Source organism: Mesorhizobium sp. M0626 (assembly GCF_040320665.1).
GTDB lineage: Bacteria > Pseudomonadota > Alphaproteobacteria > Rhizobiales > Rhizobiaceae > Mesorhizobium.
The window spans coordinates 1-113,029 of record NZ_JAMYQD010000007.1 but is presented as its reverse complement, the minus strand read 5'-3'; the positions used below and the strand labels follow the sequence as shown (position 1 = coordinate 113,029).

The following is a 113,029-nucleotide window of genomic DNA, read 5'->3' as shown; positions in this document are numbered from 1 at the left end:
GGCGGCGACACCATTGCCGCCTTCATCATGGAGCCGGTTCTCGGCGCCGGCGGCGTCATCGTTCCGCATGACAGCTTCATGCCGCTGGTCCGCGAGATATGCGACCGCCACGAAATCCTGCTGATCGCCGACGAGGTGGTCACGGGGTTCGGTCGCACCGGCGCCTGGTCGGGTTCGCGGCTATCCGGCGTGAAGCCGGATTTCATGACCATCGCCAAGGCGATCACCTCGGGCTATTTCCCGCTCGGCGCCACCTTGATCGGCGCCAAGGTCGCCGACGTCTTCGAGGCCGACAAGACCAGCTTCGGGGCGATCGGTCATGGCTATACCTATTCCGGCCATCCTGTCGGCTGCGCGGCAGGGCTGGCTGCACTTGCCGAGACCAAGCGGCTTCGCCTGGACGAGAACGCAGCCGCGCGCGGCATCGAGCTCGCGGCGACGCTGGAGGGGCTAAAAGCCAAGCACGCGATCGTCGGCGACATCAGGTACAAGGGCCTGATGGCTGCGCTAGAGCTGGTCTCCGATCGCACGACGAAAAAGCCGGTGGACAAGAAGACCATGGCCGTGGTTTCGGAAGCCACTTATGACGCCGGCGTCATGCTGCGCGTGTCCGGCAACAACATCATCCTGTCGCCGCCGCTGATCATCGGCGCCGCCGACGTGGCAAAGATCGGCGAGGCCATCGATGCAGGTCTGTCGAGGGCCTGATAGACCCGCTGACGCAATGGAGTTTGGTACGCAATGACCCAATCTGAGAAGAACCCGAGCGAGGAAGCGCTCGTCAAGCGGCGTGCCCGCCTGCTCGGCGCGAAATCGCAATTGTTCTACGACGAGCCCGTGCACCTGGTGCGCGGCGAAGGCGTCTGGCTCTACGATGCCGACGGCCGCAAGTATCTCGATGCCTACAACAACGTCGCCCATGTCGGCCATTGCCACCCGCATGTGGTCGAGGCCTTGTGCCGTCAGGCAAGCCTGCTCAACACCCACACACGCTATCTGCACACCGCAATTCTCGACTATGTCGAGCGGCTGACGGCGACCTTCAATGCAAGCCTCGCCACCGCAATCCTGACCTGCACCGGCAGCGAGGCCAACGACATCGCGCTGCGCATGGCGCAGGCCGCCTCCGGCAATATGGGCATCATCGCCACCGACGCCACCTATCATGGCAACACGACGGCGGTTTCGCAGCTGAGCACGCGCATGCCTCCGATCCGCGGCCGCGCCCCCCATGTCAGGCTGGTGCCGGCCCCCGACAGCTATCGCCATCCCGATGCGATGGCCAATGGCAAGGCCTTTGGCGACGCCGTGCGTCAAGCGATCGCCTCGCTGGCACAGGATGGCATTGGCCTGTCTGGCATCATCTTGTGTCCGCTGCTCGCCAATGAAGGTTTCCCGGCTCTGCCCACCGGATTTTTCGACGACGCCTTGGGGGCCGTGCGCGAAGCCGGTGGTCTGGTCATCGCCGACGAAGTGCAGCCCGGCTTCGGCCGCACCGGCAGCCATTTCTGGGGCCATCAGCGCGCCGGCTTCGTCCCCGACATCGTCACCATGGGCAAGCCGATGGGCAATGGCCATCCGATCGCGGCCGTGGTCACCACCAAGGAGATACTGGCGACCTTCCGCGACGCTTTCCGCTACTTCAACACCTTTGGCGGCAACCCGGTCTCCTGCGCAGTCGCCAATGCCGTCCTCGACGTCATCGAACAGGAAAACCTTGTCGCCAACGCGCAAGACGTCGGCGCCTATGCGCTTGGCCTGCTGCGCCCGCTGGCCGATCGGCATGAGTGCATCGGCGAGGTCAGGGGGGCCGGACTGTTCTTCGGCGCCGAGCTGGTCCACGACCGCGACACGCGCGAACCGGCGCCCGACATTGCCGAGCAGGTCGCCAATCGCATGCGCCATCGCGGCGTGCTGATGGGCAAGACCGGCATCCACGGCAATGTGCTCAAGATCCGCCCGCCCGTGCCGTTCTCGCGCGACAATGCCGAGTTCCTGATCGGCCTGCTGGACGAGGTGCTGGGCGAAGTCGGCGGAGTGCCGGCGTGAATTCTGTTTCCACCCAATCCGAGCCCGAAACGGCAGCCGATGTCACGGAGCTCGCCAGGCGTGCGCTCGAACATTGGGGCGTCCGCAACTCTGAGCCGGAACTTCTGAAGCACCGCGAGAACGCCGTCTTCCGCGTGCGGCTGCCGGATGGCCAGCCGGCAGCCATGCGCATCCACCGGCTCGGCTACCACACGGACGCCGCGCTGCGTTCGGAACTGCAATGGATGGGCTTCCTGCAATCCGCCGGCGTCGCCACGCCGTCTTGCGTCGCAACACAGGCCGGCGATCCGTTCGTGCTTGTCAGAACGGCCACCTCGGCGCAGCCCCGGCAGGCCGATTGCCTGAGCTGGCTGGAGGGCCGCGCCGTGGGCGCACGCGGCGTGCCACTGGCCCACACGGCCGACCAGTCGATCCAGATCTTCACGGCGATCGGGCGGACCATCGCCCATATGCACAATGTCACTGCCTCGTGGACGCCGCCCGCGGGCTTCGTCCGCCATGCCTGGGACTTCGACGGCTTCTTCGGTGCGAACCCGGTCTGGGGCCGGTTCGAGACCTCGCCCTTTCTCGATGGTCCTCGCCGCGCGCTGGTCTTGCAGGCGCGCGACAAGGCAGTGAAGGCGCTGTCGGAACATGAGCGCAGCGCGTGCAATTTCGGCATCATCCACGCCGATCTGGTGCGCGAAAATGTGCTCATCCATGACAGCGCGGTGCGCATCATCGATTTCGACGATTGCGGCCATGGCTGGCACATGTACGACCTTGCCGTCGCCCTCTATCAGAACCGCGAGGAGGCGATCTACCCGCTGATCGAAACCGCTTTGCTTGACGGCTACCAGCAAGAGCGTGCGCTGATCCCGCAGGACATCGCCGCATTGCCTCTATTCGCCGCGTTGCGTGCCTTCGCCTTTCTCGGCTGGGTGCAAAGCCGCGTCGAAGGCGACATCACCAGGGATGTCGGCTTGCGGATGTCGACCATCGCAGCCGATGTGGTGATTGACTACCTGCGCGGCGAACAGCCCAACTGACGAGCCGATGAGAGCCGTCAGCTCTTGGCGAAATGGATGCTGACCGTTCCCGAGCTGCCGAAGTCGGCGACGATGGTATCGCCGGGCCGCGCCTCGACCGGGCGCACAAACGATCCGGACAGCACCACCTCGCCGGCCGCGATGGACATGCCGTAGCGGGCGAGCCTGTCCGCCAGCCAGGCAATGCCCATCGCCGGATGGTTGAGCACGCCTGCGCCAAGCCCGGTCTCCTCGACCTCCGCATTGCGCGAGACGATGGCGCCGATCCAGCGCATATCGGCTTCATCGGGTCGTTGCGGCCGGCCGCCGACGACAATGCCGGCATTGGCGGCGTTGTCGGAAATCGTATCGAAGAAAGTGCGCGCCTTCTTTGTCTCGGCATTGACGCGTTCGATGCGCGTGTCGAGGATTTCGAGCGCCGGCGTGATATAATCGGTGGCGTTGAGCACGTCGAAGATGGTCACGCCTGGGCCCCTCAGCGGCGCCTTCATGACGAAGGCTATCTCGGCCTCGACGCGCGGCTGGATGAAGCGGCCGACGGGTATCGTCGCGCCGTCGTTGAAGAACATGTCGTCGAACAGCACGCCCGAATCCGGCGTGTCGATGGAGAGCGCATATTGCATCGCCTTCGATGTCAGGCCGATCTTCCAGCCCTTCGGGGTCAGCCCGGCATCGGTCTTGCGTTTCACCAGCGCTGCCTGGACGCGATAGGCATCCTCCATCGTCGCGTCGGGAAAATCGAGGCTGAGCAGACGGATCTGGCGGCGCGAACGCTCGGCTTCGAACAGCCTTGCCGCGGCATCTTCAACTTGCTCGGGGGTCACGATGCTGCCTCGTCGACGACCCCGTTGCGGAGCACGCCGATGCCGTCGGCTTCGACTTCGATCACGTCGCCCGGCTTCAGCCAGATCGGCGGGTCGAAGCGGGCGCCGGCGCCGGTCGGCGTACCGGTGACGATGATATCGCCTGGCACCAGCGTGGTGAAGGTGGAGACATAGGCGATGATCTTGCGGAACGAGAAGATCATCCGGCTGGTGCGGTCCTGCTGGCGCAATTCGCCATTGACGCGGGTGGTCAGCGCGATGTCGGCAATCTGCGCCTCGTCGGTGAACGGCACCAGCCACGGACCGAGCGAGCCGGTGCGGTCGAAATTCTTGCCCTGCGTGACGTTGAACTTGGCGTGCCGTACCCAATCGCGAATGGTGCCTTCGTTGCACAGGGATAGTGCCGCGATATGGTCAAGCGCATCCCTCTCGGCGATGCGTCGTCCACCCTTGCCGATGACGATGACGATCTCGCCCTCATAGTCCAGCTGCGGCGATTCCGGCGGCCGCACCAGCGGCGCGTCGTGGCCGACGAAGGAGCGGGGGAAGCGGATGAACAGCGACGGGTTGGAAGGCGCGGCCTGGCCGTCCTTGTACTCTTCGTTGCGGTCCGGGTAGTTGACGCCGACGCAGATGATCTTTTCCGGCGACGGCAGAGGGATTTCATAAGCGATGGCGCCGACTGGAAAATCGACGGCGTAGGCTTCGGCCTCTTCCGCCAGCCGCCGTAGCACGCCGGCCTCGATCACTTCGCGCAGCGTCGGCCACTGGCTGTGCCGCGCCGACAGGTCGACGACGCCCTTATCTGTGACCGCGCCATAGCGCGTCTTGCCGCCGACGGTGAAGGTGGCGAGCCGCCCATGTGCAGTCATCCCGGTCTCCGTCAGGTTCGCGTCTGTGGTCACGGTGCGATGATCGGCGACGCCGTCAAATCCGGTTGGCGTGCGGCCGCGCCGGCAAAGGTGCTGCCCTCCTCGAACCAGCTTTTCGGCGCCGGCGCGCCCCATAGCGTCTGGCGCTGCGGGTCCTTGAGGTCCCATTTGATCGGCTCCAGATCCGGATCGACCGTCTGGTAGTCCGAGCAATAGATCTCGATGCGGTGATTGTCCGGGTCGCGGACATAAAGGAAGAAGGCGTTGGAAATGCCATGCCGGCCTGGGCCGCGCTCGATATTTGCGAGGTAACCCGTCGTCGCCATCAGGTCGAGCAGGTCGATGATGTTGAGCGGTGTCGGCACCCAAAAGGCGACGTGATGCAGGCGCGGACCCACACCGTTGGTGAAGGCGATGTCGTGGACGCCGCCCTTGCGGTGCGTCCAGGCCGCCCACAGCTTTCCGCTACTCGCATCCTCGGTGTATTCGGTGACGCGGAAGCCAAGCTCGTTGTAGAAGGCGACGGACTCGTCGACATTGGGCGAGAAGCAGTTGAAGTGGTCGATGCGCAGCGGCTTCACGCCCTTGTAGAGCGCATATTTCTGATGAATCGGCGGCAGCCTTTCCATTTGGGCAAAGAACTCGAGCGGAATGCCGTGCGGGTCGCGGGTGCGGAAGGTGCGCGACTGGTACTGTCGCTCGACCCACTCGACCGGCAGGCCTTTTGCCTTGAAGAAATGCTCGGCCTTGTCGAGATCCTCATCCGAAAAAACCCTGAAGCCGAGATCGCGGGCTTCGGCGCTGCCGGCCTTCTTCAGCACGATGCAGTGGTGTCCGCGCTCTTCCAACGCCCTTAGATAGATGGCTTCCGATGTCTCGTCGGTAACCTGCAGGCCGAGCGTGTCGACATAGAAGGCGCGGGATTTCGCAAGGTCGGTGACCGCCAGTTCGACATGGCTGAGGCGCACGATGTTGAAGGCGGGATAGAGGTTTGGTTTGGGCAGTGGCATCCGATGTCCTCCGGTCAGCCGCCGAGTTTCTGGATCGCGTGCGCTGAAGTGGCGAAGGCGATGTTCTTCGTCTCCATGTAGAAATCGAAGGAATGGTCGCCGCCGTCGCGGCCGATGCCGGAATTCTTGACGCCGCCAAACGGCGTCGGCAAATGCCGCACATTCTCCGAATTGACCCAGATCATGCCGGCGTCCAGCGCATCGGTGAAGCGGAAGGCGCGGGTAACATCCGACGTCCAGAGATAGCCGGTCAGGCCGTATTGGGTGTCGTTGGCCAGCGCCAGCGCTTCGGCCTCGTCCTTGAAGGAAATGGCAGTCAGCACCGGCCCGAAAATCTCTTCCTGGGCAATGCGCATCCTGTTGGTGGCGCCGGTAAACAGCGTCGGGCTGACATAGCAGCCACCGCCCGGACCGGCGAACTTGCCGCCGCCGGCGGCTACCACCGCGCCTTCCGATTTGCCGATCTCGATATAGGACAGCACCTTTTCCTCGTGCACCGGATGGATCAGCGGACCGACCACCGTTTTGGGATCGAGCGGATGGCCAACCTTGATGCGCTTTGCCTTCTCCGCGACCAGATCCGTGAATGTGTCGTAGACCGAGGCTTCGACCAGCAGCCGCGACGATGAGGTGCAGCGTTCGCCGTTGAGCGAGTAGATCATGAACACGGCCGCATCCGCCGCACGTTCGAGATCGGCGTCGGCGAAGACGATCACCGGGTTCTTCCCGCCCAGTTCGAAATGCACGCGCTTCAGCGTATCGGCGCCCTGTTTCATGATCATCGAGCCGGTGCGGCTCTCACCGACAAAACCGATCGCCTTGATGTCAGGGTGCTCGGTCAGCGCCTTGCCGGCGTGCTCGCCGAGGCCGTTGACCAGGTTCCACACGCCTTTCGGCAGGCCGGCCTCCTCGGCGATCTCGACCAGCAGGCGAGCGGTCAGCGGCGAAAATTCGGCCGGCTTGTGGACGACGGTGCAGCCTGCCGCCAGCGCCGGCGCGATCTTCCATGTCGACAGCATGAACGGCGTGTTCCACGGCGTGATGATGCCGACCGGGCCGATCGGCACGCGCGTGGTGATGTTGACCTGGCCTGTCGTGCGCAGCGTCTCGCCGTCGCGCGCTTCCGGCGCGCGGTCGGCGAAGAAGCGGAAATTCTCGGCGCCGCGCAGCGCGGCCTTGGCCATGAATTTCAGCGCCTGGCCGGTGTCCATGCACTCGACGAAGGCGATCTCCTCGGCGCGCGCTTCGATCGCATCGGCTATCTTGTGCAGCAGCTTCTTGCGCCCGTCGCCCGGCATGGCGGCCCAGGCCGGGAACGCCGCCTTTGCCGCCTTGGCGGCGCGGTCGATATCGGCGGCACTGCCACGCGCGACCTTGGCCAGCGGCTTGAGATCGACCGGCGACATGGCCTCGAAGGTCGAGCCATCCACCGCCGGCACCGCTTCGCCGCCGATCTGGTTCAGCACGCCGTCGCGCTTGAAACGGGCCAGATAGGCCTCGGCCTTTTTCAGATTGCCTTCGAGGTCGGACATATCAGCTTCCGTCACTTGCCGCGCAGTCGCGGATGGATTGCGTTTTTCTTCCAGCTCAGTACCGGGTCGATCTCCCTGATCTCCAGGGAAAGAGCGAAATGCGGGGTCTCGAACAGGGGGCCAAGGTATTCGCTCACCGCGGCGAAGACCGCCTCCCCGGTTCGTTTCTTGTCCTGGGCGCTGCGCCCGGTTCCAATGCGAAACGACATGTCGAGGAAAGCGTTTTCCGGCAGGCTGTCGGCGATGGCATAGGCTTCCGCACGGAAGGCCCGCACCCGCACCGCGCCGGTTTCAAACAGCCCGGTGCCGAGCACGGTGCGCAACACCAGCGCGCACAATTCGCTCATGTCGACCTTGGCATCGAGGTTGGCCGAATACTCGATGGAAAAGTGAGGCACCGCGTCTCGTTCCCCGGATTGTTCCACTGTTGTAGTTAACGCGTTAAATACATGCAGCATCACTGAAGTCAAGCCTTGCATCCAAGTTGAGGCGACGATACGGGATGGAAAGGTCAGGTTTTTGCGTGCGGTCCCGCCGACCGCCCGCATCATTGGGGACGCTGCTTCTTGCTGCCTGAAAACACCCGTCGTTCTCTGCCGATGGCGCTGCTCCATGCCCGCGAAGTGGTGATGGCGCGGTTTCGCCCTATGCTGGCGGCGCATGACGTGACCGAACAGCAATGGCGTGTGCTGCGCGTTCTGAGCGAGGCCGGCCCTGTCGAGGCGACTGAACTTGCCGATCGCGCTTCGGTGCTGCCGCCCAGCCTGACACGCATCATCAAGACGCTCGAGGGCCGAAAATTCATCACCCGCAACAAGGCGGAAGGCGATGGCCGCCGTGTCGTTCTGACGATCGCCCCGGCGGGCTCCGCCCTTATCGATGCCTTGTCGCCGGAACGCCTCGTCATCTACCGCGACATCGAACAGCGCTTCGGACATGAGAGGCTCGAGCAATTGCTCGATCTGCTGGAGAGCCTGATCGCCGGCGAGAGCTGATTGCTGCGGCTCAGCCGCCAAAGCTGCCAAGCCGCGTCGGCTGCGTGTAATTGCGGTCGACATAGAGCAAGGCCGAGCCGCCGCTGCCGTGCCTGACATCGATAACGCGGCCGATCATGACATTATGCGTGCCGACGATGTGCACATCCTCGATCTCGCAATCGAAATTGACGATCGCATCGGACAGCGCCGGCGTGCCTGAGGCCAGCGTTTGCCAGCGCGCCGCCGAATAGCGTGCCTCCATGTCCCTGGTCGCGTCGGCGAACTTGCCGGCTAGGTGCATATGGTCATGCGTCAGCACGTTGACGCAGAAGCGCCGGTTGGCGAGGAACATGGCGGCCTGCGTCGAGCGGCCGTTCATGCACACCAGCAGTGTCGGCGGTTCGTCCGACACACTGCACATGGCGGTGGCGGTGAAGCCGCCGCGCCCGGCCGGACCATCTGTCGTGACGATGTTGACCGGCGCGCAGACCCTTGCCATGGCGTCGCGGAAATCGGCCTTCGAAATCTGCGTGGCCATCTGACATCACCCGGCCGTAGAAGCGAGCGGATTGAGCCAGGTATCTCCCGTCCAGCCGTTCTCGTCATAGTCGGCCATGCAGGTGTCGACCAGTTCTTCCATGGCCTTCAGCCGGCCGCCGCGTTCGGCGCCCTTCAGCACCTGCAGCCGCACCTCTTCCGGCGCACCGGCATAGTTGAGTTCGTAGAGCGCGTGGCGGCCGCCGAACTCGGTGCCGGTCGCGTCCCACAACAGTTTCATGATCTTGATGCGCTCGACATGGCCCATGTCGTTGGAACCGCGCACATATTGCGCGAGGTATTTGTCGATCTCGGGATTGTTGAAGTCGCGCACTGATGACGGCAGGTAGATCAACCCAGAAGCGATCACCCGGCGCACCGTGTCGATGACGCGCGGATAGGCTTCCGACATGAAAGTCCGGTAGGCAAGGGCTGCTTCCAGGTTGGGCAGGACAGCGCCATTCGCCCAGGGGATCGGATTGTAGGCCATGGCGTTGGAGAAACTCCAGAACATGTGCCTGAGCGCGATCACCTCGCCCAGCGCCGCCTGGTTGCCGCGGAAGGCATCGCCGCCGGTGGCGCGCAGCGCCTTTGCCAGCAGGCCGGCGAGGAAGTCGAGCTTGACGGCAAAGCGTGTGCAGCCCTGGAAGCAATAGCCATGCATGAAGCCCGAAGCCGGATGGAAGGACAGGATTTTCTGCGCCTCGCGCAGCACCAGCACGTCCTCCCAGGGGATGAAGACATTGTCGAGCACCAGGATGGCATCGTTCTCGTCGAAGCGCGACGACAACGGATAGTCGAACGGAGCCGCCGCCGTGTTGGCCGTCTGCTCATAGGAGACGCGGCAGAACATCTTTACCCCCGGCGCATTCATCGGCACGATGAACATGACCGACAGCGACGGATCTTCGGTGACCGTCGCCGAACTCTGCGCCAGGAAATTGTAGTGGGTCAGCGCCGAGGACGTCGCCACCACCTTGGCGCCGGAGACATAGATGCCGGCGTCGGTCTCCTTGGTGATGTGGACGAAGACATCCTTCACCTGTTCGGCCGGCTTGTGGCGGTCGATCGGCGGGTTGACGATGGCGTGGTTCATGAACAGCACGGCTTCCTGCGCACGCTTGTGCCAGGCGAGCGCATTGTCCTTGAACGGGCCGTACCAGTCGGCATTGGCGCCGAGCGTGTTCATCAGTGCCGCCTTGTAATCGGGCGTGCGGCCCATCCAGCCATAGGACATGCGTGACCACTCGGCGATCGCGGTCTGCTGGGCCGCGAGTTCGCCGGAGGATTTGGCGACGCGGAAATATTTGTGGGTGTAGCCGCCCGAACCGGTATCGGTAGGCGAGGTCAGCGTGCCCTGCCGCTTGGGATCGTGCAGCGCATCATAGAGGCGCGCCAGCGACCGCGCCGAATTGCGCATCGCCGGATGGGTGGTGACATCGGCAATGCGCTCGCCGTTGATGTAGACCTCGCGGCCGTCGCGCAAGCTCTCCAGATACTCGGCCCCGGTGAACGGGCGCCCATTGTCGGCACGAAAGTCTTCCGATCGCATGATGTTCCTCCACTTATGGCATCAACTCTAGCTCTCCTGGCAAGGATCGGTTAGGACGTAACGGCAAAACCGATTGGACTTTTTCCGGCGCCATGAGCCTCAATTCCATTCCTGATTTCTTTGTCTATGGCGAGCCGGTGCGGCCGCTCGATGTCGGCTTCCTGCATGTCGAGACGGTGCTTGCGCGCAGCAACATTCATCTCGGCCAGGTTGCCGCGCACAAGCATCCGCAAATGGGCCAGATCACCTACTGGACAAGCGGCTCCGGCGCTTATCGCATCGAGGATCAATCCTGGCACTTTTCGGCGCCGGCCGTCAGCTTCGTGCCGAGCACCATCGTGCATGGCTTCTCGATCGGGCCCGGCACCGACGCCATCGTCGTTTCGGTCGCCGATGATGCGCTTGCGGCAATAGCCGCTCACAGCCTGCTGCCATTGGATCGGCCGGTCTTTGCCGATAGCCTTCCTCAGCACGTCGCGTGGAAAAGGCTTGCGGCGGTGCTGGAGATGATCGCCACGGAATATGCCGAGGCGCAGGCCGGGAGTGACAAGACCCTGCCGGCGCTGATTGCCGTCGCGCTCTCCCACGTCGCGCGTCTTGGTCCCGAGGTAATGGAAGCGACTGGCTCTTCCGATGCTGCATTGGCGCGCGGCTTGCGCCGTCTGGTCGATGCGCATTTCCGCGACAACTGGCCCGTCGACCGCTACGTCGAGGCGCTGGCCACGACACCGCATCTTCTCGACAAGGCCGCCCATACGGTGCTTGGCAGCGGCGTCAAGCGACTCATCGGCGAGCGACGGTTGCTGGAGGCCAAGCGCTTGCTGCTGTTCACCGTGCGCACCGTCGAGGACATCGCCTACGAAATCGGCTTCGAAGATCCGGCCTATTTCTCACGCTTCTTCCGGGAGCGGGTTGGCCAGGCGCCCGCCGCCTGGCGCCGCGCGCAGCTGGGGCAGAGTTGAAGCTTCAGCGCCGGCCAAGATCAGGCGTTTGAGCCGACACGCCGGCCAGGCACGGCGCCGCCGAGTTGATCCACCTGTTGATAGGTGTGCCGCGCAGCATCACCCCGCGCACGGCGCGGCGCATCGATTGATGTCGCCGCGAAACTTGCTGGTGTTTTTTGTCACTTCCAAACGGTTCGTTATTTGAACCACCATTTTATGTGCTATGAGCGGACTGCAAGGTGGATTGGCTTCCGTCCCATGCGAAGTATCTTGAGGATGCACGATGAGCACAGTCGGCAAAGCGATATCGCTGTTGGAGCAGTTCACGCTCGGCGAACCGGAGATCGGCCTGTCCGAGCTCGCCCGCAAAACCGGCCTCGACAAGGCGACGGCGCGGCGCCTGCTGATGGCGCTGGCCGACCACCGCTTGATCGAACAGGAGCCGGCAAGCCGCCGCTACCGGCTCGGCGCCGGCCTGTCGCGGCTGGCCCGCTTTCGCGACGCGCATTTTCCCTTCGTGCGCGTGGCAGCACCTGTGGTTCGCGAGCTGGCGCTGGAAACAGGCGAAACGGTGCATCTGTCGGAATTCAGCGCCGGCGCACTGCTGACCGTCCACGTCGAACTCTCGGCAAAGGCCAACCGGGTCAATGTCGATGTCGGCCAGGTGCTGCCCTTGCACGGCACCGCCTCCGGCATCGCCTTTCTCGCCGCTTCGCCTCGGGAAGCGGCCGAGGCCTATGTCGACAAGCCGTTGCCGACCTTCACGCCACACACGGTGACGCAGCCCGAAAGGCTGATGAAGGCGATCCGGCTTGCCGCCAAGCGCGGCTATTCCTCGAGCTCCCAAGGCTATGAAGAAGGCGTGCACAGCATAGCCGCGGCAATCCTCGGCTCCGATGGGCGTCCTCTCGGTGCGCTCGCGGTGGCCTCGCCTGTGTCACGCGCCGATGACAGCATGGCAGCCAGCCAGGGCGAAGCGGTGATCCAGGCGGCGCGGCTGATTTCAGCGCGCCTGGCCGGCGAAGCCTGACATCTCTACCGTCGCAGGGGAGATGATTAGCGGGTTAAGTTCCCAGCGGCGCACCGGCCTTGCCGCGAGACCGGAACGCTTCGTCTGGGACAGGCGGCTGGAGCGCAGCAAGGAAGAATTGTTGTCGCCCGCCCGCGCGTCGCCCACGATCTCGGAAATCGCCTTTGCCTGCGGGTTCAATTCGAGTGCGCATTTTTCGCGCGCGTTCGAGAGCCGGTACGATGTGGCCCGCGGGAGTTGCGCCAGAGGCTGAGGGCGGTGGTGCATTAAGGGGTGGGCCGTTTGCCGGATCTTGGAGAGCGCCGTAGCTCGCCGAAAGCCGGCATCCGGCAGCAAGTTCTACATATTGGCAGCGGTTTGCCGCACGATCACTTCGTTGACGTCGACGCCATCGGGTTGATCAAGCGCAAAACGGATCGCCCGTGCAATGGCGTCCGGTGTGAGCGACTTCTGCCGCCATTCTTTCAGAGCCGTGGCGACCTGAGGATCGCTGATATCGTCGCCCAGTTCGGTTGCGGTCACTCCGGGGGAGATGATCGTGGCGCGGATGTCGTCATGCTCCTGCCGCAGCCCCTCCGTGATTGCCCAGACGGCATATTTCGTGCCGCAATAGACCGCCGCGGTGGGCAGCACGATATGCGCGCCGACCGAGGCGACATTGACGATATGCCCATTCTTCTGGGCGACGAAGCGCGGCAGCACCGCGGCGATCCCGTTCAGCACGCCGCCGATGTTGACATTGATCATGCGAGACCACTCATCGCGCTTCAGCGCGGCAAGCGGCGACAGCGGCATGACGCCGGCATTGTTGACCAGCACATCGATCTGCCCGAATTCGGCATGAGCGGCATCGGCAAAGGCGTCGAAATTCGCCGCGTCAGTCACGTCGAGTTCGCGCCACGCGACGCCTTTGCCTATTTCTGCGGCCAGCGCCTTGAGCCGCTCGGTGCGGCGGGCCCCGATGAACAGTCTGGCGCCGGCACCGGCAAGTTCCCGAACCGTCGCTTCGCCGATGCCGCTGGAGGCGCCGGTGATGAGTACAACCTTGTCTTTAAGTCCCGTCATGATCGTTCCTTTTTCGCTGCGGTGACGGGGAGATAGATGGCGCGAACCGGCAAAGGCCGGTAGCGTGATCGTCCAAAGAGTTTGCACGATCCTCCAAATGAACTCGAAATGCCTTGCAACATTTCGCGCCATGAAGATTTATGCGGCATGGAGAAAATCAATGAACTCGCCGAGCTGATCACCCGCTTTGCGCCGAAATCTGGCATGGCCGGCACTGCGGTGCCGCGGCTGTCGCTCATTCGCGCCAACCAGCCCAGTGCACCCGTGCCTGCGGTCTACGAGGCGTCGCTTTGCATAATCGCCCAAGGATCGAAGCGCGTCTCGCTGGCCGACCAGAGCGTGGTCTATGACGCATCGAGCTACCTGCTCGTCTCGGTCGACCTGCCGCTGGTCGGGCATGTGTTGGAGGCGAGCCCGGCGGCGCCCTACCTCTGTTGCAAGATAGATTTTGATTCCACCGCGCTGGCCGAACTGCTTGTGAAAGAAGGACGTGCATCCCCCAGCAGGGATCTGCCGGTGTTAGCTGCCTATCCAAGTGACCCCGACCTGATTGATGCCGCCTGTCGGCTTGTCAGGCTGCTCGATCGCCCCGAGAGCGTCACCGTGCTGGCGCCGCTGATCGAACGCGAAATCCTTTACCGGCTCCTCACCGGACCGCACGGTGACACGCTTCGCCAGATGGCGTCGGTGGACAGCCACCTGAACCAGGTCAGCCGCGCCATCGCCACGATCCGCAATCATTTCCAGGCACAACTGCGCATCGAAGAGATTGCGGCGGCATCAGGCATGAGCGCGTCGTCCCTTCATGCCCATTTCAAGGCGATTACGCGCATGACCCCGCTCGAATACCAGAAGCAGCTGCGCCTGCAGGAGGCGCGAAGGATTATGCTTGCCGGCGGCGCAAACGCAGGCACGGCCGGGTTCGCGGTGGGCTATGACAGCCCTTCGCAGTTCAGCCGAGAATATCGTCGCCTGTTCGGTGCGCCGCCCCGGAAAGATATTGACCGCCTTCAGGCAACACCCAGTTCGGCTGCGGCTTATTGAGTTTTCCGAGCGGCATGCGCCAGCCATGGCTGGTCAGGAGCCAGCCGCCTCCAGGTGGCGAAGCGTCCGATCATGCTCGGTAGAACTCCCGGTACCATTCGACAAAGCGCGGAACCCCTATTTCGATCGGGATTTTGGGCTTGAAGCCGGTCGCCTCCTCGAGCGAGCTGACATTGGCGAAAGTTGCCGGAACGTCGCCTGGCTGAAGTGGCCTGAGGTTGCGGTTTGCCTTGCGTCCCAGCGCGTCTTCGAGCACCTCGATCAATCGGTTCAGTTGAACGGGCGAATTGCCGCCGATGTTGTGAATCCTGAACGGGGCGTTGCTGGTCGCTGGGTCTGGCGCGACACTTTTCCACTCAGGATTGGGTGTCGCGGGTTGCTGCATGACGCGGATAATACCTTCGACAATGTCGTCGATATAGGTGAAATCCCGCTGCATGTTGCCATAGTTGAAGACCTCGATCGGCTCGCCGGCGAGGATAGCCTTGGCGAAGATGAACAGCGCCATGTCCGGCCGCCCCCACGGACCATAGACGGTGAAAAAACGCAGCCCGGTGGTCGGCAGTCCAAACAGATGGCTGTATGTGTGCGCCATCAGCTCGTTCGCCTTCTTGCTTGCGGCGTAAAGGCTGAGCGGATGGTCCGCCGGATCGTGCACGGAAAACGGCATGCGGGTGCTGCCGCCATAAATCGAACTCGACGATGCATAGACCAGATGGCCGACGGACGCCTGCCGGCATCCTTCCAGGATGTTGACAAAGCCGCTGAGGTTGCTTTCCACATAGGCGTGCGGATTGCTGATCGAATAGCGTACGCCGGCTTGCGCCGCGAGATTGACGACAACCTCCGGCGCGGCCGAAAGGAAGAGCTCCGAAATACGGTCCCGCTCCGTGAGATCGGCATGCTCGAAACAAAAATTCGAAAACGCTTTCAGCCGCTCGAGACGAGCCTGCTTCAGGCTGACGTCATAATACTCGTTCATGGAGTCGAGGCCGATAACCTGGCCTCCTTCGGCAAGCAGCCTCAGGCAAAGATGAAACCCTATGAACCCGGCTGCGCCGGTGATCAGTATCGGCCTGCTTGATGTCACTGCATATCCTAGCGTTAATTTCAGGCGAGCTTTACAAGCTCCAGTATTTTATGTTGTCGGGAACTTCATTGGGCTTGATGGCCGACTTGACATCGAACAGTGTCCCCCCCGGCCTGATCATTTGAAAAAGACGCGCTCCTTCGTTGGTGAGATATTGCCTGTGAGGCACCGCCAGAACAAGCGCCTGCAAATCGTTTATCTCATCGAGCGGCAGGATTGTTTCGCCGTGATCACGCCGAGCGGTTTCGACATCGGCAAGGGGATCATGGACTTTGGGGACAATTCCGAACTGCCTTAGTTCTTTGACCATGTCGAAAACGCGGCTGTTGCGCAAATCCGGCACGTCCTCCTTGAATGTCAGCCCGAGAATGCCGACAGAAGCCCCTTTGACGGGCGTGTCAGAACCAATCAGCCGTTTGACAACCTGCTGGGCGACGAAGGCCCCCATGCCGTCATTGATGCGACGTCCGGCGAGGATGATCTGCGGATGGTAACCTTCGGCCTCGGCCTTGGCGGTCAAATAATATGGATCGACGCTGATGCAGTGGCCGCCGACGAACCCCGGTTTGAAGGGAAGGAAGTTCCATTTCGTCGACGCAGCATCAAGAACATCCTGCGTCCGGATATCGAGCCGCTCGAAGATCATTGCCAGTTCGTTCATCAGCGCGATGTTCAGATCGCGCTGGGTGTTCTCGATAACCTTCGCTGCCTCGGCCACCTTGATCGACGGGGCGCGGTAGACGCCGGCATCGATGATACGGCCATAAACGTTCGCGACGCGCTCCAGCGTCTCGTTATTCTCGCCGGAGACGACTTTGACGATCTTTTGCAGCGAGTGTTCCCGATCGCCGGGGTTGGCGCGTTCGGGCGAATAGCCGAGGGCAAAGTCGCGGGGATGTCGCAGGCCGGAAACCTGCTCGATGATCGGCCCACAGAAATCTTCGGTCACACCTGGATAGACTGTCGACTCAAAAACGACGACGGCGCCTTTGCTCACCGCCTCGCCGACGAGTTCGGACGCCAGTTTCAAAGAAGCTAGATCGGGAGCGCGATTTGCGTCGATAGGGGTTGGCACGGCGACGATGAAGAAAGTAGCGCCTTTCAACATCTCCCGGTCGGTGGTCAGCCCTATCGAGGTCTCCTTGAGCGCCGTTGCGTCAACTTCCCCCGTACGATCGACGCCGCCACGCAATTCCCCGATCCGACGCTCGCTGATGTCAAAAGCTATGGTGCCGGGGAAAACCTTCCCAAAGGCAATGGCTACCGGCAGGCCGACATAACCCAGGCCGATAACTGCAATGCGTTCGGACATCCGTGGGGTTCCTCGAGCCACCTGTTGAGCCGACGTGCTTGTATGGCAGGCTGTTGGCCAATTCAACGATGCTCTATCGCGAAGAGGAATGTCTCACGAAAAATGGTCGTTGCCATTTTCATGTTGCCATCCGCCGATGCCATCGATGTTGTGGATAAAATCCAGCAGGACCGGGTTTCGAGCCACTCTCTGCTGCGGATTGGGGTGAACCGTCAGGTTCTGCCGGCCATCTACGCAGCGGCGGCCCTGACGACAGGGCTGATATTCTCTGCTGCCAATCCATAGGCCACTATCGGCCTCAATCGTGCCTTCTGATCAAACCAAATGCCGGGATCGGAATTCGCATCGGCACCGAGCGGATCTGCGAAATTTCAGTTTGGTCCTTGTGCATTGGCTGCGGACACGTCGTATCCTGCGTGTGGCGACCGATATCTGGTCGATCAGCATTTGCCTGGGAGCAGAAATTGGCCAGACTCTATGACAGCCGCAGACGCATTCTCGTTACCGGGGGCGCAGGGTTTATCGGCTCGCATCTTATTGACCGCCTGTTGGAACGAGGCGACGAAATCTTGTGTGTCGACAACCTTTTCACCGGATCAAAGCGCAATATCGACCATTTGGCCAAGCATCCCCGCTTCGAATTCATGCGCCATGACGTGACCTTTCCGCTCTACGTCGAAGTCGATGAGATTTACAACCTGGCGTGTCCGGCCTCGCCTGTTCACTACCAGTACGACCCGGTTCAGACGATCAAGACCGCCGTGCACGGCGCCATCAATGTTCTTGGATTGGCAAAGCGGCTGAAATGCAAAGTCTTTCAGGCCTCCACCAGTGAGGTCTATGGTGACGCGTCTGTGCATCCGCAGCCCGAGAGTTACTGGGGCAATGTAAACCCGATCGGGCCGCGCTCATGCTACGATGAAGGCAAACGCTGCGCCGAAACGCTGTTCTTCGACTATCACCGACAACATGGCTTGTGGGTCAAGGTCGCGCGGATTTTCAATACGTTCGGGCCGCGCATGCACCCGGCAGACGGCAGGGTTGTCTCAAATTTCATCGTGCAGGCGCTTCGTGGTGAACCGATAACCATTTTCGGCGACGGCTCACAGACAAGGTCGTTTTGCTACGTCGACGACCTGGTGAGCGGCATGCTGCGCCTCATGGATACGGGGCCGGAGGTGACCGGTCCAGTAAACATCGGCAATCCAAGGGAAGTAACGATCAGGCGCTTGGCCGAACTGACGACGCAGATGACCGGATCAGGTTCGGATATAATTTACCGCGATCTTCCGCAAGACGATCCGCGGCACCGCCAGCCCGATATCACCCTTGCCAAAAGGCTTGTCGGCTGGGAGCCGACGGTGACTTTAGAAGCCGGGCTGCAACAGACGATCGACTATTTCAAAGCCCTGCTGCCGAAGGTTTCCACAAACTCGCCTTGACCCGGCACCGCAGTGCAACCGTCAAGTCTGACCGATCACCGTCGTGGTAGCGACGCCTTTTGCAGTCGACTCCGGTAGGCTTGAAGTTTTTCGAATTCTAATTATTTTAAGCTTGAAATTATTTTGAAGATCCATGGCGCTTCATCCGTCCGAGCCGGGACACCGGCATTTGGCGGAGAGCAGAAGGAGGAGGAAGATTTGCCGTTGTTCCGGAATAAAACTCCATGAACACAGCACGATTTTCCGAGAGTGTCACAGGCAAGATCGTCGATGGCGTTCTCATCGTCACGATCGAAAATCCGCCGGTCAACGCGCTGTCCCTCCATGTCAGGGCCGGACTGATGGCTGCGCTTGGGCGTGCGGCGTCGGATGAAGTGTCTGCCGTGGTGCTGACCGCCATTGGGCGCACCTTCATCGGTGGCGCCGATATCAAGGAATTCGGCAAGCCCGCTATCGGGCCCACACTGCCTGACGTGATCGAAGCGATGGAGAGCTTCGCCAAACCGATCGTCGCGGCAGTAGGCGGCGCGGCGCTCGGCGGCGGCTGCGAGATTGCGCTGGCCTGCCACTACCGGGTGGCCAGCAAGGCGGCCAGCTTCGGCCTGCCCGAGGTCAAGCTCGGGTTAGTGCCCGGGGCCGGCGGAACCCAACGCCTGCCCCGCCTCATCGGCACGGTCGCCGCAATTGACCTGATCGGCACGGGTCGGCCCGCAAATGCCGACGAAGCTCTCGCTCTCGGTCTGATCGATACCATTGCGGACGATCTTCCCGAAGGCGCGCTCGATGTCGCCCGCCGTCTCGTTGGCCAACCGCTGCGGCGCACGGGTGCGCTTTCCGTCCCGCGCTCGCAACCTGAGGCCGACGCGGCAGCCGCAAGAAAGGTGCTTTCCCGCAGCCGTGGACAGATCGCGCCTGCAGAGGCCGTGAGACTGGTCCGGGCCGCGTCCACGGCCAGACTTGAGGACGGTCTTGTGCACGAACGCGCGACCTTCCTGCGCCTCCGGGATTCTCGCGAGGCGGCAGCGTTGCGCCACGTCTTCTTTGCCGAGAGGCAAGCCAGCAAAGTCGACAGGCTGGAGGGTATCACGCCTCGCAAGGTCGAGACCGTCGGTATCGTCGGAACCGGCCTGATGGGTGCAGGCATCGCGGTCTCGGCCTTGAATGCCGGCTATCGCGTAATCGGCATCGAGCAGAACGACGACGCCGCGGCAAAAGGATACGAGCGGATCGCCGGCCTTCTCGACAAGTCGGTCCAATCCGGCCGACTCACCGATCATGCCCGCAGGGAGGCGCTGAGCCGGTTTGAAGCGGCCAGTGACGCCGGCAGGCTGGTGCAGGCCGATCTGGTCATCGAGGCAGTGTTCGACGATCTCGCGGTAAAAACCGAACTCTTCCGGAAGCTTGATCGTATCGTCCGCCCCGACGCCATACTGGCGACCAACACCAGCTACCTCAACCCCGACGAGATCGCCTCGGCAACCGCCCGGCCCGAACGGATCGCCGGCCTGCATTTTTTCTCCCCGGCCAACGTCATGCGGCTCACCGAAGTGGTGGATTGCGCGGCGACGGCGCCCGATGTGCTCGCCTCGGCTATCGCGTTCGTCAGGAAGCTCGGCAAGCTGCCTGTCGTGTGCGGCGTTACCGAGGGTTTCATCGGCAACCGCCTCTATTCGGCCTACCGCCGCGAGGCGGAGTTCATGGTGGAGGATGGCGCAGCACCGGAAGAGGTGGATGCCGCGCTGGAGGCCTGGGGCTTCCCGATGGGGATCTTCGCGGTCAACGACATGGCTGGGCTGGAGATAGCCTGGGCGCGGCGCAAGCGACAGGCGGCGATGCGCGATCCGCAAGCACGTTATGTCGAGATCGCCGACCGGCTGTGCGAGGCCGGCCGCTTCGGCCGCAAGACCGGGCGCGGCTGGTACGATTATTCCGACGGCGAGCGCAGGAGCGACCCGCAAGTGGCCGCGCTGATCGAGGCCGTTCGGGCGGCCAAGGACATCGTGCCGCGCCGCTTTTCGCCCGATGAGATCGTCACGCGCTTGCTGGCGGCAATGGCCGACGAGGGCAAGGCATTACTCGCCGAAGGCATCGCGGCGCGTGCCTCCGACATCGATCTGGTGATGATCAACGGCTATGGCTTCCCGGCCCACAAGGGCGGGCCGATGTTCCGCGCCGGAGAGGTTTAAGGACCAGCTACGACAGCCTTGCGATGACGGCGCGCAGTGCCTCGCCGAAACGCCTGACCTCGTCGACCGTGTTGTAATGGACCAGCGAGGCGCGGATGGCGCCGCTGTCCATCGACAGGTTGAGACGCTTCATCAGCCGGGGCGCATACATATGGCCGTCGCGGATGCCGATCTGCATGTCAGCCATTTCCTCGACGATCCGCTGCGGCGACAGCTTGCCGATGTTGAAGCAGAATGTCGGCACGCGTTCGTTGATGCGGGCTTCCTCGGCGACGCCGTAGATCGTGGCATTGCATCCCTTGAGCACGGCGAGCATCTCACGCGCCAGGAGCACTTCGTAATCGCGGATGGCGCCCATGCCGGCAACGATGTTGTCGCGCCGCGAGCGGTTGTTGGAGGGCGCCAGATTGCGGCCGATCAGTTCCAGGTACTGCACTGCGGCATCCATGCCCGAGACGTTCTCGTAGATGAAGGTGCCTGCCTCGACCTTGTAAGGCGGCTCGTCGGGGATGAAATCCTCGCGGAAGGTCGGCAGCCGCTTCAGCGTTTCGAAGCGGCCCCACAGAAAGCCCATATGCGGCGAGAAATTCTTGTAGCCGGAGCAGACGAGATAATCACAGTCCCAGGCCTGCACGTCGATCAGCCCGTGCGGTCCGTAATGCACGCAGTCAAGGAACACTTCGGCGCCGGCCGCATGCGCGATCGCGGCCACCGAAGCGACTTCGACGATCGAGCCGATCGAATGCGCGGTCACCGTGCAGGCGACGAGACGGGTGCGATCGGAAACCAGCGGCTTGAGGTCGTCGACATGCAGGTTGCCGTCCTCGCGCATGCGCCACCATTTGAACTTGGCTCCGGCGGGCTCCAGCGCCAGCCACGTGGCGATGTTGGCGTCGTGGTCCATATCGGTGATGACGATCTCGTCGCGCTCTGTGTCCTTGGCCAGCATCTGGCCGATGCCGAGGCTGACCAGGCGAATGAACGAGGTGGCGTTCATGCCGAAGCAGATTTCCGACGGACTGTAGGCGTTGATCAGCAAGGCCACGCTCGTCCGAGCATCCGCAACCGATTGGTCGACCGTGACCGAGCGCCCATAGCGACCACCACGCTGCACATTGTGCGAGACCAGGTGATTGGTCACCGCGTCGAGCACGCTCTGCGGGATCTGCGCGCCGGCGGCGTTGTCCATGAAGATGAAATCACCGGCGCGCTGCAAGGCCGGAAACATGGCGCGGATGGTGTCGACCGGAAAGCCGCCGGCGGCTTGGGAATTGCTCAACTGTATCTCCTGCGAATGGCTTGGGAAGCGGGACGGTTGATGAGGTCAGCGCGTCTTCTCGGTCTTGAAGCGGTCTTCGAGCAGGCTGACGAGGCGGACCATCGGCCAGAGGAAGATGAGATAGACCAAAGCGGCGCCGATCAGCGGCGAGGGATTGGCATAGAGCGACTGCGCGTTGGTCGCTTCCTTCAACAGTTCAGGCAGCGCAACGGTGGAAGCGAGCGACGTGTCCTTGAACATCGAGACGCAATTGCTGGTCATCGGCGGGATGACGACGCGGATCGCCTGCGGCAGCACCACCTTGCGCAAGGTCAAAAGGAAAGGCAGGCCGAGCGCCTGTGCTGCCTCGAATTGGCCTTTCGGAATGCTCTCAATGCCGGAGCGGAACACTTCTGCTGAATAGGCCGACATGATGATGGCGAACGCCGTCACGGCGGAGGCCCAGGACGACAGACGGATGCCGAGGAAGGGCAGCGCATAATAGATCAGGATCAGCACCACCAGCACCGGCAGGGCGCGGAAGATGTCGGTGTAGCCGACCGCCAGCCAGCGCAGCGGCTTCGGCGCATAGAGCCGCAACAGGCTGATCCCCAGGCCGATGGGAATGCCGATGCCGATACTCAAAATGCCGAGCAGCAGCGTGTTCAGGAAGCCACGCAACAGCGCCGGCAGGCTGGACATTATCACGTCAGGATTGAAGAAGGTGTCGATCAGCGACATGGGAGCGTTCCCGAACCCCAGAGCAAAGGATGCTCAAGTTAAAACCAATCGACCTTGCCTCCGATGAGGCTATCCGTGTGGCAGCAGGCGCCGGAGCGTGAAATGAATCGTGCCGGCCTGGGAGCCGGCACGATTTAAGTGCATTGCCGGTCAGGCCTTGGGCAGCGGCATTTCCTTGACCGTCGAGGAATCGGCTGGCGCGTCGCTGCCGAACCACTTCTTGTGGATCGCGGCCAGCGTTCCGTCCTTCTTCATCGCGGTCAGCGCGTCGTTCAGCTTGCCGAGCAGCGGATGGTCCTTGCTCATCATCAGGCCGTACTGTTCGCCGGTCTTGATGCGCTGCTTGACCTTCAGGTCCTTCATCTTGGTGAAGGAGTATTCCATGCCCGGAATATCGCTGACGGCGGCGTCCACGCGGCCCGCGCTGAGGTCGAGCAGAAGATTCTGCTGCGTGTCATAGCCCTTCACGTCGCTGTAGCCGTCAGCCTCCTGATGCGCCTTGACCCAGGTCTCGCCGGTCGAGCCTGAAAGCACGCCGACGATCTTGCCCTTGAGGTCGGCCTCGGTGTTAACAGCGCTATCGGTCTTCGTCGCAATGCCCATGTCGGAGTCATAATAGGGCTGGGTGAAGGACAGCGTTTTCAGTCGCTCCGGCGTGATGGTGATGGAGGAGATCGCGACATCGATGCGGTTGGAACTGACAGCCGCGAACAGCGCCTGGAAGCCGAGGTCGGCAATGTCGGTGGTCATGCCGGCACGCTTGGCCGCTTCGTTGACGATGTCGACTTCAAAGCCCTCGAACGTGCCGCTCTCGTTCTTGTATTCGAAGGGCGGATTGGTCGGGTAGGCGCCGACATTGAGCACATCGGCGGCAAAGGCGGTGGCCGGGCCGGCAGCGATGCCGATCGTGGCGGCGAGAAGAAGCAGGTTGCGACGAGTGAAGCTCATTTTGTGTTCCCTCTGGTTGTGATCGGGCGGGTTTGCTCCCGCACGGTTTGTTGCCGTCCCACCTCCCAGCGGGGCGTCAATTTATGGCGGCGACCATGCGCTCGAGCGCGGTCGCTATCTGGTCGCGTTCACGGCACACGCACATCCGCAGGAAGGCCGCTGCCGAATTTCCAAAGAGGTGGCCGGGAGCCAGCCCGACGCGCGCCGTCTCCAGTATCCTGGCGCAGGCCTGCCGGGCGTCGCTTTCGCCGTCCATGGCAAAGAAGGCATACATGCCTCCGCGCGGTTTCGTCGGCAGGATGATGCCGGGAATCTGGGCCAGCCTGTCATAGGCAAGGTCGAGGCCGGTTTTGATCCGCTGCCTGATCTCCTCGACCAGCGGCTCGCCTTGGCGGATGGCGGCGACAGCGCCTACCTGGATAGGCGCGGCGGTGCCGCTGTTGATGTACTGCGTCATGGCGCCAAGCTGGTCGGCCACCCCCGACGGATGCGTCAGCCAGCCGATGCGCCAGCCGGTCATCGCCCACGCCTTCGAAAAACTGTTGACCGACAGCACCCGGTCGCCATCCTCGGCGATCTGCAGGATGGAAGGAGCAACATTGCCGTCGAAATAGAGCCGGCCATAGACCTCGTCGGAGATGATCCAGATGCCGGTGCGCCGGCTGAAGTCGAGCAGCGCCTGCATCTCCTCGCGCGACGCGGTCCAGCCGGTCGGGTTGGACGGCGTCGACAGGAAGATCGCGCGTGTGCGCGCATCGCAAGTGGCGAACAGCCGGTCGAGATCGAGATGCCAGTCGCCCTTGAAGTCGAGCGAAAACGGCCTTGGCTCGCCGCCGATCAGATGGATGGCGTTGTGGATGTTGGGCCATTGCGGCGCGACATAGACGACGTTGCTGCCGGTATCGACCAGCAGTTCCAGCGCCAGGTACAGCGCCTGCATGCCGCCGGGCGTGACCGTGGTGCGCGCAATCGGGATCGTCCGGCCGTGAATGCGCGTTTGGTATTCCGACAGCGCCTCGTTCAGTAGGGGGTGCCCACGCATGTTAGGGACGTAGAACGTCTGGCCTTCATCGAAGGCGGCCTTCGCCGCGTCGCGGATGAAAGCGGGCGTCACCATGTCGCCTTCGCCGTACCAGAGCGCGATCACGTCGCCCAGTTCTCGGGCGCGCACGGCAAGGTTGGCAATGTTTTCGGTGTGCAGGTCACGGATCTGGGCACGTACGCCGTCGAAAGCATAACGCGCGCTGGATGATGACTGGGGCAGTATGAACGACAAGGACTGAAACCCCTCCCACCCGGAGCACCGCGACGGACTGCCCGGCAAGCCCCACCGGCACGACAGTCGCCATCGAGTTTGGATGCTATCCAATGTGCTGCGCTTTTCAAGGAAAAAGTTTTAAGCTTAAAAAGTTTTTGCCCGATCCCGCCCGTCTACCGCAGCTCGGCGCGCGCAGCGGTGCAGTTGGCCGCAGCGCCGGCGCCAAGAAACATCGTATCGCTGGCCAGCACGAAGAAGCTCGCGCCGATAGCGGCCCACTGGCTGATCGTCTGTGGGCTGGCGCAAAATATACCCGATGTCCTGCCATGCGCGACGGTCGCGCGGATGATCCTTGTGATCGCCTCATTGAGCTTGTCCACGCCTTTGGGCCCGATCGCATCGATCGACACGGAGAGATCGCCGGGGCCGACGAAGACCACATCGATGCCGTCTATGGCCGCGATCGCCTCGATGTTGGCCAGCCCCTCCGATGTCTCGACCTGGACCGCGACGACCACCCTGTCGTTGGCCGCGGCCAGATATTCGGGAATGCGATAGCCATAGCCGGCCGCGCGGCCAGGCCCGACGCCGCGCTCGCCCAGCGGCGGATAGCGCGAGGCTTTCACCGCCGCCTCGGCCTGAGCAGCGGTCGAGACGCGCGGCACGAGCACGCCTTGTGCGCCGCTGTCGAGCGCCGCCTGGATAGCTTCCGGCGCATGACCGGGAACACGCACCATGGCCGGCACGCGATGCACGTCGGCCGCGCGCACCATGGTTTCGATCGTGTCGCGCGCGATCTGGGCATGTTCCCAGTCGATGCAGACGAAGTCGAGGCCGGTGAGCGCCATCACTTCGACGGCGACGGGATGGGGAATAGCGGCGAAGGAGCCGACGAGATTGGTCTTGCCGATGCACTTCTGACGGAACGCGCTCATATCCATCCCCCTTTTTCCCCTCCGAATTGATATCCGCAATCGGCGGCGAGGCGAAGCTATTTCAGGCTTGAAATATTTTTGCGCGGGCCTAGCGTGTCGGTCTCTCGCCACGAGTTCCCATGATGATCAAAACGCATCCCCTGCACGGCTCGAACAAACTGAAGCTCGGCGTCTTTTCGACCAATGCCGATGGCGGTCTGGCCATCACCGATGTGCCGGAACGCTGGACGGCAAGCTGGCAGGACAATCTGACGGCGGCGCAGATCGCCGACCGCGCCGGGCTGGAATTTATGCTTCCGATCGCGCGCTGGCGTGGCTTTGGCGGCCGCAACAAGGTGCGCGAATGGTCGTTCGAGACCTTCACCTGGGCAGCAGCTCTGGCGGTGGCCACCGAGCAGATCGGCCTGTTCATGACCGTGCATGTGCCGCTGGTGCATCCGCTCTATGCCGCCAAGGCGCTGGCAACTGTCGACCATATCAGCCAGGGCCGCGCCGGCTTGAACATCGTCTGCGGCTGGAACCCGAAGGAATTCGGCATGTTCGGCACGCCTTTGGTCGAGAAGGGCTACGACCAGGCCGCCGAATGGATCGAAATCCTGGAAAAGCTCTACGCCTCGGACCAGCCTCTGGACTATGAAGGCACATACTATCGCCTCAAGGAGGCGGTGAGCCGGCCGGCGAGCCTGCAGGTTCCACGCCCGGTGACCATGAACGCTGCTTTCGGTGGCCCGGGCCGGGATTTCGCCGCCGCCCGATGCGATTATCTGTTCACGACCTTTTCGGAAATGAGCGATGCCGGCAAGCATGTCGCCGACATCAGCGAGCGGGCCGACAAGGTTGGCCGCAACGTCGGCGTCTACACGGTGGCGCATGTCGTCTGCCGTCCAACCATGGAAGAGGCGCAGGCCTACTACACGCGCTATGCCGTCGATCTGGTCGACCACGATGCGGTCGATGCTCATATGGCAGGCAAGAAGGAGTTCTCGCAGTCGCATGACCCGCATGCCTATGACCGCTACCGGCAGCGTTTCGCCGGCGGCGCCGGCACCTACCCGCTGGTTGGAACGCCGGAAACGATTGCCGCCGAGATGGCGGCAATAGCCGGGCATGGCTACCAGGGCATCGCGCTATCCTTCGTCAACTACACCCAGGAACTGCCCTATTTCTGCGACCACGTATTGCCGCTGCTGAAGCGGGCGGGGCTGCGCTGCTGACAATCCGGGAATAACGAATTCGTTAATCCGGAATGACGGCGGTTGCCTGAATTTCGATCTTGGCGCGATCTTCCACCAGCGCCACCACCTGCATGGCGGCCATCGCTGGGAAATGCCGGCCGATCACCTCGCGATAGGCCTCGCCTATACCCTTGAGATTGCCGAGATATTCGGCCTTGTCGGTGAAATACCAGGTCATCGTGGTGATGTGCCGTGGCTCCGCGCCGGCTTCCGCCAGCACGGCGACGATGTTTTGCAGCGTCTGCCGCACCTGGCCGGCGAAATCGTCGGTCTCGAACTGGCACTGCCCGTTCCAGCCGACCTGTCCGCCCACGAAGACGAGCCTGCCGCGCGCGGCAATGCCGTTGGCGTAGCCGACCGGTTTCGCCCAGCCCTCCGGCTGCAGGATCTCGTGCATTTTCAAGCCTCCCCGGTATTCTTAAAGATCAATCTCAAATCAAATACATCGCCGTCAGGCCGCACCCATCACCTGCCGTGCGATCACCACCTTCTGCACATCGGATGCGCCCTCGTAGATGCGTAGCGCGCGGATCTCGCGATAGAGGCTCTCGACGATATGGCCCTTGCGGACGCCGTCCCCCCCATGCAGCTGCACAGCCTTGTCGATCACCTCTTGCGCCTTGTCGGTGGCGAACAGCTTGGCCATCGCCGCCTCGCGGGTGACACGAGCCGCGCCCATGTCCTTGGTCCAGGCAGCGCGGTAGACCAGCAGCGCTGCGGCATCGATGTCCAGCGCCATGTCGGCGATATGGCCTTGCACCATCTGCAGCTCTGCCATCGGAGCGCCGAAGAGTTTGCGCTCGGCCACCCTGCTGATGCTTTCGTCCAGCGCCCGGCGGGCAAAGCCGAGTGCCGCCGCGCCGACCGTCGAGCGGAACACGTCAAGCACCGACATGGCGATGCGGAAGCCGTCTCCCGGTTTGCCGATCAGCGCCGAAGCCGGCACCCGCACCTGATCGAAGGAAAGCCGCGCCAGCGGATGCGGAGCGATCACCTCAAGGCGCTCGGCGATGCCAAGCCCCTTGGTATCAGCGGGTACGAGAAAGGCGGAAAGTCCCTTGGCGCCCGGCGCCTCGCCGGTGCGGGCAAAGACGACGTAGAGATCGGCGATGCCGCCATTGGAAATCCAGGTCTTCTCGCCGCTGAGGATATAGAAGTCGCCATCGCGGATCGCCGTCATTTCGGTGTTGGCGACATCCGACCCGGAGCGTGGCTCCGAAAGCGCGAAGGCCGAGATCGCCTTGCCGGCCGTGGTCTTTGCCAGCCATTGCTGCTGGTCGGGCGTGCCGAACAGGCTGAGCGCGCCGGTGCCGAGCCCCTGCATGGCGAAGGCAAAGTCGGCCAACCCGTCATGGCGCGCCAGCGTCTCGCGGGTGATGCACAAGGTGCGGACATCGAGCGGTCCCGGATTGTCCGTATCGAGCGCCGTCGGCTTCAGCCAGCCGTCGCGGCCAAGTTTCGCCACCAGCTCGCGGCAGGCGGCATCGACGTCATGGTGATCGACGGGCAGGTTCCTGACGCACCATGCTTCCAGCCTTTCGGCCAGTTCGCGGTGGCGATCTTCAAAGAACGGCCAGCTGAGGAAGCTCCTGTCTGCCATCAATTCCCCTCGAACACCGGTTTTTCCTTGGCCACGAAGGCCTTGTAGGCGCGCTCGAAGTCACGCGTCTGCATGCAGATCGCCTGCGCCTGCGCTTCCGCTTCGATTGCCTGGTCGAGGCCCATCGACCATTCCTGGTTGAGCTGCGTCTTGGTGATGCCGTGCGCGAAGGTCGGGCCGGAGACGATGCGCGCCGCCATCTCGAGCGCGTCGGCCTCGAGCACTGCGGCATCGGCCAGCCTGTTGTAGAAGCCCCAGCGCTCGCCTTCCGCCGCCGTCATCGTGCGGCCGGTGTAGAGCAATTCGGCGGCACGGCCCTGGCCGATGATGCGCGGCAGGATCGCGCACGCGCCCATATCGCAGCCGGCAAGCCCGACGCGGGTGAACAGGAAGGCGGTCTTGGCCTCCGGCGTGGCGATGCGGATGTCGGCGCTCATGGCGATGATGGCGCCGGCGCCGACCGCGACACCGTCGATAGCCGCGATAATCGGCTTGCCGCAATTGAGCATCGCCTTGACGAAATCGCCGGTCATGCGGGTGAAGGCGAGCAACTCCTTCATGTCCATCTTGACCAAGGGGCCGATAATGTCGTGGACATCGCCGCCCGAGCAGAAATTGCCGCCATTGGACAGGAACACCACGGCGTCGACGTCGTCGGCATAGACGAGGTTGCGGAACGTGTCGCGCAGTTCCGCATAGCTGTCGAAGGTCAGCGGATTCTTGCGCTCCGGCCGGTCGAGCCGCACCCTGGCGATCCTGCCTTCGACCTCCCAGAGGAAGTGCTTCGGCTTGAGGCCGGCCATCGCAGTCATTCGCGTCCCTCCCAGTTGCTGCGGAACGAGGTCAGCATGCCGGTCAGCCGACGCGCATCCTCCTCGCTGACCTTGGCCAGCAATTCTCCGATCCAACCCTCATGCGCCGCGGCCATTGCGGCAAAAGATTTGGAACCCTCGTCGGTCAGTCGCACCATGGATGTGCGGCGATCGCCATTGCGGCGCGCGCGCGCGACCAAGCCTTCCGAAACCAGTCGGTCGACAATGCCGGTGACATTGCCGTTGGATACCAGCAGGAAGCGCGACAGATCGCTCATCAGCATGCCTTCCGGCGCGCGGTAGAGGGCGGCCATGACGTCGAAACGCGGCAGCGTCGTATCGAATTCTTTCTTCAGGCGCTCGCGCAGTTCGGCCTCAATCGTGCGCGAGGCACGCAGCAGCCTGATCCAAAGACGCAGCCGGTCCTTGCCAGGCCCCGACGGTACGGGCAATGGGCCGGCTACCATGTTTCGCCTCCTGAGATCGAAATTGCTTGTCCGGTGATCGACGCCGCCGCATCGCCGCACAGCCAAAGCACCGCCGCGGCAACTTCTTGCGGCTGGATGAAGCGGCCTTGCGGGTTGGTCGAGGCAAGGCTCGCCCTCGCCTCGCCAGCCGAGCGGCCGGTCTTTTCGACAATGCGCTGGACGGATGCCTCCAGCATGTCGGTCTCGACAAACCCGGGGCACACGGCGTTGACGGTGACGCCGGATTTCGCCGTCTCGGCCGCCAGCGCCCGCATCAGCCCGACCACGCCGTGCTTGGCCGCCACATAGGGCGCGACATAGGCGTAGCCTTTCAGTCCCGCGGTCGAGGCGACGAAGACGATCCGGCCTGCCTTGCGCGCGGCCATGCCGGCCAGCGCCGGCTTCACCGTCAGGAAGGCGCCGGTCAAATTGACGTCGAGCGTCCGCTGCCAGTCGGCAAGCGAGGTCCTGTGCGCCGGCGTGCTGCCGGCCATGCCGGCATTGGCGACGACGATGTCGAACGGGCCGCGCAAGGCTTCCGCCTGCGCGTAGAGCGATGTCATCGCCGCCTCGTTGGTAACATCGGCCGGCATGGCGTGAACGCGGCCGTTCTCGCCTGCCACCTTGGCAAGCTCGGCGTCGCGCCGTCCGCATATGGTCACCTCGATGCCGGCCTCGGCCAGCGCGAGTGCGATGGCCCGACCGACGCCGGAACCGCCGCCGGTGACCAGCGCATGTTTGCCTGAAATCGCCGAGGCCGTCGTCATACTTTCAGCCCCGCCGCCGCATCGCGCTCGGCCAGCCGGTAGATCTGGTCGCGTCCGGGCAGATAGGGATCCGGCCATTTGACGCCACGGTCGCCGAGCGTCACTGCCGCATGCAGCGTCCAGTAGGGATCGGCGAGATGCGGCCGTGCCAGTGCCACCAGGTCGGCGCGGCCAGCCATCAGGATCGAATTGACATGGTCAGGCTCGTAGATGTTGCCAACCGCCATCGTCGCCATGCCGACCTCGTTGCGGATGCGGTCCGAGAACGGCGTCTGGAACATGCGGCCATAGACAGGCTTGGCGGCAATCGAGGTTTGGCCCGCCGAGACGTCGCATATGTCGACGCCTTCCAAATGCAGCATCCGCGCGATCTCCACCGCATCGGCCGGCGTCACACCCTCGATGCCGACCCAGTCATTGGCCGAAATGCGCACCGAGATCGGCTTTCGCGCCGGCCAGGCGGCACGCACCGCATGGAAGATTTCCAGGGGATAGCGCATGCGATTTTCCAGCGAACCGCCATACTCATCCGTGCGCCGGTTGGTGACCGGCGTGATGAAGGACGACAGCAGATAGCCGTGCGCGGCATGGATCTCCAGCATGTCGAAGCCGCAGCGATCGGCCATCTGGGTGGCGGTCACGAACTCGTCGCGCACCTTGTCCATGTCAGCACGGTCCATGGCTTTCGGCACCTGATTCTCAGGTGACCATGCAATCGCCGAGGCCGCCATGACCGGCCAATTGCCCGAGGCGAGCGGCACGTCGGTGCCTTCCCAACCGATACGGGTCGAGCCCTTGGCCCCGGAATGCCCGACTTGGGCGCAGATTTTCGCCTCGGTCTCGGTGTGGACGAAATCGACGAGCCGCTTCCACGCAACCTCATGTTCGGGCGCATAGAAGCCGGGACAGCCGGGCGTGATGCGTCCTTCCGGGCTGACACAGGTCATCTCGATATAGACAAGCCCGGCGCCGCCCTTGGCCCGCTCGGCATAGTGGGCGAAATGCCAGTCGGTCGGGCAGCCATCGACAGCCTTGTACTGCGCCATCGGCGAAACGACGATGCGGTTGTTGAGCTGCATGTCGCGCAGCCTGAACGGCGCGAACATCGGCGCCCGGCGCTGCCTGTTGCCGCCTGCCCCCGCCTGGCGCTGGAACCATTCCTCGGCGCTTTCAAGCCATTTGGCATCCCGCAGCCGCAAATTCTCGTGGCTGATGCGCTGCGAGCGGGTCAGCAGCGAATAGTTGAACTGCACCGGATCGAGGCCGAGATAGCGCTCGACCTCCTCGAACCACTCCAGCGAATTGCGCGCTGCCGACTGCAGCTTCAGCACCTCGGTGCGGCGCGCATCCTCATACTTGCGGAAGGCGGCGGCGAGGTCCGGTTCGGTTTTGACATACTCGGCCAGCGCGACCGCACTTTCCAATGCGAGTTTGGTGCCCGAGCCGATCGAGAAATGCGCCGAGGCCGCGGCATCGCCCATCAGCGCCAGGTTCTTGTACGACCAGCGTTCGCACAGCACGCGCGGGAAATTGATCCAGGCCGAACCTCTGATGTGATTGGCATTGGACATCAGCGCGTGGCCGCCGAGATGCTTCTCAAAGATGCGCTCGCAGACGGCGATCGATTCCTGCTGCGACATCGCGCCGAAGCCGAAGGCAGCCCAGGTCTGTTCGCTGCACTCGACAATGAAGGTCGCTGTCTCGCTGTCGAATTGATAGGCGTGCGCCCACACCCAGCCATGCTCGGTCTTCTCGAAGATGAAGGTGAAGGCGTCGTCGAATTTCTGGTTGGTGCCGAGCCAGACGAATTTGCATTTGCGGGTGTCGATGTCGGGCTTGAAGACTTCGACGAAGGTGTTGCGCGCCCTTGAGTTCAGCCCATCGGCGGCGACGACCAGATCATGCGTCGCCATATAGGGCTGAGGGTCGGCGATATCGCTCTCGAACATCAGCCTCACGCCAAGTTCGCGCGCGCGTCGCTGCAGCAGGACCAGAAGCCGCTTGCGGCCGATGCCGCAGAAACCGTGGCCCGACGAGACCGTGCGCACGCCGTCATGGATGACGGCGATGTCGTCCCAATAGGCGAAATGCTTCTTGATCCAGACAGCGCTGACCGGGTCGTTTTTGGCAAGGTTGTCGAGTGTTTCGGCCGACAGCACGACGCCCCAGCCGAACGTATCGTCGGCGCGATTGCGCTCGAACACCGTGATCTCGTGGGCGGCGTCCCGCAGCTTCATTGAAATGGCAAAGTAGAGGCCGGCTGGTCCGCCACCGAGAACCGCAACCTTCATCCGTGCGATCTCCTCTTCGCTTGCTGCATATCAAGTATCGCGCCGGAGATAACATATTTCAAGCTTAAAGTTTCATGTTGGAACGATTGCTGGACACGGGTGGCGCGCCTGCGGGCTGGCCCCGCAAGCGCGCTCTGGAAATCACTTGTCCGGGTTCTTCGGGCTCCACAGAACGGTCTCGGCACCCTTCTCATAGGCCATCCCATCGGGATAGCTGATCGCCTCCAGTTGCAATCCCCATGGCGCCTGGAAATAGAGGATGGTCTGGCCGGCCGCCGGACCTTCCTTGACCGGCAGCGGACCCATCCGCGTCTTCACCCCCTTGCCGTTGAGATAGGCTTTCGCCGCGGCGACATCATCGACATACATGGCAATGTGGAAGCCGCCGATATCGCTGTTCTTCGGAGTCAAATCCTTCTGGTCAGGCGCAGTGTACTTGAACAGCTCGATGTTCGATCCATAACCGCAACGCACCATGGTGACCTGCTCGATGACAGCCTTCGGATCGACGCCCAGAAGATCCTGCATGAAGGTGCCCTTGTCATCGGCGAACGGACCAAACGACATCGCCTTCTCGCAGCCGACGACTTCGGTGAAGAAGTCGACTGCCTGCTTCATGTCGGGCACCGTGATGCCGGTGTGGTCGTGGCCGCGCATGCCGGGGATCGCATCGGCCGAAGCCGTTCCCATCGAGCAGAACAGGATCGCGGCAAGCATCGTGCCGCGGGCTGCGTAATTCATATTACCCTCCGTTCGCGGGCTGATTTTGCCCTCATGCACGTCCGAAGCCCGCTGTTCGGCGTGGTGGGTGAACAGTCCTATGCCGGCGCTTTCGTTGCTGGCCGCAACCAGTCGGCGTCGATCTCAGGCAGTGGGATGGCGGCAAGCAGGTCGCGCGTGTAGGTCTCCCTGGGATTGTCGAACAGCGCATCGGTGGCGCTCGCCTCGACGATCCCGCCCTCGCGCATCACGATCACTTGTTGGCACAGCCGCCGGATGACCGACAGGTCGTGGCTGATGAAGGCGACCGTCAGCCCCATCTCCGCGGCCAGTCTCTCCAAAAGGGTGAGGATCTGCGCCTGCGTCGATACGTCGAGGCCGGAGACGATCTCGTCGGCCAGCACGAATTTCGGCGAAAGCGCCAACGCGCGCGCAATTCCGACGCGCTGGCGCTGCCCGCCCGACAGTTCATGACGATAGCGACTAGCTAAGCTTTGCGGCAGGCCGACGCGATGCAATGCCTCGGCGACGCGTTCCCTAAGCCTGTCGCCAAGCCCATTGTGCTTGAGCGGCGCGGCAATGATGCCGGCGATGGTGCGACGCGGGTTGAGCGACGACATCGGGTCCTGGAAGATCATCTGCAGGTCGCGGCGCAGAGGTCGCAGCTCTGCATCCGGCAGATGGGCGATATCGCGGCCCTCGAAATGGATGCTGCCGACGCTCGGCTCCAGAAGTCTGACAAGCGTGCGGCCGAGCGTCGATTTTCCGGACCCGGATTCACCGACGATGCCGGTCACCGAACCTCTCGGCAAATCGAAATCCAAGCCTCTCAAAATCTCGGCCAGCGGCGCGCGCCCGATCAGCGGCTTGCGGGTCATGTCGGGCAGCGCCACCTTCAGCCCGCGCACGGAAAACAGCGGCTCAACCATGCGGCCCTCTCCACGCCTGGTCGGAGGCGGCGATCTCCGCAGCGAGTCCTGCCAGCACCGTCTCATCCACCGGCTTCAGCGAGGCAAAGGGATCCGTGTAGCGCGGCGTAGCGGCCATCAATGCCCGCGTATAGGGATGCTCAGGCGCGGCGAAGAGAGCGGCTGTGTCAGCCTCTTCCACCACCTTGCCGGCGTAGAGCACAGACACTTCCTGGCTGATCTTTGCAACGACGCCGAGATCGTGGGTGACGAACAGGATCGCGGTGCCATGCTCGCGCTGCAGCTCGGCGATCAGTCGCAGGATCTGCTTTTGCACGGTAACGTCGAGCGCGGTTGTCGGCTCGTCGGCCACGATCAGCCGTGGCTCGGCGGCGAAGGCGGCGGCGATCAGCACACGCTGGCGCATGCCGCCGGACAGCTCGTGCGGATAGCATTTCAGCACCCGGTCGGGATCGCGGATCTGCACCTCATCCAACAATTGCCGGATACGCTTGTCCGCCTTGTCACCGTTCCAGCCGAGAATGCGCACCAGCCGGTCAGTCATCTGCGGACCGATGCGGCGCGACGGGTTGAGCGCAGTCAACGGATCTTGCGGGATCAGCGCCGTGCGAGCGCCGATCAGCGTGCGCCTTGCCTTGGGCTGCAGCCTGCCGAGGTCTTCGCCTTCGAGCTGCATGGCGCCTTCGACGATGCGCACGCTTGACGGCAGCACACCGAGCACCGCCTTGCCGATCATCGTCTTGCCGGCGCCGCTCTCGCCAACAAGAGCACGCACCTCACCCGGCTGCACGGAGAGCGACACCGACCGCAGCACGCGCTGGCCGTTCGGCAGCACGGCGCTCAGATTGGCAATATCCAGGCAAGCGCTCATCGCAGCACCGGATCGAAGCGTGTCTTCAGCGCCTCACCGAACTGGCTGAACGACAGCACGGTGAGGATCAGCGTGACAAGCGGAAACACCAGCACCCACCAGGCCTGATGGATCGACAGCCGGCCCTCGGCGATGATGCCGCCCCAGGTCGGATCGTCGGTCGAGATCGACAGATTGACGAAGGACAGGATGGCCTCGACGATGACGGCGATGCCCATCTCCAGCGACAGCAGTGCCACGATCGACGGCACCACATTGGGCAGCACCTCGCGCAGCATGATGCCGATGCGGCCATAGCCGGCGATGCGGGCGTTCTCGACATAGTCCATGCGCGACTGGCCCATCGCTTCGGCGCGGATCACCCGGCAAAAGCGCGTCCAGTCGATGATGGCGATGGCGAGGATGACGGAGCTGAGACCAGTGCCGAGCACCGCGACCAGCAGGATGGCGAACAGCACCGGAGGAAATGCCATCCAGACATCGACGATGCGTGAAATGATGCGGTCGGCCCAGCCGCCGAAATAGCCGGCGACCAATCCGAGCGTCGAGCCGACAAGGCAGGCGGCAATCGCCGCAGCGAAGGCGACGATGAAGGCGATTTGGCCGCCGAAGATAAGCCGCGACAAGAGGTCGCGGCCGAGGCTGTCGGTGCCCAGCCAATAGCCGGGCTCGGCGCCATCGAGCCAGAAGGGCGGCAGCCGCTCCAGCATCAGATCCTGCGCCAGCGGGTCCTGCGGCGCCACCAGCGGCGCGAACATCGCCGCAAGAAGTACCAGCAGCAGCCAGCCGCCGGCCAGCCACAGCCTCAGGCCCAATCCGCGCCGGGCCATGCGTGCCTCACCCATGGCGCAGCCTCGGATTGAGCAGCGCATACATCATGTCGACTGCAAGATTGATCAGCACGAACAGCAGCGCGAACACCAGCACGATGCCTTGGATCAGCGGCAGGTCGCGGTTGATGACGGCATCGATCGCCATGTTGCCGAGCCCTTCGTAGGAAAACAGCCGCTCGACGATGACCGTGCCGCCGACAAGGAAGGTGAACTGGACGCCGACGAGAGTCAGTGTCGGCAAGGCAGCGTTCTTCAGCGCCTCGCGCAGGATAACCTGCGTTTCCGAAAACCCCTTCACCCGCGCCAGCACGACATAGTCGAGGTCAAGCACTTCCTTCAGCGACTGTTTCAGCAACTGCGCGATGATTGCCGCCAGCGGCAATGCCAAGGCTACTGCCGGCATCAGCATGTGTTTCAGCAGATCCCAGGTCAGGTCGGAGCGCAGCCGAAGCAAGCTCTCGAAGAAATAGAACTGGGTGACGAAGGGCAGATCGAGCTGCGGCGACACGCGGCCGGAGATATCGAAGATCGGCACCAGCACGCCAAACAAAAGGATCAGCACGAGGCCCCACAGGAAATCGGGAATGGAAAGGGCGGCGCCGCTGGCGATATCGATGCCGGCTTCGACCGCCGTGCCGCGCTCGCGGGCTCCGAGGATCGCCGTCGTGCCGCCGAGCCCAACCGCCATGACGAGCGCGATGATGGCAAGTTCCAGCGTTGCCGGCAAACGATTGAAGACAAGGCTGAGCACATCTTGCCTGAGCGAAATCGAGGTGCCGAAATCGCCCCTGACGACGCCGGACAGCCAGATGAAGAATTGCTGCACGATGGTCTTGTCGAGCCCGTAGAGTGCACGCAGCCGGTCGATGTCGGCATCTGTCGCACCGGGGGGCAGCATCATGGCGATCGGGTCACCAGGCGCGACGCGGATCACGACGAAGACGACGACAGCCACGCCGAACAGCGTGATCAGCATCGTCAGCAGACGGATCAGGAATCGTTGCAGGAGCATTCTGGTGTTGGCCCAGTGCGTTTCTAACGAAGAGCCCCCTCATTCGTCCGCTTCGCGGCCACCTTCTCCCCGAGGGGAGAAGAGGTCACGGACAGCTGAGCTGGTCTCTTCTCCCCAGCGGGGAGAAGGTGGCCCGAAGGGCCGGATGAGGGGGCCGCTCAGCGAAGGGTGGCGCCCACAAGCCGATATCAGGCAGGGGTCATCAGCGCCGGCAGCAGCGCGCCGGACACATGCTGCACCACGTTGACGCCCTTGGCATGCACGATAGGTTGCGCATACTGAATCAGCGGCAGCACATAGGCCTGCTCGGCGATATACTTGTCGACAGCCTTCCAGCCGGCGATGCGCTTGGCCTCGTCCTTCTCGCCCCAGAGCGGATTGATCATGTCGATCAGGTCCTGGCTGTCCCACACCGAATGCGGGCTCGGCCCATACATGGCAAAACCAGTCGACGTTGTCGGATCGCCGATGGCATTGCCCCAATTGTAGAAGGCGGCCGGCGCCAGCTTGTCGGCGGCGCGCAGCTCATAGTGCTTGGCGATCTCGTAGACCTCGATCGTCGCCTCGATGCCGACCTTGCGCCACATGCCGACGATTGCCTGGATCATCTCATAATCCTTGGGCTTGAAGCCCTTGGTCGTCTGGATGGTGAACTTGACCGGTTTTTCCGGCGAATAGCCGGAAGCCGCGAGCAGCTCCTTGGCCTTTTCAGGATTGTGCTCGACCTTGATCGAGGCATCGAAGGCCGTGTACTCCGGGGTCTCCAGCGTAGCGATCGGCTGGCCATAGCCGCGCAGCAGCCGTTTGACCAGAAGCTCCTTGTCCACAGCCATGACAGCGGCCTGGCGGACGTTCTTGTCCAGCATCGCTTCAATGTCATTGAAGAAGATCATGCCGATGTCGGAAACGGGCTTGCACGAGCCGGCAAGCCCGTCCTTGGCGATCAGCCGGTCATACTCTTCATAGGGGACCTCCAGCGTCACCTGCGAGGAACCGGATTCGATCTCGGCAACGCGGCTCGCCGCGTCGGTGACGAACTTGATCGTCACATTCTCGAAGGCCGGCTTGTCGCCCCAATAGTGCGGGTTGGCCTTCAGTCGGAGGAAAGCATTTCGCTCGAATTTTTCCACCATGTACGGGCCGGTGCCGATCGGCGCCTTCTCGAAACCTTCCGCGCCAACCTTCTCGTAATAGGCCTTCGGCAGGATGTAGCCGGTCAGGAACGACATCCATTTGAAATAGACCGGATCGAACTGCACGACGTCGCCGGTGATCTTGTTGCCGTCGATCTTGAAATTGTTGACGTTCTTCCAGACGAACTGGATCGGATTGCCGGTCTTTTCGTCGCCCGCCCGCTGCAGCGACCAGACCACGTCCTCGGGCGTGAAGGGCGAGCCGTCATGCCAGGTCACGCCTTCGCGCACCGTCATCGTCACCTTGGTGCGATCCTCGTTCCAGCCCCATTCGGTGAGCAGGCCAGGCGCAAAGGACAGGTCCGGCTTTTGCGGAATGAACTGGTCGAACACTGACTGGTAGAGGCCCTGGATCGTCGGGTTGACGGCCGAGGGTCCGGTGGTCGGATCCCAGGACGGCAGGTTGACGTTATAGGCGATGGTCAGCTCGCCCGCTGCCGCCTTGGCGATCTCAGGCAGGCCGATCGCCGCCACCCCAAGTGCCGCGGCACTGTATCCCAGCAATTCTCGTCTGTTGATTGTCATGGTCGTTCCCCTTGTTGGTTTTGTTGTCTTTGCGCGGCACTATCAGTTTATCGATCCGGGCTTCGTGGGCAGCAGCGCCTTGCCTCTCGTCGCCTTCATGAAATCTTGCGAGCTACCTCCCGCCAAGCTGTTGCGCGAGCATGAAGCCGGAGGCCGCGCCGGTGCCGGCGCCGGGCCATGTCGCGGCGCCTATGAGATGCAGATTGCCGACCGGCGTGTTCCAGCCGGCATAACCGCGCGCCGGGCGGAACAGGAAATTCTGTGCCAGATGGTGGCTGCCGCAGACCTGGTCGCCACCGCCGAGATTGGGGTTCTCACGCTCGAGGTCGATTGGCGAGAACACTGCACGGCCGAGGATTTTCGGGCGCAGTCGGGGTGCGTATATCTCGATGATGTCGAGCACGCGCTCGGCGTAGGCATCCTTGACCTGATCCCAATGCGCGGGCGCGATCCTGCCTGCCGCATCGCCCAGGATTTCGGCAGGCAGCATGCGCACCTGCACCCACAGCACATGCTTGCCCTGAGGCGCGCGCGACGGATCGATCGCGGTCGGCTGGCCGACGACCAGCACCGGTTCGTCCGGCAGCATGCCCGCCATCGCCTGCTGATAGGTGCGCGACATCGCGTCGAGCGACGGCGACAGATGCACATAAGCGAACTGCCGAAGCTCCGCGCCGGCGCGCCAATCGGGCAGGTCGTCGAGCGCCAGATGGATCATCATCGTGCCCGGCGCGTGCCGGAATTTCTGCATCGCCGTGTCGAAGCCGGCGTCGCCGGAACCGTTGGGCAGCAACTTGCCGGTCAGCGCCCTGGGCGCGACGCCGGCAATCACTGCCTTGGTGGCCGTATGTGTCTCACCTGAAGCGAGTCGCACGCCCGATGCCTTGCCGCCGGCAACGGTGATCTCGGCAACTTCCGCCCCGGTGACGATCGTGCCGCCCGCCGAGGTGACCATACCTGCCAGCGCCCGGACGATCGTGTCGGCGCCGCCCTTGCCTAGCACCATGCCAAAGCTCTGGTTGGCGATCGATTCCAGATAGGGGAACACGGCGCCGCCGGCGATGTCGGGTGCGAAATCGAGATGCATGCCCCAGGTGGCAAGCGTTGCCCGCACATAAGGCGACTCGAAGGTCTCCTCCAGCCAGGCGCGAGGTGACGACAGCAAAAGCCGGCCGGTATCGAGCGCGCCTGACATGCCCTTCTTGCGCCACAGGTTCCAGGCGGTGCCGGCAAGCGCGCGGGCACTCATCGGCGATCCCAGCAGCCGGAACAGATGCTCGGCCTCAGCAGGAAAGGCGGCAACGAGCTTGCGCCACGTCGCGGCATCGGCGGCGGAGAACGCGGCCAGCCGCGTGGCAGTCCTTTCCAAGTCATTGCTGACGCCGAACCAGCGTCCGTCCGGAAAGGCGCTGGCGAAACAGTCGGCGACCGGCGCGAACTCAAGACCCTGCGCTTTCAATTCATTTGCATATTTCCGGTGGAAGGCGGAGCCGGCAAACAGGCTCAGATTCATTGCACCGAAATCGTGCCGGAACCCTGGGAGGGTGTATTCGTGGGTCTGGACGGCACCGCCGATTGCTGCGCTGCGCTCGAAAATCCCGGTTTTCCAGCCTTTCAGCGCCAGATGCGCGGCGCATGCCAGACTGTTGTGGCCCGCCCCGACAAAGATGGCGTCGAACTCGCTCACGCCCCGTTCCCATTTCCTTTATGCTTAAAGATAATTGCAGATGCATATGTTTTCGTCTAGTAGGATATTAAGGGCCGAGACGAGCCTTGATCTTCACCAGAAAGAGGGAACTTCAGACCATGGACACGCAAAAACTCCTCGGCGAAGTCGCCGGCCAGCTGCTTTCAGGCGCCATCAGGGTGGTCGACCTCTCTGCGCAACTCGGACCCGACACGCCTCTTATCAAGCTGCCGCCGGAGCTTGCCGTCGACACGCCAAAGGTCGAGATCCATAACATCTCCCGTTATGACAAGAACGGCCCGTGGTGGGCATGGAACTGGCTGAAGCTTGGGGAGCATTCGGGCACGCATTTCGATGCGCCGCAGCATTGGATCAGCGGCAAGGACTATCCGGACGGCGCCACCGACACCATTCCGGCGCAGAATTTCATTGGTCCGGTCAATGTCATCGACTGCTCGAAGGAAGCCGCCGCTGACCACGACTTCCTGCTCACCGTCGACCACATCAAGGCGTGGGAAGCCAAGCATGGCGCCATCAACGCCGGGGAGTGGGTGGTGATGCGCACCGACTGGTATAAGCGCAATGGCTCGGAAGCCGAATTCCTCAACGCCAACGAAACCGGCCCACATACGCCAGGTCCGACAGCCGAAGCCATCCAGTTCCTGATCAGCAAGGATATCAAGGGCTGGGGCTCAGAGACGATCGGCACCGATGCCGGCAAGGCAGGCGGGATGGAGCCGCCATTTCCAGCCCACACGCTGATGCACAAGGCGAACCGCTATGGCCTCGCCAGCCTCTGCAACCTCGACCAGTTGCCTCCAAAGGGCGCCATCCTGATCGCCGCACCGCTCAAGATCGAGCATGGCACCGGCAGCCCTATCCGCGCGCTGGCGCTTGTATCCAACGGCTAGGTGAAAGCACGCCAAGGTGAGCCAGCCGGATCACATCATCGTTGGCAGCGGCATCAACGCGCTGGTCTGCGCGGCGATGCTCGGCGGCAAAGGGGCGCGTGTGCTCGTCCTCGAGCGCAATGACCGCATCGGCGGCTGCGTGCGTACCGAGGAGATCACCGCTCCCGGCTTTATCCATGACGTGATGGCAACCACCTTCGTGCTGTTCATCACCTCGCCGGCTTTTGCGGCGTTGGGCGGCGATCTCGCCAGGCACGGGCTGGAATTCTGCCACACCGGCACGCCAACTGGCGTGCTGCGGCCGGACGGCAGTCATGCAGTGCTCACCACCAACCGCGCCGCCAATGTCGCGGCAATCAATGCGATTGCCGCCGACGATGGCGACCGGCATGCGGACGATGTCAGCGGCATCGAGCGCAATGCCGGCCTGTTGTTCGGCCTGCTCGGCGGCAGCCTGTGGTCCTATCCGACGGCGAAACTGCTGGCCGGCGATGCCTGGCGGCGCAGCCCACGCGGCCTTGCCGCCTTTCTCGGCGAAGCACTGGTGCCGGCGCGCAGCTGGCTGGAAAGCACCTATCGGTCCGAGACAATCCGCGCGCTGTGGGCGCCCTGGGTGCTGCACGCCGGGCTCGGACCGGAAGACGCCTTCTCAGGGCAGATCGCCAAGGTCATTGCCTTCGCGCTGGAAGCGGCCGGGGCGCCGATCGTCAAGGGTGGAGCGAAGACCCTGCTCACCGCCTTCGAAGCTCTGATAAGGGAACGTGGTGGCGACATCCGTACCGTCGCCGATGTCGCCTCGATCGTCCAGAGCGGTGGCCGCGCGACCGGCGTACGGCTCGCCTCGGGCGAAACGATTACAGCAAACAAGAGCGTCATCTGTTCGGTCACGCCGACGCAGCTTTACCACCGGTTGCTCGGCAGCGAGGCTCCCAAGGCCGATGTCGAAGCGACACAGAAATATCGCTACGGCAAAGGCAATTTCCAGATTCACTATGCGCTGAACAAGCCGCCGGCATGGCGCGGTGCTGGCCTGGACCAGGTGGCATTGTTGCACCTGACGCCGGGGCTCGATGGCGTCTCGAAAGCCTGCAACGAGGCGGCGCGCGGCATGCTGCCCGAAGTGCCGACCATCTGCGTCGGCCAGCCGCATGCGCTCGATCCGTCGCGCTGCCCGGAGGGCAAGGCGATCCTGTGGCTGCAACTGCCCGAGGCGCCCAGGCACATCAAGGGCGACGCCGCAGGCACGCTGCATGCACCGGCTGACGGACAATGGACCGAGGCGCTGCGTGAAGCCTACGCCGACCGCGTCGAAACCATTCTCGCCAGCCACATCGATGGCTTCAAGGGCAGCGTGATTGCGCGCCGCGCCTATTCACCGGCCGATCTCGAAGCGATGAACATCAATCTGGTCGGCGGCGACCCGTATGGCGGGTCGTCCACCATCGACCAGTCGTTCCTGTGGCGGCCGTTCAAGACCAGCCGCAACCATCAGACCGGCATCAAAAACCTCTATCACATCGGCGCCTCCACCCATCCGGGTGCAGGGCTCGGCGGCGGCTCCGGCTTTCTTCTGGCGGGCAGGCTGTGATGGAGCAGAAGGTCGCAGAAAAACGCCAGCGCATTTCGACGCTTGGCCAGATCGGCCTGCAGCAATTCGCGCCCTATCTGATGAACCGCATCATGGGGCGCTACAACGCCACCTTGCGCGACGATTTCCGCAAGCAGGGCCTGACCATTCCGCAGGTCCGCACGCTCGCCGTGCTGTCGGTCACCGACGGTGTCACCGTCAACGACCTCTCGGTCTACACCGTCATCGAGCAGTCGACCTTGAGCCGCACGCTCGACACGCTGGAAGGGCAAGGCTTCGTGCGGCGCGAGCAAGGCGTCACAGACAGCCGCATCCGCCATGTCTTCCTGACCGATGACGGCCGCGCCGAGTTCGCGCGCGCCTGGCCGGCAATGCATGACGCGTTCGAGGCGATGTTCGACGATGTCGACGACGCCGAATACGCGGCGCTGATCGCCACATTGCAGAAGATGCTGAAGAACATTCGCAAGCACGACATCTAGACGTTAGGCGCCGGCCGCACCGCCGGCAACGGAAGGTTGGAAAAATGGCCGAACGCTCTTTTGCCAAGGAAGTCGAAAAACTCAGGCTCGGCGCCGGCGAGGAATTTGCGGGCGAAGGCATTCTCGCCATCACCAAGGCGCTGCTGCAATGCGGCGTCGGCTATGTCGGCGGATACCAGGGCGCGCCGATCAGCCATCTGATGGACGTGCTGGCCGACGCACAGGAGATTCTGGGCGAACTCGGGGTGCATTTCGAGGCGAGCGCCTCGGAAGCCACCGCCACCGCCATGCTGGCGGCCTCGGTGCATTACCCCATTCGCGGTGCGGCGACCTTCAAGTCGACCGTCGGCACCAATGTCGCGTCCGACGCACTGGCCAACCTCGCCTCCGGCGGCGTCACCGGCGGCGCGCTGATCATCGTCGGCGAAGACTATGGCGAAGGCTCCTCGATCATGCAGGAGCGCAGCCATGCCTTCGCCATGAAGAGCCAGGTCTGGCTACTCGACCCGCGCCCCAATTTGCCGTCGATCGTCAAGGCGGTGGAGGATGGTTTCGAGCTGTCCGAGGCATCCAACACGCCGGTGATGCTGCAGGTGCGCATCCGCTGCTGCCATGTGCATGGCCATTTCATCGCCAAGGACAACAAGCGCCCGCCGATGACGGTGGCCGATGCGCTCGACGCGCCGCGCCGCGACACCGGCCGCATCGTGTTGCCGCCCGCCTCCTTCCTGCACGAGAAGGAGAAGGTGCAGAAGCGCTGGCCGGCGGCGGTGGAGTTCATCGCCAAGAATAAGATCAACGAATTCTTCGGTTCGGACCATGGCTCGGTCGGCATCGTCATGCAGGGCGGCATGTACAATTCGGTCATCCGCGCCTTGCAGCGGCTCGGCCTTGCCGACACCTATGGCGAGACGGATGTGCCGCTCTACGTTCTCAACGCCGTCTATCCCCTGATAGACGATGAGTTCCTGTCTTTCTGCGAAGGCAAGCAGGCGGTGCTCGTGGTCGAGGAGGGCCAGCCCAACTACATCGAGCAAGCCTTTGCCGCCATGCTGCACAAGGCCGGGCGCGGTACCAGGCTGGTCGGCAAGGAGTATCTGCCGATGGCCGGCGAATATACCGGCCAGGTCATGCTCGACGGCATCGGCGCCTTCCTGCGCGCCGAGGCCTCGCATCTCTTGCCGGGCGAGGTGCGCGCGCCCAACAAGGTCGGCGACGGCGTCGACACCGCCGACCTGATCAATGTCGTGCCGGGCCGTCCGCCGGGCTTCTGCATCGGTTGCCCGGAGCGGCCGATCTTTGCCGCGACAAAGCTGGTCGAGCAGGAACTCGGCAAGCACCACATCGCCTCCGACATCGGCTGCCATTTGTTCTCGATCATGCCGCCCTTCGAGCTTGGCGCCACCACCATGGGTTACGGGCTCGGGCCGGCCTCGGCTTCAGCCTTCAATTCGCCCGACGCCAAACGGAGGTCGATCTCCTTCGTCGGCGATGGCGGCTTCTGGCACAACGGCCTGACCTCCTCGATCGGCAACGCGGTGTTCAACAAGAATGACGGCGTCATCGTCATCGTCGACAATTTTTACTCCGCCGCCACCGGTGGGCAGGACATCCTGTCGTCGCGTGCGGGCAACAAGACCAAGTCGACCAAGCATCCGATCACCGAGGCGGTGAAGGGCATGGGCGTCAAATGGCTGCGCCACATCGACCGCACCTACGATGTCGGCAAGATGCAGGACACGCTGCGCGAGGCGCTGACGACGGAGGAAAAGGGACCAAAGGTCATCGTCGCCTCGTCCGAATGCATGCTCAACCGCCAGCGCCGCGAAAAGCCGCTGGTCGACAAGGCGATCAAGGGCGGAACCCGTGTCGTCAAGCCGAAATTCGGCGTCGACGAGGACATCTGCACCGGCGACCACGCCTGCATGCGGCTGTCCGGCTGCCCGTCGCTGTCGGTGAAATCGCTCGACGATCCCTTGCGTGACGATCCGGTGGCATCGATCGACCAGAGCTGCGTCGGCTGCGGCAATTGCGGCGAGGTGGCGGACGCTGCCGTTCTGTGCCCTTCTTTCTACCGCGCCGATGTCGTGCACAATCCGAGCCGCTGGGACCGCTTCCTCGAATCTGCACGTCGCGCCACCATCGGCCTGATGCAGCGCCGCCGCGAGAGCCGCAGGTTGACGTTCGCCGATGCTTGACCAGGCTTCGCCCTTGCGTCCGAAATCCGGTGCCGCCGATACCGAGCCGGTGATCAAGCTCGCTTTGCTCGCGGTCGGCGGCCAGGGCGGAGGCGTGCTCGCCGACTGGATCACCGATGTCGCCGAGCGCAATTCCTATGTCGCGCAATCGACCTCGGTCGCCGGCGTCGCCCAGCGCACCGGCGCTACGATCTATTACGTCGAGATGGCCCGCGACACCGGCCGGCTGCCGGTCTTTGCCCTGTCGCCTTCGCAAGGCGATGTCGACATATTGATCGCCGCCGAGCTGATGGAAGCCGGCCGCGCCATCATCAGGGGCTTCGTCACGCCCGATCGCACCACGCTGATCACCTCCTCGCACCGTATCGCCGCGGTGTCGGAAAAGATCGAGCCGGGTGACGGCCGGGCCTCGTCTTCCAAGGTACGCGCGACGGCGGAAGCTGCATCGAAACGCTTCATCGCCTTCGACATGGAAAAGATCGCCGCCGACAATGGCTCGATGATCTCGGCCAGTCTGCTTGGCGCGCTGGCCGGCTCCGACGCATTGCCGTTCACGCGTGAAAGCTATGAGCAAGCGATCGGCGCCGGCGGCCGGGGCGCGAAAGCCAGCCTCGCTGCCTTCGCCGTCGCCTACGACCGCGCGCGCGGTACGACGGCCCCCGCGCCACAGCCGGCAGAACCGGCCACGGTCGACCCCGCTCCGGGTGCAGGGCGCGTGAGCGGTCCGCAGAACCTGCTGCAGGGTTGGCAGGCGCTGGCCGCCCGCATCGACCTGATGCCCGCGGCGGTGCGCGACATGGCGCTTCGGGGCCTGAGAAAGGTCGTCGACTACCAGGACATCGCCTATGGCCGCGACTATCTCGACCGGTTGGACAAGGCCGTTGCGCTTGATGATCCCGGCCATGCCCATGCATTGTCCATCGCTGCCGCCAAGCATCTGGCCAACGCGCTGTGCTACGACGACATGATCCGCGTCGCCGATCTCAAGACACGTTCGACGCGTGACCGGCGGGTGCGCAAGGAGGTGGGCGTCAAGGACGGCTCCATCCTGCAAGTGACCGAATATTTCCATCCGCGCATCGAGGAGTTCTGCGGCACCTTGCCGGCGGGGTTTGGCAGCTACATCGAGAACCGGCCGAAACTTGCCGGCTTTCTCGACCGGCGCATCAATCGCGGCCGGCGCATCCGCACCGACAGCTTTGCCGGCTTTGCGGTCCTCTGGTTGATTGGCGGCCTGCGCCGCTGGCGGCGGCGCCTGTTGCGCCACAAGGTCGAGACGGCGCATCTGGAGCGCTGGTATGCGCTGGCGCTCAGCCACGCGCCTCAGGACTACGCGCTCGCCGTCGAAATCTTGAACTGCCGCCGGCTGATCAAGGGCTACAGCGACACCCACCTCCGCGCCCAGTCCAAATTCGATCGCGTGCTGTCGGCGCTCGATCTGGTCAGGAGCCGCGATGACGCTGCCGACTGGATCAGGCGGTTGCGCGAAGCTGCGCTGAAAGACGAGAAAGGCGACATGCTCGATGGCGCGCTGAAGACGGTGGCATCGTTGTCTGATCATGGTGTGGGAAGAGGTCGAGCTTAGGCTGGTACCTCTACGCTACTGCCGCCGTTTCCCTACTCCCACTGGATTCGCGGATTGAACACGCCGCTTCAAGCGATCGCAGCTCGGCTTCCACCCGGATTGCGGGAAGCGTTGCCGGCGGATCTGCCGGGCGTCAGTCGCGCGATATGGACAGCCCCGAGAGAAGCGGAGCGTACGCGGCGAGCCTGCGGGATACGAACTCTGTGAAGAGCCGCACCCGCTTCGTCTTGCGTGTCTCGCCTTGCGTGAGAAGCCAGAGTGTCCCATGCATGGGCACGTCGATCCCCGGCACCCTCACCAGCAGGGGGTCGGTATCTCCGACGAAGCACGGCAGTTTCGTTATCCCAATCCCCTGGTGCGCCGCGATGATCTGCGTCTCGGCGTCAGGTGTCCTGAACGGTACTCCCGTGACGTGAACTTCTCCCTCGCGCGCCCAGTCCGGAATTCCATGATTGTCTATGCCTATCCATCGGATGGGATCAAGCGTGCCCGCACGCCACGCGGCTAGTCGATCGCGAGACATGTAGACGCCGCTGAACAGCTCCGGTCCCTTCAGGCCGTGAAGATTGAGCGGCAGGGTCTTGCGGTCGGCGACAATGCGGATCGCGACGTCGGCCTCTCGGTTGGTCAGATTTGCCAGCTCACCGGACGACAAGATTTCCATCTCGATGTCGCGATGCAAACGCGCGAAGTCGGCGAGATCCGACATGAGCAGGTGTGTGGCGAGGAACGGTGGAAGCGTCACCCGCAAAAGTCCGCGCGCGCTCTGGTCACGACCGAAGACGCGCGTCTCCAGCTGGTGCGACGACGCTTCCATCTGGGTCGCGAGATCGAGGACCTCTTCGCCCGCAGCCGTCAGGCGGTAGCCGGAAGGCAGCTTTTCGAACATCTGCGCCCCGAGGCGTTCCTCGAGCTGAGCGATGCGTCGCAGCACGGTCGAGTGGTTCACACCGAGGTGCGCGGCGGCAGCACGCACCGAGCCGCCGCGCGCGGCGGCAAGAAAGTAGCGGACGTCATCCCAGTCGATCATGGTGCATTCCTGCGCAGCGCAGTGCGGCTTGCAAAAGCCCATACTAACACGATCAGCCGTAAGTTCGTGCGGTCATCGTGGCGTTCAATCATCTATTGGATCGTTTTCGCACCAGCGATGTGCGCGATTGCGCACTCACCGCCCGACTTCGGCGAACCCATCTTGAGGCTCTCGCGGGACTTTCCCGTATAGCCAAAGACACGAGACGGCGAAACGAAGGATGCATGACATGAACAGACTGAATGGAAAGACCGCTGTGATAACCGGCGGCGCTACGGGCATCGGCCGCGCCGCAGCCAAGCGCTTTATCGAGGAGGGCGCCTTCGTCTTCATCTTCGGCCGCCGGCAGGAAGCGCTCGACGCCGCCGTGGCTGACCTTGGGCCTAATGCCCGCGCGGTTATGGGCTCGGTCTCGGATGAGGCCGACCTCGACCGACTCTACGCTGCGGTGAAGGCCGAGCGCGGAAGCCTCGACATCGTCTTCGCCAATGCCGGGGCGGGAAGCCCGCTTCCGCTCGGCCAGATCACCGCCAGGCACATTGACGAAACCTTCGACACCAATGTGAAGGGTACGATCTTCACGGTCCAGAAGGCGCTGCCGCTGATGAGCCAGGGCGGTTCGATCATCCTGACCGGGTCGAGCGCCGGCACCACGGGCGCTCCGGGGTTCACTGCCTATAGCGCGAGCAAGGCGGCAGTGCGCAACCTGGCGCGGACCTGGGCGGAGGACCTGAAGGGCACCGGCATCCGGGTAAACGTGTTGTCGCCCGGGGCGACGGCGACCGAACTCGCGAAGGAGGCGTTGGGCGAGGAAGGCCAGAAGGCCTACGGCGCGATGACTCCGCTCCAGCGCATGGCCGATCCGGCGGAGATCGGGGCCGTGGCCGCCTTTCTCGCGTCGCCGGACAGCAGCTTCATGACTGCCAGCGAGGTCGCCGTCGACGGCGGCCTGGCTCAACTCTGACCCCCAGCGCGGTCCGTACCTGGCCCGTGCGCAACGAAAGACAAAGAATTATGAAAAAACTCGAAGGCAAGATCGCAGTCATCACGGGCGGAAGCAGCGGGATCGGATTGGCCACAGCCAAGCGCTTCGTAGAAGAAGGAGCGCACGTCGTGATTACCGGGCGAAGAGAGAAGGAGTTGAAGGAGGCCGCAGCCTTCATCATGAAAAACGTTACGACGGTCGTGGGTGACGTGTCGCTCCTGGAAGATCTGGATCGCCTCTATGCCGTCGTGAAGGTGAAACATGGTCATATCGACATTCTCTTCGCCAACGCCGGCGCGGGGACGATCGCACCGCTCGCCGTCGCTACCGAGGCACATTTTGATCAGACCTTCGATGTGAACGTGAAGGGTCTGTTCTTTACGGTGCAGAAGGCCCTTCCCCTGTTCAAAGACGGCGGTTCGATCATCCTGAATTCTTCAGTGTCGAACGTGTTGGGGCTTCCAGGGTTTAGTACCTACGCCACGAGCAAGGCGGCTGTACGCAACTTCGCGCGCGCTTGGACACTGGAATTCAAAGACCGCAAAATCCGCGTCAATGCAATGAGTCCGGGACCAATCGAGACGCCGGCCTTGGAGACAACGACTGGCCTTACCCCTGAGCAAGCCGAGCAAGCGGCCGCCCAGTTTGCGTCACAGATCCCAATGGGTCGCAGGGGCAAACCAGAGGAAATCGCGGCTGCCGTAACGTTCCTCGCCTCCGATGAAAGTTCTTTCGTCACCGGCGTGGATCTCGCCGTCGACGGAGGCATGGCGCAAGTCTGACCCCGGCATTAGCACCAGATCGGAGAATTACTATGAACTATGCAATCGTAGGATTCGGCAATATCGGACGGGCCCTTGCCAAGGCGTTTGCCCGAAACGGCATCGAAGTTTCCGTTGCAACCACACGCGACCCGGAAAGCTTTGCCGCCGATGCGGCCGCGATCGGACCCACCATCATCCCCAAAAAACTGGCGGAAGCCATCAAGGCGGACATCATCTTTTTGGCTGTCCGCTTCGAGGCGCACCCGAATGTTGCTAAGGCGCTCCCCACCTGGCAGGGGAAGACGATCATCGATGTGACCAATGCCTATGGCGTGCCCCCTGAGGAACTGGGAGGACAACCTTCTTCCAAGTTCATCGCGCAGGCCTTCTCTGGCGCAAAACTGGTCAAGGGCTTCAACCATCTGGTCGCCCCGGTGCTTGATCAGGATCCGGCCGTACATGGTGGCCGGAGGGTCGTGTTCTTGGCAAGCGACGATGATGCTGCCGCAACACAGACTGGGGAGCTTGCGGAAAATCTCGGTTTCGCGCCGATCAAGCTTGGCGGGGTGTCGGAAGGTGGCCTGCTGGTCCAGGCGCGCGGAGACAGCTGGGGTCATCTGATCTTCAAGGACTTGGTCAAATTCGACTGACGAGCGCGACGTCCCCACCGGCAAAGAAACCACGCACTCGATCGGAACTCGGATCGGATCAAGCGCGATCCGATCCGAGCAAAATGGAGAAATCACTATGAGCACCGAGAAGAATATCCACTCCTAAGGAGATTTCGATGTACGACCAATCCAAGGTATCCGAGTTAATCCGGTTCGCACGAATCGAGGCGGGCTCCACCGTGATCGACGTCTACCCTGGCGACGGAGACTGGACGCGCCTCTTCTCCGACATCGTCGGATCAGAGGGGCGGGTCTACAGCTTCGTGCCGGCCGAAGTCGCCCACTTCAAGAACGATCCGGTCGGCCTCATGCGGACGCTCGCGAAGGAGCCGGGCCGAGAGAACGTCGAAGCCGCCTCGGCGGATCTCGTCGCGATGCCGGAGGTCACGCCGCCAGCGGATGTCCTATGGCTGCACCTGTTTTACCACGATCTTCACACCGCCCTGGTCCAGAAGAAGGGTGCGACGGCGGCCGACTTCAATCGAGCTGTCTACAAGCGGCTGAAACCCGGTGGGTCCTACGTCATCGTCGACCACGCCGCCGCCGCTGGGTCGGGCACGAGCGACACCCGGTCGCTGCATCGGATCGACCCTGCATTCGTCGGCGAGGAGGTGGAGGCGGCCGGCTTCGTACTGGACGCGGAAAGCACCGTGCTGGTGAATAAGGATGACCCGCACTCGACCAAGGTGTTCGATCCCGCGATCAAGGGCGAGACCGATCGCTTCGCGTTCCGGTTCGTGAAACCCTGACAGCTCCCGGGCGCCGACTTTCATGTCGACCTCTCCAATGGGCCAATCAACTCGGGTTGGCACCCGTCAAGCTGGGAAAGGTCAACGAGGATGGCGCGCTGGTGCACGCACGCGATGCGGCAGCGCTTGAAGGCGTCCGAGGTGATGATGGCACAAGGTTCTGGAGCACACCTGCCGCAGGTTCCTGATCTGAACCTGATGACATGACTGAGTGCCCGCGCCGTTGAGAGAGCCGGCGCATCCCCTCAGGGATGCGCCGGGACAAACGATTCAAGAATGGCGGATTTCCGTTCCCAGCACCTTCAGGCATTCACGGATGAACGCCGCAAGCGCGGTCCAGCCTTTGGCTGAAACCATGGTCCCATCGACATAGGCGTCGGTGGGAGACAGATCGATATAGGTGCCGCCGGCAAGCGTCACCTCCGGCTCGCAGGCGGCGAGCGCCGCCACCTTCTTGCCGCGCACGACGCCGTCGACCGCGATCAGAATCTGGACGCCATGGCAGATCGTGAAGATCGGCTTTTTCGCCTCGTGGAAATGGCGCACCATTGCCTGTATCCGCTTGTCGGTGCGGATGTATTCGGGGCCACGACCGCCGGCGCAATAGACAGCGTCGTACTGGCTCAGCTGCTTCTCGGCGTCGGCAAAGGTCTTGTTGATCAGCGCATTGTGGCCGGGCTTTTCGGTGTACGTCTGATCGCCCTCGAAATCGTGCAGCGACGTCTTGATCATGTCTCCGGCGCTTTTGTCGGGGCACACGACATGAACGGTGTGTCCCACCGCTTCCATCGCCTGCTGATAGACGAAGATTTCATACTCCTCGGTGAAATCACCGGTCAGCATCAGGATTTTTTTGGCTGGCATGTCTTTCCTCTCGGTTTGTTTCAGGGGCGAGGTGCACTGCGCGCCTCCTTCCGGTATCGAAATCGGCTCAGAACGGGGAGTACAATTCGTAGGCGGCAGGCTGGGCGAACAGCGGCGCGCCGCGCTTGAGGGTGCCTCGGACAAGACATCGCCAGGCTACTCGAACGCAGGCAGGAGCCTGTCCCGCGAATTTTCGATGTGCGCACGCATGGCTTTTTCGGCGGCGTCCGGATCGCCCCCGGCAAAGGCAGCGAGAATAGCCTCGTGCTCGTCGAGCGCCTCTTCGGTCACCCTGGAGTGATACATCAGGCGGAAGATATGGAAGTGGGTATGCTGGTGATTCAGCGTCTCGCGAATGAGTTCGTTCTGGGCGAACTCGACGATCTTGTCGTGGAAGATCGCATCCTGACGGGCGAAGTTCGAATAGCGCAGGCGTTCGTCTTTCCCCACCCGCCGAGCCATGACGCCGGCCGTCTCCTGCAGCGCGGCAAGGCGCTCGCCGTCCATTGTTGCGGTGGCTTTGGCCGCGGCGGCAGGTTCAAGCAATAGACGCAGCTCGTAAAGCTCGTCGAAGCGCCGGCGGGTGATTTGCGGGGCGGCGCGATAGCCGATCAGGTGGGTTTTCAGAACCAGCCCTTCCCCCTCCAGCCTGCCAAGCGCTTCACGAATGGGGGTATGCGAGACGTTGAATTCCTTGACGAGATTGTCGACGGTGATGCGCGATCCCGGAGCAATCCTCAAAGACATGAGCTGCGCGAAGATTGCTTCGTAAACGTCGCCAGCCAGACTGTTGGCGCGCTGAATACGACCGGTCGCACGGGCTTCATTGTCAACCGTCAGGTCCGTGTTCTGCATCGTTTGCCTCTTGACAGAACCACCCACTAACATGATGCTCCGCGAAACTCAATCCTATATCCTATACGATTTTATGAGGATATCGCATGATCATGACCTGCAGCGCCGAGGTCGGCCTCTGGCACGAAGCCAAGCCTGTCGGCTTCCAACCCGTCTTCGCAGGATCTTGTGCATGAGCTTGTTTGCAGCGGCGCGCCTGCCGAGCGAGATTCTGTTCGGCAAAGGCCAGCGCCATGTCCTGCCTGCCATCGCCGCCAAATATGGGCGCCGCGCGTTCGTCTGTACCGATGAGCGCTTCGCGGCGACGTCGCAGTTCGCCGAGATTCTCGCTGGCTTGCACAACGCGGCGATCGAGACGTTGGTCTTCGACCGAACGCTGCCGGATGTGCCGCGCGACAGCGTCGCCGCCTGCATTGCGCAAGCGAAAGATTTCAAGCCGGACATGGTGATCGGCATCGGGGGCGGCAGCTGCCTCGACATGGCCAAATGCGCTGCACTTCTGCTCAGCCATGGCGGCAAGCTCGAGGACTACTATGGCGAGTTCAAGGTACCCGGCCCTACCCTTCCGGTAATCGCAGTGCCGACGACGGCTGGAACAGGCTCCGAGGTGACCCCCGTCGCCGTGATCTCCGACCCGGATCGGACGCTGAAAGTGGGTATCGCCAGTCCGCATCTCATCGCGGCAGTGGCGCTTTGCGATCCGGATCTGACGGTGACCTGTCCACCGTCCTTGACGGCGATCGCCGGCGCCGACGCGCTGACGCACGCAATCGAGGCCTTCACAGCGGCCAAACGCGGCGCCGACCCTCATTTGCCGCAACAGCACGTGTTCATCGGCAAGAGCGCTCTGACCGATCATTTCGCGCTTCTGGCCATCAGGCTGCTCGGCCGCAGTCTGGAAAAGGCATATCGCGACGGATCGGACGAGGATGCGCGCGCCGACGTCATGATGGGAGCGCTGGCCGCCGGTTGCGCCTTCGGTACGGCGGGAACGGCCGCCGCCCATGCGGTGCAGTATCCCGTTGGCGCGCTTACCCACACCCCGCATGGCCTGGGGGTCGCCACCATGCTGCCCTACGTGATGACCTACAATCTGGCCGCAGCAGCCGCGGAGATTGCGGAAGTCGGCACTGCTCTCGGCCTTTCCCATCAGGGCGGCGGCGACGCCGATGCCTTGGCGCACGCCACCATCCGTGAGGTGAGCCGGCTGTTTGGCGCCATCGGCATCACACCGACATTGGCCGAACTGGGTCTTCCCGAAGACAAGATCGACTGGACGGCCGAGCAGGCGCTGGGCATCGACCGGTTGATCAAGAACAATCCCCGCCCGTTCGACCTTACCGCGATGCGACAGCTGGTCAGGGCTGCTTATGACGGCGACATGTCCGCCACCACGATGTGATCGACCAGGAGCTCATCCAAAATGAACATCGCCGCAGGCATATCCGACGAGGATCAAGATATGTTCGACTACGCCACGGTCTCGCACGGTCTCTACATTGGCGGACGCTGGCGGCCCTCATCGGAGGGCCGCGTGATCGAAGTGGTCGATCCCTCGACTGAAGCCGTGATCGCTGCGGTTCCCGATGCAACGCTCACTGATGCCGCCGCCGCCGTCGACGCTGCCGCGAAGGCGGCGGCCGGCTGGCGCGAGACCCCGCCACGCAGGCGATCGGAAATCCTGCGACGCTGCTTCGAACTGATGACGGAACGGGCGGAGACGTTGGCCGCGCTGATCTCGCTGGAGAACGGCAAGGCGCTGCGCGATGCGCGCGGCGAAGTCGCCTATGCGGCGGAGTTCTTTCGCTGGAACGCCGAGGAAGCGGTCCGCATCAACGGCGAGTTCGGCCTTGCGCCCTCGGGCGCGAACCGGATCATTGTCGACTACCAGCCCATCGGCATTTGCGTGCTCATCACACCATGGAATTTCCCAGCCGCCATGGCGACACGTAAAATCGCTCCGGCGCTGGCGGCCGGCTGTACGGTGGTCCTGAAGCCCGCCAGCGAGACACCGCTGACGGCCTATGCGCTTGCGGCGCTCTACGAGGAAGCCGGCGTGCCGCCCGGCGTCGTCAACGTCCTGACGACCTCGACCCCCGGACCGGTGACGGCGGCCATGCTGGCCGATCCGCGCGTGCGAAAGCTGTCCTTCACCGGCTCGACCGGCGTCGGGCGCGTGCTGCTGGCCGAAGCCGCAAAGCACGTCATTTCCTGTTCCATGGAGCTTGGCGGCAACGCACCCTTCATCGTCTTCGACGACGCCGACCTGGAAGCAGCCCTCGACGGTGCGATGGTTGCCAAGATGCGCAACGCCGGCGAAGCCTGCACGGCCGCCAACCGGCTTTACGTCCAGGCCGGCATCCATGATGCTTTCGCGGAAGGCTTGACCAAACGCATGGCGGCACTCAACCTGGGCCCGGGCACAGACTCAGACACAGAATGCGGGCCGATGATCACCAGGAAGGCTGTGCACAAGATCGACCGGCTTGTGCAGGACGCCGTTGCCCGCGGCGCCAAAATCCTGTGTGGCGGCGGCGTATCTGAAGGCAGAGGCTTTTTCTATCCGCCAACGGTGCTCAAGGACGTGCCGGCCGACGCCGCCATGCTCCACGAGGAGATATTCGGTCCGGTGGCGCCGATCATGCGCTTCGACAGCGAGGCGGATGTCATCGCCAAAGCCAATGACACCGAATACGGTCTCGCTGCCTACATCTATACGCGCGACCTGGCCTGGGGGATGCGCGTGGCATCGAAGATCGAGTCCGGCATGATCGCGCTCAACCGCGGCCTGATGTCGGATCCGGCGGCGCCTTTCGGAGGTGTCAAGCAGAGCGGGCTGGGCCGCGAAGGTGGCCAGAAGCATGGCGTTGCCGAGTTCATGGAGGCGAAGTACATCGCCGTGACCCTGTGAGCGGACATCCCGCCAAAGATCCGTTTCGCATTCGCGATCATGTGGTCGAGTTCGACGACATCGTCGCCGAGATCGTTCGCAGAAGCGAGGAGACCAGGGCGAACGTTCCCATGGTCGCCGATGTCGCCTACGGGGCTGACGCCACCGAAACCATGGATCTGTTCTTTCCCGAGGGCAAACGGGACCGCCTGCCGGTGCACATGTTCATCCACGGGGGCTATTGGCGCATGTTCTCCAAGCGCGACTATTCCTACGTCGCCGAGACCGTTACGAACGCAGGTGCGATCGCGGTCATTGTCGACTACGCGCTGATGCCTACCGTCCGGATGGCCAGGATCGTCGACCAGGTGCGCCGCGCCAAGCGATGGGTATTTGACAATGTCGCACACCATGGCGGCAATCCCGGCCTGCTGACCGTTAGCGGTCATTCCGCCGGTGCGCATCTGGCAACAATGCTTTTCGACGGTGACGAGCGGCCTTCCGGCATCAAAGCTGCGCTGCTGCTTGGCGGCCTTTACGACCTGAAGCCATTGCAGATGTCGTTCCTTGGCGCCGAGATCGCGATCACCGACGAGGAGGCCCGCCGATTCTCGCCGATCGACCACAGTTTCGATCCATCCGTGGGCGTAGATATCTCGGTCGGCGCCGATGAAACGTCGCCGTTCCACAGCCAGGCCGCACTCTTCACGGACCACCTTGACACACAGGGACTGACTGTTTCGCGCATCACCCTTGGTGGGGCCAATCACATGAGCAGCGTCCGTGACCTTGGCTTGGCTGGTACCGAGGCCGCGTCACTGCTGGCCCGCGTCGTGGCCGCCTGAGACTTCCGCCAGAAGCGCTGCTGGGCGCGACCGTTCTTCGCAGTAGCGTCGCAGCATCGAGGTGCCGACCGCGGTGGCGAATCTTCCGCCACCGGTCCCCATACCGTAAGCCCGCCGGCGATGTCGACGTCGACGTGGTTCATGCTTTCCAGCGTGATTGAGCTTGATAACCGATGTCGGCGATCGCCGTCATGCAGGCAGCCCAGTTGAGTTCTCAAGGCTGGCCGGCCAAAGACGCCCCTCAGGGGAGAGCGGGCCGACGTTCCGCAACACCGGCCCGCAACCTTCAGAATACGATAGCCCGCGGCACCCCGGAGAAGGGAATCTGCGCTCTCACACCAGCATCGACTGCTGGGCGAAGATGCCCGCCATCGCGCCGTGCGATATTGCCAGGGTGACCGATGGCGGCGTGAGGGGGTTGGCGAGGTCGCCCGCGGCGTAGATGCCGGGCATGCTGGTTTCGCGGCGCTCGTCGACCTTGAGGATTACGCCGAGGGGCGTATCGACCGTGGCGAGGCCCAGTGATTCATGCAGGCTTGCGGACGGCTTGTTGCGCGGATGCGCGAACAGGATGTCGACCGCGACCTTGGGGCCGGTATCGAGCTTGACGGTGGCGTTATGCCCCCCGTGATGGGCGATCTCGCTGATCCGGCCGTCGACGACAGGTATGTTGCGGCGCGCCAGACCGGCCCGGATATCGGGCGGAATGTCGTGACCATCGGCAAAGACCGTCAACCTGTCGGTCCAATCGTGGAACAGCCTGACCTGATTCATCGACTGTGGGCCGGACCAGACGAGGCCCCAATGCTGGCCGGCGACTTCAAAGCCGTCGCAATAGGGGCAGGGCACGATGGACGTGCCCCAACCTTCGGCAAAGCCCGGAACATCAGGCATCTGGTCGGCGACGCCATAGCTCAGGATCAGGCGGCGCGCGCCGAGGCTTCCGCCATCGCCAGTGAGGACGGAGAAATCGTCGATGGCGCCGGACAGGCTGTCGGCCCGGGCATTGACCAGCTTGATCGTGGGATAGCGCGCCAGCTGCCGCCGCGCCTCGGCCAGGATGTCCAGCGGTGGCTTGTGATCGTGGCCGAGCAGGCCATGCGAGTGGCCGGCGAAGCGGTTGCGCGGCAGGCCGGTATCGAGAACGGTGACCTTACGGCGGGCACGGCCGAGTTGCAGGGCACCGGCGAGACCGGCAAAGCTGCCGCCGATGATGATGACGTCATCCATAATGGGCTCCGTGTTGTGGATGAGGGGCTGGTTGGACCTGGTTGAAACCTACCCATCGGCTTGCGCATTTCAGAAACTACATGGTATCGTAATCCAAGAATTAGGATACTGTCAAGGACTGGAATTGTCGTGACCGAAAATAGCCAGGGCCGGCGCGGCCGGCCCGCCAACGAGGCGCTTGGCCAAACGATACTCGACGCTGCGTCCGAACTCTTTGTGGAATTGGGTTTCCAAGCGACCACATTGGACAAGGTCGCCCAGCGGGCGAAGATATCCAAACTCAGCATCTATCGGCACTTCGAGAACAAGGAGGCGCTGTTCAGCGCGGCGATGGCGGCCGGCTGCCATCAGTTGTTTGCGCCACAGGCCCTTCTTGAAGGCGTCGGCGGTTCGGTCGAAGATCAGCTCATGGCGGTGGGATCGTCCCTGCTTCGCACGCTGTTGAGATCAGACGTCCGCAGTGTCGAAGCCATGGTCATGGCCGACCAGACGAATCCAAGGTCGTTAAGCAAGCTCCATTTCGAAGCCGGCCCCGCCCATGTCATCGCCCAAATCGAGGTCCTGTTGCGTCAGTTGCACGCGAAGGCGGTTCTGAACGTGCCCGATCCTCTCCGGTCCGCCCGCTTGTTTGCCGCGCTTTTCAAAGGATCCGATCTTTTGATTATCGCACGCTTCGATCAGGCGAGAGCGGCGGACGACAACGAAATCGAATCCTATTGCCGGTCGGCCGTCGCCATGTTCATCGCTGCGCACGGCTAGCACTCTGCCCTGCCCGCTAATCATTGTATTTCTGCGAAATACTCCGCTAGAGCCGCCGTCGCGATGGCGCCCATCCACCTCATGTCGATCGCGTCGGGGTCGGACTGCGCGCCCGCCGGTGAGCGGCATCTCCTACCTGCTCCGGTCACAGCGCTGCTTCGGCCGACCCTGTGCGGGCGAGGAAGAGAATGCCGGTTATGGCCCGCGAGAATCGAGCAGATGGGGTATCAGCCGCCGCGAAGGACACCTGCGGACGGAACCTTCTTTGGTACACTTGAGTACGTCCATTCGTGGCTCGGGCTCCAGCGGTTCGTGCCCCGACGCGCCTGGGAAGGCCGCTGGTGCCCGCGACAGATCCTTCCAAGGTGCAGGTCTGGAATGGCCCAAAAATTCTCTCGAGCTCCCGGAACATCGGTCCGCCCCTGTGGTTCGACAAGCAGCGGCACAGTCGATCCAACCAGGCATCGGCCCGCTTAGGACAGGCGCGAGGTCCCTACCCACAGATCTTGCGAAAATAGGAGCAAGCTATGCGAGCGTTGGTCTGGCACGGCAAGGAAGACATACGCTGCGATCAGGTTTCGGACCCGGGAATTGAGGATGAACGTGACGCGATCATCAAGGTGACGAGTTGTGCGATATGCGGCTCCGACCTTCACCTCTACCACAACTATGTGCCAGCCATGCTGCCCGGCGACATCATGGGCCACGAGATGATGGGAGAGGTCGTCGAGGTCGGCAAGGGCGTCAACGGCGCTCTGAAGGAGGGAGACCGCATCGTCGTGCCGTTCACCATAATCTGCGGTGAGTGCGACCAGTGCAAGCGACAGAACTTTTCGGTTTGCGAACGCACAAACCGCAAGAAGAATCTCGGTGACAAGGTGTTCGGGCACACCACCGCGGGTCTGTTCGGCTACACTCATTTGACCGGCGGCTATCCCGGGGGACAGGCGGAATACATGCGTGTGCCGTTCGCCGATGCCACGCACGTAAAGGTGCCTGACAGCCTTACCGACGAGCAGGTTCTCTTCCTCGGCGATATTTTTCCTACCGGATGGCAGGCGGCGGCACAGTGCGACATTGAGCCCAACGATACGGTTGCGGTGTGGGGCTGCGGCCCAGTCGGGCAGATGGCCATACGCAGCGCCCTGCTGCTCGGCGCGAAACAGGTGGTGGCGATCGATTGCCTGCCGGAACGGCTTTCCATGGCCGCGGCCGGCGGCGCCATCGCCATCAATTTCGCCGAGGAAAGTGTCGTCGAACGACTGCGGGAACTCACCGGCGGAAAGGGCCCGGAGAAGTGCATCGATTGCGTCGGCATGGAAAGCCACGTCTCGCTGGCCCAGCCCGATACCGTCTACGATCGCGCAAAGCAGTTGATGCTGATGGAAAATGATCGACCGCACGTTCTGCGTGAGATGATCTATGTCTGCCGGCCGGCCGGCGTGATCTCGATCCCCGGCGTCTACAGCGGGCTGGTCGACAAGATTCCGATGGGACAGGCAATGAACAAGGGGCTCACCTTCCGAATGGGGCAGACCCATGTCAACCGTTGGACCGAGGATCTGTTGCGCCGCATCGAAGATGGCCAGATCGACCCATCCTTCGTCATCACCCATACCGTGGGGCTCGAGCAGGGACCCGAGATGTACAAGGTGTTTCGCGACAAGCAGGACAGCTGCATCAAGGTTGTATTGAAACCGTAGGGAAATCGTCATGAACGTGATTGCCAAACTTACCAACATCACCCGATCGCCTGGCGATCCCAAAGTGCTGAAGACTGGGCAGAGTGCGGTCGGGGCATCCGATGGCCTTGCCCGCAAGCTCGGCTGGTTCAGCATCGCGCTTGGCGTCGCCGAGCTGGTTGGCGCCGAGCGGATTGCCGGCGCGCTCGGCATGCGCGGCAAGGAAGATCTGATCCGCGCTTATGGGGCGCGGGAAATAAGCAGCGGCATACTCTCGCTTTCAGTGGACAAGCAAGCTGGGCTGTGGAGCCGGGTGGCCGGCGACGGCCTGGATATCGCGACATTGCTGACAGCGTATCGGCCTGGCAACCCAAAGCGCGATAATGTAGGCCTTGCGCTTGCCATGGTCGCCGGCATCACATTGCTCGACATCATCGCTGCGAAAAGCGTGACCGCGCGCCACTCTCGGAGCGGGACCAAGCCACGCGACTACAGCGATCGAAGCGGCTTTCCCGGAGGCACTGCCGCAGCCCGCGACCGTGCCCGCTCGCAGCGCAGCCAGGAGGCCGGCGCAGCCTGATAGAGATTGCCGAACCCCTGGCGCCATGCGACCTGGACAGGTGGCATCTCGTCAGGCCCTAACGCCAGAGGTGGTAGCTCTCGGCGAGCCGAGTTTGCTGGAACAGAGTGGACCGTCGCGCGGCCGTTCTCGCCGTCTCCTGGGTCACCGCCGCGCATGGGTTGTGTGGCCGGTGCGTTAAAGGCACGAAGCGAGCAGCGATCCGACCGGCGTCGAGCCTTCCATGTCTCTTGCCTTGGCAAGGTTCCGGCGATCCTCAGGCCGAGCCGCGTTCGGGAAGCTCGGTCTCTTCCGCCACCCCTTTCCGCAGGTCTCGGCGCAAGCGTTCCGCTTCGTCGGAATTATTATCGTCGTCTGTCCGCTCGAGTTCGCGATCGATTGTCTCGCGCGACCCCTCTGCCGGATCCTGTTGCGGAGATGTGTTCGGGCCGGTTTCGATCTTGCCGTCGCCGGGAACGGTGCGGTCGCGAGACTTCGTCATCTTCAGCTTCCCTTTCATCTGTCATCTGCCTCGGCATCTCCGATGGCATGAATTTTGGCCGCTTCCTGCCGAACCGGATCGTCGACGCTTTGTTCCGGGAAAGCCCCCGCAGGTTCGTGCTGGTCGGCCCGGGGCATTGGTCGATGCCCATGCCGGGAAGCATCCTATGCCAACGAGGTCGGCGGCAGCCTCATCGATGTCGTTATCAACATGTGGGCTGTTTCGGCCCGGACACGCGAGCACGCCAGGCTCGCGGCGAGTTTTCGAACCGAAGCAGATGCGCAACGTAACAACTGGATGTATACGGAAAAGGCTGCCTCATCCACATCGCGCTTCGGGAGGGCCGGCGGCATGCTCGCCTGGGCGGTCCGGCAGCTGGTAGCGAACTGGTCATAGGCCTTTGCAAAGCCGCGTCGATGAAGCGGGTGCGGTAGCGATGGTCGGTGTAGCGTCGAGGCATCTGTCAATCGGAGACAAGCGCGACCACTTTTGGGACTTCACTGTTTTTTCCACCGGGACTCGACATCTCACTATCATAGTTGATTGTGGCTGCCGGTGACCCTGCGTAATGGATAGCCATTCCAACTCTCCAACAGGAAAACGGTATGTTGTATCCGGGTCGGTTTTTGGGGCCAAGCGAGATTGAGATGCTCGCCCAGGTTTGTCACACGGTCTGCAAAGAGCGCGCCCTACCTCTTGCTTCGCAGAACGGAGAGCGCATAGCTGCGCATATACTCAGGCTGTTTATGAACGGCTTGATTGAGCAGAATGAACTGCTCGATGCCGAGAGGAACTGGGCTCTTCGGCTTGACCGTTCGGTCCAGCAGACGATGTCACCTACGCGCACATGAGAGGCCGCGGGACCCAGTTTGGTTCTTACAGCCGAACACCCGCCGCTATCTGAGATATGTTGCGGGGTTTTCTTCGCCGCGGAGTGATCCGACACAGTGCGGAAATCATGGCAATCCTGTTCGCAGTGATTCTATTGATACGCGTAATCGCAGTCGCATTCTTGGTCGTCGGAAAGCCGCCAGGGCCAGTTGGGAACAAACCTGACGTTTAAGCGTTTGTAGAGCCCTTCCACCGGGCAACTCACCGAAATGCTTCTTGCCGTGCATGATGCGATGTCGACGGCCGTTTTGGCGGGCAGGAGCGCCAATGCGGAAATAGTAGGCGTGGTCGACCTCACCAACAAAGCTGAGGTCGACATCGGCATCACCAGCTTGGGAAGAGCCATCCAGTTCGTGGCCAACGCCTCGGTGCTTGGATACGACATTCGCGGCGCCATGGTCTTCTATGGCGCGCCCGGTACCCCGAGCCTAAGGGCGAGAGAGTGCGAGCGCTTGTGGGCGCAGTTTGGCGGCGCGCTTCTACAGCCGTAGCTCTATCAGGACGTTCGCCCCGCCCGTTCTTGGTATGAACGCGTACGGAACTGAGGCGCTACCCAGCCGCAGCGGGAATGGCTCAGTGGTAGCTCTAGCTGGCGACCGCACTAAGCAGCTTTTCGGTGATGGGCTTTGAGCGGCTGAGCCAGCGTGAGAACGTTCGGCTGCATATCTGCCGGTGCCTGCTTTCATGTGACTGGGCGAGGCTATTGGGGAGCCGGGTTGACCACTGGCCCTTAGCCGAGGGAAGCACAGTACGGCAACCTCGCTCTTTGCTGGCTAACATCCTTCCGCTCTCAGGGACCGGACCATGCGCACAACAACAGGGTCATACGGTTTCTTTTCGGATTTCCGATAATTCATTGTGAAAAGCGCGGCACGCTGGTTGCAGACCATAATTGCACGGACGTAGCGAATCTCGCCATTCTTGACCCCGGAGTAGCTGGCCCATTTCGGGGCTAGGCGCCGATAGGTCAGTCGCCAACCGGCCTTTTCGTCCTCGATCATGCGATGTTCGATCTCGGCGCGAAAACTTGCTTTGCCCAGTCGCGCGCCCCAAACGACCAGAAACGCGTCTCTTGGGCCCTGAAAAGCCGCGCCCTGCTCCGAATTCTGGGTCAGGACGAAATTCGGAGGAATATCGAAACTAAAGCCAAGCTGTCGGACGCCGAAGGGCTGCCACGCCTCGGCCTGAAGCAACGTGGTCCAAAAGAGAAAAACTGTAAGTCCCAGCAGGAGGCGTCGCATTGCTCTGATTTAGCGCTGGCTAACATCGTGTCCAGACGGACAGAGGTCCGTGACATAAAAAATATGCATCATGGCCGCGCAGCATATGGACGCGGGATTCGCGATTGACCCGTGCGGTCGAAACGGCTTCCGTTCCACGAAAGGAGAGGACGCAGAGGGAGTTGGTGCGTCGGTATGATCGACTGGCAGAAAATTGGCGAGGCCGAATGTCCAACGTTCATTGCCCGCAAAAATGGGTGCCGGCTTCCTCTTGTGCCTAGGGAAGAAGAGCCGAAATTATTCCCTGACGAAGACCCTGATCTACCTCGGACGGGGGGCATGCCCCTGTAACTTCGCCGTGACCTGATCCCGTTCGGGGAACAATCAGATCGAGCTCCAGTTTGGCCTTCCAAGCGAAGGCACTGATGGAGCATGCCATGAGATTTCCGCACAGCACGACGGCCGCGGCCGCCGTTTTCGTAGTCCTGACCTCCCCCGCGCTCGCCCAGACAAGCGGAACACCATCCCCCTCCACACCTGCACCCGCTCCGGCGACCGAACCGCCGGCCGCCGGACAGTTGCCGGATGCGACCGGACAAGCGGATGCACCAACACGCGAAATGATCCGCCAGATGGTTGAGCAAGCAGTCCGGGAGAGAATGCAGCAGGATCGCGGTTCCGAAGAAGGTTTCCGCGAGGAAGATAGTCGCAGCTATCAAGGCGATCGCAACGAGGATGCTGACCGCCACGATGAAGATGGCGACCGTTGGCAGAACCACGGTGACCGCGATCGTGGACACAGAATGGCTGGACGCTGGCATCATCAGATGATGCGCGGTGCCGGCATGCGACTGATGTTCGGGCTGTTGGACACCGATGGCGACGGATCGGTGTCCGAGGACGAGGTTCAACGCGCGGTGGGCAGGATGTTCAGTAGCATTGACGAGAATGGTGATGGCAAGATCGATGCGGACGAGATCCAGTCCTTCATGCATGGCTCCAGCATGCATGGCACTGATAGCGAGGACACGCCGTAGCTGTCTTCAAAGGGAATGCCCTCCCTCGGACAAAGCGGGCGCGTGGCGGCCGATCCCGAAGCGGTGTCTCTTGGCTGTTAGCCGCCCGGCCAGCACCCTTTAGGCTTGAGCTATTCCCGCAGTCCCGCGAGACGCCAGCCGTGACAAAAAAGGCTTCGCATTGCTGATCGAGGAACGATCGAAGCCGACCAACGCAAGGTCACTCGGGCGCTCGGTCTTCCAGCAGAACGAAGGATGCGGCGATCAAGTCGTCGCCATTGATACGTCCTTGGCTGTCCTCCAACATAGTTGCAACCTTGTGGAAGGCCATCATTTCACCCGCGTCAATCTGCGCTTCACGCATCTTGGCTGTGAGATCAGCCACGCGATTTCCTAACGAATGTGATTTTGCAGTCTCGCAATTCGACATGATTAGTCATCCTTTGCCTTGGGGTTTCACGCTGCCGAACGCAATGCTTCAGCGGATGTTCCGAATTTGGCATCAGTCTTATGGGATAGGACTTACGTCTGATTGCGGTTGGAAGAAGCCCGAACGGCGGAACACGCAGCCGGACGCCGAATTGGAAACCCACCGTCGATCGAAGTCCCTTGTCGCCGGTTGAGATCCCGCCATCTTCACTGTCGAGAGGGTGGCGGGATCGCCTTCCGAGGAGCGAGCGCATATGAGGTAATAGATATTTGGCAGATGTACTCACGGCCATCCTGCTCGCTTCTTTTGTCTGCGCATGTTCATTCTTTTCGGGAAACCCCATCTCTCCAACAACACGCAACAACCGCGTTGCTACCCACGATTGATGCGATGACAACTGCATCAACAAAGCAAAGCCTCTTCGCCTAAGGTGCGATTGCCGCGGGCTTTTTTGACTTGAAGGTCGTCCAACGCGCCCGGTGGTCAGGCCATGGCGTTCAGCGGGAGCCAGGTAGACTCATCGCGAAAATCCCGCAGCGAGGCATGTCGCAAGTCCTCCTCGCCGCGTGCGGATACTGGAATCCGCCTGGCTCGTTGTGACAGGCATGCGAAGATGAGTGTCGGCGCATGGACGCGGAAAAACCCGCCAGCGTGAGCCAGCGGGCCTTGTGATGGGATGGCCCGCGCGTGCGGTCAAGGCTGCGCGGGCCGACCATGATGAATGAGGGGACATCTTGGTCACCGGCACGACCGATGAAGAACGAGCCGGGTGTGACAGAACACCCTTGGAGCGAGGATGTTCCCGTCCGCACAAAAAAGCTCGCCGGCGTGAGCCGGCGGGCAGTTGCTATTTTGCCGTCAAGCGGACAGACCGCTTGCGGCCCACCCACTGCAGCATTTTTCCACTTTGAGCGGAAATCATTCTCAACTATGGTTCGCCAGGCTTAAGGCATGGGGGATTGCCGATGGTTTTATCACGCAGGGGTGTCGTGCTCGGCGGTCTGGCGCTGGTCGCGGTCGGTGGAACCAGCAATATTGTTCAAGCCGCGGGGGCAAAATCCTTTTTCGCCGGTACCGCCAGCGATAACGATTTCGTCTATCGCAAGACCAACTTCGCCAAGATCGACAAGAGATGGCATCGCCAGATCGTCAAGTATTTCAGCAGCGAGCCGGTCGGCACCGTCGTGGTCGACACCCGCCACCACTTCCTCTACCTCATCATGGAAAACAAGACTGCCATCCGCTACGGCGTCGGCGTCGGCAAGGAAGGCTTCAAATGGTACGGCCGCGCGACGATTGATCGCCGCGCGCTGTGGCCGCAATGGGTCCCGCCCCCCGAAATGCGTGAGCGCAAACCGGACTTACCGCCCATGATCGCAGGCGGCGCGTCCAACAATCCGCTCGGGCCGCGCGCGCTCTATCTGTACCGCGACGGCGCCGACATCGGCTACCGCCTGCATGGCACGCTGGAGCCATGGAGCATCGGCACCGACGCTTCCAGCGGCTGCATCCGCATGTTCCCCGAAGACATCATCGACCTCTACCAGCGGTGCCCGATCGGCACCGCGGTGGAGGTCCTGCCGCACATCGCCGACCAGGCGCCCGCTTCCACCACTGTCGAATGATTGGCGCATCATGAACCGCATGATTGAAAACACGCGCCGGCTGCTCGCCGCCGGCCTGCTGGTTCTGACCGCATCCTGCTCGACCAGCAACACGCTGGCCCCGTCGACGCCCGACGTCACCAACGCCGAGATTGCCGGCTTCCAGAACGTGCAGCCGGGCAGCGAGGAGGATTTTATCCTCAATGTCGGCCGCCGCACCTACTTCACGAAAGGTTCGGCCGCGCTCGATTCTGTCGCCAAGGCCACCCTCGACACCCAGATCGCCTGGTTGACAAAGCATCCGCGCTGGCTGCTCAAGCTGCAGGGTTTCGCCGACGATCCCGGCGCAAGTGAAACGGCGCTGTCACAGCAGCGCGCCGATGCGGTGATGGACTACCTCGCCGCCGGCGGCATAGACCGGAACCGCATGTGGGCCAAGGGCTACGGCAAGGACAGGCTCGTCCGCGACTGCCCCGACTCCGCCTGCAGGTCGCAGAACCGCCGCGTTGTGTCTAATTTGCGCGATGAGAGGGACGAGTCGTAGAGGCTGCTGTTTTGCTGGTCGCCAAATCAGTCTCACAACGCGACGGCGGCATGGCTGCAATGCGCCTATCGGGGACATTCACCCAGCGTTTGCCCCTCCCCGAAAGCTGACGCTCCGGTGAACCCGGAATGAAGTCAGCCTCGCGTCTACCAACCTCCGGTTCAGGGTCTGGTGGGTGGCTTCGGCATGCGCCTCGACCAGTTTGCGGACGTGGCGGTTGTCCGCGATCCTGATCGCGCATGAGCCTCGCCACATGTCGGTGTGCTACCGGGAGTGGGCGCCGTGGAGCTGGCAGGTACGCTCGCTCAAAGCATCGGCCGTCCACCGGTGACCTCGTAGAGTGCGCCGGTGGTGTAGCTCGATCCTTCCGAGGCAAGCAGCACATAGGTCGCTGCAAGCTCTGCCGGTTGCCCGGGGCGCTTGAGCGGTGTGTTCTTCCCGAACTCCTTGACCTTCTCAGAGGGCATTGTCGACGGGATCAGCGGCGTCCAAATCGGCCCGGGAGCGACCGCGTTTACCCGAATGCCGCGTTCAGCTACCAGTCCTGCAAGTCCGGCGGTGAAGTTGGCGATCGCTCCTTTGGTAGTGGCGTAGGCAAGCAGTGCCGGCGAGGGACTGGTCGCGTTGATCGAGGATGTGTTGATGATGGTCGAGCCGGGTTCCATGTGCTTCACTGCTTCCTGGGACAGATAGAACATCGCATAGACATTGGTGCGAAAGGTGAGATCCCATTCCTCCGCGCTGATGTCCTCCAGCTTCTCGAACGACGCCTGGTGGGCTGCATTGTTGACGAGGATGTCCAGGCGCCCGCATTCATCGATAGCTCGCTGCACAAGCGACCGCGCGAAGATTTCGTCCGAGATGTCGCCGGGTGCGAGCACCGCCTTGCGCCCCGCTTCCTCGACCAAGCGCGCCGTCTCCTGCGCATCTTCGTCCTCTTCAAGATAGGAGATCATGACGTCGGCGCCTTCGCGTGCAAACGCGATAGCCACCGCCCGGCCGATGCCCGAGTCCGCGCCGGTGATCAGCGCGACGCGGTCCGTCAGCTTACCGCTGCCGCGATAGCTCTCCTCTCCGTGGTCGGGCCGTGGATCCATCTCGTCGGTATAGCCGGGCATGTCCTGCTGCTGTTCGGGAAGCGGCGGCTGAGGATATTTCTGCTGGGCATCCTGCATGTCAGCTCCTTTTTTGGCTGGAGTTGCGGTTGTGTCGATCCGGTTCCGTGATCGGTCCCTTGGCGGCTTTCGAGCCACCTCCCCATTCCTCGGCCTTGCACGCTTGGCCGGCGCCCATGAGGTCCGGCGAACTGCGATTTGCGGTGCCGCTGTCGGTCTTGTTCAACTCGTGCTCCTTCTTCGTCGTCATGGATGCTGGTCCGCTGCTTCTTGTGTGGCTGGTCAGTCTTTCTCGCCGGCGGTAATCATCGACCTCAGCGGCTCTTGCGCCATATTCGCCTCGATTTCCGCGCGTCCGGGGGTATCCGGTAGCGCCTTGCGGAAATTTTTCGCATAATCCGGCGGCATCTTCGGTGGCATCATCGGTTCGTACGGGTCGACCACGGCCTCGATGACCACCGGACCCTCAGCAGCCAGGGCAGAGTCGAGAACGCCTTCCACCTCCTCGGCGCGAGAGACGCTGTAGCCAATGCCGCCCATGGCTTCGGCGGCCATGGCGAAGTCGATGGGCTGGAGTTCGCAGGCGAATTGCGGGTTACCGAGGAACATCATCTGCTCCCAGGCGATCTGATTGAGCATGCCGTTCTTGAGCACGAGCACCTTGAGTGGGACCCGGTACCGAACTGCCGTCGAGAACTCTCCGAGCTGCATCGCGAGACCGCCGTCGCCGACGACCGCGAAGACCGGCCGGCCGGGAAAGGCCAGGCCCGCGGCGATCGCGTAGGGCAGTCCGCATGCCATCGAGGCCAGCGCGCCCGAGACGCCGAAAGCCTGCCCGTCACGCAGTTCGATATGGCGGGCCGCCATCTCGGTGTTCTGGCCGGAATCGGCAACCAGGATCGCCTCATCGGGCAATCGTTTCCCAAATGCGCGTGTGACCACCTGGGGCTTGAGCGAAGTGGCGGCCTTTCGCTCCGACTGCGCCATCATCTCGCGCCAGCGTCGCATGCCCGCCTGCGCATTCTCGAGGAAGCTGCGATCATCCTTGCGCTTCAGGCGCTTGTTCAGCAATCGCAGCGTCACGGCGGCATCGCCGGCAAGGCCGGCCTCAACGGGATAGCGCAGGCCGATGCGCTGCGGGTCGCGCTCGATCTGAACCCCGCGCGCCTGTCCCGGCTTCGGGTAGTATTCGATGTAGGGAAAGGTCGAGCCGACGACGAGCAGCGCGTCACATTCCTCCATGATTTCCTGCGACGGCAGCGTGCCGAGAATTCCGATGCCGCCAGTCGTCAGCGGGTGATCGTCGGGCATGGCAGCCTTACCGAGCAAGGCCTTTGCGACGGGGGCACCAAGCAGCTCCGCCGTCTCTTCCAACTCGTGCCTGGCACCAAGCGCGCCCCGACCGGCGAGGATCGCGACCTTCGTCGCCCCGTTCAGGATCTCGGCGGCTTTCGCAAGTTGTTCTTCGTCGGGAAGCCTGCTTCCTTCGAACCAACGATCCGGCGTATGCGACGGTTTGTTGCGCTTCGAGCGCTTGGCCTGGTCGAGCGTGTGCTCCTGCACATCGCTGGCGATCGACAGATGCGCAACGCCGCGACGTGCCAGCGCCGACCTGCAGGCGAGACCGGCCAGGCTTTCCATATGCGCCGCGTCGGAGACCTGCGCGTTGAAGACGGCGACATCGCTGAAGACGCGCGTCAAGTCGACATCCTGCTGGGTGAAGGTCTCGATAAGGTCGTGGAACTGCATGCCGGTAATGGCGAGCACCGGCGCTTGGTCGAGCTTGGCATCGTAGAGTCCAGTCAGGAGGTGTGTGCCGCCAGGGCCGGAAGTTGCGAGGCAGACACCGAGCTTGCCTGTCCATTTTGAGTAGGCGCACGCCATGAAGGCCGCGGATTCCTCGTGCCGCACCTGAATGAAGCGGATGCGGTCCTGCCGCTTGCGCAGCGCCTCCATGATGCCATTGATGCCGTCGCCCGGCAGGCCAAAGATGATATCGACGTTCCAGTCGATCAGCGTCTCGATGAGGATGTCCGCGGCGGTCGGCATGTCTCAGTCCTTACCGCGATGCGGATCCCGCCGCCTGGCTGCTCTTGTTCGCGGTCTTGTCAGTCTTACGCTGGTCTTTGTTGCCGCCGCGATTGCTGCCATGCAACTCGTCGGAAGATTGAGCGGTCTTGCCGTCTTCCAAATTAGTGGCCATGCGCAAAGCTCCCTTCATCCGGCCTGCCTAACCAGAAAGTCGGTGAGATGTTCCGTGCCCGAAGGCAAGGCCGCCTACTCAGGTGCCCAAGGGAAACGTGTCAGGTATTACCACTCGATGAGGCGTGTTCGGCAGTCAGCGGCTGAACAGGCGAGGTGCGATCGAACCAGACGAAGGCATCGAACTGTTGCGAGGCCGAGGATTGCACGTAGTGGCCGAGGCTGCCTGATCGCCAAAAGCGCTCGCGGCAGAGCTGGCCGATGTTCAGGTCGCGTCTTCGCAGGTCCCTATAGCCAGAGCGCAACGCCGCCCGGACCGTCCCCATAGGCGAACTCCTCGCACCCCTCGTCGACGAATTTCCCGCGCGGGATTCCGCCTCAGTGACGAAAGGACTCGTTCGTCGCGCACACCGCGGCGGGCGATGTGCGCCTCGACCATGCGGTGCCTGGCGTGCCGGTAGTCTGGCATGGCTCCTCGATAGCTTTAAAAAGACGGCAGGCTTAGTCGTCCTGCCTGCGCTTGTGGTGCTCGCTCTCCTGGTTTTCGCCGCGGATCATCTGGCGATCGTCCTTGTCGGTCAATCCCACGCCCTCGTCGCGTAGATTGGCGCCGTCTTGCCGCGCCTCACGCTCCTGCTTGGATCTCTTCAGCTCATCCTCGGCATTGAAATCGTCGCCGGCATTGCTGGTGTTCTCGCGCTTTTCGATGATGCGCAGCTGCTGCTCGTGGGTCTTCCGGCCGGCCATGGCAAGGTGCCTCCTACTTGTTCGTGCGTCCGGTCTGGTCAGGGTTGATGCCGCCCTGAGGCGTGACGTCGTTCTCGACATCGCCTTCGAACGTATTGTCCCCATCGAGAGCATCGTTCTCGTCGAGCATATCGCCGCCCTTGACCGCGCCCTTCGAGGTGCCGATTCCCGGGTTGTCTCGCAGATCCTTGTCCGTGGGCTGTTTAGTCTTGGGGTGTTGGTTGGTCATGGAATTTCTCAGCGCTGGTTGAGCTTGGACGAAAGACGGTCCTGGCGCTGTCCAACTTCAACGTGGAGAAAATGTTCCGGAACATATTCGCTGTGTCAGGTTCGGTGCGCGTAAGCGGCCAGGCGGCCGCCGTCTCGGCTAGCGAAACTCCAAGCATGCCACATTACATCCCATTCCGAGGCGAATTGGCGGGCTAAAGTGAAAATCGAGACGGTCGAAAGCTTGCAAGGAGTGGGTGCTCTGTTCCGGTGGCGATCTCGGTTGCAAGCAGTTCGCCGGCAATCAAGCCAAGTGTTGCGCCGCTGTGGCTGAAGGCGACGTAATACCCCTCGATCTCCCGCAACTGGCCGAAGACCGGCTCGCCGTCTCCGGGGATTGGCTTGGGCCCGACACCGTAGCTCTCCAATTCCAATTTCGGATGACCGTCGAGAACATTCGACGCTTCGTCGAGAAGCCCCTGGATGGTCGATGCTTTTACGCGATAAGTCCCGTCCGGATTGACTACCACCTGTTCTTCCGACCAGGCAGAATCGAGCGCGAGGGCGCCATCAGGCGTCGGCCGGATGGCGACACGCGGCGTGTTGAGCACGGCGCGTAGCGGCAAGTCGACTGGCTTGGTCCTGACCAGCAGCGCGATTGGTGTCCCATCGGCAATACGCTGACCGGCCACGGCAACCATTCGCGGCACATCCGCACCGGTCGCCAGAAGCACCGCGTTGGCGGCGAAGCTGACCCCGCTGGTGGTGGTGACGCCGGTGGCGCGGCCGTTGGCGACGATGACGGTAGCGCTTCCGGCCTCGGTGACCACCTGGCCGCCCCGCTCCACGAATTCCGCGATCAATATTTCGATCAGCGACGGCAGGTCGACCCAGCCCTCACCCGCGTTGAAGATCGCGCCTTGAGGCGTGACAGCGCTTGCGCAGACACCCGGCGTGACCAACCTTATGGCGTCCGCGGACAGATGCTGCGCATCATAGCCGAGACGTTTTTCGTGAGCGAAGACATCGGCGATCTCGTTTGAGGCATCGTCCGCATCCCACGTCAGGCCACCGTCGAAACGCAGCCAGGCGGCATCCGGGCATCGCGCCGACAAACTGCGGTAGCGGTCGATACCGATCATGCGCAGGCGATGATATTCAGCCGAGCGCCTGCGCGCCGAATTGATCCAGGCGAGCGAGCGGCCGGAAGCTCCCTTGGCGAGCGGTCCATCATTGACCAGCACGGTCTCGATGCCGAGCCTTGCAAGATGAACGGCCGAGGAGACGCCAAAAATGCCGCCGCCGACGACAACGACCTTGGAAACCTGATGTGATGCAGCCATGAGATATCTTTCACTGGTGGAGGTTGGTTTGGGCGGCCGTCTTGAAGGGCTCATGCGTGATCAAAGCACTTCGGCAAGGAAGTGCTTCAGACGTGGGCTTTTCGGCGTGTCGAAAATCGCTGCAGGCGTGCCGGCCTCGATGATGCGGCCTTCATCCATGAAGACGACCTGATCGGCGACCTTGCGGGCGAAGCCCATTTCATGTGTCACCACGACCATTGTCATGCCGCGCCGGCCGAGATCCGCCATGAGGTTGAGCACGCCCTTCACCAGTTCGGGATCGAGTGCGCTTGTTACCTCATCGAACAAGATGACCTCCGGGTCCATCGCCAATGCACGAGCGATTGCCACACGCTGCTGCTGGCCACCGGAAAGGCTCCCTGGACGATGGTGTTTGCGGGTCGCAAGCCCGACGTCGGCAAGGCGCGCCTCGGCGATGCGCTCAGCTTCCTGTACAGGGAGCCCCTTTACCTTGGTCAGCGACAGCATGACGTTTTCGAGCGCGGTGTGGTCGGGAAACAGATTGAACTGCTGGAAAACCATCCCGACACGCCGGCGCAGTTTTTCAGGCTTCATCGCCAGGATGCTCGCACCATCGAGCAACACCTCACCGCCCTTGGGCTCGACCAGGCGGTTGAGGCAGCGCAGCAGGGTCGACTTGCCCGAACCTGATGGGCCGATCACGCATGTGACCGTGCCAGGCTTGACTGCCAGGCTGACGCCTTTGAGAACATCGAGGTCGCCATAGGCCATGTCGAGATCGGTGATGGCGAGACTGCCGCCCTTGAAGCGGGGCAGCGCTGAGCGGGCATCAGAGCCGGCCTCCGAAGGTGCACTGCCGGTGGCGCCCTCCAGTTCGCTCACTTCGGCCAGGCCGCTGATGACGAGGCCGGCCTTTTGCTTTCCGACCCGCAGCGAGTTGTCGATGTAGTTGACCACATGGGTCAACGGCACGGTGATGACGAGATAGAACACGCCGGCCAGAAGCAATGGCGAGAGGTTTCCGGTGACCACTGCCTGGTCCTGACCGACACGGAAGATCTCGCGCTCCGAGGCGAGCAGACCGAGGAAGTAGACAAGGCTTGAATCCTTGACGTTGCCGATGAACTGGTTGACGAGGGCCGGCAAGACGCGGCGGATGCCTTGCGGGATCACGATCAGGCGCATGCCTTGGCCGTAGCTCATGCTGAGCGCCCTGCAGGCCTCCATCTGCCCGCGCTCGACGCTCTGGATGCCCGAGCGGAATATTTCGCCGATATAGGCGCCGGCGATCAGGCTCAGCGCAAGAATGCCGAGCGGAAAGGGCGAAGGGCCGAAGATTTCACGGCCGATGCGGGCAAAGCCCTGGCCTATCAGCAGGATGGTGACGATCGCCGGCAGCCCACGGAATATATCCGTGTAGACCCGCGCCGGAATGCGCAGCCAGCGCGATTGCGAGATGCCCATGACCGCCAGGATCATGCCGAGAATGACACCCAGCACCGTCGACGCGGCGGCGAGGATCAAGGTGTTCTTCAATCCGATGGTGATCATGCTGGGCAGCACGTCCGCCATGGCCTGCCAGTCGAGGAAACTGCGCCGCAGGTTTTCGAGCCAGTTCATTCGCCCCCCTTTCGGTTGCGCTATTCACATCGTCCGCATCAAGGACGGCGGCGTAATCCGGCCGCCGGCATGAGAGCCAGCGGCCGGGTACGGTCTACTTCTTGGGAAGATACTGGTCGGGCATCGGCGAGCCGGGGAACCACTTTTCATAAAGCGTTTTCCAGGTGCCGTCCTGCATGGCCGCGTGAAGGGCGGTGTTCAGCGCATTGCGGAGCTTGTCGTTGCCCTTGCGCAGGACGAAGCCGGCCGGCGCGTCAAAGGAAGGAATATTGACCGCGATCTGCAGGTTCGGATAGCGAACGCCATAGTCCTTGGCAGCCTCGTAATCGAGGAAGTGGGCATCCACGGTTCCGTTGTTAAGCGCCGAAACGGCGGAGTTGTTGTCGGGGAATTTGACGAGATCGGTTCCGACAAAATTCTTCGCCGCGTAGATTTCCTGGAGCGTGCCTTGCACGACGCCGAGACGTTTGCCCTTGAGCCCGTCCGCCGACGTGATCGACTTGTCTGCGGTAAGCACGGAGAGATAGCCTGCGATATACCCGTCGGAAAAGTCGACGGTCTTTTTGCGTGCTTCCGTCGTGCCGATTGCCGCGACCGCGACATCGAAGCGCTCGTTTGCAACCGAAGGCATAAGCGCCGAGAATTCCTGGCCGGTGAAGATCACCTGGTCGGGCTTGAAGCCAAGGCGGCTCGCGACGTTGCGGAACAATTCGATGTCGAAGCCGGTGAACGACCCATCGGCCTGGGTGAAAGCGTAGGGTTTGGCATCGCCCATGGTTCCGACGCTGATGACCTTCGCATCAATGAGGCCATAGGGATTGTCATCCGCGGCGGCCGCTCCTGAAACGAGCCCGGCGCCGACGCACATCGCCATAAGAGCCATTGCGCCGGTTCTGACCGGGCACATCAACGACTTGAGAATTTCTTTCCTGCTCATGTCTTTCTCCACTCTGAAGGTCTGTTCTTGTTGGTATTTCCGTCGAGCCGCCATCTGGCGCGCCGACATGCCTTGCCGAAGTCACGGTCCGTCACGCCTCTCGGCTCCACTCCTTTTAAAGAGACCGGTCTCATATTGCGTGAGACCGGTCTCTTTGTTAATCGTTATCGCCACGTTGACCTCCCGTCAACAACTCTTGTAGTCGTCATCCGATGAAAAGAACCGCCCCCAAGACCCCGTCGATAACGGTCAGCGACGTCGCCCGCGCGGCCAATGTTTCGAAAGCGACAGCCGCGCGCGTGCTCGGCGGATACGGCGTCGTCAGCGAAATGATCCGCGCGGAAGTCATGGCCGCGGCCAAGGCCTTGGACTATCGTGCGAACGAGCTCGCCCGCAGCATGACGACCGGCCGCTCCGGCATCATCGGCGTGGTTGTCGGCGACATCGAGAACCCGTTCTTCAGCCTCGCGGTACGCGGCATCAGCGACGCGGCAAAGGCAGCCGGGTTCAACGTCATCCTGGCCAATTCCGGCGAGAAGATCGAGGCGGAAAAGGCGGCCGTGAAACTGCTCATCGGCAAGCGCGTCGACGGGCTGATCGTCACGCCGTCGGAATCGCGCGACATCGCGCACCTGCGCGATATCCACCGCTCGGGCCGACCGCTTGCCCTGCTGGATAGGGCGCTGGCAGATCTGGATGTCGATACGGTCACGACCGACGATCGCGGCATCGCCATGCTGGCGACCCGCTTTCTAGCGGATGCCGGCCACCGCAACATCGCCTATGTAACCGCGGTCGACGCCGAAGGGCACGAGTACCGGGATCTCGGGCAGATCTACACCTCGTCGGTCCGTGAGCGCATCGACGGTTTCCTCACCGTGTGCCGAGAGGCCGGACTTGATCGGCCAGAACGCTATGTTCGCCTTGGCGCGACAAGCCCCACCGAAACGCGCAGGGTTGCCGGCGAGATGCTGTCGGCGCCGGATCGGCCGACGGCGATCCTCGCCTCCGACAGCGTCATTGCGCTGGAGATCTTCAAGGTGACCCGCGAGCGCGGCCTGCGGGTTCCCGACGACATTTCGCTCATCACTTTCCATGATGCGGACTGGACGAGCGTCACCACGCCGCCCATCACCGTTATCGACCAGCCCGTCTACGCGCTTGGCAAGAGCGTCGCGGAATTGCTCATCCGACGATTGAAGGGAGATTCCCGCCCGGCGGAAAGGCTCGTTTTGCCGACCGCCATCATTGCACGCGGATCCGTTGGCCCGCCCTCAAATGGAAAGCCGCAAGTGCGCCAAGCATAGGCGTGACGGCGGTACGGCCCACATGAATACGTTAGAACAAGGTCGACGCACTCCGCTTTAAGAATGTACGTCAATGAAGCCCAGCAAACACCCTGATCGCAATGCCGCGTCCACCGTCATCGGGACGGCACGTGCCGGCTCATGGTTTGAAGAGCGTGACGATGAGCCAGATGCCCGGCTAATTCTTGCGCCTGCCTGGCTTCAGGGCCGCCACAAGATTGGTGATCCTGCCCGCCTTGCGGTTGCGGATCTCGGCCTCGTTCTTGCGGCCCACCGCCGCGCGGACAAGTCTGGCGCCGAGATAACGCAAAGGCTCGGGCGGCAGCGACATGCGCCGCTCGATGCCGACCAGACCGCTTTCGCTCCAGCGATCCTTTCGCTCGAGCACCAGGCTCGCCAGAATGCGTCCGGCTATCGGCGTCTGCGCGATGCCGGTGCCGTTGAATCCCATGCCGTAGAAGATATTGGGATGATCGCGCAGGTGGTCGAAGACAGGAACGTGTTCAGGCACGCAGTCGATCGGCCCCGACCAGTCATATTCGATCGCCACACCGCGCAGCGACGGGTAGACCCGATGCAGCTCTCGCATATTGTCGCGGCCGTGCTCCGGGCTGCGGTTGAAGCTGGCGCCGAAATTTCCACTGAAGGCGACGTTGCCGCTGCCACGACCGAAGACCACCCTGCCCCCGATGGTGCGCTGGTAGTAGAGCACCTGGGCCTGGGAATCGCAGATCGAGGCACCGTCGCGCCAGCCGATGCTGTCGAGCAGTTCGGGAACGGCGGCAGTGGCAATCACCTCGCTGCCGACCACATAAAGATGCCGCCGCAGTTCCGGCAGCGCGGAAAGCCAGGCGTTGGCGGCAAGCACGATTTTGTCAGCCCGTACCGCGCCATGCGCCGTGCGCACCGTGCATGTCATGCCGGGTTCGATGGCGAGGACCGGGCTGCGCTCATGGATGATGACGCCGCGTGCCAGTGCCAACTTGCGCAATCCGATGGCAAGTTTGGCGGGATGGACCGTGCCGGCAGTGGTCTCGACCACGCCGACATAGGAGGCCGATGAACCGGTGCGGCGTTGAATGTCCTCGGCTGTCAGCGGGCTGAAACGGTTTTCTCCAACAGCCGCCGTCAAGGCCACGGCGGTCTCCCAAGCGCCTTCCTGCGCAATGGAGCTTGCTGTCCACAACCATCCGTCCAGCCTCAGGTCCATGTCTATGGTGCCGTTTTGCTGCAGCGTCTTCAGCTCCGCGATCGATGCCACCGTGTCGGCGCACAGCAGGCGCGCTTCCTCGAGACCGACGACCGCACTGATCTGGTCGATTTCGGCGAACCATGAATGGACCTGACCGCCGTTGCGCCCCGAGGCCCCCGATCCGCATAGATCGGCTTCAAGGATCACCACCCGCGTTTGCGGCGCCAGTTCAAGGATCCGCAGCGCCGTCCACAGACCGGTATAGCCGCCACCGACGATCACCACGTCGGCGCGCTCGTCGCCTCGCAATGGCTCGGTCGCAGGGGCGGCGGCAATGTCCTGCAGCCAAAACGACCGGTCAGATGCAAGCGCGACCGCAGGCTGCCGCAAACGAATTGTACTCACGCTTGGGCTCCCTGCGCATCGACAATGAAGCTGGCATATTTGGCTGGCAGCCAATCGGGTATCGGACGCGGTCTCTGGGGAAACCCGCCAAGATGGGTGCAGGTCTGCGCCGCCGCGATCGACGCCCTGTGCAATGCCTCCAGGGCGCCGAGGCCGCCGAAATGGAAGCTGGCGAGGAAAGTGGCAATGAAACTGTCGCCGGCGCCACACGTATCCACGACATCGACAAGGGTCGCCGGCGCATGCACGACATTCGTGCCATCGTCGAAGTAGGAGCCGCGTCGACCACAGGTCAAAACTACCTGCCTTGCGCCGGCCGCCCTGAGCGCGCCCAGCGATGGCTCGATGGGAACATCGACATCGTCCGGTCCGGACGCAAACACAAGCGGGACACCGTCGAGCGGCAGCGCCATATGGGCAGTCGATAGATCGATGCTGAACGGCACATGGTCCGCCACCAATCGTTGAACAAGGTGCTTGTTGGCGTTGGTGCCGAGATGCACCCAGTCGGCCGCGGCGATGACCGCATAATGCGCGGGCGCCGGCATGTAGTTTTCGCCCACACCGAAGGATTCGTGCAGGAACTTCCGGTCGCCGGATTCATCGCGCAGCAAGGTGACGGCCGTATCGCCGCGACGCCGTTCGACGTCGTCCGGGGATAGGCCGGCACCTTGCAGTTCGGCAAGCACCACGTCGCCTTCGGGATCGTTCCCGACGGCGCCGAAATAGCGCGCGGACCAGCCGTTGCGCCGCCATTGCGCCGCGACATTCAAGGCGTTGCCGCCCACCGTCATCAAGTTGTTGGTCAAATAGGCATCAAGGCAATTGTCCCCGACCGCGATAAGCTTCTTCGACGTCATGCCGGCACCGTTGCGCAATTGAGGTATGGCGCGATGGCGCCAAGGCAGCGTGTCCAGGCTTTTACCGGATCGAGCGCGTAGGAGCCGTTGCCGAACGGCTCGAAGGTGAACTTTCCGGCATAGCCCAGGCGCGCGAGCTCGCTGACATAGTGGCCGAGCGGCAGCGTACCATCCCCCCACACCAGATGCCCGCCTGGTGTGCCGTCGACCAGATGGACATGCGCCAGCCGCGAGCCGAACAGGTCGACATAGCCGGCCACGGTGTCGCCGGCCGTGGCCATGGCGACAGTGTCGAGCACGACATCGACGTTGCCGGCGCCCACCTCATCCAGCATTTGGCGCAGGCCTGCCGCATCATTGACGAGGTTGCTCTCGAACCGCTGCAACGGCTCGAGCAGGCAGCGCACCCCGTTTGCGGCGGCGCGCCGGGCGATCTCGCCGATCGAACCGACCGCGCGGTCCCATGCCGGTTGCCGGGGTTCGCTCTCGTAGCCCCGGCCGGGCGTCAGGAAGAGATAGCGGGCGCCAAGCGCCGCGCAGATGTCGGCTGCACGCCAAAACCGCTCGATGCTGTCCTGGCGCAGTGCGGCGTCGCCGGAGGCAATGTTGATTGGATACAACACCTGCTCAGGCGTAAAGCACCAGGCCGACAGCTCGTTGTCGGCGAGTACCCGGCGAACGGATTCGACACGTGCGTCCGTGGCGTGGAACAGGTCCAGATGCTGGGCAATCCCCCACAGCTCGATCTCGCGCAGGCCAAAGCCTCGGATCGTCCTGGCGACCTCATCGAAGGGGAAGTGCTGGAAGCTGAAATTGGCTCCGATCAGCTGATGAGCAGCGAGCTGCGGCATGAAGGCTCCTTTCGGGAATTGTTATTTGCCGATGCCTTCGGCCAAGCCACGGATGAAGTAGCGTTGCGCGCCAAAGAACACGATCACGATAGGCAGCGCCGAGATCGTCATGGCCGCGAACACCACGGCATAGTTGGTCCCGTGGGTTGCCATGATCGACGTCAGTCCGACCGGCAGCGTCTGCACATCCGAGCCGCTCGTGAAGATCATGGCGAAGAGATATTCGTTCCAGGCGAACAGGACGTGCAGGATGACGCAGGAAATGATGATCGGCCGGCACAGCGGCAAGGTGATGCGCCAGAAGATCTGACCCTCGCTGGCGCCATCCATCGTCGCCGCCTCGTCGATGTCTTCAGGCAGATCCAGCATGTAGGCGCGGATGAGGAAGGTGGTGAACGGCACACGGAACGCCGTGTAGAGAATGATCAGCGCCCAGTAGGTGTTGTAGAGACCGAGCGCCTGCAACATCTTCACCAGTGGAATGATCGCCACGGTGGGGCTCAGCATCAAGCCGCCCAGAACGATGGCAATAACCAGCGGCTTTGCCGACATTTTGGTGCGGGTCAGGCCGAAGGCCGTCCAGGCGCTGATCAGGACGGTGCATATGGCCGAAGCGACGGTCACCAGCACCGAGACTGTCACGTAGCCACGCACGCCCTGGTTCCATGCCTGCATGTAATTGTTCCACGACCAATGGGTGGGCAGGGCGAAGGGATCGCCGAAGATCTGCGCATTGTCCTTGAAGCCGCTCAGCGCCATCCAGATCAGCGGATAGATGACGACGACACCAAGGCAGACCAGGAACGAATAGAGCAATGTCCTGGCGATGACCGACCACACATTCACGTTCCGGCTGCGACCGGCTGCGACCATCGCACTCATAGCTGCACCCGGCGGCGCTTGGTGTACCAGAGCTGTGCCGCACCTGTGAGCATGGTCAACATGAAGATGACGGCGGCGATCGCCGCGCCATAGCCGAAATTGTCCTCGATGAAGGCCTTCTGGTAGAGCCACGTGCCCAGCACCTGGCTGCTGTTGTTGGGCCCGCCTGCGGTCATCACCATAACCTCGTTGAACACCTGGAACGCGCCCGTGATGGTGACGATGATCATCAACCCCGTCATTTCCCGGGTGAGCGGAAAGGTGATGCTCCACAGGCGGCGAAGCGGACCCGCGCCGTCGATCGTTGCGGCATCGTAGAGGTCGCGCGGGATCTTCTGGATGGCAATGGCGAACAGCAGCGTCGAATAGCCAAAACCCTGCCATTGGCTCATGGCGATGATGGCATAGATGGCGGTGTGCTCATTGCCGAGCCAAGGCATGACGAGCTGGCTCAGTCCAACACGGCTGAGCGCGGCATCCAGCAAGCCGATCTGCGGCTGGTAGATGAAATAAAACAGCAGGCCGGTCACCGTGATCGAGATTGCCGACGGCACGAAATAGACGGCGCGCCACAGCCGGCGCCAGCTTTCGCTTTTCAGGTCCTCGATAATGGCCGCCAGCAGGAACGCGCCGAAGACCTGGAAGATGACGGAGATGAGAGCGTAGAGGCAGTTGTTCCACAGCGCCAGCAGCACGACCGGGTCATGCAGCAGCCGGTCGTAGTTGGCGAGGCCGACATTGGTGACCTCGCCGGTGTAGATGTCCTGGTCGGTGGTGCTGACGATGAAATTGTCGACGATCGGATAATAGACGAACCAGCCGATGAGGATGAGCGCGATCGCCGCCCATCGCAACGACAACAGGTTGGCGAAGCAGGCCCGCCGGCTCTTTGGCCGTTGCGGCCTGGCGACGCCGATGTCGGCGCCGCTGTCCACTGTGTCCGAGGCCCTTGCCATGCTCGCCTGCTTTATTTGGCCGCGGATGCGGCTTTGCGCACCTCGTCCATCACTTGCTCGGGCGTCATCGAGCCGCCCGCCAGCGCCTGCAGGCTGGACAGCCAGACGGCGGCGACGCGCGGTGGGTTGGCCGTATCCAGCCAGGGCATGAGGTATGAGGCGGCGTTGATATCCTTGAGGCCATCGACCACAGCCGCGCTCATGTTCGATTCCGAGGCGCCGCCGATGGTGGCGCTCGGCTGGCCATAGGGTGGCGCAGACAAGACCTGCGCATTTTCCTTCGAGGTCACGAACTTCATGAAATCGATCGCCAGCGGGATGTTCTTCGATGCCGCATTGATCATGTAGCCCTCCGGCGCGCCCTCGATCGACTTGGCGTCACCCTTGGCGCCGGCGGGCACCGGCAGCCGGAAGAATCCGAAATCGGCGGGCTTTAACGCCGACTCCGGCGTGGCGGCCTGATCGAACTCGATGATTTCCTGGTAGTACATGGCCGACTGGGCGTTGGTGAAGGCCTGGAGAGCCGAGGCATAGGATGTGCCGTTGACGCCGGCGCCATCGGTGCAGCGCTCGACAAGCTGGCTGAACTGCTTGAGTGCTGCGACATAGCCTGGATCGCTGTATTGGGCGGTGGCCGGATCGAAGTCGCGTTCCAGCGTTGCCTGCGGCACGTTGTAGGCGAGCAGCTGGCCTGCAAAGTGGATCGCCGGCCAAGCCTCCTTGTTGCCGAAGGAGATCGGTGTCACGCCGGATTTGCGGATGGCGTCGCAGCTGGTCAGCAAGTCCTCGAAAGTGGCGGGTGCCTTGAGGCTGAGCTTGGCGAAGATCTGCTTGTTGTAGCCCATGAACTTGGCATCCTGGTAAAGCGGAATGCCATAGAACTTGCCGTTGTACTGGAACGCCTTGACGGCGGCTGGAGACAGCGACTTGCCCCACTCGGTATCGGCAGCAATGACGGGCGTGAGATCAACGGCGCGATTGCCGCGCACGAAATTGCCACCCCAACTGCCTGTCCAGGAGAAATAGATATCGGGCAGCGAGTTGGAAGCGACCAGCGTCTTGGTCTTGCCCTTCACGCTGTCGTCGCTCTCCTGGATAAGTTCGACCTTCACATCCGGATGGAGCTTCTCATAGGCCTGTGCCAGGTTGACGAAATAGGGCGACAGCTGTTGCAGCCCGAACTTGGTCAGGACCGAAAGCGTGCCGGTGTATTCCACCTTGGCGTTTGGGTCGGCCGTGACAGCCGGCGAAGCGGCGGAACTGCCGCTTATCGACAACCCCAATGATGATACCGCGGCCACCGTGACCGCCACGACTTGCAGCGAACGTTTCATGGATAGCTCCTTCAGAGGTAAGAGGGGATCAATATTCCACGCGTTTGTAGTAGCGACGGGTGGTCAGCGGGTGGTTGCGCAGCACCTCGAGATGGGCGCTCAGCCGCTCGAGCAAGGTGGCGAGCAGAACCGGCGAGATCATGCCGCGGACCTTTGCGGAGATGCCCGGCAACTTGACCGAGGCCGCGTCCAGCGTGCGAACGCGGTCCGTGTAGCGCCTGGCGAAGTTCTCGACCCGGTCGGCCAGGGGCCGAAGGGCATCTTCGCCCTTGAACACGAAAACGCTGACGCCCGGCTCGACCAACTCGAGCGTACCGTGGAAGAAGTCGGCGGCGTGCACCGGGCGGGTGCGAATCCACTGCATCTCTTCGAGGATGCACATGCCGTAATAGTGTGCCTCCGGCCACACCGAGCCGGCGCCGGTGAAGATGTGATAGGTATCGTCCTTGATTGTCTGGGCCAGTTCGGCCGCCCTGTCCTCAAAGGCAGCCTTGGCGTCGGCAAGCAGATCCGGCAGCAGTTTGAGTTCGGCGACAGTGCCATCAAAATCATCATATTCGCCGCGCTCTTCCAGCAGGGCCAGGACGATCAGCAGCGTCTGCAGGTAGAAGGATTCCGACGAGGTGTCGTCTTCGGCGAAGTTCGTGAAATTGTGGTCAGCCTCCCGTGCGATTGGCGTATCCGAATGGCCGGTGAGCGAAATCGTGCGCACACCACGTTTTTTCAGAAAGGCCATGAGCTCGACGCCTTCCTTGGTCGTGCCCGACAAGGACGGGATGACCACCACGGCCTTGCTGTCGAGACCGGCGGGCGGATCGATCACGACCTGCGCCGGATAGGCACCGCTCACCGGGAAGGTAGAACAGCGCTGCGCCAACTCGATCGCGGGCAAGGTTAGAAGCTGCACGCCGCCGGTGCCCATGAAAAACAGCCGCTCGACGCCATCTGCCAGCAGTGTGCGCATGAGTGAGCGAACCTCACCTGCGACGGCGACGGCCCCGCTTTGGATCTTCACGAAGCGGTCCCTATCGAAGTTCAGCATGACGTTTTCCTTGTATTTCGCATGTGACAGGCCTCTAGCCCGCCTTAGGCGTCGGTGGGCCGTCTAGCTCGTTTTTCCGATGTGAGATCGATCTCACAAGCAATAATGGGCACGCAATTTCGCCAATGGCAAGTCCTTTAGACGAAATTCTTCGAAATCGAGGGGTTTGCTCTTTAGCGCACAGCGCGCCGGGCAACCGATCCGCGTACGATCAAGCGGGTCTGAAATCGGGTACGGCGCGGTGCAACCTTTTTGCCGGCAAGCCGCTCCAGCAGATATCTGGCGGCGAGCGGTCCGATCTCGGAGATGGGTTGCGCCACGACCGTTATCTGCGGATCGGTGAACGTGGCGAGGTTGAAGTCATCGAAGCCAACCACCGACACATCATGCGGAATCGAGAGCCCCATTGAACGCAGGCCAAGAAGCGCGCCTTGCGTCATGAGGCTGTCCACCGTGAACAGTGCGGTCGGGCGATTGCGCCGGCTGAACAGGCGGATCGTGGCTTCGATGGCGTGCTCGACGGTCGAGCGCGATACGCCGATGAGCGCTTCATCGATTGCGATCCCATGCGAGTGGAGCGAGTTTTGGTAGCCAGCCAAGCGTTCCTGTGCCGTAAAGATGCGTGACTCGTCGCGCAAAAGACCGATCCGGTGGTGACCGTTGCCAACTAGATAGTCCACTGCCTCGCGTGCCCCGCCCTCGTTGTCGACGACGACGCTGTCGCATTGCAGGTCCTTTACCACGCGGTCGATGAGCACGATCGGTGCGCCTTCGCGGGCCAGTTGCACAATATGCTGGCTGTCGGTTGCAGACGTTGGGGCAAGGATGAAGCCGCGAATGCTGAGCGAGCGAAGGCTCTCAAGCAGTTCTTTCTCCTGTTCTACATTCTCCTCGCTGCTGGCAATCAGAAGATTGTGGCGGTGCTTGCGCAGTTCCACCTCTATGTCGTGCGCGATTCGGGCGAAGAACGGATTCTGGATATCGCCGGGCACGAAGCCTATGATCGGCAATTGTCCGCTGCGCAGCGCCTGCGCGACGAGGTTGGCCCGATAGCCCAGCCTTTCGGCTGCCTCAACCACGCGGAGCGCCGTCTCGTCGCCAACGTAACCATAGCTGTTGAGCGCCCGGGCGGCCGTGGCGCGCGACACCTTAGCCGCTGCGGCAACGTCCTTTAGTGTGATTCCTTTCTGGGCCACAGGTAACCGTCCTTCTTGGATCTGAACATTGCGTCAGATCATTCTCGGCTCGTCTTGCCGGCATCGTTGTGCGGCATATCGGACGATTCTCAAACTGCGAACATAGCTTTCGCAACTCCTTGCCACCTAATCGAGATACGCGCGCTGTTTGGCTATCTGGAAATTTGATCCACGAATGCACCTACATGTTGTGCAGTCAGTTCATTGCCTTGCACTGCCAGCATACGGCAATGAGTTCACGCCATGGTCCAGGCGGCCTCCCTGGCATCGATCATAACACCGATGGAGACGACTAGCCTTGCCGCCAAACTCGTCCAGCGATTGGAGGCGAGCTTTCAAAAAGGCCGAGCCAGACGCTCAAGGCCCGCTGCACGGAGAGCCACAGGCTGGGAGACTCTGAGCAAATCGGGAATCTGAGTCGCTTGCTCTGAACCGTCGGCATCATGCTGCTAACCGGTTTTGATCCTTCGGGGCTCCGCATTGGCAATAGCGACGAAAATGCTGTCGAGCAGACCCTTGTCGCGGAAGGAACTTGCCAAGCAAGGGCACCTCGGCCAAGTACGCAAACAACGCCCGGAGACGAGGCGCATCCGGCAGCACCCTTTTGGGGCCAGATAGAGACTCAGAAACCCAAAGCTTTCAGCTTCCCGCTATTGAAACGGAGGACTCGATCGTGACGCGTGCGCCCGACCATCGCCAACGGTGGGCTCCAAACTGATCGAAACTTCTCGTCGACCTTTGCAAGGTGATTGATCATCGGGGAGACCAAAGCCGAAACACTGGGGTTGGTGTCTCCAGTGACGCTGAACGAAGCTTCAGGGAAAATCCCAAATCTGCCGATTTCCCTGGCGCTGTCATTGCAACGATCGAGACAATCAGGGAGACCGGACCGGAGGCACGAGAGGCCGCGTCCTTCCGTGGGGTCGCTCCTCCAAACCGTTTGACGCAATTTAGAGATGTTGCCTTGACCCCGCACTAGCGTCTACTGCATCTCCCAGCGGGAGCGTCACCAATGGCGAGAAAGTCTGTCCGACGCAAGTCAACGATTTATGATATCGCGGTGGCGGCAAAGTCGTCCCCGACCGCCGTCAGTCTCGTCCTCAATGGCTCGTGGCAACAGCACCGGATCAAGGCGGAAACCGCAGCGACCATCCTCGATTGGGCTGAGCGGCTTGGCTATGCTGTCAACCTCAAGGCACGAGGATTGCGGCTTTCCCGATCCGGACTCGCTGGAATGATCTTGCCACATTACCGCAATCGCTTCTTCGCCGGATTGGCCGAAGCCTTTGAAGCGGAATCCCGCGTCCACCGCTTGTGCCCGATCGTCGTCAGCACCCATCGCAATCCTGATAACGAGTTGAGTGTGACGGAAACCCTGCTGGCTCAGCAGGTGGAATTTCTCTTCCTTGCGGGCGTTCGTGACCCCGATCCGCTGAATGATCTGTGCCGGGCAGCGGGCGTCCGGTGCATCAACATCGATCTGCCAGGCCGCCGGGCTCCCTCAGTTGTTTCTGACAACTACGGGGGCGCCAAGGCGCTCACAGAGATCATTGTTCAGAAATTGAAAGAACGAGGGGGCTCCACCGAAGATCTCTTCTTCTTTGGCGGGGTCAGCGATGATGACGCAACACGTAGCCGTTTGCTGGGTTTTCACGATGCGCTGGCAGCGCATGGGATTGTTACGGGCCCGGGCACGATTGACTGCTGCGGATACGCACCGACCAACGCTGCTCGGTCTCTCGCTGCACGATACGCTCAGCTTGGGCATCTGCCCTCAGGTATGTTCGTCAACGGCGTGACCGCTCTTGAAGGAACATTGCGGTTCACTTCGACACTAGCCTCAAGTGAGCTTGGACGGGTTGTTGTCGGAAGCTTCGACTGGGATCCATTCGCGGCGCATTTGCCCTTCGATGTGACCATGGTCCGACAGAATGTCGAGGTGATGATTGCTGAAGGATTTTCGCTTCTCGAGAATTATTCGATAGACCACTTTCCGCTGGTGACCGTACCGACCAGCTTTGGGCGAACCGGAGAGCATGACGGCGCCCAAGAAGATTGGGATTCGGCATCCAAATCGAGCATCGACCACTAGCAATTCTTTGTCACGAGACATCGTTGCAGAAGTTCAACTCCGTTCATCAGCACCTCGGATCTGGGTAGCACCGCCTCCACCCAAGGCTCGCGGGCGATCGCATGTCGTTCTACGGGTGCAGCCTGAGTGCGAAGGGCGGATCGTTTACATCAATCGAGAAATGTTTTTAGACGCTGGTGGCGTGACCGCCTTGCTAAATCTATTTAGCACCTTGACCGGCCGGCATTCAAAGTCTTTTATGGCGCGTTCTGGGAGGAATGCGGCGCCGAGTGCGTCAATGCCGTCGGGCACAAAGGGGTGGGCCAAACAAAGCCGACATGGGCAATAGGCAACTGAAAAACTCGTCAATCAGGGAGGAATTAAATGTTAGCAAAAACTATACTCGCGGCAGCGTTCGGCGCAGCCCTTTCGGTCGCCACAATGAATGCTGCGCTGGCAAAGGACGTCAAGGTTGGAGTTGTCGTGAAGATCGGCGGCATTCCCTGGTTCAATGCCATGGAAACGGGAATAAAGGAAAAGTCGAAAGAGCTTGGCGACGACGGCTTCATGGTCGGGCCGACCAGCGCCGACCCGGCACTTCAGGTCCGCGCGATCGAAGACCTGATAGCTCAGGGCGTCAGCGTAATTGGCGTCGTGCCGAATGATGCAAACGTTCTCGAGCCGGTTCTAAAAAAGGCGCGCGACACGGGCATCAAGGTCATAACCCATGAATCGCCAGACCAGGTGAACGCTGATTGGGACTTCGAAATGGTCTCGGCCGTTGGTTTCGGTGAGGCCCATGCCAAGCTATTTGCCGAGAAAATGGGCGGCAAAGGCAAGTACGTTGTGTACGTAGGTTCTCTTACTGTGCCCGCACACAATGCCTGGGCCGATGCTGCAATCGCCTACCTGAAGAAGAACTTTCCCGACATGCAGATGGTTGGCGACAGATATGGCGTCGCCGAGAGCGCCGATGACAGCCGAAAGACGGCTCTGGATGTGCTTGCCGCCAATCCTGACCTCGGCGGCTTCCTGACGTTCGGCAGTCAGGGACCGATCGGCGCCGGACGCGCGATCGAGGAGCAGAAGCTTGGTGACAAGGTGGTTCTTGTCGGTTCATTCTCGCCTAGCCAAGGCAGCGCAATGCTCAAATCCGGCATTATTGACGGCGGCTATATGTGGAATCCTCTGGAAGCGGGCAAAGTATTCGTAACGATGGCTGATTTTCTGGCGGGCGGCGGTGAAATCACCGACGGCATGACGATCGAAGGTCTGGGTGTCGTTCACCCTGACTTCAAAACCGGCACCATCATCGTGGACGCTGTGCAGCCTATCACGGTCGAAACGGTCGATGGTCTTGCAGCCCTAGGGCTTTAGATGGCGGACCATGGCTGGCGTGCCGGGGTGGCAAATCAATCCCGGCACGCCCCATCCTAGTCATTTCAGAAGGGCCCGCCGTGAACCTCGTCGCGTCTACGACGCAGGACCTCCCATCGGTTCTGTCGTTTAGCAACATAAGCGTCACATTTGGTGGCGTTAGAGCCCTCCAGGATGTCGCCTTCGAGGTTCTCCCGGGTGAAGTGCAATGCATCGCCGGTGAGAACGGCAGCGGCAAGAGCACCCTGATCAAGGTAATCACCGGCGTTTGTCAGCCGCTAGCCGGCGCAAACATGTCGATCGCCGGAAAGTCTGTCGACATCATGTCGCCGGCTGCGGCGCGCAGCGCCGGGGTGGAAGTCATCTGGCAGGACCTCGCACTGTTTCCTGAAATGACAGTCGCGGAAAATATCGGGATCAGAACTGTCCTCGGCAACATGCCTCGGCTCGTCGATCATTCGCGCATTCGCGAGGTGGCGCGAGGGCTGTTGGCGCGGCTTGGCGCCGACCTCGATGTCGACGCGCCTCTGCGTAGCTTTGCAATCGCCCAACGTCAGATCGTCGCCATCGCCCGGGCGCTCGCCGGCGATGCGAAGGTTATTTTCATGGACGAGCCCACATCGTCGCTTACTCAATCGGAAACAGACCGGTTGCTCGCGATCGTTCGAACACTCTCGAATGAAGGCATGGCCATCGTCTTCGTCAGCCATCGCCTTGCGGAAGTTCTGGAGATCTCAAGTCGCGTCACCGTTCTGCGCGACGGTAAGGTCGTTGGGGTGTTCCCGACCGCCGGAATGACCCAATCACGCCTCACCGAACTGATGACCGGCAAGACGTTCGACCAAACCGTGAGCGCGAGAAACCTTAGTGGATCACCCGTCGTGTTGAAGATCGATCGATTGACCCGCGCAGGCGACTATGACGACGTTTCGCTGACAATACGGCGAGGTGAAACGCTTGGCCTGACCGGGCTACTCGGCGCCGGTCGCACAGAACTCGCGCTTTCTATTTTCGGCATGCTGCGCCCAGACCGCGGCAGCATCGCACTCAACGGGACGGTTCTTCATCTGAACTCCAACCGCGACGCAATCCGCGCGGGTATTGGATATCTCTCCGAAGACCGCTTGTCCCTTGGTCTCATACAAGCTCAGTCCATCGCCGACAACGCCGTTATCCCGGTGCTCGACAAGATCCTTGATCGAGGGCTGATCTCCTCGGAGAAGAAGGACGCGCTCGTCAATCATTGGATCGAGGAATTGGCGATAAAAGTCGGGCGGCAGACCGATGCGATTTCCACGCTCTCGGGCGGCAACCAGCAAAGGGTGGCCATCGCCAAATGGCTGGCGGTCGGCCTGAAACTGATCATTCTTGATTCGCCAACCGTGGGGGTGGACGTTGGCGCGCGGGCCGGCATCTTCGAGATTGTCGCCAAGCTCGCTGCCGAAGGCCTGGCGATTCTGCTGATATCCGATGAAGTGCCGGAGGTCTATTTCAACGCCGATCGTATCCTTCATATGGCTGCGGGCAAGATAGTCGCCGAATACGATCCGCACGCCATCCCGCTCGGCGACCTGGAAGCTGCCGTCTATGCGTAACCGCGGCAAGCTCTTCCGGGCTCATCCCACCGAGACATGGCTCGTTGTGGTTCTTCTCATCATGAGCGCAGGTCTCTCCGTTGCGAGCGACAAATTCTTCACCATTGCCAATCTCTTCAATCTGCTCAACACAAGCTCGACAAATCTGATCTTCGCGGTTGGGCTGCTGGTGGTGTTGATCGCTGGGGGCATCGACATCTCCTTCGCTGTGGCCGCGTCAGTGGTTCAATACGTTGTGGCGCTGGCTCTAGCCCAAATGGGAGGTGGTGATTGGTTCATCGGCCTCACCTTGGCGGCAATTGTCGGGATCGCCCTGGGTGCGGTGAACGCCGGCCTCATCTACTATTTCCAGATCATTTCAATCGTTGTCACCATCGCCACCTTCAATATTTTTTTCGGCCTTCTGATGTTCTTCACGCACGGTGTATCGATCTACAATCTGCCTGCATGGTGGACGCATCGCACTGTGCTTTTCGAGTTCCAACAGGCGAATGGCAATTGGGCCGAGCTAACACTGCCGGTTGCGATCATGGCGGTCTGCGTCGCCGCCACCTGGGGGCTTATCCGGTATACCACCACGGGACGGCAGCTATACGCTTTTGGCGATAACCCGGAGGGCGCCCGTCGCCTCGGTATCAACATCGCGGCGATGCACTTCATTGCCTTCGGCTGGCTTGGTTTGATGGCCGGGATCGCGGGACTTGTGCAGGTGCACTATTCCCAGGAAATCGTGCCCAACGCATTGGTGGGGCGCGAGCTGGACGTGCTGGCAGCTGTTGTCCTTGGCGGTGCCAGGCTGGGTGGCGGGCGCGGCACCGTGCTCGGTTGCATCCTTGGCGTGTTTCTTGTGTCGGTGACGCAAAACGGGCTGAACCTCCTCGGCATCTCTCCCTATGCTTTCAAGATGATCGTCGGGGCGATCATCTTGATTGCCATCACGCTGTCCAACGCGCCGCTCGGGCATATCCTCGCGGGCTTGCGGCAGAGGATGGGTACATGACGCAGCGCGTGCTCGAAACTGGAGCGCTACGGCACGGATTCTTGCGCCGTCTTGCCGGCACGTTGGGCGCCGAGAATATCGGACTTTTGCTGGCATTGATTTTGGTGATTGCATTCTTCGGATCTCTCTCGCCGCGATTCCTGTCCAAAGCTACCTTTGAATCGGTGGCCTTCCAGTTGCCTGAACTTGGACTGCTTACGCTCGCGATGTTGATGCCGATCATCTCGGGCGGCATCAATCTCGCCGTGACGTTCACGGCCAATCTCTGTGGCCTCACGCTCGCCTGGGTTCTTCAGGCCAACGGAGGACCGGACGCAAGCATCTATGCCTTTCTACTCGGTTCCGTTCTTGCGGTCGGCGTTGGCACGGCAAGCGGCTTGGTCATGGGCCCGGTGATAGCCTATACCGGCGCGCACCCCATCCTCGTTTCGCTCTCGGTGATGATTTTCCTGCGCGGCCTTGGCGAGTTTCTGACCCGCGGCGCCGATATTTCGGGCTTTCCCGAATTCATCCAGCCCCTGGGCCACGGCAGCATCGTCGGCATTCCTGTCCCGCTGCTGATACTGCTCGGCGCAGTCATCGTCTGGCATGTTTTGATGACCCGAACCAGGCTTGGCTTTTCAAACTATATGGTCGGCTCCAACATCGAGGCGACGCGCTATTCCGGCATCTCGACGCGACGCGTGATCATTCTGATCTACGCGCTGTCTGGCGCCATGTGTGCGTTGGCCGGCATTATCATGATGGCACGATTCAATTCCGTCCGTGTCGGCCATGGCGAGTCCTATGTGCTGATTACGGTGCTTGCCTGCTTTTTGGGCGGGGTGAATCCGTTTGGCGGCTTCGGCAAGGTCGTTTCGGTCTTCCTAGCCCTCATCGTTTTGCAGTTGCTTTCTTCGGGACTGAATCTCTTGGGCGCCAGCCAGCACCTGGCCACAGCCATTTGGGGCATCATGCTGATCGGCGTCATGATCTTGCGGTGGGCTGCCGGGCAGCTCAATTTCATGAGGATAACACGATGAAGGGTTTTGGCGTTCATACGAGCATGTGGACGAGTGGTTGGTCCGTAGAGGGCGCCGAGCACACTGTAGCGGCGGTGAAAAAATACGATCTCGATTTCATTGAAATTTCGCTGGCCGATCCATTTTCTTGCGATGCCGATCACACCCGCAAGCTGCTGGCGGCAAATGGCATGCAGGCGGTGTGCTCGCTAGGGTTGCCCGAATATGCGTGGGCATCGCGCCACCCACAGGAGGCGATTGACTTTCTCAAGGTGGCTATCGACAAGACGGCCGACATCGGAGCCCAGGCGCTATGCGGCGTAATCTATGGCGGCATCGGCGAGCGTACTGGCGTGCCACCTACGCAGGACGAACTTGATAACATTGCGAAAGTGATGACGTCCGCCGCCGCGCAAGCCAAGTCTCGCGGCATCGAACTCGGTGTTGAAGCCGTGAACCGCTACGAGAACCACATCATCAACACCGCGGCTCAGGCGGTGGCACTAATCGAGAGAGTCGGCGCCGACAATATGTTCGTGCACCTTGATACCTATCACATGAACATAGAGGAGAAAGGTATGGGCAACGGTATTATCGTCGCCCGCGATTACCTCAAATATATCCACCTCTCCGAGTCTGATCGCGGCACCCCAGGCGAGGGCAATTGCAATTGGGATGAGACGTTCGCAACGCTGGCCGCGATCGGCTTCAAGGGCGGGCTCGCGATGGAGAGCTTCATCAACATGGATCCGCGTCTGGCGTTTGGCCTCAGCGTGTGGCGTCCGGTGGCCGAGAGTGAAGCGGTTGTAATGGGCAACGGTCTGCCGTTCTTGCGCAACAAGGCACGGCAGTACGGGCTGATCGCATAAGTTACATCGCCATGCGAGATCGAAACTCGGCACATCATGAGCCGACTGCATCGACATTGCGGCGACTGCCTTCGAAGCAGGAGCCGCTTGAGAGGCAATATTGCGGCGTTTTAGATCCCGGCCTTCGGCTGCCCCCCGGGCGCAAGCAGCCAACCGGTCGGCGATCGCAACTGCCGTGAACAATCTATTTCACCGGCTCGGGCATCACAGCCTGCCTTCGGCGGTTGCGAGCCGGCCCCGCATCAATTCGCGGCGCTTTCGAAACTCTGTGTATTCCTGGTCGGCCAGTACCCCGATCAGGATCACCGATCCACTCACGGCAAAGTTGAGTGAGGAGGGAATGCCTAGAAGATTGACAAGGTTCTGAAGCACCTGCAGCAAGATCGTTCCAAGCACCACACCAATGATTGAGCCTTCCCCGCCCCGCAACGAGAACCCTCCAAGGACGGCGGCGGCGATGGCGTAGAGCTCGTAGAAATTGCCGTGCGAGCTTGGCAGGATCGAGCGTGTGTACATTGCGAGAAAGATGGATGACAGCGCCGTCAGCCCGGCGCAGATCACATAGGCGCAGATGATAACCCGGCCGGTACGGATTCCCGAAAACCGCGCGGCCTCTTCATTTTTGCCGACGGCGTAGAGGTATAGTCCGAAGGCGGTACGGTGCAGAACGACCAACATCACCGCCGCCAGGACAAGCAGGAAGACAAAAGAATGAGGAATGGGAATGGAGGTAGGCATTGTTGGTAAGAACCGAAACCAGATCGGTGCGACCGGTGGTGAGATATTCCAGATCCTCGAAGCGGGTTTCGTAGGGAAAGCCTGCCGTCGCATCTTGGTGTTGCCCTGCTGCTCGCCGGCATGAAGATCGCCCGCACCATCCTGCGTCAGCCGGCCCTGCAGGCGGTGATCGCCGAGGAGCTGTCGCTGGGCGGGGCCGCCGACCTTTCCGATCAGTCCATAACAGACCACATCCTCGAACACGCCAAAACGGTCTATCACCCCTGCGGCACCTGCCGGATGGGCAGCGATGACCAGGCGGTGGTCGACCCGCAATTGCGCGTGCGCGGCGTGCCGCGCCTACGCATCTGCGACGCCTCGATCATGCCGCGTCTCATCAGCGGCAAAACCAACGCGCCGGTGATCATGATCGCCGACCGCTGCGCCGATTTCATCCTCGGCAGCGCTTAGCGAAAAACGGGCAGCCGAGAGAAATCCAGGCTGTTTTGAGACGGTGTATCTGTCCAGCGCATGCAGCGACTTGTCGCGACCGAAACCGGACAGCTTGACTCCGCCGGGCGGCACGGTGATGTCGGCGCCGCCATACATTGCATAGGTCCTATCAAATCGAGACTGGGACAGCGATGCCAACGCGCTGCTGTTGGCCGCCAGAAAGCTGGTGCGGATACGCCTGGAGAAATTCAGGCGATGCAGGCAGCTTCACCAGACGCAGCAGTTCCAGCAGCATCCATGACGGCGCCGAAGTCGCGCCCGGCTTCCAGATCATCGCTGCGCCGGCCACACGCCCGGCCACTCGGTCTACCTCGCAAACTACGGCAAGGAACAGCGCATGATTTCGGCCGACACGATGTATGTGCCAGCGCTGCTGGCGCCGCATCCGGAGTGGCAAGGCAGCTACGACCAGGACGGGCCGATGGCGATCACCACGCGGCACAAGCTGATCGATCGCGTGATTGCCGACAACATCCGGATCTCGGGCGGGGGCTCTCAGAGAGGTTCCTGCTATTGCTGCTGCAGGCCGGTGATCATGGCAATGATCTCGTTCTTATCGGTCTTCGCGGTCTCGCGAATTCCAATCTGCTTGCCACGCCTGAGAACACAGATGCGGTCGGAGAGCTTGAAGACCTGGTCGAGGCTGTGGCTGATGATCAGGATGCCGACATTGCGCTGCTTCAGCGACTGGACGATAGCCTCCACCCGGGCGGTTTCGGCAACGCCCAGCGCCGCCGTCGGCTCATCCAGCAGGATCAGCTTGCTTGCCCAATGCGTGGCGCGCGCGATCGCAACGCCCTGGCGCTGGCCGCCGGAGAGATCGCGGATAGTGGCGTGGGCGGAGGGGATGCGCACGTCCAGTTCCTTCACCAGTTTCTCGGTCTCGTCGATCATGCGGCGGCGGTCGAGCAAACCGAGGCGGTTCAGCGGCTCGCGGCCGAGGAACATGTTCATGTAGACCGTCTGCTGGTCGGCCAGCGCCAGGTCCTGGTAGACGACCTCGATGCCGTGCGCGCGCCCCATGGTGGCATTCGACATCGTCACCGGTTTTCCTTCGATGACGATGGTGCCGGACGAGGGCGGGTGGACCCCCGAGACGATCTTGACCAGCGTCGACTTTCCGGCGCCGTTGTCGCCGACGAGTGCAACGATCTCGCCCGGGAAAACCTCGAGCGAAAAACTCTCGATCGCGGTGATGCCGCCGAAATTCTTGCGAATGTCGTGCAGCTGAAGGATGGGCGCGCTCACCGTCATGTGTTTCTCCTAGACTGGCCAGGCATAGGGTTCACCGAAGCCGTTCTCGATGGTTTCCACTTTCGGATTGTCCGTCGAAATGCCCGACACGCCGACAATATGGGCGCGGGTGACGAAGGCCTGGCCACGGAAGCCGAACACGGCGCTGTCGCCAGGCTTCGGCGCGTTCGCGCCGGCGGCATCGATCATGGCGTAATAGTCGATCGCCGAGGGCGGCGGCACCTCGACGCTGCGCAGTGCCGAGCCTGCCGTTGTCGGTTCAGCCGAGACGATCGCCTTGACGTCGTAGTCGGGGAAGATCGGATCGATGTAGAAGCCGCCGCCAAGGCAATAGGCCTTGCCGCCGGAGAGATGCGAGACCTCGGCGAGATAGAGCACCGCCGGCAGCTCCGGCAAATCTTCCATGACATGCAGCGCGGTGGTGCCATGTAGTCCATTGCCGGGCTCGCACTGCGTCGCGCCGGCCTCGGCGAGTGCCGCCAGCATAACGCTCGACGTGGTGCCCGGCGCGTTGATCTCAATGTCCTTGCGGCCTGCCTTAGCCAGCGCTTCCGCAGCTTTCGCGAGCGTCGCCAGATTGGGGGTCGGCAGCACTTTTCGCGAAGCATGGTCGAACAGCAGAGCAGGGAAAGTGGTGATGCCGGCGAAACGGCCGCCTTCGACGGCATCCAGCCGGTCGGCGACATCGATAATGTCGGCGGCATTGAAACCGCCTTCATGGCCGCGATAGAAGATATCGCCTTCGGCGGCGATGCGGGCCAGCAGATGCTGCACATAGCCGGCCGCCTTGGCGCCTGTTGCCGCTTCCCCAGCCTTGGTATCATTGAACACGGTCCAGTAGTCCGGCTTGAAGGTTTTCGCCGCAGCCGCCGCTTCGAATTTTGCGACCTGCTGGAGATGGCCGAGATGGCCAAGCTTCATGCCTGCCTTGTGGGTGGCGCGGGCGCAAGCCATGTCGACGGCGACCGCGCGGTCAATGCCGCCGCGCATCACAGCCCGGCAGAACGACGAGGAGCGGCCGACCTGCTTGGTCATGGCGAAGATCTTCAGGCCGTTGCGGTTGGCCTCGCTCTTGAGAACCCGCGCATTGGCCTCAACCGTGTCGAGATCGAGCACATAAGCATTGGCCGGCAGCTTACCTTGCTGGTGCAACCGGATAGCTGATTCGATGAAGGCGGGGTTGCGGCGGCGCAAAATGTCGAGAAACATGGATGGCTTCCTTCAGCGGTTCTTTTCGCGCAGCGACACGGCGACTGCGGTCAGGATGATGAGGCCGCGCACGATCATCTGGTCGGAGACCGACAGGCCCATCAGGATCAGGCCGTTGTTGAGCATGCCCATCATCAACGAGCCGACCAGCGCGCCGACCACGGAGCCCTTGCCGCCATTGAGCAGCGTGCCGCCGACGATGACGGCGGCGATGACCGTCATCAGGTCGGTTTCGCCGAGAGTATATTTCGCCGCCTGCAGGCGACCGGCATAGAGCAAGCCGGCAAGACCGGCGAGCCCGCCGCTGATGGTCAGCACGGCGAGCCTGATCCTGGGCACGCTGATGCCCGATACGCTTGCGGCGCGGGCATTGTCGCCGGTCGCCAGCACATGCGCGCCGAAACGGGTTTCGCGGAACACCAGGTGGCCGATGGCCACGGCAATCACCGACCACCAGACGAGTGAGGGGACACCGAGCAGCGAGCCGGAACCGAAGAAGCCGGTGAACGCTTCGTTGGTCACCGAGATCGAGCGAAGGTCTGTCATCGAACGCGAAACGCCGGCGAACAGGCCGAGCGTCGCCAGCGTCACCAGGAAGGAGGGCAGCCTGACATACGCCACCAGCACGCCGTTGATGACGCCGATCAGCAGGCCGGCGCCGAGGCCGGCGACTATCCCTGCCGGCATGCCGTACGCGTTGATGGTGACGGCGGCTGCAAGGGCCGCCACCGCCACGATCGAGCCGATCGACAAATCTATTTCGCCGGCCGACATGACGAAGACCAGGCCGATGGCCATGATCGTCACCGGCGTCGTCTGCAACACGATGTTCGATAAGTTTCGGACGGTGAGGAAGCCGCTGTCCCTCAGCACAATGGCGAAGAACAGGAAGATCGCCAGGAAACCGAGGTAGACGACATATTGCTGCAGATTGAAGCGGCTGGCGAAGCTGCTACCGGCGCTGGTGTTGGCACTGGACATTTTATTCCTCCGGTGGTGAGCGCTTCGCCTCGAGCCTATTTCACCGCGTCCGCGATAGCCGCCGGTACGTCCCTGTTGAGGGACTTCTTCCAACCGTCCTTCACCGTGTCCTTGGTGACGGCGATGGAATCTACGGCATAGAATGGTTCGGCCTTCTTGCCGACCAGAGAACCTGCCGAGGCGCGCGCCAGCGTCACGCCAATGCTGTAGGCCTCGTCGGCGACGAGGGCCGCGATGTTGCCGCCCTTGACCATGTCGAGCGCGGCAGGCTCATTGAGGTCGAGCGTGACAATCTTGGTGTGCGTGTTGCCGGCACCGCGCAAGGCCGAAAGCACGCTCAGCGCCGGTTCGGCCCAGGTGACATAGATGCCGTCCAGGTCCGGATGCTGGGTGATCATCGCCTGGGCGATGTCTTCGCTGCGCGCCGGGTCGGCCATGCCGGCCTCGGCCTCGATCTTCATATCGGGATAGTCCTGCTCGATGGTCTTCTTGAAGGCCTGGTCGCGCTGGTTGGTGACGTAGAAGTCGGCATCGTGGAAGATGTAGCCGACCTTGCCTTTCTTGCCGAGCGCCTCGGCCATGGCGATGCCGGCCTTGTTGCCCATCTGAAAGAGATCGTCGGAGACGATGGTGACATAGTCCCTGCCCTGCTTGTAGCCGGCCGGGGAATTGTCGACGAAGCCGAGCTTGACGCCGGCCTGTCGTGCCGGATCGTAGACCGAAGCTGCAGTCGCCGGATCGACGGGAAGCGACAGGATGATCGACGGCTTTTTGGCCATCACCGTCTCGATATCGGCCTTCTGTCGCGCGGCGTCGAAACCGGCATCGGTCTGCGCCACCACCTCGATGCCGAGGCGCTTGAATTCGTCATGGGCGCCGGCATTGACGGCGTTGGTGTATTCGCTCATCTCGTGCCAGACGAGGGCGGCGGTGAACTTGCCGTCCTTGATCTGCTGCTCTTCGGCTGGCGTCAGCGTAAGACTGCTCGCCGGCACCGGCTTTTCACCATTCGGTCCTGTGGTGACGCCTTCGGCGGCGAAGGCGTGCATGGCTAGCAGGCTCGCCACCGTCGTTATGATTACAGATGCTTTGCGCATGTCCCGGTTCCCTTTTTGTTGTGTCGAAGAAAAGCTCCGGTGCGGCGGGCCGCGCCGGAGCGAGAGCCTTACTTGAACGCGTCGAGCACCGGCTGCGGCGCGTCGCGGTTGAGCGAGTCCTTCCAGCCCTGCGCGACATTCTCCTTGGTGACGGTCAGGGCCGGGGCGACGACGAAGGCTGGTGTCGGCTGGCCAAGCAGCGACTTCATGCCGGAAGCAGCCATGGCGCGGCCGAGTTCATAGGCCTTGTCGGCGACGAGGGCTGCGACATTGCCGCCCTTGACCATGTCGAGCGCGACCGGCTCGGCGAGGTCGAGCGTGACGATCTTGGTCCTGGCGTTGCCGGCGCCGCGTAGCGCTGACAGCACGCCGTCGGCCGGCTCGGCCCAGGTCACGTAGATGCCGTCGAGATCGGGATGTTGCAAAAGCATCGCGTTGGCCAGTTCCTCGGCGCGGGCCGGGTCGGATATGCCCTGTTCGGCGACGATCTTGATGTCGGGATAGACCTTCTCGATGGTGGTCTTGAAGGCTTGGTCGCGCTGGTTGGTGACGTAGTAGGCAGCGTCGTGGAAAATGTAGCCGACCTTGCCCTTGCCGCCGATCGCCTTGGCCATCGCGTCCGCAGCCTGCTTGCCCATCTGGAATAGATCGTCAGTCACGATCGAAGCGTAGTCGGTGCCCTGCTTGTAGTCCTTGGGCAAGTTGGACAGGAACACCAGCTTGGTGCCGTCCTTGACCGCCTGGCGGAAGGCTTCTGCCGAGGTGACCGGGTCGAGCGGCAGCGCCAAGATGACGTTGGGCTTGGCGGCCAACGCCGTCTCGATGTCGCTGCGCTGGCGGGCGGAGTCGAACTGGGCATCCGTTTTGACCGCAATGGTGATACCGGCGCGGGCGAATTCGTCGGTGGCGCCGGCGGTTACCGCATTGGTGAAATCGGACGAGGTGTGCCAGAGCAAGGCAGCCTTGTAGCCCTTGTCCTTGAGCGCGGCGATGTCGGCATCGCTTAGGATCACGTCGGCGCTCGGCGTGGCGCTCTCGCCCTGCGGGCCGACCGTCTGTGCGAAAGCTGGGTTGGCGGCAAGCATCAATCCGCCGGCAAAGGCGGCGGCGATCAGTGTCTTCATCGGCATGTCAGTTCTCCCATTTTGCTTCGTTGGTGGTTCAGTCGGCCACGCCGCAATAGCGGGCCATGAAGGCGGCGAAGCCGACTATGCCGGCGAAATATTCCTCGACATCCACGTGCTCCTCGAATGTGTGGCAATTCCTGATGTCGCCGGGCGCGCAATAGACGGCAGGAATACCGAGCTGATTGATGATGAAGGGGGACTCCGACCAGAACGGTGCGCCCTCGATGACGCCGCGTCCGCTCATTGCGCCGGCCATCGCGTCGGACAGCATGGCGACTTCCGCCCGCGTTTCGCCGATCTCGGCAGCGGTGCCGCCCAGCCTGTGGTCGCGGCCGGCGGGGTAGGCGAACTCTACCGAAATATCCGGATCGGTGATCGCGCCGCGCACGGCAGCCTCGATCTCGGCGGCGGCGGTGTCGAGGTCTTCGCCAGGCAACAGCTTACGGATCAGCGAGAGCGTGCAGCGCTCGGGAACGGCAATGTAGCCGCCGCCGGCAAGCCCGGTGATAAGCAGGAAGCCGCGCCCGACCAGTTTGTGCTCGGCGCGCGCGGCGACCTCATCCGAATGCTTCCAAAGCGCCGTCATCGCGGCATGGCTTGCACGGAGCGCATCCTTGCCGAGTTCTGGCACACCGAAATAGGCGGATTTGCCGGTAATCGAGATATCGGTGATGAAGAAGCCGATCTGCGCCGCATAAACGGCCAGGCGGGTCGGCTCGACATAGACGCTGAAATCGGGTGCTGTGACCTCGCCGGTCTCGATGCGTCCGACGAAGTGCTTGATCCCGGCGGAAATGCCGGTGCCGGGCTGGCCGCTCTCCTCGTCGCCGATGAAAGCGAAGGCGACGTCGCCCTTGAGGCGAACGCCTGCCTTGTCGAGTAGCGCGAGTGCCGCCAGCGAAGCAGTGATGCCGGCCTTGAGGTCGCCTGAGCCGCGGCCCCAGACAGCACCATCAATGATCGGGGCGGCGAACGGATCCTCACGCTCGGTGCCTGCCCAATGCTCGCGCCAGCCGTCGACATGGACGGTGTCGGTATGGCCCATGAACAGCAGGCGCTTTCCCTGGTCGGACCCCTTGCGCTCGCCCCAGATGTTGGGCCGCCCGGGAAGAAATTCCGTCCTGGTCAGGCCGCTGAGGTCAAGGTCGCGCATCCTGGCTTCTAGGAAGTCGACGAAGTTGGCTTCGTTGCCGGTGATGCTCTCTCGGCCGATGGCGCGGCGAAACAGCGTTAGTGCGTCGTCGCGGTCGAGCGCTGCCTGCAGGCGGGCGGTAATATCGTGAGTCATATCGCGGCCTCCTTCAGGGCGGCGGCCTGGGCAGGCGGCAGCGAAATCCGGCCATCAGGCGCGTCGACGCCGAACAGCGTGTTGTGCAACTGGCCAAGGCCGATTGCCGCCGCGCCAATGAGGGCTGCGCGTGCGCCGAGTTCGCTCGCCTCGACCCTGACCGGATAGGGGAAGCATAGCGGCAGAAGCGCCTGCACCCTGGACAGGATTTCGGGCCGCAACCCAATCGAGCCGCCCAGGATAAACTTTTCTGGATTGGCGATTGCCGCGATTGCCGCAACGCCTTGCGCCAGATGGCGGGCAGTTTCGTCGAGCACGGTGAGCGCGTCCTTGTCGCCAAGCGCGGCATTCTCGAATATTGCCGGCACCGAGACCTGCCTGCCGGTGAGAGCGTGGTAGCGATCGGTCATGGCGTGGGTGGCCACCGCGCGTTCGAATGCGCCGGTGCGCAGTGATTCCTCGGTGAAGGGATCGGCCCCGATCGGCATGAAACCGATCTCGCCGGCGGCGTGCCCAGCACCCCGCACCAGATGGCCGCCCAGCATCAGCCCGCTGCCGATGCCGGTGCCGAGCGCGATGTAGGCGAGATTGTCGATGCCCTGGCCTTGGCCGAGCCAGTTCTCGCCAAGCACCGCGAGATTGACGTCGTTCTCGATCATCACCGCGACGCCGAGCGCTTCTTCGAAGGCATCCAGCACATTCATTGTGTCGAAGCCGGCAATGTTCGGCGCCATTAAAATGCGGCCGGTGGCCGGGTCAGGAGCGCCAGGCGCGCCGATGACGGCCAGGCGTATCTTCTTGCGCGCGACGTGCTGTCTGGCCGCGGCATCGAAGGCCAGCGCTGCAATCTGATCGACGACGAACTGGCCGCCGCGCGGGTCGGTCGGTGTGGCGGCTTCGGCAAAGATCTGGCAGGCAAGGTCCGTCAGCGCGACCCGCACCTTGGTGCCGCCAAGGTCGACGGCGATGATATAGGCTGCGTCGTGGACCAGTTCGTAGGTGACGGCGGTGCGCCCGACATGGCCGCTGGTGCGGCCGGTTTCCTGGACCCAGCCCTCCTGCTCGAGCCCGCGCATGATTTCGGAGATGGTCTGCTTCGACAGGCCCGTCAGCTTGGCGATCGAGGCGCGGGAGATCGGCCCGCCCTGGACGATCGCTTCCATCACGGAGCGCTGTGAGAACTGACGGGATATGCGCGGCAGGTCAGTCACATTGAACTCCCGTTAATTCGTTCTATGACCGAACTTATTATTCGGAACTGGACCTGTCAATGTATGTTCGCGAGCGGCCGTTTTTGCACGCGAACATTGATCCGGAGGCAGGATTCAGGCGCGGTGCTGCCGTTCGGCAGAAGATAAATGCGGTCAGGGAGTGGCTGGATCAGCTTCTTGAATCAATTGGGCGAACAGCTTCGCAGCGCATTGACAAATAACGATCATGCTAGTCTCTGAGGGGCACTGTTTTCTACAGGAGATCAATACAGCGGATGGTTCGCCGGTCCATATCTCTCGTATTCTCTCGTATGGGTCTGTCGAACCATGGGACGATGAACGAGACCAACTATTGGCTTCGAGAATATCGGTGATGTACCGCGGGTCTGCGTCCCAGTGAATGGCTCAAATGGGGCCGGCAGCGGAACGTCCGTTTGCAGTTTGCAAACGTGGATAACTACCATACCGCCTTAACTCGCAAAGACCCGTTTGACGCCAACTGGGCTGGCCCGAAGCCGACCTCTCCGTCCAGCATAGTCCGATCATATTCGGCGCAAGCTGCTCGCTTGAACCGTGGGATAGAATTCCGCCAATCTCGACCCGCCTATGCCTGGGTGGCCCCTGCTCACAATCACGAGCGTAGCGCCATCTTTCCGAATGGCCGGGTGAGGCTGGAGAAATCGCCGCTGAACCTTCTCGACCAGCCATTCTCCGGCTTTGGCAAAAAGCCGGTTCGAAGGCTTTTCCGCCATGTGCCGTTGCCTTTCGCAACGAACGGTCAACCGACTGTGAATAGCACTTGCAGGCACGTGGTTGTCAGGCGCCCACCGAACTTGACAAGCAGTCTTGCAGGAACTGCGTCGAGCACTGAACGTTTGACCAAGCGCGGGCATCTCCGCCTTGGCTAAGGACCATCAATGTTCACGTTCATGTTTGCCACCGGCATCGAGAACAGCACCCCCACCATTCGACAAGGCCGGGAGCGCGTCGACGAAATGGAAAAATGCCGCTTCTACGAACGATGGCGCACCGACTTCGAACTGGTCCAGGATCTCGGGGTGCATTTCCTCCGCTACGGACCTCCCATCCACAAAACATGGCTGGGTGACGGACGTTATGATTGGGCATTCGCCGATGAGACCTTCGCGGACCTGAAGGCGAAAGACATTCTTCCGATCGTCGACCTTTGCCATTTTGGCGTGCCGGACTGGATTGGCAACTTCCAGAACCCGGACTTTCCGACACTATTCGAGCACTACGCCAGGGATTTCGCGATGCGCTATCCGTGGATCCAGCTCTTCACCCCAATAAATGAGATGTTCATCTGCGCCACCTTTTCGGCCCGCTGGGGATGGTGGAACGAACAACTGAGCAGCGACACTGCTTTCGTCACCGCCCTCAAGCACATCGTGAAGGCGAACGTGCTTGCCATGCGGGCGATTCTCGAGGTGCGGCCGGACGCCATCTTCATTCAGAGCGAATCCTCGGAATACTTCCACGCCGATTCTCCCGAGGCGGTCGGCAGAGCGGAACGGTTCAACAGCGAGCGTTTCCTGTCGCTTGACCTCAACTACGGTCATGACGTCGACGCGCACACCTATCGCTATCTTCTCGAAAACGGGATGACGGCCGAAGAATACAGTTTCTTCCTGGAAAGCCATCTGCGCAGGCATTGCGTGATGGGCACCGACTATTACCAGACCAACGAACATCGGGTTTGGGCAGACGGAACGACGTCCGGGTCCGGCGAGGTGTTTGGCTATGACGAGATCACGCGGCAGTACTTCAACCGCTACCGGCTTCCCGTAATGCATACGGAGACCAACATCAGCGAAGGCCCCAATGGAGACGAGGCCGTCTATTGGCTGTGGAAAGAGTGGGCCAACGTGCTGCGGATCCGCAACGATGGCATCCCCATCGTAGGCTTCACCTGGTACTCGCTGACGGATCAGGTGGACTGGGACAGTGCGCTTCGGGAGAACAACGGACGGATTAATCCGCTCGGCCTCTATGACCTCGACCGAAATCCGAGGGCGGTGGGGCGCGCTTTCAAGGCGCTGATCGCGAACTGGAACAAGCTGTTGGCCACACAAAGTGTCTGCCTTGCTTTGCCGGTCTTTCTTCCCTCACAGCAAGACGATGCCATTGTTCGCGCGCAACAGGATTATGCGCGCAGCCTGCTGAGCGTGGATCGGGTCGCTGAAGGCTGGACTGAACCACTTGCTGCTCCCCAGAAAGAGGTCGAACCCGATGCGCCTGGATAACAAGACTGCATTGTAACCGGTGCTGCAAGCGGCATTGGACTGGCCATCGCCATGCGGTTGGGCACCGAAGGTGCACGGGTGAGCCGACGTGGGTGGAGGCAAGGTCGAGAAGGCGCGCATCAGTTCGACAAGGGGCGCGCCGGGGAGGCCGCTATCACGGTGCTGTCGACTTGCGCTCACGCGTTCGGCAGGTTGGTAATAATCGTCAACAACGCGCCGGCCTGATAATCTTTAACCATTGAGGCATTCACTAGCGCGGTCTGGCTGAAGGTGCTGAGCGTCGACCTGCTGGGCGCAATTTATTTCGCCCGAAAGGCATTCGCTCATATGACATCTGGCGGCGTCATCGTAAACGTATTGAGTGTGCGCGGTCGAGACGAGCTCCGCATGTCAAGCTATACGCTGCGGCAAAGGCCACCCTCCTGTCTCTAACCGAGACGCGACGGATATTGCACCTTGGCCGACTGGGCATGACTCCGGACGATTACCGAACCAAATGGAACCTGCCTCGCAATTACCCGATGGTGGCACCCAACCATTCGGGAAGCGCTCTGCATATCGCCTATAACACCCCAGTGGGCGGACAGCTCTCGCCTGAGGCGTCAGTCGTCCTTGAGGCGCTCCGGCATCGCATTGGAGACCCAAGGCTGGTGCACAAGGATCATGACATTGAATTCCACTCTTTACAGGAACAAGTGCCTTTCCTCGGGATTAGGATTCGACGCCGCAACGGCGTCGAACCCCAAAGGAGACTCACATGAAACGTAAGATTTTGACAGCTACAGCGATCTCTCTCTGTCTCGCCACCGCGGCCTTGGCGCAGTCGTCGGGAACATCCAGCGGCACGAACGGAACGTCCGGCTCATCGGCCGGGTCGGGTATGAGCTCTACGTCCGGCTCCGGCCAAAGCGGTATCCCGAGCGGCTGGGACAGCAAGCTCTCCGGCTCATTCTTCAGCGACGCCAATTCGGGAAGACTTCTGTCGCAGGATGAGATCCGCAAGAACTGGTCGTCCCTGAGCTCTGAACAGCAGGCACAGGTTCGCTCCGACTGCTCGAGAATGACGGCCAGTAACGGCACTGGCTCTGGCACAATGACCGGCACGTCAGGTAGCTCGGCTTCGACCGGCAGTGATACAACGGCGAGTATCGGCACCGGCTCTGGCACAGCCACCGGCACTTCAGGCAGCTCTGGTTCGACCGGCAGTAACACCACGGCCAGCAACAGCACTGGTTCGGGTACAACCACCGGCACGTCGGGATCCTCGAATACAGCTGGCGATACGACCGCCAGCACCAGCACGGGTTCGGGCGCGAACTCGGCTGCTCAAATGGCTTCGATGCGGCAACTCTGCACTCAGGTTCAAGGGATGTGAGTGAATGCGGCGCTCCGGGCCGGCTTGGCCGGAATAAGAAGAGGCCTTGAAGGCCCGGGCATCGCTTTGGTTTGGTAGCCATTTCGGCGCTGAAGTCGGCCGGAGATCGGGGTGACAACTCGGCGCTTGTCGCGCTGCTTTTCTATCGCCGGCGACCGTCCCTCGCCAATAGCGCGCTTCGCGTCGAGACACTTCTCCCGGCTGAGGCAAGCGAGATTCCGTCCCGTCCATACCTGCCAAGATAGACCGTCTCGCGGCCTCCGTTGAGCCTGTAGTCCAGCCGAAAGGAGATCGCACCACTGGGCATCGCGCGGACATACATGCCGTCACGGTCTGCAATCTTATAGATTTTCTCTTTTGGTTTCAGTGCCTTAAGGGCGGCATCCGTCAGCATACCCATTGCCTTCTGAAAAGTACCGTCAGTACAATTTCGAGGCTGCGTGGCAGGAAATTCCTTTTTTCTTCAATGCCTTAGGCAGAAAAAAGTACCGTCACGAGCCTCGTTGGCTCCTACGGTACTTGGAAAAACTCGGGTGGGCAATGTGCGGAAGGGTCCGTCAACCGGTCCGTCAAAGTTAATCTTTGCGTACCGATTGTCGCTGATTGTCCGTGAAGGATTTATTTTTGTTTTCAGTAGGTTACATCGCAGATCGGCATATTTCGGCGGCGTTTGAGTGGGCCTGAATCACTCCCACTCGATGGTGCCTGGCGGCTTTGACGTCACGTCGTAGACGACGCGGTTGATGCCGCGGACTTCGTTGATGATGCGGGTGGCCGCCGCGCCGAGGAAAGCCATGTCGTAGTGGTAGAAGTCGGCGGTCATGCCGTCGACGGACGTCACGGCGCGCAGGGCGCAGACGAATTCGTAGGTGCGGCCGTCGCCCATCACACCGACGGTCTGCACCGGAAGCAGCACGGCGAAAGCCTGCCAGATGGCGTCGTAGAGGCCGGCCTTGCGGATCTCGTCGAGATAGATGGCGTCGGCCTCGCGCAGGATTTCGAGCTTTTCGCGGGTGATACCGCCGGGGCAGCGGATGGCAAGGCCTGGTCCGGGGAACGGATGGCGGCCAATAAAACTTTCGGGCAGGCCGAGTTCCTTGCCCAGTGCCCTCACCTCGTCCTTGAACAGTTCGCGCAGCGGCTCGACCAGCTGCATGTTCATGCGCGCCGGCAGGCCGCCGACATTGTGGTGCGACTTGATGGTCACCGACGGGCCGCCGGTGAAGGAGACGCTCTCGATGACGTCGGGATAGAGCGTGCCTTGCGCCAGGAAATCGGCGCCGCCGAGTTTCTTGGCCTCTTCCTCGAACACTTCGATGAACAGCCGGCCGATGGTCTTGCGCTTCTTCTCGGGGTCGGACTCGCCTTCCAGCGCCGAGATGAATTTTTCAGACGCGTCGACCAGGATCAGCGGCAGATTGTAGTGCTGGCGGAACATCGCCACGACGCCGGCCGCCTCGTCCTTGCGCATAAGGCCATGGTCGACAAGAATGCAGGTCAGCTGGTCGCCTATCGCTTCGTGGATCAGCAAGGCAGCGACCGATGAATCCACGCCGCCCGACAGCGCGCAGATCACCTTGCCCTTGCCGACCTGTTTGCGAATGGTCTCGACCGCGTGCTCACGATAGGCGCGCATCGTCCAGTCGCCTTCGATGCCGGCGATGTTGTGCACGAAGTTTCTCAGCAGCCTGGCGCCATCCGGCGTATGCACCACTTCGGGGTGGAACATGATGCCGTACATCTTGCGCGCGACATTGCCGAAGATGGCGAAGGGCGAGCCTTCCGACTTGCCGAAGACTTCGAACCCCTTGGGCAGCGAGATGACGCGGTCGCCATGGCTCATCCACACCTGGTGGCGCTGGCCTGGCGCCCACAGGCCCTCGAACAGCGGGCTGTCCCTCTCGATCTCGACGAAGGCACGGCCGAATTCGCGATGGTTCGAGCTTTCGGCTACGCCGCCCATCTGCACGCACATGGCCATCTGGCCGTAGCAGATACCGAGCACCGGCACGCCGGCATCGAAGACGATCTGCGGCGCGCGCGGGCTGCCGATGTCCGATGTCGAGGAGGGACCGCCCGACAGGATAACGGCTTTTGGATTGATGCGCTTGAAGGCAGCTTCGGCCGATTGGAACGGCACGATCTCGGAAAACACACCGGCCTCGCGGATGCGGCGGGCGATGAGCTGCGTGAACTGGCTGCCGAAATCGATGATGAGAACGGTGTCCGCCAGGACGGTGTCGGAATGATTGGCTGTCGTCATGGCGAGCCTTTAGAGAAAGAAACGAGTCGGCGCAATGGGTTGCGTAACCCGACTTTCAGAGCGGTGCAGGCTCGCCCGCAGGCGGCTCCTTGCGCAGCGTGCCCGACCCGATGGCCTGTTCGAGGCGCATGACTGCATCCGCCAGCTTCTCATCGATGACATGCAGGTATTCGGTCCAGTCGCCGACATGCCGCAGATCGGCAGCGCCGTCGGAAATGCCGCGCAGGCCGATCAGCGGGATATCGAACAGCTGGCAGGCGCGCAGGCAGGCGAAGGTTTCCATGTCGACCATATCGGCGGCGATGGCGTCGTAGGCGGCGCCAGTAATGATGGCGCCGCCGGTCGACAGCGTGGCTTGCCTGATGTCAGGAATCCTGAACGGCAGCGGCACGATCACCGGCAGGTCGAGAAACGGCGTCACGCCCTTTTCGAAGCCCAAGGGCGAGGCGTCGATGTCGCGATAGCTGACCGAGACCGCCTGGTAGATTTCCGTCTGCTCAAGCGTGCGGCTGCCGGCGGAGCCGAGCGAGACGACGATATCGGGCAGCGCTTTTTCCGGCTTCAGCCGAGACAATTCGGCGCCAAGCCGCACGCCTGCCTCGACCGGGCCGACACCCGTCATCAGCGGGGTGAACAGCTTTTGCAGATGCGGACCGTATTCGGCCTTGGCCGCCATGACGAAAAGGACATCCTTGCCGCCAATTCTCGTAACGCTGGCCATCATCCCGCTATCCCGTCACGGCCAACCACCGTCATCATCGTGCCGGTCATGGTCGCGATCAGCTTGGCCTCGCCATCGGCGGCAAAGGCGTACGCTTGGCCATCGGCGACAATGATGGTGCGGCCGGGTTTGGTCACCGAGCCGCGGAACAGGAAGCGTTCGCCCCGGCCGGGCGCCAGGAGGTTGACCTTGAATTCGATGGTCAGCACGCCGGAATTTTCCGGCATCAGCGAGAACGCGGCATAGCCGCAGGCCGAGTCCAGCGCCGTCGAAATCACCCCGGCATGCAGGAAACCGTGCTGCTGGGTCAGTGCCTGGGAATAGGGCATTTCGATCTCGATGATGCCCGGCGTCACAAGGGTCAGCTCGGCGCCAATGGTCGCCATCGCCTGCTGGTGGGCGAACGACGCCCTGACGCGGTCCTCACAATCGGGTGCGGGTACGATCTTTGCTGCCATGGCCATCGCCCTGATTTATCTGCAAAGCTTATCGCAGACGCCTGAACGCCACGCAAATGCTTTTGCTGCACTGCAGCAAAGCACTCAGTTCAACAGGAGCAGCGACGCGTTGAGCAAGGTGGCGAAGGCCACCCATAGGGCATAGGGCGCAAACAGCCATCCGGAAACCCGGTCGCGGTTCCACACCGTGGCTATGAACAGCGCAATGCTGGCGAGAAGAGCCAGGATCACGACCAGTGCCGGCCCCACCAGTTTGGCGCCGAAGAAAGTCGGCGACCACGCGAAGTTCAGAACAAGCTGGAGGGCCCAGATCTTCATCGCGGCGCCTGCTCGTTCCCGCTCCCATGTCCGCCAGCCGGCTACGGCGATGAGGACATAAAGGAGCGTCCAGGCCGGCGCGAAGACCCAGTTGGGCGGGTTGAAGGGCGGCTTGGCGAGCGAGGCATACCATTCACCCGGCAACGTCGCATAGCCGATCAACAGGCCGCTGCCGAGCACCAGAATGAGGAAAAGCAGAGGCGACACATATCTTTGCAAGAATTCTACCCCGTCTGGCGGCCGACGCCGCGCATCTGCAACTGGCGCTATGTCAGCCTGTAAATCGCAGCGTCAATTCGCCCCACGCAGCGCACAGAAATAGAACCCGTCGGTGCCGCTGAGCGCCGGCGACAGCGAGATATCGCTTGTCTTGCCGATCCGGGCGGCCGCTGCGTGACCGGGGAAGCTGACATCCCAGAGCGCGCGATGATCGACCGGGACAAAGCCCTTGTGCCGCTCGCGGAAGGCAGCGATCTGCTCGCCATTCTCCTCGTCGAACACCGAACAGGTGATGTAGACCAGCAGGCCGCCCGGTTTGACATAGGCCTTGGCCGCGTCGAGGATCGCCGACTGCTCGCCCTTGCGGGCATCGAGCTGTCTTTGCGTCAGCCGCCATTTGGCGTCGGGACGGCGCCGCCAGGTGCCGCTGCCGGTGCAGGGCGCATCGACCAGCACAATGTCCATATGGCCCACGAGGGGGCTGAGTTCAGCCGGCTTGGTGACGACCTGCACGTTGCGGTTTTCCGAACGGCGGAGGCGGTCGAAGATCGGCGCCAGTCGCGCCTTTTCGGCATCATGGGCGAAGACCTGGCCTTTGTTGGCCATCGCCGCAGACAGCGCCAGCGTCTTGCCGCCGGCGCCGGCGCAGAAGTCGAGCACCTGCATGCCGGCCTGCGCGCCGGCAAGGGCGGCAACGATCTGCGAACCCTCGTCCTGGACCTCGAACCAGCCTTTCTGGAAGGCCGGCTCGGCCTGTACGTTCGGGTGCCTGCCGTCGCCGTCGATGGGCGGGATGCGAATGCCTTGCGGCGCGATAGCAGCCGGTTTGGCGCCAGTGTCGGCGAGTTCGGCCAGCACTTTGGCGCGGTCGGATTGCAGCGTATTGACCCTGATGTCGAGCGGCGGGCGGGTCGCCAAAGCCGCCCCTTCCGCAACCCAGTCTGCGCCAAAGGATCGTTCGAAGAGCGGCGCGCACCAGTCGGGTATGTCCGCCCGCACCGCCTCCGGCGCGTCTTCAGGCCGGCGCTCGGCCAGCGCCTGCAACTCGGCGGCGCTGAGCAGCGGCGGCGCGAACTTGTCACCCTGGAGCGCATCGTTGAGCGATTGCGGCGTCTGGCCCCATTCGATGAGCAGCGCGCCGAAGCCGATGGTGCGGGGCGTGTCTTCACCTAAAAGCCAGCCGGCGGAACGTTTGTGGCGCAGCGCGTCGTAGACGATGTTGCCGATCGCCGCGCGGTCGCCGCCGCCCGCAAAGCGATGCGACAGGCCCCAATCTTTCAGCGCATCGGCCACCGGCCGGTGGCGCCGGCCAATGTCGTCCAGCACTTCAATGGCTGCCGCCAGCCGTCCGCCCAGTCGCATTCGTCATTCCATCTATCGAGCACAGTATCTTTCGGCCTGCTCTTAGAGCGTTTCGCGTCGAGATTGAACCCCGCTTGAATTTCGCGGCGACGAGGCCTTCCGCTCGCGGCCGACGATTTTCCCCGCCGGCAAATGTCCGCCCGCCGGCGATAACAAATCTCAAATATATGCAAGGTCTCTAATGTTGGTAACTGGCCGCCGTAAGCACGATCTGTGGCGCAATTGCTCTGCTTTCCAAGCTTTTGCGTTGGGAATACTCTTTGCGCCATGATTCGCGGCGCGGAAAAGCGGACCGACGGATCGATACGAGGAGAGGGCAATGAAAACGTATCTTGCGGAAGTTCTAGGGACATTTCTATTGGTGTTTATCGGCACGGCGTCGGTGGCGACGGGTGGCTTTCTCGCCGACTTGCCGCTGGGCCAGGAAGCCATCGGCCTGGCGTTCGGCATCGGCCTGATTGCGGCGGCTTACGCGGTGGGTCCCATCTCAGGCGCACATCTCAACCCGGCCGTCACGCTCGGCGTCTTCCTTGCCGGCCGGCTGCCGGCCAAGGGTGTGATTCCTTACTGGATCGCGCAGATCATCGGCGCCATTCTGGCCTCGCTGGCGCTGTGGATCATCGTCTCCGGCCAGACCGGCGGGCACACCACCGGTTTCGGCGCCAATGGCTGGGACGTGGCGAAATGGGGGACGAGTTCGGCCTTCCTGTGGGAGCTGATCGGCACCTTCACCTTCGTCACCGTCATCCTCGGCGTCACCGCCGAGAAGCACTCGACGGCGTTCGCCGGCCTGGTCATCGGCCTGACGCTGGCCGGACTGCACTTCGCAATGATCCCGGTGACCGGCACCTCGCTCAATCCGGCGCGTTCGATCGGCCCGGCGCTGTTTACCGGTGCCGCAGCCCTCAGCCAGCTCTGGCTGTTCATCGTTGCGCCGCTGATCGGCGGCGCAATCCCTGGCGTCGTCCCCAAGGCACGCAAATTCGAAAAGGACTGATTTCGAAGCCTGCGAAAACGAAGGGGGGGGGGGCGCGGGCCCGGCCCGGGGGTGGGGGGGGGGGTGTTGGAGGGGGGGGGGGCACGCGGGAGGGGGGGGACCGGGTAGGACCGGAGGGAGCGAGCCCCCCCCGT

General features: G+C 62.3%; 111 protein-coding genes and 3 pseudogenes (1 of these 114 cut by a window edge). 44 read left to right on the top strand and 70 right to left on the bottom strand.

The features are described from left to right. The 3 genes in view from NKI37_RS10615 to NKI37_RS10605 are tightly spaced (at most 33 nt apart) and all read left to right on the top strand, a layout consistent with a single transcriptional unit that may run on beyond the window. Nucleotides 1–708, top strand: the 3' portion of a protein-coding gene (locus tag NKI37_RS10615; RefSeq protein ID WP_023708115.1) for an aminotransferase class III-fold pyridoxal phosphate-dependent enzyme. It extends 642 nt beyond the left edge of the window; 708 of the gene's 1,350 nt are visible here — the last part of the coding sequence; its start codon lies off the left edge, out of view; the stop codon is at nt 706–708. A 33-nt stretch (nt 709–741) separates the two neighbouring features. Continuing rightward, nucleotides 742–2,049 carry an aminotransferase class III-fold pyridoxal phosphate-dependent enzyme gene (locus tag NKI37_RS10610; RefSeq protein ID WP_352787582.1) on the top strand — a complete coding sequence of 436 codons (1,308 nt, stop codon included), beginning with the start codon at nt 742–744 and terminating at the stop codon, nt 2,047–2,049. Then, nucleotides 2,046–3,077 (top strand): phosphotransferase enzyme family protein, encoded by a 1,032-nt coding sequence (locus tag NKI37_RS10605; protein WP_023804439.1) that lies wholly within the window; start codon nt 2,046–2,048, stop codon nt 3,075–3,077. Before NKI37_RS10610 ends, NKI37_RS10605 begins: the two co-directional genes overlap by 4 nt. Nucleotides 3,078–3,094: 17 nt before the next feature. Here the strand turns inward: NKI37_RS10605 and hpaH are convergent, their stop codons facing one another. The 5 genes from hpaH to NKI37_RS10580 are packed head-to-tail and all read right to left on the bottom strand — an operon-like array spanning nt 3,095 to nt 7,713. Next, entirely contained in the window at nt 3,095–3,904 is an 810-nt protein-coding gene (hpaH, locus tag NKI37_RS10600) for a 2-oxo-hept-4-ene-1,7-dioate hydratase (RefSeq protein WP_352787704.1), read from the bottom strand. Next, nucleotides 3,898–4,773, bottom strand: coding sequence for a fumarylacetoacetate hydrolase family protein (locus tag NKI37_RS10595; protein WP_023820912.1), 876 nt, complete (start codon nt 4,771–4,773; stop codon nt 3,898–3,900). Before NKI37_RS10595 ends, hpaH begins: the two co-directional genes overlap by 7 nt. A 29-nt stretch (nt 4,774–4,802) precedes the next feature. Beyond that, nucleotides 4,803–5,783, bottom strand: a complete 981-nt coding sequence (gene hpaD, locus NKI37_RS10590; RefSeq protein WP_352787577.1) for a 3,4-dihydroxyphenylacetate 2,3-dioxygenase — start codon at nt 5,781–5,783, stop codon at nt 4,803–4,805. Nucleotides 5,784–5,797: 14 nt separating this feature from the next. Then, nucleotides 5,798–7,315 (bottom strand): 5-carboxymethyl-2-hydroxymuconate semialdehyde dehydrogenase, encoded by a 1,518-nt coding sequence (gene hpaE, locus NKI37_RS10585; protein ID WP_352787574.1) that lies wholly within the window; start codon nt 7,313–7,315, stop codon nt 5,798–5,800. Between the two features lie 11 nt (nt 7,316–7,326). Then, nucleotides 7,327–7,713 carry a 5-carboxymethyl-2-hydroxymuconate Delta-isomerase gene (locus tag NKI37_RS10580; RefSeq protein ID WP_023686935.1) on the bottom strand — a complete coding sequence of 129 codons (387 nt, stop codon included), beginning with the start codon at nt 7,711–7,713 and terminating at the stop codon, nt 7,327–7,329. Between the two features lie 201 nt (nt 7,714–7,914). On the opposite strand from NKI37_RS10580, the gene hpaR reads away from it, so the two are divergent. Continuing rightward, nucleotides 7,915–8,310 carry a homoprotocatechuate degradation operon regulator HpaR gene (hpaR, locus tag NKI37_RS10575; protein WP_023704722.1) on the top strand — a complete coding sequence of 132 codons (396 nt, stop codon included), beginning with the start codon at nt 7,915–7,917 and terminating at the stop codon, nt 8,308–8,310. A gap of 10 nt (nt 8,311–8,320) precedes the next feature. On the opposite strand, the gene NKI37_RS10570 is transcribed toward hpaR, so the two are convergent. Beyond that, nucleotides 8,321–8,830 carry a flavin reductase gene (locus NKI37_RS10570; protein ID WP_023753967.1) on the bottom strand — a complete coding sequence of 170 codons (510 nt, stop codon included), beginning with the start codon at nt 8,828–8,830 and terminating at the stop codon, nt 8,321–8,323. A gap of 6 nt (nt 8,831–8,836) precedes the next feature. After that, nucleotides 8,837–10,381 (bottom strand): 4-hydroxyphenylacetate 3-hydroxylase N-terminal domain-containing protein, encoded by a 1,545-nt coding sequence (locus tag NKI37_RS10565; protein ID WP_023804440.1) that lies wholly within the window; start codon nt 10,379–10,381, stop codon nt 8,837–8,839. Between the two features lie 92 nt (nt 10,382–10,473). Between NKI37_RS10565 and NKI37_RS10560 the strand changes: the two genes are divergently transcribed. The 3 genes from NKI37_RS10560 to NKI37_RS10550 all read left to right on the top strand — a co-directional run bounded on the left by NKI37_RS10560 (nt 10,474) and on the right by NKI37_RS10550 (nt 12,608). After that, nucleotides 10,474–11,343 (top strand): helix-turn-helix domain-containing protein, encoded by an 870-nt coding sequence (locus NKI37_RS10560; RefSeq protein WP_352787569.1) that lies wholly within the window; start codon nt 10,474–10,476, stop codon nt 11,341–11,343. Between the two features lie 265 nt (nt 11,344–11,608). Next, nucleotides 11,609–12,355, top strand: a complete 747-nt coding sequence (locus tag NKI37_RS10555; RefSeq protein WP_023667822.1) for an IclR family transcriptional regulator — start codon at nt 11,609–11,611, stop codon at nt 12,353–12,355. 22 nt (nt 12,356–12,377) lie between these two features. Then, complete coding sequence (locus NKI37_RS10550; RefSeq protein WP_023708113.1) at nt 12,378–12,608, top strand: helix-turn-helix domain-containing protein; 231 nt, start codon at nt 12,378–12,380, stop codon at nt 12,606–12,608. Between the two features lie 86 nt (nt 12,609–12,694). Here NKI37_RS10550 and NKI37_RS10545 read toward each other — a convergent pair whose 3' ends face one another. Beyond that, on the bottom strand, nt 12,695–13,420 hold the full coding sequence (locus NKI37_RS10545) for an SDR family oxidoreductase (RefSeq protein WP_352787566.1): 726 nt from the start codon (nt 13,418–13,420) through the stop codon (nt 12,695–12,697). Between the two features lie 147 nt (nt 13,421–13,567). Here NKI37_RS10545 and NKI37_RS10540 point away from each other — a divergent pair, with 147 nt between their 5' ends. Continuing rightward, the gene (locus NKI37_RS10540) at nt 13,568–14,464 is read left to right on the top strand and encodes an AraC family transcriptional regulator (RefSeq protein WP_023667819.1); all 897 of its coding nucleotides are present in this window, start codon (nt 13,568–13,570) and stop codon (nt 14,462–14,464) included. 70 nt (nt 14,465–14,534) lie between these two features. On the opposite strand, the gene NKI37_RS10535 is transcribed toward NKI37_RS10540, so the two are convergent. Both NKI37_RS10535 and NKI37_RS10530 read right to left on the bottom strand, forming a co-directional pair. Then, nucleotides 14,535–15,554: an NAD-dependent epimerase gene (locus NKI37_RS10535; protein WP_023667818.1), complete on the bottom strand. Its 1,020-nt coding sequence runs from the start codon at nt 15,552–15,554 to the stop codon at nt 14,535–14,537. Between the two features lie 31 nt (nt 15,555–15,585). Further along, nucleotides 15,586–16,866, bottom strand: a complete 1,281-nt coding sequence (locus tag NKI37_RS10530) for a nucleotide sugar dehydrogenase (RefSeq protein ID WP_352787563.1) — start codon at nt 16,864–16,866, stop codon at nt 15,586–15,588. A gap of 102 nt (nt 16,867–16,968) precedes the next feature. On the opposite strand from NKI37_RS10530, the gene NKI37_RS10525 reads away from it, so the two are divergent. The 3 genes from NKI37_RS10525 to NKI37_RS10515 all read left to right on the top strand — a co-directional run bounded on the left by NKI37_RS10525 (nt 16,969) and on the right by NKI37_RS10515 (nt 20,494). Then, nucleotides 16,969–17,151, top strand: a complete 183-nt coding sequence (locus NKI37_RS10525) for a hypothetical protein (RefSeq protein WP_023667816.1) — start codon at nt 16,969–16,971, stop codon at nt 17,149–17,151. Nucleotides 17,152–17,330: 179 nt separating this feature from the next. Further along, nucleotides 17,331–18,308, top strand: coding sequence for a UDP-glucuronic acid decarboxylase family protein (locus tag NKI37_RS10520; protein ID WP_023667815.1), 978 nt, complete (start codon nt 17,331–17,333; stop codon nt 18,306–18,308). 224 nt (nt 18,309–18,532) lie between these two features. Beyond that, on the top strand, nt 18,533–20,494 hold the full coding sequence (locus NKI37_RS10515) for a 3-hydroxyacyl-CoA dehydrogenase NAD-binding domain-containing protein (RefSeq protein WP_023699851.1): 1,962 nt from the start codon (nt 18,533–18,535) through the stop codon (nt 20,492–20,494). A 7-nt stretch (nt 20,495–20,501) separates the two neighbouring features. Here NKI37_RS10515 and NKI37_RS10510 read toward each other — a convergent pair whose 3' ends face one another. The 5 genes from NKI37_RS10510 to NKI37_RS10490 all read right to left on the bottom strand — a co-directional run bounded on the left by NKI37_RS10510 (nt 20,502) and on the right by NKI37_RS10490 (nt 25,634). After that, nucleotides 20,502–21,773, bottom strand: coding sequence for a cysteine desulfurase-like protein (locus tag NKI37_RS10510; protein WP_023740559.1), 1,272 nt, complete (start codon nt 21,771–21,773; stop codon nt 20,502–20,504). A 45-nt stretch (nt 21,774–21,818) separates the two neighbouring features. Next, a complete protein-coding gene (locus NKI37_RS10505) occupies nt 21,819–22,493 on the bottom strand; it encodes an amino acid ABC transporter permease (RefSeq protein ID WP_023667812.1) in 675 nt (224 codons plus the stop codon). A gap of 150 nt (nt 22,494–22,643) precedes the next feature. Continuing rightward, nucleotides 22,644–23,441: an ABC transporter substrate-binding protein gene (locus tag NKI37_RS10500; RefSeq protein WP_023682726.1), complete on the bottom strand. Its 798-nt coding sequence runs from the start codon at nt 23,439–23,441 to the stop codon at nt 22,644–22,646. Between the two features lie 76 nt (nt 23,442–23,517). Next, nucleotides 23,518–24,717, bottom strand: coding sequence for a pyridoxal phosphate-dependent aminotransferase (locus tag NKI37_RS10495; protein WP_352787559.1), 1,200 nt, complete (start codon nt 24,715–24,717; stop codon nt 23,518–23,520). A gap of 155 nt (nt 24,718–24,872) precedes the next feature. Then, nucleotides 24,873–25,634, bottom strand: a complete 762-nt coding sequence (locus tag NKI37_RS10490; RefSeq protein WP_023686922.1) for an HpcH/HpaI aldolase family protein — start codon at nt 25,632–25,634, stop codon at nt 24,873–24,875. Between the two features lie 122 nt (nt 25,635–25,756). On the opposite strand from NKI37_RS10490, the gene NKI37_RS10485 reads away from it, so the two are divergent. Continuing rightward, a complete protein-coding gene (locus tag NKI37_RS10485; protein WP_352446560.1) occupies nt 25,757–26,848 on the top strand; it encodes an LLM class flavin-dependent oxidoreductase in 1,092 nt (363 codons plus the stop codon). Between the two features lie 22 nt (nt 26,849–26,870). Here the strand turns inward: NKI37_RS10485 and NKI37_RS10480 are convergent, their stop codons facing one another. The 14 genes and pseudogenes from NKI37_RS10480 to NKI37_RS10420 all read right to left on the bottom strand — a co-directional run bounded on the left by NKI37_RS10480 (nt 26,871) and on the right by NKI37_RS10420 (nt 40,576). After that, nucleotides 26,871–27,266, bottom strand: coding sequence for a RidA family protein (locus NKI37_RS10480; RefSeq protein WP_023682729.1), 396 nt, complete (start codon nt 27,264–27,266; stop codon nt 26,871–26,873). 54 nt (nt 27,267–27,320) lie between these two features. Continuing rightward, on the bottom strand, nt 27,321–28,469 hold the full coding sequence (locus tag NKI37_RS10475) for an acyl-CoA dehydrogenase family protein (protein WP_352787556.1): 1,149 nt from the start codon (nt 28,467–28,469) through the stop codon (nt 27,321–27,323). Beyond that, a complete protein-coding gene (locus NKI37_RS10470) occupies nt 28,469–29,281 on the bottom strand; it encodes an enoyl-CoA hydratase family protein (RefSeq protein WP_023714922.1) in 813 nt (270 codons plus the stop codon). Before NKI37_RS10470 ends, NKI37_RS10475 begins: the two co-directional genes overlap by 1 nt. Then, nucleotides 29,278–29,748 (bottom strand): MarR family winged helix-turn-helix transcriptional regulator, encoded by a 471-nt coding sequence (locus NKI37_RS10465; RefSeq protein WP_023710056.1) that lies wholly within the window; start codon nt 29,746–29,748, stop codon nt 29,278–29,280. The genes NKI37_RS10470 and NKI37_RS10465 overlap by 4 nt, the downstream gene beginning before the upstream one ends. Beyond that, on the bottom strand, nt 29,742–30,515 hold the full coding sequence (locus tag NKI37_RS10460; protein WP_023710057.1) for an SDR family NAD(P)-dependent oxidoreductase: 774 nt from the start codon (nt 30,513–30,515) through the stop codon (nt 29,742–29,744). Before NKI37_RS10460 ends, NKI37_RS10465 begins: the two co-directional genes overlap by 7 nt. Continuing rightward, nucleotides 30,512–32,806 (bottom strand): bifunctional salicylyl-CoA 5-hydroxylase/oxidoreductase, encoded by a 2,295-nt coding sequence (locus NKI37_RS10455; protein WP_352787552.1) that lies wholly within the window; start codon nt 32,804–32,806, stop codon nt 30,512–30,514. Before NKI37_RS10455 ends, NKI37_RS10460 begins: the two co-directional genes overlap by 4 nt. Nucleotides 32,807–32,947: 141 nt before the next feature. Beyond that, the gene (locus NKI37_RS10450; RefSeq protein WP_352787549.1) at nt 32,948–33,547 is read right to left on the bottom strand and encodes a VOC family protein; all 600 of its coding nucleotides are present in this window, start codon (nt 33,545–33,547) and stop codon (nt 32,948–32,950) included. Nucleotides 33,548–33,624: 77 nt separating this feature from the next. Then, a complete protein-coding gene (locus NKI37_RS10445; RefSeq protein ID WP_352787546.1) occupies nt 33,625–34,455 on the bottom strand; it encodes an ATP-binding cassette domain-containing protein in 831 nt (276 codons plus the stop codon). Continuing rightward, nucleotides 34,448–35,326 carry an ABC transporter ATP-binding protein gene (locus NKI37_RS10440; protein WP_352787543.1) on the bottom strand — a complete coding sequence of 293 codons (879 nt, stop codon included), beginning with the start codon at nt 35,324–35,326 and terminating at the stop codon, nt 34,448–34,450. Before NKI37_RS10440 ends, NKI37_RS10445 begins: the two co-directional genes overlap by 8 nt. Then, a complete protein-coding gene (locus NKI37_RS10435) occupies nt 35,323–36,171 on the bottom strand; it encodes an ABC transporter permease (protein ID WP_023667797.1) in 849 nt (282 codons plus the stop codon). Before NKI37_RS10435 ends, NKI37_RS10440 begins: the two co-directional genes overlap by 4 nt. Next, nucleotides 36,164–37,171 carry an ABC transporter permease gene (locus tag NKI37_RS10430; RefSeq protein ID WP_352787539.1) on the bottom strand — a complete coding sequence of 336 codons (1,008 nt, stop codon included), beginning with the start codon at nt 37,169–37,171 and terminating at the stop codon, nt 36,164–36,166. The genes NKI37_RS10435 and NKI37_RS10430 overlap by 8 nt, the downstream gene beginning before the upstream one ends. A 42-nt stretch (nt 37,172–37,213) precedes the next feature. After that, nucleotides 37,214–37,326, bottom strand: a pseudogene (locus NKI37_RS31940) (endonuclease domain-containing protein); the annotation flags it as partial. Nucleotides 37,327–37,359: 33 nt separating this feature from the next. Beyond that, complete coding sequence (locus NKI37_RS10425) at nt 37,360–38,889, bottom strand: ABC transporter substrate-binding protein (RefSeq protein ID WP_023686913.1); 1,530 nt, start codon at nt 38,887–38,889, stop codon at nt 37,360–37,362. A 112-nt stretch (nt 38,890–39,001) separates the two neighbouring features. Next, nucleotides 39,002–40,576: a phytoene desaturase family protein gene (locus tag NKI37_RS10420; RefSeq protein ID WP_352787536.1), complete on the bottom strand. Its 1,575-nt coding sequence runs from the start codon at nt 40,574–40,576 to the stop codon at nt 39,002–39,004. Between the two features lie 119 nt (nt 40,577–40,695). On the opposite strand from NKI37_RS10420, the gene NKI37_RS10415 reads away from it, so the two are divergent. Genes NKI37_RS10415 through NKI37_RS10395 form a run of 5 tightly spaced genes read left to right on the top strand, consistent with a single transcriptional unit; the run spans nt 40,696 to nt 47,340 of the window. Then, entirely contained in the window at nt 40,696–41,487 is a 792-nt protein-coding gene (locus tag NKI37_RS10415; protein ID WP_023708108.1) for a cyclase family protein, read from the top strand. Nucleotides 41,488–41,503: 16 nt separating this feature from the next. Next, nucleotides 41,504–43,075 (top strand): phytoene desaturase family protein, encoded by a 1,572-nt coding sequence (locus tag NKI37_RS10410; RefSeq protein ID WP_023699870.1) that lies wholly within the window; start codon nt 41,504–41,506, stop codon nt 43,073–43,075. Continuing rightward, nucleotides 43,075–43,557, top strand: coding sequence for a MarR family winged helix-turn-helix transcriptional regulator (locus NKI37_RS10405; RefSeq protein WP_023667791.1), 483 nt, complete (start codon nt 43,075–43,077; stop codon nt 43,555–43,557). Before NKI37_RS10410 ends, NKI37_RS10405 begins: the two co-directional genes overlap by 1 nt. Before the next feature lie 44 nt (nt 43,558–43,601). Then, nucleotides 43,602–45,755 (top strand): thiamine pyrophosphate-dependent enzyme, encoded by a 2,154-nt coding sequence (locus NKI37_RS10400; protein ID WP_352787533.1) that lies wholly within the window; start codon nt 43,602–43,604, stop codon nt 45,753–45,755. Next, nucleotides 45,748–47,340 (top strand): indolepyruvate oxidoreductase subunit beta family protein, encoded by a 1,593-nt coding sequence (locus NKI37_RS10395; RefSeq protein ID WP_352787530.1) that lies wholly within the window; start codon nt 45,748–45,750, stop codon nt 47,338–47,340. Before NKI37_RS10400 ends, NKI37_RS10395 begins: the two co-directional genes overlap by 8 nt. Before the next feature lie 133 nt (nt 47,341–47,473). Here NKI37_RS10395 and NKI37_RS10390 read toward each other — a convergent pair whose 3' ends face one another. Then, complete coding sequence (locus tag NKI37_RS10390; RefSeq protein ID WP_023699874.1) at nt 47,474–48,370, bottom strand: LysR family transcriptional regulator; 897 nt, start codon at nt 48,368–48,370, stop codon at nt 47,474–47,476. Between the two features lie 229 nt (nt 48,371–48,599). Between NKI37_RS10390 and NKI37_RS10385 the strand changes: the two genes are divergently transcribed. The 4 genes from NKI37_RS10385 to NKI37_RS10370 all read left to right on the top strand — a co-directional run bounded on the left by NKI37_RS10385 (nt 48,600) and on the right by NKI37_RS10370 (nt 51,539). After that, nucleotides 48,600–49,334: an SDR family NAD(P)-dependent oxidoreductase gene (locus NKI37_RS10385; RefSeq protein WP_023699875.1), complete on the top strand. Its 735-nt coding sequence runs from the start codon at nt 48,600–48,602 to the stop codon at nt 49,332–49,334. A gap of 50 nt (nt 49,335–49,384) precedes the next feature. Beyond that, nucleotides 49,385–50,137, top strand: a complete 753-nt coding sequence (locus NKI37_RS10380) for an SDR family NAD(P)-dependent oxidoreductase (protein ID WP_352460193.1) — start codon at nt 49,385–49,387, stop codon at nt 50,135–50,137. 32 nt (nt 50,138–50,169) lie between these two features. Next, nucleotides 50,170–50,769, top strand: coding sequence for an NADPH-dependent F420 reductase (locus tag NKI37_RS10375; protein ID WP_023695174.1), 600 nt, complete (start codon nt 50,170–50,172; stop codon nt 50,767–50,769). 137 nt (nt 50,770–50,906) lie between these two features. Further along, nucleotides 50,907–51,539: a class I SAM-dependent methyltransferase gene (locus NKI37_RS10370; RefSeq protein WP_023682749.1), complete on the top strand. Its 633-nt coding sequence runs from the start codon at nt 50,907–50,909 to the stop codon at nt 51,537–51,539. Nucleotides 51,540–51,809: 270 nt separating this feature from the next. On the opposite strand, the gene NKI37_RS10365 is transcribed toward NKI37_RS10370, so the two are convergent. Together NKI37_RS10365 and NKI37_RS10360 are read right to left on the bottom strand one after the other, a co-directional pair. Then, nucleotides 51,810–52,403: a DJ-1/PfpI family protein gene (locus NKI37_RS10365; RefSeq protein ID WP_023682750.1), complete on the bottom strand. Its 594-nt coding sequence runs from the start codon at nt 52,401–52,403 to the stop codon at nt 51,810–51,812. A gap of 156 nt (nt 52,404–52,559) precedes the next feature. Next, a complete protein-coding gene (locus NKI37_RS10360; protein WP_352787527.1) occupies nt 52,560–53,258 on the bottom strand; it encodes a GntR family transcriptional regulator in 699 nt (232 codons plus the stop codon). Between the two features lie 172 nt (nt 53,259–53,430). Here NKI37_RS10360 and NKI37_RS10355 point away from each other — a divergent pair, with 172 nt between their 5' ends. Genes NKI37_RS10355 through NKI37_RS10345 form a run of 3 tightly spaced genes read left to right on the top strand, consistent with a single transcriptional unit; the run spans nt 53,431 to nt 56,993 of the window. Further along, entirely contained in the window at nt 53,431–54,660 is a 1,230-nt protein-coding gene (locus NKI37_RS10355) for an iron-containing alcohol dehydrogenase (RefSeq protein WP_023735696.1), read from the top strand. Between the two features lie 60 nt (nt 54,661–54,720). Continuing rightward, the gene (locus NKI37_RS10350; RefSeq protein WP_245261818.1) at nt 54,721–56,169 is read left to right on the top strand and encodes an NAD-dependent succinate-semialdehyde dehydrogenase; all 1,449 of its coding nucleotides are present in this window, start codon (nt 54,721–54,723) and stop codon (nt 56,167–56,169) included. 41 nt (nt 56,170–56,210) lie between these two features. Further along, nucleotides 56,211–56,993, top strand: coding sequence for an alpha/beta hydrolase (locus NKI37_RS10345; RefSeq protein WP_245261811.1), 783 nt, complete (start codon nt 56,211–56,213; stop codon nt 56,991–56,993). A 333-nt stretch (nt 56,994–57,326) separates the two neighbouring features. On the opposite strand, the gene NKI37_RS10340 is transcribed toward NKI37_RS10345, so the two are convergent. After that, nucleotides 57,327–58,223 carry an NAD(P)/FAD-dependent oxidoreductase gene (locus tag NKI37_RS10340; protein WP_023667777.1) on the bottom strand — a complete coding sequence of 299 codons (897 nt, stop codon included), beginning with the start codon at nt 58,221–58,223 and terminating at the stop codon, nt 57,327–57,329. A gap of 129 nt (nt 58,224–58,352) precedes the next feature. Here NKI37_RS10340 and NKI37_RS10335 point away from each other — a divergent pair, with 129 nt between their 5' ends. From NKI37_RS10335 to NKI37_RS10325, 3 genes are all read left to right on the top strand, one after another. Beyond that, nucleotides 58,353–58,982, top strand: coding sequence for a TetR/AcrR family transcriptional regulator (locus NKI37_RS10335; protein WP_023667776.1), 630 nt, complete (start codon nt 58,353–58,355; stop codon nt 58,980–58,982). Nucleotides 58,983–59,509: 527 nt separating this feature from the next. Continuing rightward, nucleotides 59,510–60,685, top strand: coding sequence for a zinc-dependent alcohol dehydrogenase (locus NKI37_RS10330; RefSeq protein ID WP_023667775.1), 1,176 nt, complete (start codon nt 59,510–59,512; stop codon nt 60,683–60,685). A gap of 10 nt (nt 60,686–60,695) precedes the next feature. Next, the gene (locus NKI37_RS10325; protein WP_023667774.1) at nt 60,696–61,244 is read left to right on the top strand and encodes a hypothetical protein; all 549 of its coding nucleotides are present in this window, start codon (nt 60,696–60,698) and stop codon (nt 61,242–61,244) included. A gap of 256 nt (nt 61,245–61,500) precedes the next feature. On the opposite strand, the gene NKI37_RS10320 is transcribed toward NKI37_RS10325, so the two are convergent. After that, the gene (locus tag NKI37_RS10320; protein WP_155922421.1) at nt 61,501–61,725 is read right to left on the bottom strand and encodes a hypothetical protein; all 225 of its coding nucleotides are present in this window, start codon (nt 61,723–61,725) and stop codon (nt 61,501–61,503) included. Between the two features lie 1,124 nt (nt 61,726–62,849). Here NKI37_RS10320 and NKI37_RS10315 point away from each other — a divergent pair. Next, complete coding sequence (locus tag NKI37_RS10315) at nt 62,850–63,107, top strand: hypothetical protein (RefSeq protein WP_245260390.1); 258 nt, start codon at nt 62,850–62,852, stop codon at nt 63,105–63,107. 282 nt (nt 63,108–63,389) lie between these two features. On the opposite strand, the gene NKI37_RS10310 is transcribed toward NKI37_RS10315, so the two are convergent. After that, entirely contained in the window at nt 63,390–63,857 is a 468-nt protein-coding gene (locus NKI37_RS10310; protein ID WP_023667769.1) for a hypothetical protein, read from the bottom strand. 416 nt (nt 63,858–64,273) lie between these two features. On the opposite strand from NKI37_RS10310, the gene NKI37_RS10305 reads away from it, so the two are divergent. Next, nucleotides 64,274–64,873 (top strand): EF-hand domain-containing protein, encoded by a 600-nt coding sequence (locus NKI37_RS10305; protein WP_023692304.1) that lies wholly within the window; start codon nt 64,274–64,276, stop codon nt 64,871–64,873. A 199-nt stretch (nt 64,874–65,072) separates the two neighbouring features. Here NKI37_RS10305 and NKI37_RS10300 read toward each other — a convergent pair whose 3' ends face one another. After that, nucleotides 65,073–65,237 (bottom strand): hypothetical protein, encoded by a 165-nt coding sequence (locus tag NKI37_RS10300; RefSeq protein ID WP_023667766.1) that lies wholly within the window; start codon nt 65,235–65,237, stop codon nt 65,073–65,075. Between the two features lie 1,010 nt (nt 65,238–66,247). On the opposite strand from NKI37_RS10300, the gene NKI37_RS10295 reads away from it, so the two are divergent. Beyond that, nucleotides 66,248–66,907 carry a L,D-transpeptidase gene (locus NKI37_RS10295; protein ID WP_023682764.1) on the top strand — a complete coding sequence of 220 codons (660 nt, stop codon included), beginning with the start codon at nt 66,248–66,250 and terminating at the stop codon, nt 66,905–66,907. Nucleotides 66,908–66,917: 10 nt separating this feature from the next. Then, complete coding sequence (locus NKI37_RS10290; protein WP_352446588.1) at nt 66,918–67,430, top strand: OmpA family protein; 513 nt, start codon at nt 66,918–66,920, stop codon at nt 67,428–67,430. A gap of 305 nt (nt 67,431–67,735) precedes the next feature. Here the strand turns inward: NKI37_RS10290 and NKI37_RS10285 are convergent, their stop codons facing one another. The 10 genes from NKI37_RS10285 to NKI37_RS10240 all read right to left on the bottom strand — a co-directional run bounded on the left by NKI37_RS10285 (nt 67,736) and on the right by NKI37_RS10240 (nt 75,583). After that, complete coding sequence (locus NKI37_RS10285) at nt 67,736–68,605, bottom strand: SDR family oxidoreductase (RefSeq protein WP_023815136.1); 870 nt, start codon at nt 68,603–68,605, stop codon at nt 67,736–67,738. Between the two features lies 1 nt (nt 68,606). Next, entirely contained in the window at nt 68,607–68,771 is a 165-nt protein-coding gene (locus tag NKI37_RS10280; RefSeq protein ID WP_245263072.1) for a hypothetical protein, read from the bottom strand. Nucleotides 68,772–68,827: 56 nt separating this feature from the next. Next, nucleotides 68,828–70,594, bottom strand: coding sequence for a thiamine pyrophosphate-dependent enzyme (locus NKI37_RS10275; RefSeq protein ID WP_352787522.1), 1,767 nt, complete (start codon nt 70,592–70,594; stop codon nt 68,828–68,830). 10 nt (nt 70,595–70,604) lie between these two features. Beyond that, nucleotides 70,605–70,748 carry a hypothetical protein gene (locus NKI37_RS10270; RefSeq protein ID WP_023682769.1) on the bottom strand — a complete coding sequence of 48 codons (144 nt, stop codon included), beginning with the start codon at nt 70,746–70,748 and terminating at the stop codon, nt 70,605–70,607. Between the two features lie 100 nt (nt 70,749–70,848). Further along, a complete protein-coding gene (locus NKI37_RS10265) occupies nt 70,849–71,073 on the bottom strand; it encodes a hypothetical protein (RefSeq protein ID WP_023667759.1) in 225 nt (74 codons plus the stop codon). A gap of 175 nt (nt 71,074–71,248) precedes the next feature. Further along, a complete protein-coding gene (locus NKI37_RS10260; RefSeq protein ID WP_352787518.1) occupies nt 71,249–71,494 on the bottom strand; it encodes a hypothetical protein in 246 nt (81 codons plus the stop codon). Nucleotides 71,495–71,507: 13 nt separating this feature from the next. Continuing rightward, nucleotides 71,508–71,723 (bottom strand): hypothetical protein, encoded by a 216-nt coding sequence (locus NKI37_RS10255; RefSeq protein ID WP_023667757.1) that lies wholly within the window; start codon nt 71,721–71,723, stop codon nt 71,508–71,510. A 193-nt stretch (nt 71,724–71,916) separates the two neighbouring features. Then, on the bottom strand, nt 71,917–73,044 hold the full coding sequence (locus NKI37_RS10250) for an NAD(P)/FAD-dependent oxidoreductase (RefSeq protein ID WP_352787515.1): 1,128 nt from the start codon (nt 73,042–73,044) through the stop codon (nt 71,917–71,919). Between the two features lie 60 nt (nt 73,045–73,104). Further along, nucleotides 73,105–74,646, bottom strand: a complete 1,542-nt coding sequence (locus NKI37_RS10245) for an amino acid ABC transporter permease/ATP-binding protein (RefSeq protein WP_023667755.1) — start codon at nt 74,644–74,646, stop codon at nt 73,105–73,107. Nucleotides 74,647–74,740: 94 nt separating this feature from the next. After that, entirely contained in the window at nt 74,741–75,583 is an 843-nt protein-coding gene (locus NKI37_RS10240; RefSeq protein WP_352787702.1) for an ABC transporter substrate-binding protein, read from the bottom strand. 212 nt (nt 75,584–75,795) lie between these two features. On the opposite strand from NKI37_RS10240, the gene NKI37_RS10235 reads away from it, so the two are divergent. Then, complete coding sequence (locus tag NKI37_RS10235; RefSeq protein WP_023682773.1) at nt 75,796–76,890, top strand: LacI family DNA-binding transcriptional regulator; 1,095 nt, start codon at nt 75,796–75,798, stop codon at nt 76,888–76,890. A gap of 178 nt (nt 76,891–77,068) precedes the next feature. Here the strand turns inward: NKI37_RS10235 and NKI37_RS10230 are convergent, their stop codons facing one another. The 8 genes from NKI37_RS10230 to NKI37_RS10195 all read right to left on the bottom strand — a co-directional run bounded on the left by NKI37_RS10230 (nt 77,069) and on the right by NKI37_RS10195 (nt 85,608). Beyond that, nucleotides 77,069–78,541: an NAD(P)/FAD-dependent oxidoreductase gene (locus NKI37_RS10230; RefSeq protein ID WP_245263073.1), complete on the bottom strand. Its 1,473-nt coding sequence runs from the start codon at nt 78,539–78,541 to the stop codon at nt 77,069–77,071. Further along, nucleotides 78,484–79,347, bottom strand: coding sequence for a PfkB family carbohydrate kinase (locus NKI37_RS10225; protein ID WP_352787512.1), 864 nt, complete (start codon nt 79,345–79,347; stop codon nt 78,484–78,486). The genes NKI37_RS10230 and NKI37_RS10225 overlap by 58 nt, the downstream gene beginning before the upstream one ends. Continuing rightward, nucleotides 79,344–80,198: a sugar phosphate isomerase/epimerase family protein gene (locus NKI37_RS10220; protein WP_023682776.1), complete on the bottom strand. Its 855-nt coding sequence runs from the start codon at nt 80,196–80,198 to the stop codon at nt 79,344–79,346. Before NKI37_RS10220 ends, NKI37_RS10225 begins: the two co-directional genes overlap by 4 nt. A 21-nt stretch (nt 80,199–80,219) precedes the next feature. After that, complete coding sequence (locus NKI37_RS10215; RefSeq protein ID WP_245271345.1) at nt 80,220–81,038, bottom strand: carbohydrate ABC transporter permease; 819 nt, start codon at nt 81,036–81,038, stop codon at nt 80,220–80,222. 38 nt (nt 81,039–81,076) lie between these two features. Next, a complete protein-coding gene (locus NKI37_RS10210; RefSeq protein WP_023682778.1) occupies nt 81,077–82,036 on the bottom strand; it encodes a carbohydrate ABC transporter permease in 960 nt (319 codons plus the stop codon). 11 nt (nt 82,037–82,047) lie between these two features. Beyond that, nucleotides 82,048–83,370, bottom strand: a complete 1,323-nt coding sequence (locus tag NKI37_RS10205; RefSeq protein WP_023686870.1) for an ABC transporter substrate-binding protein — start codon at nt 83,368–83,370, stop codon at nt 82,048–82,050. A gap of 28 nt (nt 83,371–83,398) precedes the next feature. Beyond that, nucleotides 83,399–84,412, bottom strand: coding sequence for an SIS domain-containing protein (locus NKI37_RS10200; RefSeq protein ID WP_023686869.1), 1,014 nt, complete (start codon nt 84,410–84,412; stop codon nt 83,399–83,401). Nucleotides 84,413–84,585: 173 nt separating this feature from the next. After that, nucleotides 84,586–85,608, bottom strand: coding sequence for a LacI family DNA-binding transcriptional regulator (locus tag NKI37_RS10195; RefSeq protein WP_023686868.1), 1,023 nt, complete (start codon nt 85,606–85,608; stop codon nt 84,586–84,588). Nucleotides 85,609–86,620: 1,012 nt separating this feature from the next. Between NKI37_RS10195 and NKI37_RS10190 the strand changes: the two genes are divergently transcribed. The 6 genes from NKI37_RS10190 (at nt 86,621) to NKI37_RS10165 (ending at nt 93,521) form a co-directional block, all read left to right on the top strand. After that, entirely contained in the window at nt 86,621–87,700 is a 1,080-nt protein-coding gene (locus tag NKI37_RS10190; protein ID WP_023692318.1) for a substrate-binding domain-containing protein, read from the top strand. Nucleotides 87,701–88,063: 363 nt separating this feature from the next. Then, nucleotides 88,064–89,056: a substrate-binding domain-containing protein gene (locus NKI37_RS10185; protein ID WP_023704355.1), complete on the top strand. Its 993-nt coding sequence runs from the start codon at nt 88,064–88,066 to the stop codon at nt 89,054–89,056. 80 nt (nt 89,057–89,136) lie between these two features. Continuing rightward, nucleotides 89,137–90,651 carry a sugar ABC transporter ATP-binding protein gene (locus NKI37_RS10180; protein WP_352787508.1) on the top strand — a complete coding sequence of 505 codons (1,515 nt, stop codon included), beginning with the start codon at nt 89,137–89,139 and terminating at the stop codon, nt 90,649–90,651. Beyond that, nucleotides 90,644–91,651, top strand: a complete 1,008-nt coding sequence (locus tag NKI37_RS10175; protein WP_023681803.1) for an ABC transporter permease — start codon at nt 90,644–90,646, stop codon at nt 91,649–91,651. Before NKI37_RS10180 ends, NKI37_RS10175 begins: the two co-directional genes overlap by 8 nt. Then, a complete protein-coding gene (locus NKI37_RS10170; protein ID WP_023667740.1) occupies nt 91,648–92,673 on the top strand; it encodes an ABC transporter permease in 1,026 nt (341 codons plus the stop codon). Before NKI37_RS10175 ends, NKI37_RS10170 begins: the two co-directional genes overlap by 4 nt. Then, nucleotides 92,670–93,521, top strand: coding sequence for a sugar phosphate isomerase/epimerase family protein (locus NKI37_RS10165; RefSeq protein WP_023704358.1), 852 nt, complete (start codon nt 92,670–92,672; stop codon nt 93,519–93,521). Before NKI37_RS10170 ends, NKI37_RS10165 begins: the two co-directional genes overlap by 4 nt. A 204-nt stretch (nt 93,522–93,725) precedes the next feature. Here NKI37_RS10165 and NKI37_RS10160 read toward each other — a convergent pair whose 3' ends face one another. Continuing rightward, entirely contained in the window at nt 93,726–94,259 is a 534-nt protein-coding gene (locus NKI37_RS10160) for an ABC transporter permease (RefSeq protein ID WP_502882089.1), read from the bottom strand. A 120-nt stretch (nt 94,260–94,379) separates the two neighbouring features. Between NKI37_RS10160 and NKI37_RS10155 the strand changes: the two genes are divergently transcribed. Continuing rightward, nucleotides 94,380–94,709 carry a GMC oxidoreductase gene (locus NKI37_RS10155; RefSeq protein ID WP_023740511.1) on the top strand — a complete coding sequence of 110 codons (330 nt, stop codon included), beginning with the start codon at nt 94,380–94,382 and terminating at the stop codon, nt 94,707–94,709. A gap of 151 nt (nt 94,710–94,860) precedes the next feature. On the opposite strand, the gene NKI37_RS10150 is transcribed toward NKI37_RS10155, so the two are convergent. Continuing rightward, nucleotides 94,861–95,025, bottom strand: coding sequence for a hypothetical protein (locus tag NKI37_RS10150; protein ID WP_155922419.1), 165 nt, complete (start codon nt 95,023–95,025; stop codon nt 94,861–94,863). Between NKI37_RS10150 and NKI37_RS10145 the strand changes: the two are divergent. After that, nucleotides 94,985–95,238 (top strand): annotated as a pseudogene (locus tag NKI37_RS10145) (MBL fold metallo-hydrolase); the annotation flags it as partial. The gene NKI37_RS10150 and the pseudogene NKI37_RS10145 sit on opposite strands and share 41 nt — an antisense overlap. A 23-nt stretch (nt 95,239–95,261) precedes the next feature. Here NKI37_RS10145 and NKI37_RS10140 read toward each other — a convergent pair. The 7 genes from NKI37_RS10140 to NKI37_RS10110 all read right to left on the bottom strand — a co-directional run bounded on the left by NKI37_RS10140 (nt 95,262) and on the right by NKI37_RS10110 (nt 102,918). Beyond that, nucleotides 95,262–96,005 carry an ATP-binding cassette domain-containing protein gene (locus NKI37_RS10140; RefSeq protein WP_023686849.1) on the bottom strand — a complete coding sequence of 248 codons (744 nt, stop codon included), beginning with the start codon at nt 96,003–96,005 and terminating at the stop codon, nt 95,262–95,264. A gap of 9 nt (nt 96,006–96,014) precedes the next feature. Beyond that, a complete protein-coding gene (locus NKI37_RS10135; protein WP_023818638.1) occupies nt 96,015–97,214 on the bottom strand; it encodes an alanine racemase in 1,200 nt (399 codons plus the stop codon). 12 nt (nt 97,215–97,226) lie between these two features. Beyond that, nucleotides 97,227–98,195, bottom strand: coding sequence for an ABC transporter permease (locus NKI37_RS10130; protein WP_023686847.1), 969 nt, complete (start codon nt 98,193–98,195; stop codon nt 97,227–97,229). Nucleotides 98,196–98,230: 35 nt separating this feature from the next. After that, nucleotides 98,231–99,292 (bottom strand): substrate-binding domain-containing protein, encoded by a 1,062-nt coding sequence (locus NKI37_RS10125; protein ID WP_352742392.1) that lies wholly within the window; start codon nt 99,290–99,292, stop codon nt 98,231–98,233. Between the two features lie 68 nt (nt 99,293–99,360). Beyond that, nucleotides 99,361–100,422, bottom strand: coding sequence for a substrate-binding domain-containing protein (locus tag NKI37_RS10120; protein ID WP_031194643.1), 1,062 nt, complete (start codon nt 100,420–100,422; stop codon nt 99,361–99,363). 31 nt (nt 100,423–100,453) lie between these two features. Continuing rightward, a complete protein-coding gene (locus tag NKI37_RS10115) occupies nt 100,454–101,707 on the bottom strand; it encodes a M20 family metallopeptidase (protein ID WP_352462144.1) in 1,254 nt (417 codons plus the stop codon). Continuing rightward, on the bottom strand, nt 101,704–102,918 hold the full coding sequence (locus NKI37_RS10110) for an ROK family transcriptional regulator (protein WP_023681814.1): 1,215 nt from the start codon (nt 102,916–102,918) through the stop codon (nt 101,704–101,706). Before NKI37_RS10110 ends, NKI37_RS10115 begins: the two co-directional genes overlap by 4 nt. A gap of 917 nt (nt 102,919–103,835) precedes the next feature. On the opposite strand from NKI37_RS10110, the gene NKI37_RS10105 reads away from it, so the two are divergent. The 3 genes from NKI37_RS10105 to NKI37_RS10095 all read left to right on the top strand — a co-directional run bounded on the left by NKI37_RS10105 (nt 103,836) and on the right by NKI37_RS10095 (nt 105,943). Then, a complete protein-coding gene (locus NKI37_RS10105) occupies nt 103,836–105,182 on the top strand; it encodes a family 1 glycosylhydrolase (protein ID WP_023667728.1) in 1,347 nt (448 codons plus the stop codon). Nucleotides 105,183–105,233: 51 nt separating this feature from the next. After that, nucleotides 105,234–105,407 (top strand): Rossmann-fold NAD(P)-binding domain-containing protein, encoded by a 174-nt coding sequence (locus NKI37_RS10100; protein WP_352787504.1) that lies wholly within the window; start codon nt 105,234–105,236, stop codon nt 105,405–105,407. Between the two features lie 245 nt (nt 105,408–105,652). Further along, the gene (locus NKI37_RS10095) at nt 105,653–105,943 is read left to right on the top strand and encodes a MucR family transcriptional regulator (RefSeq protein WP_502896302.1); all 291 of its coding nucleotides are present in this window, start codon (nt 105,653–105,655) and stop codon (nt 105,941–105,943) included. Here the strand turns inward: NKI37_RS10095 and NKI37_RS10090 are convergent. The 7 genes and pseudogenes from NKI37_RS10090 to NKI37_RS10060 all read right to left on the bottom strand — a co-directional run bounded on the left by NKI37_RS10090 (nt 105,936) and on the right by NKI37_RS10060 (nt 111,898). After that, nucleotides 105,936–106,478 carry a protein TonB gene (locus NKI37_RS10090; protein WP_352519028.1) on the bottom strand — a complete coding sequence of 181 codons (543 nt, stop codon included), beginning with the start codon at nt 106,476–106,478 and terminating at the stop codon, nt 105,936–105,938. The two genes, NKI37_RS10095 and NKI37_RS10090, sit on opposite strands and share 8 nt — an antisense overlap. Before the next feature lie 195 nt (nt 106,479–106,673). Then, nucleotides 106,674–106,951: pseudogene (locus NKI37_RS10085) on the bottom strand (Arm DNA-binding domain-containing protein); the annotation flags it as partial. Between the two features lie 291 nt (nt 106,952–107,242). Then, nucleotides 107,243–108,820: a glutamine-hydrolyzing GMP synthase gene (gene guaA / locus NKI37_RS10080; protein WP_352787500.1), complete on the bottom strand. Its 1,578-nt coding sequence runs from the start codon at nt 108,818–108,820 to the stop codon at nt 107,243–107,245. A gap of 55 nt (nt 108,821–108,875) precedes the next feature. Next, on the bottom strand, nt 108,876–109,544 hold the full coding sequence (locus NKI37_RS10075) for a 5'-methylthioadenosine/S-adenosylhomocysteine nucleosidase (protein ID WP_023695121.1): 669 nt from the start codon (nt 109,542–109,544) through the stop codon (nt 108,876–108,878). Further along, the gene (locus NKI37_RS10070) at nt 109,541–109,999 is read right to left on the bottom strand and encodes a PaaI family thioesterase (protein WP_352787498.1); all 459 of its coding nucleotides are present in this window, start codon (nt 109,997–109,999) and stop codon (nt 109,541–109,543) included. Before NKI37_RS10070 ends, NKI37_RS10075 begins: the two co-directional genes overlap by 4 nt. An 84-nt stretch (nt 110,000–110,083) precedes the next feature. Further along, entirely contained in the window at nt 110,084–110,524 is a 441-nt protein-coding gene (locus NKI37_RS10065) for a TspO/MBR family protein (RefSeq protein WP_023667723.1), read from the bottom strand. Between the two features lie 84 nt (nt 110,525–110,608). Continuing rightward, nucleotides 110,609–111,898: an RsmB/NOP family class I SAM-dependent RNA methyltransferase gene (locus NKI37_RS10060; protein WP_352787495.1), complete on the bottom strand. Its 1,290-nt coding sequence runs from the start codon at nt 111,896–111,898 to the stop codon at nt 110,609–110,611. A 319-nt stretch (nt 111,899–112,217) separates the two neighbouring features. Here NKI37_RS10060 and NKI37_RS10055 point away from each other — a divergent pair, with 319 nt between their 5' ends. Then, nucleotides 112,218–112,895, top strand: coding sequence for an MIP family channel protein (locus NKI37_RS10055; RefSeq protein WP_352794427.1), 678 nt, complete (start codon nt 112,218–112,220; stop codon nt 112,893–112,895). The last annotated feature ends 134 nt before the right edge of the window (nt 112,896–113,029 follow it).

Coding starts and splice junctions, on each gene's coding strand:
- NKI37_RS10225 (WP_352787512.1), bottom strand. CDS start 79,347: ATGACGTCGAAGAAGCTTATCGCGGTCGGGGACAATTGCCTTGATGCC.
- NKI37_RS10570 (WP_023753967.1), bottom strand. CDS start 8,830: ATGGCCACGCAGATTTCGAAGGCCGATTTCCGCGACGCCATGGCAAGG.
- NKI37_RS10130 (WP_023686847.1), bottom strand. CDS start 98,195: ATGTCCAGTGCCAACACCAGCGCCGGTAGCAGCTTCGCCAGCCGCTTC.
- NKI37_RS10425 (WP_023686913.1), bottom strand. CDS start 38,889: ATGACAATCAACAGACGAGAATTGCTGGGATACAGTGCCGCGGCACTT.
- NKI37_RS10485 (WP_352446560.1), top strand. CDS start 25,757: ATGATCAAAACGCATCCCCTGCACGGCTCGAACAAACTGAAGCTCGGC.
- NKI37_RS10555 (WP_023667822.1), top strand. CDS start 11,609: ATGAGCACAGTCGGCAAAGCGATATCGCTGTTGGAGCAGTTCACGCTC.
- hpaR (WP_023704722.1), top strand. CDS start 7,915: ATGGCGCTGCTCCATGCCCGCGAAGTGGTGATGGCGCGGTTTCGCCCT.
- hpaD (WP_352787577.1), bottom strand. CDS start 5,783: ATGCCACTGCCCAAACCAAACCTCTATCCCGCCTTCAACATCGTGCGC.
- NKI37_RS10210 (WP_023682778.1), bottom strand. CDS start 82,036: ATGGCAAGGGCCTCGGACACAGTGGACAGCGGCGCCGACATCGGCGTC.
- guaA (WP_352787500.1), bottom strand. CDS start 108,820: ATGACGACAGCCAATCATTCCGACACCGTCCTGGCGGACACCGTTCTC.
- NKI37_RS10460 (WP_023710057.1), bottom strand. CDS start 30,515: ATGACGACGGCCTCGGCGATTTCAGGCAAACATGCGCTGGTCACCGGC.
- NKI37_RS10545 (WP_352787566.1), bottom strand. CDS start 13,420: ATGACGGGACTTAAAGACAAGGTTGTACTCATCACCGGCGCCTCCAGC.
- NKI37_RS10290 (WP_352446588.1), top strand. CDS start 66,918: ATGAACCGCATGATTGAAAACACGCGCCGGCTGCTCGCCGCCGGCCTG.
- NKI37_RS10490 (WP_023686922.1), bottom strand. CDS start 25,634: ATGAGCGCGTTCCGTCAGAAGTGCATCGGCAAGACCAATCTCGTCGGC.
- NKI37_RS10365 (WP_023682750.1), bottom strand. CDS start 52,403: ATGCCAGCCAAAAAAATCCTGATGCTGACCGGTGATTTCACCGAGGAG.
- NKI37_RS10470 (WP_023714922.1), bottom strand. CDS start 29,281: ATGACTGCGATGGCCGGCCTCAAGCCGAAGCACTTCCTCTGGGAGGTC.
- NKI37_RS10565 (WP_023804440.1), bottom strand. CDS start 10,381: ATGCGATCGGAAGACTTTCGTGCCGACAATGGGCGCCCGTTCACCGGG.
- NKI37_RS10190 (WP_023692318.1), top strand. CDS start 86,621: ATGGCGAGAAAGTCTGTCCGACGCAAGTCAACGATTTATGATATCGCG.
- NKI37_RS10440 (WP_352787543.1), bottom strand. CDS start 35,326: ATGAGCGCTTGCCTGGATATTGCCAATCTGAGCGCCGTGCTGCCGAAC.
- NKI37_RS10380 (WP_352460193.1), top strand. CDS start 49,385: ATGAAAAAACTCGAAGGCAAGATCGCAGTCATCACGGGCGGAAGCAGC.
- NKI37_RS10370 (WP_023682749.1), top strand. CDS start 50,907: ATGTACGACCAATCCAAGGTATCCGAGTTAATCCGGTTCGCACGAATC.
- NKI37_RS10325 (WP_023667774.1), top strand. CDS start 60,696: ATGAACGTGATTGCCAAACTTACCAACATCACCCGATCGCCTGGCGAT.
- NKI37_RS10060 (WP_352787495.1), bottom strand. CDS start 111,898: ATGCGACTGGGCGGACGGCTGGCGGCAGCCATTGAAGTGCTGGACGAC.
- NKI37_RS10125 (WP_352742392.1), bottom strand. CDS start 99,292: ATGCGCAAAGCATCTGTAATCATAACGACGGTGGCGAGCCTGCTAGCC.
- NKI37_RS10205 (WP_023686870.1), bottom strand. CDS start 83,370: ATGAAACGTTCGCTGCAAGTCGTGGCGGTCACGGTGGCCGCGGTATCA.
- NKI37_RS10610 (WP_352787582.1), top strand. CDS start 742: ATGACCCAATCTGAGAAGAACCCGAGCGAGGAAGCGCTCGTCAAGCGG.
- NKI37_RS10330 (WP_023667775.1), top strand. CDS start 59,510: ATGCGAGCGTTGGTCTGGCACGGCAAGGAAGACATACGCTGCGATCAG.
- NKI37_RS10310 (WP_023667769.1), bottom strand. CDS start 63,857: ATGCGACGCCTCCTGCTGGGACTTACAGTTTTTCTCTTTTGGACCACG.
- NKI37_RS10220 (WP_023682776.1), bottom strand. CDS start 80,198: ATGCCGCAGCTCGCTGCTCATCAGCTGATCGGAGCCAATTTCAGCTTC.
- NKI37_RS10260 (WP_352787518.1), bottom strand. CDS start 71,494: ATGGCCGGCCGGAAGACCCACGAGCAGCAGCTGCGCATCATCGAAAAG.
- NKI37_RS10360 (WP_352787527.1), bottom strand. CDS start 53,258: ATGCAGAACACGGACCTGACGGTTGACAATGAAGCCCGTGCGACCGGT.
- NKI37_RS10400 (WP_352787533.1), top strand. CDS start 43,602: ATGGCCGAACGCTCTTTTGCCAAGGAAGTCGAAAAACTCAGGCTCGGC.
- NKI37_RS10305 (WP_023692304.1), top strand. CDS start 64,274: ATGAGATTTCCGCACAGCACGACGGCCGCGGCCGCCGTTTTCGTAGTC.
- NKI37_RS10320 (WP_155922421.1), bottom strand. CDS start 61,725: ATGACGAAGTCTCGCGACCGCACCGTTCCCGGCGACGGCAAGATCGAA.
- NKI37_RS10245 (WP_023667755.1), bottom strand. CDS start 74,646: ATGAACTGGCTCGAAAACCTGCGGCGCAGTTTCCTCGACTGGCAGGCC.
- NKI37_RS10515 (WP_023699851.1), top strand. CDS start 18,533: ATGAACACAGCACGATTTTCCGAGAGTGTCACAGGCAAGATCGTCGAT.
- NKI37_RS10165 (WP_023704358.1), top strand. CDS start 92,670: ATGAAGGGTTTTGGCGTTCATACGAGCATGTGGACGAGTGGTTGGTCC.
- NKI37_RS10435 (WP_023667797.1), bottom strand. CDS start 36,171: ATGGGTGAGGCACGCATGGCCCGGCGCGGATTGGGCCTGAGGCTGTGG.
- NKI37_RS10235 (WP_023682773.1), top strand. CDS start 75,796: ATGAAAAGAACCGCCCCCAAGACCCCGTCGATAACGGTCAGCGACGTC.
- NKI37_RS10135 (WP_023818638.1), bottom strand. CDS start 97,214: ATGTTTCTCGACATTTTGCGCCGCCGCAACCCCGCCTTCATCGAATCA.
- NKI37_RS10505 (WP_023667812.1), bottom strand. CDS start 22,493: ATGTCGCTGATCGACACCTTCTTCAATCCTGACGTGATAATGTCCAGC.
- NKI37_RS10295 (WP_023682764.1), top strand. CDS start 66,248: ATGGTTTTATCACGCAGGGGTGTCGTGCTCGGCGGTCTGGCGCTGGTC.
- NKI37_RS10070 (WP_352787498.1), bottom strand. CDS start 109,999: ATGGCAGCAAAGATCGTACCCGCACCCGATTGTGAGGACCGCGTCAGG.
- NKI37_RS10115 (WP_352462144.1), bottom strand. CDS start 101,707: ATGACTCACGATATTACCGCCCGCCTGCAGGCAGCGCTCGACCGCGAC.
- NKI37_RS10525 (WP_023667816.1), top strand. CDS start 16,969: ATGGTCGTTGCCATTTTCATGTTGCCATCCGCCGATGCCATCGATGTT.
- NKI37_RS10450 (WP_352787549.1), bottom strand. CDS start 33,547: ATGAATTACGCAGCCCGCGGCACGATGCTTGCCGCGATCCTGTTCTGC.
- NKI37_RS10355 (WP_023735696.1), top strand. CDS start 53,431: ATGAGCTTGTTTGCAGCGGCGCGCCTGCCGAGCGAGATTCTGTTCGGC.
- NKI37_RS10265 (WP_023667759.1), bottom strand. CDS start 71,073: ATGGGGACGGTCCGGGCGGCGTTGCGCTCTGGCTATAGGGACCTGCGA.
- NKI37_RS10390 (WP_023699874.1), bottom strand. CDS start 48,370: ATGATCGACTGGGATGACGTCCGCTACTTTCTTGCCGCCGCGCGCGGC.
- NKI37_RS10250 (WP_352787515.1), bottom strand. CDS start 73,044: ATGGCTGCATCACATCAGGTTTCCAAGGTCGTTGTCGTCGGCGGCGGC.
- NKI37_RS10075 (WP_023695121.1), bottom strand. CDS start 109,544: ATGATGGCCAGCGTTACGAGAATTGGCGGCAAGGATGTCCTTTTCGTC.
- NKI37_RS10540 (WP_023667819.1), top strand. CDS start 13,568: ATGGAGAAAATCAATGAACTCGCCGAGCTGATCACCCGCTTTGCGCCG.
- NKI37_RS10105 (WP_023667728.1), top strand. CDS start 103,836: ATGTTCACGTTCATGTTTGCCACCGGCATCGAGAACAGCACCCCCACC.
- NKI37_RS10285 (WP_023815136.1), bottom strand. CDS start 68,605: ATGCAGGATGCCCAGCAGAAATATCCTCAGCCGCCGCTTCCCGAACAG.
- NKI37_RS10100 (WP_352787504.1), top strand. CDS start 105,234: ATGCGGTTGGGCACCGAAGGTGCACGGGTGAGCCGACGTGGGTGGAGG.
- NKI37_RS10170 (WP_023667740.1), top strand. CDS start 91,648: ATGACGCAGCGCGTGCTCGAAACTGGAGCGCTACGGCACGGATTCTTG.
- NKI37_RS10315 (WP_245260390.1), top strand. CDS start 62,850: ATGTCGACGGCCGTTTTGGCGGGCAGGAGCGCCAATGCGGAAATAGTA.
- NKI37_RS10405 (WP_023667791.1), top strand. CDS start 43,075: ATGGAGCAGAAGGTCGCAGAAAAACGCCAGCGCATTTCGACGCTTGGC.
- NKI37_RS10385 (WP_023699875.1), top strand. CDS start 48,600: ATGAACAGACTGAATGGAAAGACCGCTGTGATAACCGGCGGCGCTACG.
- NKI37_RS10445 (WP_352787546.1), bottom strand. CDS start 34,455: ATGGTTGAGCCGCTGTTTTCCGTGCGCGGGCTGAAGGTGGCGCTGCCC.
- NKI37_RS10270 (WP_023682769.1), bottom strand. CDS start 70,748: ATGGCCACTAATTTGGAAGACGGCAAGACCGCTCAATCTTCCGACGAG.
- NKI37_RS10240 (WP_352787702.1), bottom strand. CDS start 75,583: ATGAGCAGGAAAGAAATTCTCAAGTCGTTGATGTGCCCGGTCAGAACC.
- NKI37_RS10500 (WP_023682726.1), bottom strand. CDS start 23,441: ATGAGCTTCACTCGTCGCAACCTGCTTCTTCTCGCCGCCACGATCGGC.
- NKI37_RS10550 (WP_023708113.1), top strand. CDS start 12,378: ATGATTAGCGGGTTAAGTTCCCAGCGGCGCACCGGCCTTGCCGCGAGA.
- NKI37_RS10465 (WP_023710056.1), bottom strand. CDS start 29,748: ATGGTAGCCGGCCCATTGCCCGTACCGTCGGGGCCTGGCAAGGACCGG.
- NKI37_RS10475 (WP_352787556.1), bottom strand. CDS start 28,469: ATGGCAGACAGGAGCTTCCTCAGCTGGCCGTTCTTTGAAGATCGCCAC.
- NKI37_RS10530 (WP_352787563.1), bottom strand. CDS start 16,866: ATGTCCGAACGCATTGCAGTTATCGGCCTGGGTTATGTCGGCCTGCCG.
- NKI37_RS10160 (WP_502882089.1), bottom strand. CDS start 94,259: ATGCCTACCTCCATTCCCATTCCTCATTCTTTTGTCTTCCTGCTTGTC.
- NKI37_RS10095 (WP_502896302.1), top strand. CDS start 105,653: ATGACTCCGGACGATTACCGAACCAAATGGAACCTGCCTCGCAATTAC.
- NKI37_RS10275 (WP_352787522.1), bottom strand. CDS start 70,594: ATGCCGACCGCCGCGGACATCCTCATCGAGACGCTGATCGACTGGAAC.
- NKI37_RS10150 (WP_155922419.1), bottom strand. CDS start 95,025: ATGATCTGGAAGCCGGGCGCGACTTCGGCGCCGTCATGGATGCTGCTG.
- NKI37_RS10120 (WP_031194643.1), bottom strand. CDS start 100,422: ATGCCGATGAAGACACTGATCGCCGCCGCCTTTGCCGGCGGATTGATG.
- NKI37_RS10175 (WP_023681803.1), top strand. CDS start 90,644: ATGCGTAACCGCGGCAAGCTCTTCCGGGCTCATCCCACCGAGACATGG.
- hpaE (WP_352787574.1), bottom strand. CDS start 7,315: ATGTCCGACCTCGAAGGCAATCTGAAAAAGGCCGAGGCCTATCTGGCC.
- NKI37_RS10200 (WP_023686869.1), bottom strand. CDS start 84,412: ATGCTGAACTTCGATAGGGACCGCTTCGTGAAGATCCAAAGCGGGGCC.
- NKI37_RS10055 (WP_352794427.1), top strand. CDS start 112,218: ATGAAAACGTATCTTGCGGAAGTTCTAGGGACATTTCTATTGGTGTTT.
- NKI37_RS10480 (WP_023682729.1), bottom strand. CDS start 27,266: ATGCACGAGATCCTGCAGCCGGAGGGCTGGGCGAAACCGGTCGGCTAC.
- NKI37_RS10155 (WP_023740511.1), top strand. CDS start 94,380: ATGAAGATCGCCCGCACCATCCTGCGTCAGCCGGCCCTGCAGGCGGTG.
- NKI37_RS10185 (WP_023704355.1), top strand. CDS start 88,064: ATGTTAGCAAAAACTATACTCGCGGCAGCGTTCGGCGCAGCCCTTTCG.
- NKI37_RS10595 (WP_023820912.1), bottom strand. CDS start 4,773: ATGACTGCACATGGGCGGCTCGCCACCTTCACCGTCGGCGGCAAGACG.
- NKI37_RS10560 (WP_352787569.1), top strand. CDS start 10,474: ATGAGCCTCAATTCCATTCCTGATTTCTTTGTCTATGGCGAGCCGGTG.
- NKI37_RS10415 (WP_023708108.1), top strand. CDS start 40,696: ATGGACACGCAAAAACTCCTCGGCGAAGTCGCCGGCCAGCTGCTTTCA.
- NKI37_RS10340 (WP_023667777.1), bottom strand. CDS start 58,223: ATGGATGACGTCATCATCATCGGCGGCAGCTTTGCCGGTCTCGCCGGT.
- NKI37_RS10395 (WP_352787530.1), top strand. CDS start 45,748: ATGCTTGACCAGGCTTCGCCCTTGCGTCCGAAATCCGGTGCCGCCGAT.
- NKI37_RS10350 (WP_245261818.1), top strand. CDS start 54,721: ATGTTCGACTACGCCACGGTCTCGCACGGTCTCTACATTGGCGGACGC.
- NKI37_RS10430 (WP_352787539.1), bottom strand. CDS start 37,171: ATGCTCCTGCAACGATTCCTGATCCGTCTGCTGACGATGCTGATCACG.
- NKI37_RS10455 (WP_352787552.1), bottom strand. CDS start 32,806: ATGAAGGTTGCGGTTCTCGGTGGCGGACCAGCCGGCCTCTACTTTGCC.
- NKI37_RS10375 (WP_023695174.1), top strand. CDS start 50,170: ATGAACTATGCAATCGTAGGATTCGGCAATATCGGACGGGCCCTTGCC.
- NKI37_RS10255 (WP_023667757.1), bottom strand. CDS start 71,723: ATGACCAACCAACACCCCAAGACTAAACAGCCCACGGACAAGGATCTG.
- NKI37_RS10140 (WP_023686849.1), bottom strand. CDS start 96,005: ATGACGGTGAGCGCGCCCATCCTTCAGCTGCACGACATTCGCAAGAAT.